We start from the raw sequence: 115343 nt of genomic DNA on the forward strand, positions 1-115343 counted from the left end.
CTGCCGATGTCAAAATAGCACCGCAGGACAAAATCATCCCGCGTGCCGATGCATTGGCCCGACTGAAAGCGCTGCTGGACTCGGCGTCCAAGCAAGCCAACACCTTCGCGAAACCTTACAAATCAAAACCTGATCCGTTTCTCGTGGAGTTTCATACAGCCACCGAGACGGGGCTGCTTCGCTCCATTTCTGGCTTCGACGTGGAGTACGATTTTGAGGAGTGGCGCAGCGATCAGTTTGCGGAGCACCTGGTGCAATGGCTTCCCGAATTTTGCTTACGTGCTAGCGAGATTGCCAATTTCCAGATACACCAGCTCTCCAGTGCGCTCGCGAAATCCATCAGCATGCTGGATCAAACGCCTGGCTCTCGCGACCGCTTGATCGCCGAGCTGATTCTCCACGCCATCCTGCGTCACCGAGAAAATAGCGAGCCGATCGCATGCAAAGCGTTTTACACCGTCAACGGCAAACTTTCCGAGTTCGGCAACGCCCACGTAGTCCAATCCGAGGGTGAGGCAGACCAGCTTTGGCTGGGAATATCGCGAATGATCTATACCGGCACGATGGATCAGACGCTGAAAGATATTTGCAATGTGTTGGACGCGACGATTTCCAGAGCCGCGTTGACCGAAGAGCGCGAGATCATCGTGACCCTGCGCGAGCCTCAACATCATCGGCCCAACGCCGAGGCGTTCAACAAGGCGCTACACAAGAATGCACCGACCCAGGACATGCTGAAGGTGCTTTGCTTTCCAGTCCTGTTGGCATACGACAGTGAAGTGTTGGCCGGCGGCTTTCTCGCTGACTACGCGGCGAACCTGAAAACTGAAGTGACGCAGCATTACAAGACCTTGCTCAGCACCTTGCCTTCGAAGATCCAACAGGTTCGGGTGGTCGTGTTTCTGGTACCAATGGAAAGCATTCGGCAGCTTGTCCAGAAATTCAACTCCCTGTGCAGGGCTGCTAGCTAATGAAATACGAGATCATCAAACAGCAGCTGGAATCGCTCGGCGGCAAAGACAGCGACAAGACTGGACTTCTTGCAGGCGTGACCCAGATCGTGAACAGGGGGAAACCTGAGTGGGAGGGACGCGACCTGGTGATCCGTCTCCTAGATAAATTCGCGTTCTTGGACGAAATAGAACAGTCGCTTTTACTCAGCCTGGTACGCACTGTTGGTCTGTTCCCCTACATCACAGAGCACGTCGAGCAGGTGTCCGACGCAGACCGCCTAGCCTATGAAATCCACCGGGTCGAGGGCGTGGAGAAAGGCCTGGTCTTCCACCGGCTTCAGGCAAATGTGTTTCACCTACTTATGCAAGGGCGCAACGTCGTGCTCAGCGCGTCGACAAGTGTCGGCAAGAGCCTTGTCATTGATGCGGTGCTGGCGCAAGGCAAATTCCGCAAAGTGGTGGTGATCGTACCAACCATCGCGCTGATTGACGAAACGCGTCGCCGGCTGGTGAAGCGCTTCCGATCGGTTTGCAATGTCATCACTCACCCGAGCCAGGAGGCGAAGACTGGCCTCATCAACGTCTACCTCCTGACTCAGGAGCGGGTGCTGCAGCGCGATGATTTGGACGACGTCGATTTCTTCGTCATCGACGAGTTCTACAAGCTTGATCTTGCCAGTGACTCTGAAGAAAAGAACCGCTCCGTTGACCTCAGCCTCGCCTTTCACAAACTAGCGAACCTAGGTGCCCAGTTTTATCTGCTGGGCCCGCACATCCATAACATCCAAGGTCTGGATGGGTATGAATACAATTTTATCCCCTCGAACTTCTCGACGGTGGCAGTGGACGTGACCTACTTTAACCTGCGCACCCGTGGTGACGAGCGCAAGGAAAAGCTGCTGGAGCTGTGCGAGCAACTCACCTCCCCTACGCTGATCTACTGCCAGTCGCCTGCGAGCGCGAACCGGGTCGCACAGCTTTTGATTGATAGAGGTAATTTCCCTTTGCTTCCCGAGACCAAGGACGTGTCGGACTGGATTTCCAGCAACTACCATCCTGACTGGAATGTGGCCAAAGCCATTTCTCTGGGAATCGGCATTCACCACGGCGGCGTACCCCGAGCGATTCAACAGTACTTCGTGAAGCTGTTCAACGAGAGAACCATCCGCTACATCATCTGCACGTCCACGATGATCGAAGGCGTTAACACCTCGGCTGAGAACGTCATCATCTACGATCGGCGAATCAACAAGAACACCTTTGACTTCTTCACCTTTAAGAACATTTCCGGGCGTGCTGGTCGTATGAACCAGTATTTCATTGGCAAGGTGTTCATGCTGGAGGAGCCGCCCGAGGAGGAAAACCTCACCGTCGAGTACCCGATCGGTTTGCAGGACAGCACCTCCCCCATTGGACTGTTGATGAAGCTGGAACCAGAGTACTTGACCGACCAATCCAGGCAGCGTTTGGAAGTCGTCTATTCAACACCGCAACTGTCCTCCTCAACGCTGATCGAGAACCGGCATATCCCGGTAGACCGTCAAATTGAAGTGGCTGACAGGATTCGTCGCGAGCTCGCAATCAGCCACATATGGCTGACCTGGAAAGGAAATCCTGAGCAGAAGCAGCTCGAATACCTCTGCACCCTCATCTACGATCACCTCCCACACAAACTGCAGGAATTCAATATCCACTCCGGACTGCAACTGGCGTGGCACATCAATGCGCTCAGGGCACAGAAGGATTTCCAGGTCTACCTCCAACAAGCCATTGATGAAGACCCCACAGATCGCACTCCAAGCGAGTCGATTGGCCAGCGACTGAAGTTTATTCGGAACGTGATCTCGTACCGCCTTCCACGCGACATCATGGCATTGAGTAAAATTCAAGCTGACGTTTTCACCCGAATAGGTATTGAACCGGGTGATTTCGGCTTCTTGGCTGAGCAGCTTGAAAACCTGTTCAACGACCCTCTTCTCACTGCGCTGGACGAGTACGGGATTCCCACGCAGATTTCGACGAAGTTCAAAAGCGCCATACTGCCCGCCGAGGGCATGACCCAGCTAATGGTAAAGCTCAAGCAATGGGCACCACGACTGGAATACTCACACCTGAGTCGGTTTGAGAAAAGCATCGTCAAGTGGGCGATAGAGGATATGTGAGTCACCCATGGATTCGAACAGCATAAGGCCGGGGAGAAATAGAAATCGATGGCGTGCGGATTCCATCGTAAAGGACCGCTCCCGGCCGAAAGCTGCCCTTAAAATCAGGGCCTTGCAGCGCACTGCAGGGCCCTGTTGCGATACGAGGCGAGCTGGCAACCGGGGCTAGCTGTCTTCCTACAAACTCCTCACCTTGAAACTCCGCCCCTTGATCTTCCCCGCCTGCAACCGCAGCAGCGCCTGGTGCGCCACGCTGCGTTCCACGGCCACGTAGGCCTGGTTGTCGAACAGGGCGATCTTGCCGACCTGGTCGGCGGTGAGGCCGGCGTCGCCGGTGAGGGCGCCGAGGATGTCGCCGGGGCGGACTTTGTCCTTGCGGCCGCCGCCGATGTTGAGGGTGATCATCGGCGGGCGCAGGCGTTCGGTGGCGTTGTTCTTCAGGCTGTCGAGGTTCTTCCAGTTCAGCGGGCGCTGCTGCAGTTCCTCGATGGCGCTGGCGCGCGGGGCTTCGGACGGGGCGACCAGGGACACGGCCAGGCCTTTTTCGCCGGCGCGGCCGCTGCGGCCGATGCGGTGGATGTGCACTTCGGGGTCGCGGCTCAGTTCGACGTTGAGCACCAGGTCCAGCCCGGCGATGTCGATGCCGCGCGCCGCCACGTCGGTGGCCACCAGAATGCTCAGGCTGCGGTTGGCGAACATCGTCAGCACCTGGTCGCGGTCGCGCTGTTCCAGGTCGCCGTGCAGGGCGGCGGCGCTCAGGCCGCGTTCCTTGAGGAAGGCCACCAGCTCGTCGCACTGGATCTTGGTCTGGCAGAAGGCGAGGGTGGAGGTGGGCAGCAGGTGGTCGAGCACCTTGGCCACTGCCTGGTAGCGCTGGCTGGCTTCCACTTCGTAGAAGCGCTGCTCGATCTGCGCGTTGTCGTGCTGGCTTTCCACTTCCACGCGGGCGGGTTTCTTGAGGAAACGCGCGGCCAGTTGTTCGATGCCTTCCGGGTAGGTGGCGGAGAACAGCAGGGTCTGCCGGCGCGCCGGAGTCTGCTCGATGATGGCGGTGATGGCATCGATGAAGCCCATGTCCAGCATGCGGTCGGCTTCGTCCAGCACCAGCGTGTTGAGACCGTCGACCTTGAGGGTGCCCTTGGCCAGGTGTTCCTGGATGCGGCCGGGCGTGCCGACCACCACATGGGCGCCGTGCTCCAGCGAGCCGATCTGCGGGCCGAAGGGCATGCCGCCGCACAGGGTCAGCACCTTGATGTTGTCGGCGGCGCGGGCCAGGCGGCGGATTTCCTTGGCCACCTGGTCGGCCAGCTCGCGGGTCGGGCACAGCACCAGGGCCTGGCAGCCGAAGTAGCGCGGGTTGAGCGGGTGCAAGAGGCCGATGCCGAAGGCGGCGGTCTTGCCGCTGCCGGTCTTGGCCTGGGCGATCAGGTCCTGCCCTTGCAGGATCAGCGGCAGGCTCTGGGCCTGGATCGGCGTCATGGCGGCGTAGCCCAGCTCGTTGAGGTTGGCGAGCATGGCGGCGGAAAGCGGCAGGGAATTGAAAGCGGTGGTCACGACGGCGGCCCGAAAACAGCGGAAAGGCGCGCAGTGTAACAGGGCGCGGCGCTGCGCCGTCGGGTGCGCACGCGCGCCGGCTCGGGTTACGCTGCACGGCACGACCCCGGAACCGGTCAGGCAGGTATGAACGACACGATTCTCGAACTGGACGCCCTCGGCCCCCTCGCCGAGGGCGTGCGCCTGGAGTGCAAGCTGGCCCAGGGGCGCCACGGGCAGGGCCAGCTGCCGCGGGATTTCTGGCCGACCTATTCGGCGTTCGCCAATACCCAGGGCGGCGTGGTGCTGCTGGGCGTGCGCGAGCATGACGGCCGTTTCAGCGTGGCGGGCATACCCGAGCCGGAGCGGCTGCTGCGCGAGCTGTTGGACGGCCTGGAGAATCCCGCCAGGGTGAGCGTCAACCTGCTCGGCGAGGATGACCTGCAACTGGTGCGCATCGACGGCAAGACCCTGCTGCGCGTGCGCATCCCCGAAGCGCCGGCGGCGCTCAAGCCGGTCTATCTGAATGGTGACGTGCTGAACAACACCTACCGGCGCGTCGATTCCAGCGACATGCGCCTGACCCCGGACGAAGTGCGCACCTGGCTGGCGGCGACCACGACACACTGATCCCGCTCCGCGCGTCTCTCGGGGCTGGCTTTGCCCGCGCGCCCTCGCCACACTGGCGCCTTTTTCGTTGAGGAGTTGTCGTGTCCAGGGGTGTGTTGCTGTCCGTCATGGCCTCGGTGCTGTTCGCCGCGCTCTATTATCTGTCGACCCTGCTGGTGCCGCTCAGCGGCCAGGAGGTGTTCGGCTGGCGTGTGTTGCTGACCTTGCCCTGCCTGCTGCTATTCATGGCGGTAGGTCGTGACTGGACTGCGGTGCGCGAGCTGGCCGCTCGGCTGCGGGCGCGGCCGTTGCTGCTGCCGCTGCTGATGCTCAGTGCCACGCTGTTCGGCGTGCAGCTCTGGCTGTTCCTCTGGGCGCCCATGCAGGGGCGCGGCCTGAATGTCTCGCTCGGCTACTTCCTGCTGCCGCTGACCATGATCCTCACCGGGCGTCTGCTGTTCGACGAGCGCCTCAGCCGCCTGCAGCAACTGGCCACGCTGTTTGCTGTGCTCGGGGTGGGCAACCAGTTGGTGAATGTCGGTGGGCTGGCCTGGGAAACCTGGCTGGTAGCGCTGGGCTATCCGGCGTACTTTGCCCTGCGTCGGCGCTTGGGCACCGACAACCTGGGCGGCATGTTGTTCGACATGCTGCTGATGCTGCCGGTGGCGCTGTGGTTCGCCTGGGCGGGCGGGCAGATGCTGGGGCATTTCGCCGAGGCGCCGCGTCTGTTCCTGCTGGTGCCGCTGATGGGCGCGCTGAGCGCCTGGGCGTTGATCAGTTACCTGCTGGCCAGCCGCTACCTGACGCTCGGCCTGTTCGGCCTGCTCGGTTATGTGGAGCCGGTGCTGCTGGTGGTGGTGTCGCTGCTGCTGGGTGAGCGCATCCAGCCGGGCGAATGGCTCACCTATATCCCGATCTGGGCAGCGGTGCTGGTATTGGTGCTGGAAGGGGCCCGCCATCTGTGGCGGCGGACCCGGCAGTAGAGCGGTTATCCACGCGGATCCACAGGGTTATCCACAGGGAGTTTGGCGGCTGCGGGGCCGTCGCCGGCCCGCGTGACCAGCACCTGGTCGATCCGGTAGCTGTCCACGTCGACCACCTCGAAGGTGTAGCCGCCCCAGGTCACGCTGTCGGTACGCTTGGGCACCCGGCGCAGCATGGTCATCAGGAAGCCGGCGAGGGTTTCGTATTCCTCTTCGTGGGGCGTGCTGTCGATGTCCAGGGCGCGCTTCACATCCTGCATGGCGGTGACGCCGTCGATCAGCCAGGAGTGGTCGTCGCGGCGCACGATCTGCTCCTCGTACCAGGGCGACACCAGGTCGCCCATGACGATGCTCATGACGTCCTTGAGGGTGATCAGGCCGACCACCAGGCTGTATTCGTTGACGATCAGCGCGAAGGTTTCGCCGGTCTGGCGGAACTGGCGGAGCATTTCCGCGAGGGTCAGGCGGTCCGGCACCACCAGCGGCTTGTGCACCAGTGACGGATCGTTGAAGGCGATGGGCTGGTTGTTCAGCACGCGCTGGAACAGCTCCTTCACCGTCACGTAGCCGACGATGTGGTCGATGTCGCCATCGCAGACCGGATAGTGGGAGTGGGGCTCGCTGGCGATGCGGGTGCGGATATGCTCCTCGGTGTCGTCCAGCAGGAAGAAGAGGATGCCGTCGCGGTGCGCCATGGCGCTGGGCAGGGTGCGGGTCTCCAGCTCGAAGACATTCTCGATCACCTGCTGCTCGCTGGCGGCCAGCGAACCGGACAGGGCACCGGCCTGGGTCAGGGCGAGGATGTCGTCGGGGGTGACGCTTTCGTCGCGCTGGCGTGGCAGGTTGAACAGCGCGATCAGCCCGCTGACCACCCACGCATAGAACACCACCAGGGGTTTGAACAGGGTGTTGAGCACCTGCATCGGGCCGATCACCAGGGTCGCCAGGCGCTCGGGAATCGCCATGGCCACCTGCTTGGGAATCAGGTCGGTGAAGACGATGAACAGCGAGGTGGTGAGCACGAAGGAAGCCGTGAAGCCGATGGCGACCGCCTGGTCGGTCGCCAGGTGGTTTTCCAGCAGCCGGGTGAAGACCGGGGTGAGGAAGCCCTGGCCGACGATACCGCCGAGTATCGCCAGGGCGTTCATGCCGATCTGCACCACGGTCAGGTAATGGCCGGGCGCCGTCTGCACATGGATGACGCGCTGCGCGTTGTGGTTGCCCTCGTCGACCAGCTGGCGCAGTTTCAGGGGGCGCGCGGCGGCCAGGGCGATTTCGGCGATGGAGAAGAAGGCGCTGGCCAGGATGATGCCCGCCAGCAGCAGGAGGCTTTGGGTAACGCTCATATACAACAGCTCTGAAAAGACGAGGCGCGAGGGTAGCACGCCGGACATGCCCGTTTGGTGGCGGGCATTTTCCCTTCAACCCCGGTAATAGCGCGGCGCAACGAAGGGCATCTTGCTGACGGCCATGGCCACCGGCTTGCCGCGCACCAGCGCCTGGACCGAGGCACCCAGGCCCGCCAGGTGGCTTTCCACATAACCCATCGCCACGGGCGCGCCGAGGCTGGGGCCGAAGCCGCCGCTGGTGATGCGACCGATCGACTGTTCCTGGTCATCCACCAGCCGGGTGCCTTCGCGCACGGGAATGCGTTCGGCCGGCAGCAGGCCGACGCGCCGCTGCGCCACGCCGTCGCGCAGTTGCTGGAAGATGCGCTCGGCGCCCGGGAAGCCGCCAGGGCGCGCGCCGTCCGGGCGCCGGGCCTTGGAGATCGCCCAGCTCAGGCTGGCCTCCACCGGGGTGGTCTGGGCGTCCATGTCATGGCCGTACAGGCACAGGCCGGCCTCCAGACGCAGCGAGTCGCGGGCGCCCAGGCCGATGGGTTGCACTTCCGGCTCCTCCAGCAGACGACGCGCCAGCGCCTCGGCATGCGCGGCCGGCACGGAGATCTCGAAACCGTCCTCGCCGGTATAGCCGGAGCGGCTGACGAAGCAGGCATGGCCGAGCAGCTCGACGCGGGCGATCTGCATGAAGGTCATTTGCGCAACGTCGGGCGCCAGACGGCCCAGCACCGTGGCGGCCTGCGGTCCCTGCAGGGCGAGCAGGGCGCGGCTGTCGAACAGCGCCTCGATCATGCAGCGCCCGGAAAGGTGGCGCTGCAGGTGTTCCAGGTCCTGCTGCTTGCAGGCGGCGTTGACCACCAGCAGCAGACGTTCGTCGCCCAGGTTGGCCACCATCAGGTCGTCGAGGATGCCGCCGTTCTCATCGGTGAACAGCGCGTAGCGCTGCTGGCCCACCGGCAGATCGAGGATGTCCACCGGTACCAGGGTTTCCAGCGCGGCGGCGGCCTGGGCGCCGTGCAGCACGATCTGCCCCATGTGCGAGACATCGAACAGCCCGGCTTGTGCGCGGGTGTGCAGGTGTTCCTTGAGGATGCCGGCGGGGTAGTGCAGCGGCATTTCGTAGCCGGCGAACGGCACCAGTCGGGCGCCGAGTTCCTGATGCAGCGCGTGCAGCGGGGTGTAAGCCAGGGTCATGCGATTCTCCTTGAATAGGGTGGCCGGCACGCGGCGCATTCGGCGGCCGGAAAAGCGCCGCCCGCCCTACGTAACGATGCACCAACGTAGGGTGGTCAACGCGCGCGTTGGCCCCAAACAACCCGCACCGAGCGCTATCAACACTCGATGATGTTCACCGCCAAACCGCCCCGGGCGGTTTCCTTGTACTTGCTCTTCATGTCGGCGCCGGTCTGGCGCATGGTGGCGATCACCTTGTCCAGTGATACGTAATGGCGCCCGTCGCCACGCAAGGCCAGCCGCGCAGCGTTGATCGCCTTGACCGCGCCCATGGCGTTGCGTTCGATGCAGGGAATCTGCACCAGCCCGCCCACGGGGTCGCAGGTCAGCCCCAGGTTGTGTTCCATGCCGATCTCGGCGGCGTTCTCCACCTGCTGCGGGCTGCCCCCGAGCACCTCGCACAGCGCGCCGGCGGCCATCGAGCAGGCCACGCCGACCTCGCCCTGGCAGCCCACCTCGGCGCCGGATATCGAGGCGTTCTCCTTGTAAAGCATGCCGATGGCGGCGGCGGTGAGCAGGAAGCGCACCACGCCGTCCTCGCTGGCGCCCTGGGCGAAGCGCATGTAGTAGTGCAGCACCGCCGGCACGATGCCGGCCGCGCCGTTGGTGGGCGCGGTCACCACCCGGCCGCCGGCGGCGTTTTCCTCGTTGACCGCCAGCGCCCAGAGGTCGACCCAGTCCAGCGCGTTGAGCGGGTCGCGCAGCTGCGGCTCGGCGGTCTCGTTGAGCTGGCGGTACAGGGCGGCGGCGCGGCGGCGCACCTTGAGGCTGCCGGGCAGGATGCCCTCGTGACGACAGCCGGCGGCCACGCAGGCCTGCATCACCTGCCAGATCTCCAGCAGCGCCGCGCGGGTCTCGGCGTCGGATCGCCAGACGGCCTCGTTGGCGGCCACCAGCGCGCTGATCGGCTGCGCGTGCCGGGCACAAAGTTCCATCAGCTCGCGGCCACTGTGGAAGGGGTAGGGCAGCTCGGTGCGGTCCTCGACGATGCGCCCGGCGCCGGCGGCGTTTTCATCCACCACGAAGCCGCCACCCACCGAGTAGAACGCGCGCTCGCGCAGTTGCAGGCCACTGGCGTCGAAGGCGCGGAAGATCAGCCCGTTGGGGTGGTAGGGCAGCGGCTTGCGGATGAATTTCAGCTGTTCGCGCTCGTCGAAGGGCAGCGGGTGAACGCCCAGCAGGCGCAGTTCGCCGTGGCTGCGGATGTGTTCCAGCCGGGCGGGAATGCTGGCGGTGTCGATGCGTTCCGGCTGCTCGCCTTCCAGGCCGAGCAGCACCGCCTTGTCGGTGCCGTGGCCGCGCCCGGTGGCGCCCAGCGAGCCGTAGAGTTCGACCTGCAGCGACGCCGTGGCGCCCAGCAGGCCGTCGTCACGCAGCCCCTCGGCGAAGCGCGCGGCGGCGCGCATCGGCCCCACGGTATGCGAGCTGGAGGGGCCGATACCGATCTTGAACAGATCGAGCACGCTGAGGGCCATGGACGTTACCCGGGCAAGGGACTGTTTTCAGTGTAGGGCGACGCTACTGGTAAGCCTCCACCGGCGGGCAGCTGCACACCAGGTTGCGGTCGCCGTATACGTTGTCGACGCGCGCCACCGGCGGCCAGTATTTGTGTTCCGCCAGTTGCGCCACCGGGTAGACGGCCTGGCGGCGCTCATACGGGTGCGGCCAGTCGCCGGCCAGTTCGGCGGCGGTGTGCGGCGCGTTCTTCAGGGGGTTGTCCTCGGCATCCAGGTCGCCGCGTTCGACCGCGGCGATTTCCTCGCGGATGCGGATCATCGCCTCGCAGAAACGGTCCAGCTCGGCCTTCGACTCGCTCTCGGTGGGCTCGATCATCAGCGTGCCGGGCACCGGGAAGGACATGGTCGGCGCGTGGAAACCGAAGTCGATCAGCCGCTTGGCCACGTCGTCGACGCTGATGCCGCTGCTGTCCTTGAGCGGCCGCAGGTCGAGGATGCACTCGTGGGCCACCAGCCCGTGGCTGCCGGTGTAGAGCACCGGGTAATGGGGCGCCAGGCGCCGGGCGATGTAGTTGGCGTTGAGGATGGCCACCTGGGAGGCGCGGGTCAGGCCCTCGCCGCCCATCATCTTCAGGTACATCCAGGAGATCGGCAGGATGCTGGCGCTGCCGTAGGGCGCGGCGCTGACGGCGCCGTCGCGGCGTTCCAGGCAACGGTGGCCGGGCAGGAAGGGCGCCAGGTGCGCCTTGACGCCGATCGGACCGACACCGGGACCGCCACCGCCGTGCGGAATGCAGAAGGTCTTGTGCAGGTTGAAGTGCGAGACGTCGCCGCCGAAGCGCCCCGGCGCGCACAGGCCGACCATGGCGTTGAGGTTGGCGCCGTCGATGTACACCTGGCCGCCGTGCTGGTGGACGATCTCGCAGATCTCGCGGATGCCTGTCTCGAACACGCCATGGGTGGAGGGGTAGGTGATCATCAGCGCGGCGAGGCGCTGGTGATGCGCCTCGGCCTTGGCGCGCAGGTCGTCGATGTCCACGTTGCCGCTGGCGTCGCAGGCCACTACCAGCACCTGCATGCCGGCCATGCTGGCGGTGGCCGGGTTGGTGCCGTGGGCCGAGGCGGGAATCAGGCACAGGTCGCGCTGCGGCTCGCCGCGACTCTCGTGATAGGCGCGGATCGCCAGCAGGCCGGCGTATTCGCCCTGGGAGCCGGCGTTGGGCTGCAGCGAGACGGCATCGTAGCCGCTGACCGTGCACAGCAGCGCCTCCAGCTCGGCGGTGAGCTGCCGGTAGCCCTCGCTCTGCTCGGCCGGGGCGAAGGGGTGCAGGCCGGTGAACTCGCGCCAGGTGATCGGCAGCATCTCGCTGGCGGCGTTGAGCTTCATGGTGCAGGAACCCAGCGGGATCATGGCGCGGTCCAGCGCCAGGTCCTTGTCGGCCAGGCGGCGCAGGTAGCGCATCAGCTCGGTTTCCGAGTGGTAGCGGTTGAACACCGGATGTTCCAGAAACGGCGTGTGGCGCAGCAGACCGGCGGGCAGGGCGTCCGGCGTGTCGGCCAGTGCGGCGAAGTCCGGCAGGCGCTGGCCATCGTGGGCGAACACCGCCCACAGGCGCTGCACCAGCGCCGGCGTGCTGGTTTCGTCCAGGGCGATGCCAAGATGCTGGTCGTCGATCTCGCGCAGGTTGATCTCTTCCTCGCGGGCGCGGTCGAGCAGCACGGCGGTGTCATTGCCGCTGGCCAGGCTGAGGCTGTCGAAGAAGTGCTGCTGCTCGACGGTGTGGCCCAGCTCGCGCAGGCCGGCAGCGAGGATGGCGGTCAGCCGGTGAACTCGTCGGGCGATGACCTTCAGGCCCTGCGGTCCGTGGTAGACCGCGTACATGCTGGCCATGTTGGCCAGCAGCACCTGGGCGGTGCAGATGTTGCTGGTGGCCTTCTCGCGGCGGATGTGCTGCTCGCGGGTCTGCATCGCCAGGCGCAGCGCCGGCTGGCCGTGGCGGTCCACCGACACGCCGACCAGGCGGCCGGGAATGTCGCGCTTGAAGGCTTCGCGGGTGGCGAAGAAGGCCGCATGGGGGCCGCCGAAGCCCAACGGCACGCCAAAGCGCTGGGCGCTGCCGATGGCCACGTCGGCGCCGAACTCGCCGGGCGGGGTGAGCAGAGTCAGGGCCAGCAGGTCGGTGGCCACCGCCACCAGGGCGTTGGCGGCGTGCAGGCGCTCGATCCACTCGCGGTAGTCATGGATATCTCCGTGGCTGGCGGGGTATTGCAGCAGGGCGCCAAAGAAGGTCGACGGGTCGTTCAGGGCCAGTTCGTCATCCACCACCACCTCGATGCCCAGCGGCGCGGCGCGCGTGCGCAACAGGTCGAGGGTCTGCGGATGGCAGCGGCGGGAGGCGAAGAAGCGGTTGCTGGCGCGGTTCTTCGACAGGCGCCGGCAGAAGGTCATGGCCTCGGCGGCAGCGGTGGCTTCGTCGAGCAGCGAGGCGTTGGCCACCGGCAGGCCGGTGAGGTCGCTGACCAGGGTCTGGAAATTCAGCAGCGCCTCCAGGCGACCCTGGGAGATTTCCGGCTGATAGGGCGTGTAGGCGGTGTACCAGGCGGGGTTTTCCAGCAGGTTGCGCAGGATTGGCGCCGGCGTGTGGGTGCCGTAGTAGCCCTGGCCGATGCAACTGGTGAGCACCCGGTTGCGAGTGGCGATCGCATGCAGCTCGGCCAGCGCCTCGGCCTCGCCCAATCCCTCGTCCAGCGGCAAGGGTTTCTCCAGGCGGATGCCGGGCGGCACCACGGCGTCGGTCAGTGCCTCCAGCGAGGCGTACCCCAGCGTCTCAAGCATGGCGCCGAGTTCGGCTTCACGCGGGCCGACATGGCGGGCGATGAATTCGTTGCGGGTTTCCAGCGGGTGCGACGGGGTCATCGGCGGTTCCTTCTGCGGCACGGCGGCAATTGCCAGAGAGTGTTGACCCCGGGCCGGGGTGCGTCCAGTGGCCGAAGGTCGCTGCCGGGCGCCGAGTTAATACCACCCCTACATATCGCCTGGTGGTTATCCGCAACCCCCGTGCGGGGGCGGGCGGCGCTTAGCTGCGCCGCAGGCTCAACAGCACAATGCCGGTCAGCACCAGGGCGCCGCCCAGCAACTGGATGCCGGCGAGCATCTGGTCGAGGATCAGCCAGCCGAGCAGCAGGCTGGCCACCGGCTCGATGTTCAGCACCGGCGTGTTGTGGGCCATGTCCAGGCGCGGAAACAGCACGAACAGCAGGCTGAACGCGCTGCCATACAGCACCGCCAGGGCGCCAAGCGCCAACCAGCCGGAGCTGCTGGCGGGTTGAGTCAGCCCGTCGGGCATCAGGCCACCGGCACCGATCAGCGCGGTGGCCAGGAACACCACCAGCATGGTCAGCAGACTGCGCAGCGCACCAGGCACCGCGCCGAGCTTGTGGTCGGTGATCCACAGCGCGCCGGCGAAGGCGCAGGCACCGCAGAAGGCGAGGGTCACGCCCAGCAGCCAGTCGCCGTCCACCGGTGCGCCGCTCAGCAGCACGGGCACGTTCAGTGCCAGCACCAGGCCGAACAGGATCACGCCCATCAACAAAAGTGTGCGCCGGCCCGGCGCCGGCCCGCCCAGCAGCCAGGTGAGCAGGGCCAGCAGGATCGGGAAGGCATTGGCCACCAGCAGCGCCAGGGCGACCGGAATACGCGCCACCGCCGAATAGAGGCACAGGCTCTGCGCCGCGATCAGCAGGCCCAGCAACAGTTGCCAGCCTGCGCTGCCGGCGGGCAGCCGCCAGCGTTGCCGCTGCACCAGCAGCAGGGTGGTGAGCACCAGCAGGGCCAGACCGGAGCGGAACAGGATCGCCAGCAGCACACCAGCACCGGCGTCGAACGCCAGGCGTGCTGCAATGTGGTTGGAGGCGAAGGTGCAGGCCAGGCAGGCAAGGATTAGCACGGCGGTCGGGCGGCTGAACGGAACGGCGGAAGTCGGCATGGAGAGGGGCGGCAGGCAGCGGCGGGAGGGGGAAGGGGCGAGCGAGCATACTCCAGTGGTGGTGGATGGGAAGAGTGGTCGGTTAATACCACCCCTGATGTGCGGCTTGGAGAGTGACCGCAACCTCCGTGCATCTCGGTTCAACAGGGGTTGGAGGAGGGCTCGCGATTCGGCTGCAACCCGCGCGATCCGCCGGCGGAGGTCACCTTTTCCGCTGCTGGCCCTGTGATACACTCCGCCGCTTTGCAGAGTCGCCGCCGCTGTCTGCCCGGGTCGTTTCAGGTCCGCCGGGCTGCTTTCGCGAGTGCGCAGTCCAGCTACCAAGGAAACCCATGACGTTGAAGGGGTCGAACGATCGGGTCCGGCGCAGGTGCCGTCACCCCCTGGCTCACACCTCCGGCCTCCGGGCAGGGTCCGCTATCGCGAACGGGGAACGTTCATGCGCCTGAAGTGCATCAAGCTGGCCGGCTTCAAGTCCTTCGTCGATCCCACCACGGTGCACTTCCCCAGCAACATGGCGGCAGTGGTCGGCCCCAATGGCTGCGGCAAGTCGAACATCATCGACGCCGTGCGCTGGGTGATGGGCGAAAGCTCGGCGAAGAACTTGCGCGGCGAGTCGATGACCGACGTCATCTTCAACGGCTCCAACACCCGCAAACCGGTGACCCAGGCCAGCATCGAGCTGATCTTCGACAACTCCGACGGCAGCCTGGTGGGCGAGTACGCCGCCTACGCGGAAATCTCCATCCGCCGCCGGGTGACGCGCGACAGCCAGAACACCTACTTCCTCAACGGCGTGAAGTGCCGCCGGCGCGACATCACCGACATTTTCCTCGGCACCGGCCTGGGGCCGCGCAGCTATTCGATCATCGAGCAGGGCATGATCTCCAAGCTGATCGAGGCCAAGCCCGAGGACCTGCGCAACTACATCGAGGAAGCCGCGGGCATCTCCAAGTACAAGGAGCGCCGCCGCGAGACCGAGAACCGCATTCGTCGCACCCAGGAGAACTTGGCGCGCCTGTCCGACCTGCGCGAGGAGCTGGAACGCCAGCTCGAGCGCCTGCATCGCCAGGCCCAGGCGGCCGAGAAGTACCAGACCTACAAGGCCGAGGAGCGCGAGCTCAAGGCCCAGCTCACCGCCATGCGCTGGCAGGCGCTGAACGAACAGGCCGGCCAGCGGGAAAAGATCATCGCCGACCAGGAAGTCGCCTTCGAGGCGCTGGTCGCCGAGCAGCGCAACGCCGACGCCAGCATCGAACGCTTGCGCGACGGCCACCACGAACTGTCCGAACGCTTCAATCAGGTACAGGCGCGCTTCTATTCAGTGGGCGGCGACATCGCCCGGGTCGAGCAGAGCATCACCCACGGCCAGCAACGCCTGCGCCAGTTGCAGGACGATCTGCGCGACGCCGAGCGGCAGCGCCAGGAAACTGAACAGCACCTGGGGCAGGACCGTGCGCGTCTGGAATCCCTGACCGAAGAGCTGGCCATGCTCGAGCCCGAGCAGGAAGCCACTCTGCTGTCCGCCGAGGAAGCGCAGGCCGTGCTGGAGGAGGCCGAGGAGGGCATGCGCGGCTGGCAGGAGCAGTGGGATGCCTTCAACCAGCTGAGCGCCGAGCCGCGCCGCGCCGCCGAGGTGCAGCAAGCGCGCATCGTGCAACTGGAACAGAGCCTGGAACGTCTGGCCGAACGCGAGCGCCGGTTGCGTGACGAACATGCCCAACTGGCCGCCGATCCGCAGGACGCCGCCATCCTCGAGCTGAACGAACAGTTGGCCGCCAGCGAGCTGCAGCTGGAAGAGCTGCACCTGGAAGAGGGCGCCCAGCAGGAGCGCCTGGAAGCGCTGCGCAATGAACTGCAGCAAGCCACCCAGGCCCAGCAGCAGGCGCAGGGCGACCTGCAGCGCCTCAACGGGCGCATCGCCTCGCTGGAAGCCTTGCAACAGGCCGCGCTGAACCCCGGCCAGGGCGTCGCCGACTGGCTGAAGAGCCAGTTGCTGGAACGTCAGCCGCGGCTGGCCGACGGCCTGCGGGTGCGTACAGGCTGGGAGCTGGCGGTGGAAACCGTGCTCGGCGCCGACTTGCAGGCCGTGCTGCTGGAAGATTTCGATGGCTGCAATCTGTCCGCCTTCGGCCAGGGCGAGCTGCGCCTGTTCAGCCCGGCCGAGAACGCCGCGCGCCTGCCGGGCAGCCTTTTGGAACTGGTGGAATCGCCGGTTGATCTGGCGCCCTGGCTCGGTCGCGTGCGCCCGGTGGAAAGCCTCGACGACGCGCTGCTGCAACGCGCCCGCCTGCAGGATGGCGAGAGCCTGATCAGTCGCGACGGCTACTGGGTCGGCCGGCATTTCCTGCGCGTGCGGCGTGCCGGCGAAGCGGAATCCGGCGTACTGGCCCGCGCCCAGGAGCTGGAGACGCTGCAGGCCGAGCGCGACGAGCGCGCCGCCGAGCTGGAAACCCTGGACGCCCGTCTGCAGCAGTTGCGCGACGAGCAGCGCGAGCTGGAGTCGCAGCGCGAGCAGGTGCGCCGCCGCAGCCAGGACGAGACGCGGCGCCTGGGCGAGTTCAAGGCCCGGCTGTCCGCCCAGCAGGCGAAGGTGGAGCAACTGGCCCTGCGCCGACGCCGGCTGGATGAGGAACTGGTCGAGGCGACCGAGCAGGCAGCCATCGAGCAGGAGCAGCTCGGCGAAGCCCGCCTGCATCTGCAGGATGCCCTGGAGGCCATGGAGCAGGACGGCAGTCGCCGCGAGGAGCTGCTCGCCAGGCGCGAGGCCCTGCGCGAGTCGCTGGAACGTGCCCGCCAGGATGCCACGCGCCACAAGGACCACGCCCACCAGCTAGCAGTGCGCATCGGCTCGCTGCGCGCCCAGCACGAATCCACCCGCCAGGCGCTGGAACGCCTGAGCCTGCAGTTCGAGCGTGCCCAGGAACGCCGCGAACAGCTGTCGCTGAATCTGGAAGAGGGCGCGGCACCGCTGGAAGAGCTGCGCATGAAGCTGGAAGAGCTGCTCGACCAGCGCATGGCCGTGGAAGAAGAACTGCAGCACGCCCGCCTGGCCCTGGAAGATGCCGACCGCGAGCTGCGCGACGCCGAGAAGCGCCGTAGCCAGGCCGAGCAGCAGGCGCAACTGCTGCGTGGGCAGATGGAACAGCAGCGCCTCGACTGGCAGACCCTGAGCGTGCGCAGCAAGGCGCTGCAGGATCAGCTGCAGGAAGACGGCTACGAGCTGCACGCGGTGCTGTCCATGCTGCCGAACGACGCCAGCGACAGCGCCTGGGAAGCGGCGCTGGAACAGCTGGCGGGGCGCATCCAGCGGCTGGGGCCGATCAACCTGGCGGCCATCGACGAATACCAGCAGCAGTCCGAGCGCAAGCGCTACCTGGACGCGCAGAACGACGATCTGGTGGAGGCGCTGGACACCCTGGAAAACGTCATCCGCAAGATCGACAAGGAAACCCGCACCCGCTTCAAGGACACCTTCGACCAGATCAACAGCGGCCTGCAGACGCTGTTCCCCAAGGTGTTCGGGGGTGGCCACGCCTATCTGGAACTAACCGGGGAGGATCTACTCGATACAGGGGTGGCGATCATGGCCCGGCCGCCGGGCAAGAAGAACAGCACCATCCATCTGTTGTCCGGCGGCGAGAAGGCGCTGACCGCCCTGGCTCTGGTGTTCGCCATCTTCCAGCTCAATCCGGCGCCGTTCTGCATGCTCGATGAGGTGGACGCCCCCCTGGACGATGCCAACGTGGGCCGCTACGCCCGGCTGGTGAAGGACATGTCGGAGAAGGTGCAGTTCATCTACATCACCCACAACAAGATCGCCATGGAGATGGCCGATCAACTGATGGGCGTGACCATGCACGAGCCTGGCTGCTCGCGACTGGTGGCGGTGGATGTCGAGGAAGCCGTGGCCCTGGCCGAGGCCTGAGTGGCACTCGGCGCTTTGGCGGGAAAGGGGAACCGATCGGTGCAAAACGGCGGAATGCCATGCTAGTTTATGGGCACTTTTTCACCCCGCCGGAAACTCCAGCGGGAACAGACAGTTAGCAAACGACCGTTTTTATTCACGGGCCGGAAACCGGGCGGCAGGGAGCTTGTCGAAGCGGTCTCGTCCGGATGCCCGTTCTTCATCTTCAGAGGTCATGGTTTTTATGGATTTTGGTCTGCGGGAATGGCTGATCATCATCGGCATCATCGTCATCGCCGGCATTCTCTTCGATGGCTGGCGGCGCATGCGCGGCGGCAAGGGCACCCTGAAGTTCAAGCTGGACCGTCGTCTGGCCGACTCCCTGGCTGACGGCGGCGACGATGGCGAAGTGCTCGGCCCGGCCCGGGTGGTTCGCCCGGCCGAACCCGCGCTGGGCGACCTGCCGCACCGCGCCACCCCCTCCGCAACTCGCAGCGCCAGGGCGAGTGCCCGTCAGCGTGATCTGGAGTTCGACGAGCCGGTGCCGACGCTGCTCAACCCGCTGGACGAAGGCGACGCCTATGCGCAACGCGGCGAGTCCGGGGGCGCACCGATGGAAGAACTGCTGGTGATCAACGTCGTCTGCCGTGACCCGCAGGGCTTCAAGGGTCCCGAGCTGCTGCAGAGCATCCTGGAAAGCGGCCTGCGCTTCGGCGACATGGACATCTTCCATCGCCACGAGAGCATGGCCGGCCACGGCGAAGTGCTGTTCTCCATGGCCAACGGCGTCAAGCCGGGCACCTTTGACCTGGATGACATCGACCTGTTCACCACCCGTGCGGTGAGCTTCTTCCTCGGCCTGCCGGGGCCGCGCCATCCCAAGCAGGCCTTTGACGTGATGATCGCCGCCGCCCGCAAGCTCGCCCACGAGCTGGACGGTGAACTCAAGGATGACCAGCGCAGCGTGATGACCGCGCAGACCATCGAACACTACCGCCAGCGCATCACCGACTTCGAGCGCCGGCACCTGACCAAACAACGCTGAAGACAGCTGCAAGCTGCAAGCCTCACGCGGTAAGCCTGGAGCTTGCGGCTTGTCGTGTGCAGCTTGAGGCTCTTCAATGACCGACGCCCAGACCGCCGCCGAACGTCTTGCCGCCCTGCGCAGCGAGATCGACGCCCACAACTACCGCTACTACGTGCTCGACGAGCCGACGGTTCCCGATGCGGAGTACGACCGGCTTTTCCGCGAACTCCAGGCCCTGGAGGCCGAACACCCCGAGCTGGTCACTCCCGAGTCGCCTACCCAGCGGGTCGGTGGCGAAGCGCTGGCGGCGTTCGGCCAGGTGCGCCATGAAATCCCCATGCTCAGCCTGGGTAACGCCTTCGAGGAGCAGGACCTGCTCGACTTCGACCGCCGGGTGCGCGAAGGGCTGGACCTGCCGGCCGGCGATCTGTTCGGTGGCGGCGCGGAGGTCGACTACAGCTGCGAACCCAAGCTCGACGGCCTGGCGGTAAGCCTGCTCTATGAGAACGGCGTGCTGGTGCGTGGCGCCACCCGGGGCGATGGCAGTGTCGGCGAGGACATCAGCGCCAACGTGCGCACCGTGCGCAACATTCCCCTGAAGCTGCACGGCGAAGGCTGGCCGGCAGTGCTGGAAGTGCGCGGCGAAATCTACATGCCCAAGGCCGGCTTCGAAGCGCTGAATGCTCGCCAGCTGGAAAGCGGCGGCAAACCCTTCGCCAACCCGCGCAATGCCGCCGCCGGCAGCCTGCGCCAGCTCGATCCGAAGATCACCGCCAGCCGGCCCCTGGAGTTCTGCACCTACGGTGTCGGGCGCTGCGACGGCGAGTTGCCGGGCACGCACATCGAGATCCTGCACGCCTTCAAGCGCTGGGGGCTACCGATCAGCCGCGAGCTGAAGCGTGCCAAGGGCGTGGCCGAATGCCGTGCTTATTACGACGATATCGGTGCCCGGCGTGACGGCCTGGCCTATGAGATCGACGGCGTGGTGTTCAAGGTCAACGCCATTGCCCAGCAGCGCGAGCTGGGCTTCCGGGCCCGCGAGCCGCGCTGGGCGATCGCCCACAAGTTCCCGGCCCGTGAGGAGCTCACCGAACTGCTGGACGTGGAATTCCAGGTCGGCCGTACCGGGGCGATCACCCCGGTGGCGCGCCTGAAGCCGGTGCAGGTGGCGGGGGTGACGGTGTCCAACGCCACCCTGCACAACATGGACGAGGTGGCGCGCCTCGGTGTGATGATCGGCGACACGGTGATCGTGCGCCGCGCCGGCGACGTGATTCCGCAGATCCTCGGCATCATCGCCGAGCGCCGCCCGGCGGACGCCCGGGCGGTGCATGTGCCCGAGCAGTGCCCGGTGTGCGGCTCGGCGGTGGAACGCACCCAGCTGATCAAGCGCGGCAAGGGCCGCGAGTCGGTCAGCGAAGGGGCCGTGTACCGTTGCATCGGCCGCTTGAGCTGCCGGGCGCAGCTCAAACAGGCGATCATCCACTTCGTGTCGCGGCGCGCCATGGACATCGACGGCCTGGGCGACAAGATTGTCGAACAGCTGGTGGATCGCGGCCTGGTGAATTCCCCGGCCGATCTCTACACCCTGGCCTACGAACAGATCATCGTGCTGGACGGCTTTGCCGACCTGTCGACGCGCAACCTGCTGGCCGCCATCGAGCACAGTCGCACGCCGACCCTGGCGCGCTTCATCTACGCGCTGGGCATTCCGGACGTGGGCGAGGAGACCGCCAAGCTGCTGGCTCGCGCCCTGGGTTCCCTGGCGCGCATCCAGGTGGCGCTGCCGGAAGTGCTGACCTGGCTGCCGGATGTGGGTCTGGAAGTCGCCCACGAGATCAGCCACTTCTTCCTGGACGAGCACAACCGTCAGGTGATCGCCCGACTGCTGGAGCATGTGCAGCTGCAGGGCGAGGGCGAGCTGCACGCCGAATTCGCCGCCTGCGCCACGCTGCCCGAGCTGCTCGGCAAGCTGAACATCCCGCACATCGCCGTGACCGGTGCGCAGAAACTGGCCGATCGCTTCGGCTCGCTGGAGGCGATCATCACCGCCGACTGGCTGGACCTGCGTCAGGTCGAGCGCCTGACCGAGAAGGCCGCGCGTTCGCTGCGCGAGTTCTTCGACCAGCCGGGCAATGTCGAGCGCGCCCGGGCTATCGAGGCGCAACTGCGCGCCTTCGGCATGCACTGGGAAAGCGAGCGGCAGCAGGCCGCCGGCCTGCCGCTGGCCGGCCAGACCTGGGTGCTGACCGGCACGCTGGAAAGCATGAGCCGCGAGCAGGGCAAGGAACGCCTGGAAGGGCTGGGCGCCAAGGTGGCGGGCTCCGTTTCGGCGAAGACCACGGCGGTGGTCGCCGGCCCGGGCGCCGGCTCCAAGCTGGCCAAGGCCACCGAGCTGGGGGTGAAGGTGCTGGACGAGGAGGCATTCCTGGCGGCCCTGGCGCAACTGAACGGCTGACCTGCCGGTGGGCGTCCGGCCGGCGGGCGAGGCACGGGCCTGCTAGCGTTTCAATAGGGTCGTCAGACTCCAATGACGAGAGCACAGGAACCGGCTCCCGCCGCGGATCAACCCCACCGGGAGGATGATGCCGTGAAACGCCGGAACCCCGTTTACCACCTGCAGCCCCTGGCGCTGGCGTTGTTGCTGGCTTCCGGCCTGGGGCTGGCAGCCCAGGCCCCATCGGCCGTGCCGCTGTATGACAACCTCGGTACGCACCACTACAGCATTACCACCAGCAATCCGCAGGCGCAGCGCTATTTCGACCAGGGCCTGCGCCTGTACTACGCCTTCAACCATCAGGAAGCCATTCGCGCCTTCAGCGAGGCGGCACGGCTGGATCCTGCCTGCGCCATGTGCCACTGGGGCGTTGCCTTGTCGCTCGGCCCGAACATCAACGCGCCGATGGACCCCGCCGCTGCCGAACCGGCGCTGGCGGCACTCGAGCGGGCACGGGAGGGTCAGGCCACCGCCGCCGAGCGAACACTGATCGAGGCCCTGGCGACGCGCTACGCCAGCCCGCCTCCGGAGGATCGCAGCGAACTGGACCGTGCCTATGCCGAGGCGATGGGCAAGGTGGTGCGCCTGTATCCGGACAATCTGGATGCCGCCGCGCTGTATGCCGAGTCGCTGATGGACCTCAGCCCCTGGCAGTACTGGAAGGCCGAAGGCGAACCGCGACCGGACACGCCGCAGATCCTTGCCCAGCTGGAGCGGGTCATCGCCGCCAATCCCCAGCATCCCGGCGCCTGTCACTTCTTCATTCACGCCGTCGAGGCCGTGCAGCCGGAGCGCGCGGTGCCCTGCGCCGAGCGCCTGGCCGACCTGATGCCGGGGGCCGGTCATCTGGTACACATGCCAGGTCACATCTACATCCGCGTCGGCCGCTACGAGGACGCCATTCGCGCCAACGAGCATGCGGTGCATGCCGACGAAACCTTCATTCGCGACCAGAACCCGGCGTTCGGCGTGTATGTCGCCGGCTACTACCCGCACAACTACGACTTCCTGGCCTTCGCCGCCAGCATGATCGGGCGCAGCGAACAGGCGCTATCCGCGTCGCGCAAGATCGCCGAGCTGGTTCCCGAGCCGATGCTGCGCGAGCCGGGTATGACCTTCCTGCAGCATCACATGACGCGCCATCTGCAGATGCTGGTGCGCTTCGCGCGCTGGGAGGAACTGCTTGCCGTGCCGGCACCGCCGACGGACCTGCCGCACGCGCGCGGCATGTGGCATTACGCACGGGGCAGGGCGCTGGTCGCCCAGGGGAATACGGACGCGGCCCGTGACGAGCTGGTCGCGCTGCGCACCATTGCCCAGGACCCGCGCATGGCCGAGCTACGGATGGAGTTCAACAGCTCCGGCGCGGTGCTGGCCATCGCCAGCCAGGTGCTGGAGGGGCAGATCGCGGCGGGGCAGGGCAAACCGCAGGAGGCGGTCGAACGCCTGCGCGAGGCGGCGCGTCTGGAGGATGCCCTGACCTACGGCGAGCCGCCGGAATGGACGGTGCCGGTGCGTCAGGATCTGGGGAGTGTCCTGCTCGAAAGCGGGCAGTACCAGGCAGCGGAACAGACATTCCGTGAAGACTTGCGGCGCTTTCCGGACAACGGCTGGTCGCTGCACGGTCTGGAGCGCAGCCTGCAGGCTCAGCAGCGCAACGAGGAGGCCGGCGAGGTGCGCCAGCGTCTGGAGCGGATCTGGTCGGGCGCCGACGTCAGTCTGGCCGCTTCGGGGCGTTGAGCGGCGGAGTGTCGTCGGCCTGCGCGCCACAGGAGCGGGCGTCGTCGGGGAAGCGCGTGGTATCCAGCTGGCACAGCTGGCAGTCGTCGCTGGCGGCGGATTGTTCCACGTAGCGGACCCGGCGGCTGGCCGAATGGCGGTCGGCGCTGACGCGGTAGACGGGGCGGTTGTCGTGCATGGCGGACTCCTGAAAGTGGGCCGTCCCTGGCCCCCATGATGGTTACTTCTTGTCGCCACCGCAGCCGCAGCTGCCGCCGTTACCGCAGCCGCCACCGCTCTTGCAGGAGCTGAGGCCGAACGGCAGGTAGGCCGGGCACCAGCCGATCAGGCCGGTGAACAGGGGCAGGACGCCGATCCAGGCCCAGATCGGCCCGCCGGCAACGGCCCAGACGATCAGCGCGACGCCGACCAGGATACGGATGCTCTTGTCGATGCCGCCGATGTTCTTCTTCATTGCGTACTTCTCCTTTCAGCAGGGAAACGTGCCCTCAGAGCACGTCGAGTGGAATCTTCAGGTAGCGGCTGCCGTTGTCTTCCGGCGGTGGCAACTGGCCGGCACGCATGTTCACCTGCACCGAGGGCAGGATCAGCGTCGGCATGTCCAGCTCGGCATCGCGGGCCTGGCGCATGGCCACGAAGCTGTCTTCGTCGATGCCCTCATGCACATGAACGTTGCCGCGGCGCTCCGCGCCGATCGTGGTTTCGTGCTGGTGCTGCTCGCGACCCGGTGCCAGGTAGTCGTGGCACAGGAAAACCCGCGTTGCGTCTGGCAGGGCGAACAGCTTCTGGATCGAGCGGTACAGGGTGCGCGCATCGCCACCGGGGAAATCGCAGCGCGCGGTGCCGTAATCGGGCATGAACAGGGTGTCGCCGACGAATACGGCATCGCCGATCAGGTAACTCATGCACGCCGGGGTATGCCCGGGGGTATGCAGGGCCTGGGCGGGGATGTCGCCGATCCGGAAGGCTTCGCCGTCGCGGAACAGGTGGTCGAACTGGCTACCATCGCGGGCAAAGCCCGGCTCAGCGTTGAACAGGGTGGCGAAGGTGTCCTGCACCGTGCGTACCTGTTCGCCGATGGCCAATTGGCCCCCGAGCTGCTCGCGCAGGTAGTGGCCGGCACTCAGGTGATCGGCATGCACGTGGGTTTCCAGGATCCACTGCACGCTCAGACCCTGTTCGCGGACATGGGCGACCATCCGGTCGGCGCTGGCGTGGGAGGTGCGACCCGAGGCCGGATCGTAATCGAGCACGGCGTCGATCAGCGCGCACTGGCGGCTGTCGGTATCGGCCACCACATAGCTGTAAGTGCTGGTGGCGGGGTCGAAGAAGGGCACGATTTGCAGCTTCGGGGATGCGTCGCAATTCATGCTGATACTCCAAGGGGTATTCAGGGCGGAAAGATACTGGACTTTTCAGCCTATGCCTATTCCCTTGGGGTGGCATGCCGAACGGCGGAAGGGAGGAAGCGCGCCGTGCCGGGCACGGCGCGAGAAGGGGGATCAGTTGATGGCGTCGCTCAGGGCCTTGGCGGCTACGAACTTGACGACCTTGCGGGCGGCGATCTGGATGCTGGCTCCGGTCTGCGGGTTGCGGCCGGTGCGGGCCGGGCGTTCGCTCACCTTGAGCTTGCCGATGCCGGGCAGGGTCAGCTCCTCGCCGTTCTCCAGTGCGTCGCTGGCGATTCCGGCAAGCTGGTCGAGCAGGTCGCGGACCTGAGTCTGGGTGAGGTCGGTGGACTCGGCGAGATCGGCGATCAGCTGCTGCTTGGTCAGGGCCATTGGGGTACTCCACAAGGTAGGAAAGGCGCGAGTCTAACCGGCGCGCGGGTCGACGAGAACGTATCTAGCTGCGGTGATCCGCCGCTGTAAAGGCAAGTCTCTGTCGCGACTGGCTTTTTCTCGCCGGCCTGGTTGTAAGTTGGCGGCAAGCCGGTACAATGGCGCCCACTCGCCGCCTAGGCGAGGCGCGTTATGGCGGGCCCCATCGGTCCCCCCGCAACGATCAGCCGTGAACCCGGCCAGGCCCGGAAGGGAGCAACCGTAGCGGTGACATTGTGTGCCGGGGTGTGGCTGGTGGGGTTCGCCTCCATCTTCCTCCCGCGTTTCTTCCTTCAGTTTTCCCGATTCCTGCGCAACGGCTCGAGCAGCGCGTTCAGTCCGTTGTGGTCGATCTCGTGCATCAGTGCCAGCAGCCGGCCGATTTCCCCCTTGGGAAAGCCCTTGCGGGCGAACCAGCCCAGGTAGTCGCCGGGCAGGTCGGCGATCAGGCGGCCTTCATATTTGCCGTAGGGCATGCTGCGGGTCACCAGCAGGACAAGGTCGTCGGGCTTCATGGTCGGTCTCGCGGAATGGGCGGCCATTCTGCCAGCCGGCTGCTATTCAGTCTTGCCGTTCGCGCTTCAGCAGTTCGCGCTTGCGCGCCACCCCCCAGCGGTAGCCGGACAGTTCGCCATCGCTGCGTACGATGCGGTGACAGGGGATTGCCACCGCCAGGCTGTTGGCCGCGCAGGCGCCGGCTACCGCACGTACCGCGGTGGGCTGGTCGAGTTGTGCCGCCAGTTGCGCATAGCTGAGGGTGGTGCCGGGCGGGATCGCCCGTAGCGCCTGCCAGACGCGCGCCTGGAAGACGGTGCCACGGATGTCCAGAGGCAGCGCCAGGCCCTGGCGTGGATTCTCGACCAGTTGAATCACCTGGCCGATCAGCGTTTCGAAACCCTCCTCGCCCGGCTGCAGTTCGGCCTTCGGGAAGCGTCCGCGCAGCTCGGCCAGCAAGGCCTCGCTATCGTCGCCGAGCAGGATGGCGCAAATGCCCCGGCTGCTGCGGCCGACCAGCACCTTGCCCAGGCTGGAGTCGCCCAGCGCGTAGTGAATGGTCTCCCGCGCGCCGCCCTTGCGATAACGCCCCGGTGTCATCCCCAGCAGATCATCGGCGGCCGCGTAGAAGCGACCGCTGGAGCCGAAGCCCGCAGCGTGCAGGGCCTCTGTCACCGGGCGGCCGCCCTCCAGCGTCGCCCGCAGGCGCCGGGCACGCTGCTCGGCAGCGTAGGTGCGCGGCGTCAGACCCGTGTGGGTCTTGAACAGACGGTGGAAATGCCAGGGACTCAGCCCGGCGTCGCGGGCCAGTTCGTGCAGGTCGGGAACCTGTGGCTCGAGTTCGAGCCGCCGGCAGGCGGCGGTGATCCGCTCCAGCTGCTGGCCCCGCTTGTCCTGGACGATGCAGCGCCGGCAGGGGCGGTATCCGGCGGTCTCGGCGTCATCGGGCGAGGCGAAGAAGCGGATGTTCTCCGGGCGGGGCAGGCGCGAAGGGCAGCCCGGTCGGCAATAGATACCAGTGGTCAACACCGCATAGATGAAAGTCGCGCCGCTGTCGCGGGCGAGCACGGATTGCCAGCGAGGGTCCTGCGGATTCATGGTGGGTCTCCCGATTCAGCCTGCCGACATCTTAATCCCGCGCCGGACAGCGGACACTCCGGTCCTTGCGCAGCAATTCTCCCCGCGCCACCCGCCTGTGGATCGGTGCACGGCCGGCAGGTCGGCGGATGCAATTTATGCCTTGCTCCGCTACGATGACCGCCTTTCCCCTTCCGCACGACGGCTTCCGATGAGTTATCAGGTTCTTGCACGCAAATGGCGCCCGCGCAGCTTCCGCGAGATGGTCGGCCAGACCCACGTGCTCAAGGCCCTGATCAACGCCCTGGACAGCCAGCGCTTGCACCATGCCTACCTGTTTACCGGCACCCGTGGGGTGGGCAAGACCACCATCGCGCGCATCCTGGCCAAGTGCCTGAATTGCGAGACCGGCGTCAGCTCCACGCCCTGCGGCCAGTGCTCGGTGTGCCGCGAGATTGATGAAGGCCGCTTCGTCGACCTGATCGAAGTCGACGCCGCCAGCCGCACCAAGGTGGAAGATACCCGCGAGCTGCTGGAGAACGTGCAGTACGCGCCGACCCGCGGGCGTTACAAGGTCTACTTGATCGACGAAGTGCACATGCTGTCCACGCACTCGTTCAACGCCCTGCTCAAGACCCTCGAAGAGCCGCCGCCGCACGTCAAGTTCCTGCTGGCCACCACCGATCCGCAGAAGCTGCCGGTCACCATCCTGTCGCGCTGCCTGCAGTTCTCCCTGAAGAACATGCCGCCGGAGCGCGTGGTCGAGCATCTGACCCATGTGCTGACCGCCGAGAACGTGCCCTTCGAACCGGACGCCCTGTGGCTGCTCGGCCGCGCCGCCGATGGCTCGATGCGCGATGCCATGAGCCTCACCGACCAGGCGATCGCCTTTGGCGAGGGCAAGGTGCTGGCCGCGGATGTGCGCAGCATGCTCGGCACTCTTGATCACGGCCAGGTCTATGGCGTGCTGCATGCGCTGATCGAGGGCGACGCCCGGGCGTTGATGGACGCCGTGCGCCACCTGGCTGAGCAGGGGCCGGACTGGAACGGCGTGCTGGCGGAAATGCTCAACGTGCTGCACCGCGTGGCCATCGCCCAGGTGTTGCCGGATGCCGTGGACAACGGCCAGGGCGACCGCGAGCGCGTGCTGGAGCTGGCCGGCGCGCTGCCGGCCGAGGATGTGCAGTTCTATTACCAGATGGGTCTGATCGGCCGCCGCGACCTGCCGCTGGCCCCGGATCCGCGCAGCGGTTTCGAGATGGTCCTGCTGCGCATGCTGGCCTTCCGTCCGGCTGACGCCGAAGGCGGGCCGCGCCCCCCTTTAAAGCCGACGGGGATCAGCCCGGCCACGGCTGATCCCGACACGGCAAGCGTGGCCGGCGCGGCTCCTGTGGCGGCTGCGCCTGCACCCGTTGCCGCGCCGCCGGCACGCCCCGAGCCTGTGGCGGCTCCGGCTCCGGCTCCGCAGGCCGCAGCGGCAAGTGTGGTGGTAGAACCCGCGCCGGTTGCGACCGAGCCGCCCGCTGCGCCGGTAGCGAAAGAGCCCATTGACCTCCCCTGGGAGGATGCGCCGGCTTCGGTGGTGAGCGAGCCGACGCCCGCACCAGTGGCTGAGCAGGGCGCGGCGGCGCCGGATATCAGTACCGAGGTCGATGACGGCCGGGACGATGACGAACCGCCGCCCCCTGCCGATGATTACTACGATTCCCTGGCCAGCTACGACTACGCGGATGCTGACGAGACAACGGCGCCTGCCGAGGATCAGTTGCCCGCCGCGCAGCCGGCTACCGGCCTGGCGGCCGAGTGGCTGGATATCTATCCGCGCCTGGGGTTGGCCGGCCTGACTGCCAGCATCGCCGCCAACTGCTCGTTGGTGGCGGCCGGAGATACCTGGCGCCTGCACCTGGAGCCGACCCAGAGTGCGCTGTTCAATGCCGCCCAGCTGCGCCGCATGAACGAGGCGCTCAATCACTACCTGGGCCGCAGCGTACAGCTCGAGGTGGAGATCGTCCGCCCCGAGCAGGAAACTCCCGCCCAGGCCGCTGCGCGCGGGCGTGCCGAGCGTCAGCGCCAGGCCGAGCAGTCGATCCATGACGACCCGCTGGTGCGCGAAATGATCCAACAGTTCGGCGCGATGATTCGCCCGGACTCCATCGAACCCTTGAACACCTGAGGAACCCATCATGATGAAAGGTGGCATGGCAGGCCTGATGAAGCAGGCCCAGCAGATGCAGGAAAAGATGCAGAAGATGCAGGAAGAGCTGGCCAACGCCGAGGTGACCGGCCAGGCCGGCGCCGGGCTGGTCAGCGTGGTGATGAACGGTCGCCATGACGTCAAGCGCGTCAGCCTCGACGACAGCCTGATGCAGGAAGACAAGGACATCCTCGAGGACCTGATCGCCGCCGCCGTCAACGACGCCGTGCGCAAGATCGAGAAGAACAGCCAGGACAAGATGGCCGGCATGACCGCCGGCATGCAGCTGCCGCCCGGCTTCAAGATGCCCTTCTGACGAGGCATGGCACGGCACCGGTTTCGCGGTGCCGATGCGAACCTCCGTGCCGCGCCGTGGTCTTGCCTTCACACCCTGAATGGCGGAGACGGACGATGAGCCGGCACATCCTGATGGTGGTCACCAGCGCTGACCGCCTGCTCAATGGCGAACCCACCGGCCTGTGGCTGGAGGAATTTGCCATTCCCTACCAGATATTCCTCGACGCCGGCTGCCGGGTACGCGTGGCCAGCCCGCAAGGCGGCGCCACGCCCCTGGATCCACGCAGCGTCGAAGACGAGCGCCCGGAATGGCAGCGCGCCCGTGACGTCCTGCGCGACACCGAGGTGCTGGACACCCGGCTGAGTGCGCGCGATTCCGACGCCATCTTCCTGCCTGGCGGCCATGGCACCGTGTTCGATCTGCCCGGGCATCCGGTGCTGGGGCGCCTGCTGGCCGAATTCGATGCCCAGAAGAAGATCTGGGCCGCGGTCTGTCACGGGCCATCGGCCTTCGTTGGGGCAGAGCGGCAGGATGGTTTGCCGCTGATCGAGGGTCGCCAACTGACGGCCTTCAGCGACGCAGAGGAAATGGCCATGGGCCTGGAGCAGGCCGTGCCGTTCCTGCTGGAAAGCACGCTGCGCGAACTGGGTGCCATGGTGGAGGTGGGCGAGAGCTTTGCGCCGTTCGTGATCCGCGACCACAACCTGATTACCGGACAGAACCCGGCGTCCAGCGAACTGGCCGCCCGCCGTGTGCTGGAAGCCCTGGAACAGGCGCAGCGGGCCTGATTGACGCCTGCTGGCGGGCGCGGGTATAACCCGCGTCTTTCCAGCAGTCCGGCAGTAGTTCCCATGAGTTTCACTCCGCTGATCCGCCAGCTCATCGACGCCCTGCGCATTCTGCCCGGCGTCGGCCAGAAGACCGCGCAACGCATGGCCCTGCAGCTGCTGGAGCGCGACCGCAGCGGCGGACTGCGCCTGGCCGAGGCGCTGCGCCAGGCCATGGAAGGGGTGGGCTACTGTCGCCAGTGCCGCACCCTCAGCGAAGACGAAATCTGCCCGCAATGCAGCGACCCGCGCCGTGACGACAGCCTGTTGTGCGTGGTGCAGAGCCCGCTGGACGTCTTCGCCGTCGACCAGACCGGTTTTCGCGGACGCTATTTCGTGCTCAAGGGGCATCTGTCGCCGCTGGACGGCCTGGGGCCGGAAGCCATCGGCGTGCCCGAGCTGCTCGAACGCATCGCCCAGGGCGGCTTCAACGAAGTGATCCTGGCCACCAACCCCACCGTGGAAGGCGAGGCCACCGCCCATTACATCGCCCAGCTGCTGCTGCCCAAGGGCCTGGTGGTGTCGCGCATCGCCCACGGTGTGCCGCTGGGCGGCGAACTGGAGCTGGTCGATGGCGGCACCCTGGCCCATGCGCTGGCAGGGCGTAAGCCGCTGACCCTCTGAGGCGCTATCGCTGGCGAGCCCAGACGACCCGCAGATAAATCGCTATTCCCGCTGTCCGATATGGATGAGAAGCGTTAGCATTCTCGACTTTCCATTCGGGACAGGGCGGGGCGATGACGACCAGCGTATGCGATCCGGAACAGCTGCAACGGCTGTACAGCGCTCACCACGGCTGGTTGCGCCTGTGGCTGCGTCGGCAGCTGGGCTGCTCGGAGCAGGCGGCCGATCTGGCCCAGGATACGTTCCTGCGCATCCTCGCCAGGGAGCGCGAGCTGAACCTGTTGCGTGAGCCCCGCGCCTATCTGGCGACCATCGCCCGCGGATTGCTGATCAACCACTGGCGTCGACAGGCCATCGAACGCGCCTATCTGGAGGCACTGGCCCGGCAACCCGAAGCCGTGGCCGGATCACCCCAGGAGCAGGCGGAGGTCGTCGAGACCCTGCTGCGCGTGGATGCCATGCTGGCGCGCCTGCCGCAGAAGGTGCGCACGGCCTTCCTGCTGTCCCAGCTCGATGGCCTGGGCTACGCCTGTATCGCCGAGCGCCTGGGCGTCAGCGAGCGCATGGTGAAGAAGTACATGGCGCAAGCCATGCTCCATTGCCTGACCTGCTGCGCGGAGTGACGCCATGGCGAGCCCGGAGCCGAACGGCAGCGCATTCAACACCCTGCAGCAGGCGGCGGAATGGTTCGCCATCCTCCAGAACGCCCCCAGCCCGGCGGAGCGCGAGGCCTGGCGTCTCTGGCTGCATTCGCGGCCGGAGCATGCTGCGGCATGGGCGCGTGTCGAGGCGATCAGCCGACCCTTTCACACGCTCCCCGACGAAGCCTGCCGTCAGGCTGCCGGTGTGGCCCTGCGCACTTCGCTCACCCGTCGCCAGCACCTGAAGATGCTGGCGTTGCTCTGTGGTAGTGGCGCCCTGAGCTACGCCGGACTGCGCCAGGCACCCTGGAACGTCTGGGGTGCGACGCTGCGCACGGGCGTCGGTGAGATGCGCGAGGAGCGTCTGGCGGATGCCTCGCGGGTATGGCTGAACACCGACACGGCCCTGGATGTGGATTTCGCCGGCGCCCAGCGCCGCCTCACGCTGCACCGTGGCGAACTGCTGGTGGAGCTGGCGGCCGATCCACGGCCACTGCTCCTGCAATCGCCCCAGGGCGCAGTGAATGCCACGACGGCGCGCTTCAGCCTGCGCCTCGATCCGGACATCGGCCGCCTGGCGGTCTATGCCGGCAGCGTCGAGCTGGTGACGCCACAGGGGGTTTCGCAGCGGCTCGAAGCGGGCCAGGGATGGCGGTTCGGCGGCTCGTTACCCGGCCGGCGGCTGAGTGTGAGCGGGGAGCGCGAGGTGGCCTGGAGCCACGGCATGCTGCTGGCCGACGACATGCGCCTGGGTGATTTCGTGGTCGAGCTGGCCCGCTACCGGCGCGGCTATCTGGGCTGCGCACCGCAGGTGGCCGACCTGCGCCTGGTGGGAGCCTTCCCCTTGGCGGACACCGGACGCGTGCTGCGGGCGCTGGCCGAGACGCTGCCGGTGCGCATCCACCGTCCGCTGCCCTGGTGGGTCAGCATCGAGCCGCGGACTGCCTGAATAATAAAAATATTTCTCATTTGAAGTTCCCCTTTTTTTCCGTGAAGTGGCCTTGGTAGTACCCCGGCGTTTCGACGCTCAATCGATTCGAGGTATGCCATGCACCGCACAGGTTCACTTGCTGTATTCGTCTATTCGCCGCTGTCCCGAGCCATTCAGGCTGCCGCGCTTGCGGCGCCCCTGCTGCTGTTGCCCGGCTGGACAGCGATGGCCCAAGCTGCCGAGCCGGGCAGCCAGCAACAGGCGCCACGCAGCTACAGCATTCCGGCGGGGCCCCTGTCCACGGCGCTCAGCCGTTTCGCCAGCGAAGCGGGCATTCTGCTGGCGGCGAATGCCGGACTGACTGCCGGCAAGCGCTCGCCGGGACTCAACGGCGCCTACACCGCGGAGCAGGGGCTGGCGGTGCTGCTGGAGGGGAGCGGTCTGCAGGCGCGTGGCGACGGGCAGGGCGGCTTCACCCTGCTGGCCCAGGCAGCGCAGGGCGCACTGGAGTTGCAGGCCACCCAGGTGTTCGCCCTCGGCAACGCGCTGGGCAGCATGGCGGGCTATCAGGCGACCCATAGCAGCGTGGCAACCAAGACCAGCATGCCGCTGCTGGAAACCTCGCAGAGCGTCTCGGTGGTGACCCGCGCGCAGATGGACGACCAGGGCGCCCGCAGCGTCGCCCAGGCGGTGCGCTACACCCCCGGGCTCATGAGCGCTCCGTACGGAGCAACCACGCGTTACGACTACGTGGCCCTGCGCGGCATCACCGACGGTGCGGTGGACAACCTCTACCTCGATGGCCTGAAGCTGATGGGCGACAGCGGCACCTACAGCAGCCTGCAGGTGGATCCGTTCTTCCTGGAGCGGATCGACATCCTCAAGGGGCCGTCTTCGGTGCTCTATGGCCGCAGCCTGCCCGGCGGGCTGGTGGCGATGACCACCAAGAAGCCCGAATACACGCGCAACAACCAGGTGCAGCTGTCCGCCGGCAGCAACGACTATCAGCAGCTGGCATTCGACGTCACCGGCCCGCTGGGCGAGCAGGAGCGGCTGGCCTATCGCCTGGCCGGCGTGGCGCGCGACGCCAACAACCAGGTGGACGACATCGAGGAGCAACGCTTCGCGCTGATGCCCTCGCTGAGCCTGGAGCTGGGCGAGGCGACCCGCCTGACCCTGCAGGCGCTGCTCCAGCGCGACCCGGAAAGTGGCTACCACGGTGGATTGCCGGCCGAGGGCACGGTGCGCCCCTATCGGGGTCAGCGCATCCCGCGCAGCTTCTTCGAAGGCGAGAAGGACCGCGAGCGCTTCGAGCGCGATCAGCAGTTGCTCGGCTACCAGCTCGAGCACCGTGTCAACGAGGTGGTTTCGGCGCGACAGAACTTCCAGTATCTGGACGCGCAAGTGGATTCCGACCAGGTCTACCAGTACGGCTACACCCTGGACGACTACGGCTACGGCGCTCCGGGGGATCTCTACCGCGCCTACACCGGGGCCGAGGAAGCGCTGCATGCCTGGACGATCGACAACCAGCTGCAGTTCGAATTCGACACCGGGCGGCTCAGTCACACCCTGGTCGCCGGCCTCGACTACCAGCGCCGCAAGGCCAAGGTCAGCTACGAAGGCGGTACGGTGAGCCCCGTGAATCCCTACGCCGCGTCCCGTCCGGTGGCCAGCTACAGCTTCTACCACCAGTACGATGAAAGCCGACGCCTGGAACAGACCGGCCTGTATGTGCAGGACCTGCTGGCCCTGAACAACTGGCGTTTCTCCCTGGGGGTGCGCCACGACTGGGTGGATGTCGGCTTCGAGCAGACCGAGTCGCTGTACGGGGATCAGGCCGACAACGCCACGCAGGAGCAGCTGACCGGACGGGTCGGTGTGCTCTATGCCTTCGACAACGGCCTGTCGCCCTACGTCAGCTACGCGGAGTCCTTCAATCCCAATACCACGGCGGCCTACAACTACAACGGCTCGACCTACGACATCAGCCTGCTGGAACCCACCAAGGGCAAGCAGGGCGAAGCCGGTCTGAAGTACCAGCCACAGGGCCGTGACGACCTCTACACCCTGTCGGTCTTCGAGCTGCGGCAGACCAACCTGGCCAGTAAGGATTCCAGCGAGAACTTCTTCCGCGCGGTGGGCGAAATCACCTCCCGGGGCGTGGAGCTGGAGGCGCGCTTCCAGCCGCTGGAGAACGCCAGCGTGCTGGCCAGCTACACCTACCTGGATGTCGAGTACTCCAAGGACTTCGTCGGTGCCGCCGGGGTGAACAACCGTGGCAATACGCCGAACGCGGTGGCGCGTCACATGGCCGCCCTGTGGGCCGATTACCGCTTCCGCGGGGGCCTGCAGCTGGGCGCGGGGGCGCGTTACTTCGGCCACAGCTGGGCGGATGCGGAGAACAGCCTGCGGCTGCCGTCCTACACCCTGTTCGATGCGTCGCTGAGCTATGACCTGACGCAGGTCGGCCTGGCCGGTGTGGCGCTGCGCCTGAACCTCAACAACCTCACCGATGAGACCTACGTGTCGGCCTGCAACAGCCTGCTGCAGTGCTACTACGGCGAGGAGCGCAACGTCATGGCCACCTTCAGCTACGACTTCTGACCCGCTCATCAGGCCGTCCACCGTCAGGCGGACGGCCTTCGTACCTACCCGCAGGAAAACCGATGCGCGCGATTCTAGTCCGACTGCACCGTTATCTCGGTCTGGCCACCGCCCTGTTCCTGGCGCTGGCCGGTCTTACCGGCAGTGTCCTGGCCTTCCATCATGAGCTCGATGAATGGCTGAACCCCGGCTTCTACCACACGTCCGGCGTGGGCGAGGTGTTGCCACCCGAACGCCTGGTGGCGCGGGTTGAGCAGGCCTACCCGCGCATGCAGGTGTGGTACATGGAGTTTCCCCAGGAACCGGGACATGCCGCCTTGCTGGCCCTGGTCCCGCGCAACGACCCGCAAAGCGGCCAGCCCTATGCGGAAAAACCGGTGGTCCGCTACCTGGACGCGGTGACGGGCGAGGAGGTGGGGTACCGCCACTGGGGCGAGTGCTGCTTCTCCCGGCAGAACCTGGTGCCCTTCCTGCTGGAGTTCCACTACAACCTGGCGCTGCCGGGCAACTGGGGTCTGTGGCTGATGGGCCTCGTGGCGATTCTCTGGGTGGTGGACAGCATCGTGGCGCTGGTACTGACCTTCCCGCGCGGGCGCCCGTTCTTCGCCAAATGGGCGGTGGCCTGGAAGGTCAAGCCGCAACGCCTCAACTACGATGTGCACCGCGCAGGGGGCTTATGGCTGTGGTTGCTGCTGCTGCCGGTGGCGATCAGCAGCGTGGCGATGAACCTGCCCGAGCAGGTCTTCAAGCCGGTGGTCTCGTTGGTCTCGCCGGTGCCGCCCAGTGTCTACCACGCACGCAGCCAGCTAGCCGGCGAGGAGCTGGGCACTACCGCCTACGGCTATGACGAGGCCTATCGGCATGCGCTCCGTCATGCTGGCCAACTGGGCCTCGACGAGCCCATGACCGAGCTCTACTACAGCTTCGAGTACAACTTCTATGGCGCCGGGTTTGGTGCCCATGACAGCGACCAGGGCAATGCCTGGGTGTTCTTCCATGGCAGTGACGGCCGCTTGCTGGGCAGCGAAATTCCCGGGCAGGGCACGCTGGGCGAACGCTTCTTCCGCCTGCAGCTGCCAATCCACGGCGGACGCATCCTCGGTTTCCCCGGACGAGTGCTGATTGCCGTGCTGGGCGTGGCGATCGCGGTGCTGTGCGTCACCGGCACGCTGGTCTGGTGGCGCAAGCGACGGGCCCGACGCGCAACGCGGGTTTCCAGACCACCGGCCGTGGAAGACATGGATGCCGGTTGAAAACCAAGCAAGCGCTTGGTAAGGTTCCGTCCACAAGAACAAATCCGGAGCCGATCCATGGCCGCATTCCAGGAATACTTCGACGAATCCCATCAACTGGTCCGCGACTCGGTGCGCCGCTTCGTCGAGCGCGAGATCCTGCCGCATATCGACGACTGGGAGGAAGCCGAGGAATTTCCCCGTGAGCTGTACAAGAAGGCCGGCGACGCCGGCATCCTCGGCATCGGCTTCCCCGAGCCGTTCGGCGGCAGCCACGAGGGCGACCTGTTCGCCAAGATCGCGGCCAGCGAAGAGCTGATTCGTTGCGGCTCTACCGGCCTGGTGTCCAGTCTCTGCTCGCTGGACATCGGCCTGCCTCCGGTCCTCAAGTGGGCCAGGCCGGCGATTCGCGACCGCGTGGTGCCGGAAGTGCTGGCCGGCGACAAGATCATCGCCCTGGCCATCACCGAGCCCGGCGGTGGCTCCGACGTGGCCAACCTGCAGACCCGTGCGGTACGTGAGGGCGATCACTACCGTGTCACCGGTAGCAAGACCTTCATCACCAGCGGTGTGCGCGCCGACTACTACACCGTGGCGGTACGTACCGGTGGCGAAGGCTTCGGCGGCGTCAGCCTGCTGCTGGTCGAGAAGGGCACTGGGGGTTTCAGTGTCGGCCGCAAGCTCAAGAAAATGGGCTGGTGGTGTTCGGACACCGCCGAGCTGTTCTTCGATGATTGCCGGGTGCCGGTGGAGAACCTTATCGGTGCCGAGAACATGGGCTTCGCCGGCATCATGGCCAACTTCCAGAGCGAGCGTCTGGCCCTGGCGCTGATGGCCAACATGACCGCGCAGATGGCCCTTGAGGACGCCCTGGCCTGGGCCCGCGACCGCAAGGCGTTCGGCAAGCCGATCAGCAAGTTCCAGGTGATCAAGCATCGTCTGGCGGAAATGGCCACCCAGCTGGAAGTGTCCCGCGAGTTCACCTATCGCCAGGCGGCGAAGATGGCGGTCGGCAAGAGCGTGGTCAAGGAGATCTCCATGGCCAAGAACTTCGCCACCGACGTGTCTGACCGCATCGTCTACGACGCCACCCAGATCCTCGGCGGCATGGGTTTCATGCGCGAGAGCCGTGTCGAACGCCTGTACCGCGACAACCGCATTCTGTCGATCGGCGGCGGCACGCGGGAAATCATGAACGAGATCATCAGCAAGCAGATGGGCCTGTGATCCGCTGGTTAAAAAAGGCCGCGCCGGAAGACGCGGCCAAAGGCTCAGCAGGGAGTCACTCCGCCAGCTCGGTCTTGCCGGAGTTCTTGGGCGCAAAGCGCGCCGCCAGCCGCATGCTCAGCACCACCATACGCTGATACAGCGCCGGCATGCCGCGCATCATCAGGTCCACGCCCCGGGCGTCGAGGCCGATCAGGATACGTCGCTGGTTGCGCTGCACGCCGCGCAGGATCACCGCCGCAGCCTTTTCCGGGCTGGTGCGCAGCAGCAGGTCGTTGAACTGCTGCCGTGACTGGTTGGCGTCCTGGCCGGTCACCGTTACCAGGCTGTCGTTCATGCGTGCGCTGAGTGCGATGTTGGTACGGATGCCACCCGGATGCACGCAACTGGCGGAGACGCCGCAATCGGCGATATCCAGCTCCTGGCGCAGCGATTCGGTAAAGCCGCGCACCGCATACTTGGTGGCGTTGTAGGCGCTCATGCCGGGTTGGGCGAACAGGCCGAACACGCTGGAGACATTGACGATGTGCCCGGCGCCGCTGGCCTTCAGGTAGGGTAGAAACGCCTTGGTGCCGTGGACGACCCCCCAGAAGTTGATATCCATGATCCAGTGATAGTCGTCCAGCGCATTGCCTTCCACGCTTCCGCCCTGTGCGACGCCGGCGTTGTTGATGATCAGGTTCACCCGACCGTGGTCGATCATCACCTGGTCGGCCCAGTGCCGCACGGCCTCGAAATCGGCCACGTCCACCCGCTGATGACTGACCTTCACCTCGAAGCGGCGCGCCTGTTCCACGGTTTCCGCCAACCCTTGCTCGTTGATGTCGCTCAGTGCCAGCTCGCAGCCCTGTCGCGCCAGGTTCAGCGCCAGGGCGCGGCCTATCCCGGAGCCGGCACCGGTGATGGCGGCCACCTTGTCGTGGAAGCTCTTCATGCGCGCGCCTCCTGTTGCTCCGGCTCCGTCTCCAATACTTCCTCGGCGGCGGGCTGGCGGCTGAAGTGATAGGCCGCCGGATCAAAATGCCGGGTGATCTGCCGGAAGCGCCAGGTGAAGCCGGGCCAGACGGTGCAGTTGCGACCGCTCTGCGGATGCAGGTACCAGCTGGCGCAGCCGCCCGACTGCCACACGGTGCGGGCGGAGGTCTGGTCGATCTTGCGGTTGAAGCGTTCCTGGGCCTCGCGCTTGACCTCGACGGTATCAAGGGCGCGTTCATCGAGCAGCTGCAGCGCACTCATTACGTACTGGATTTGTGACTCGATCATGTACACCATCGAGCTGTGCCCCAGGCCGGTGTTCGGTCCCATGAGGAAGAACAGGTTGGGGAAGCCGGCGGTGGTGGTGCCCTTGTAGGCCTCCGGGCCGCGCGGCCAGCTGTCCACCAGGTCGACACCGTTGCGGCCGCTGATCAGCCCGCGCGGGATGGGGTCGGCGGGGGTGAAGCCGGTGCCCAGGATGATGGCGTCCACCGTGCGCTCCTGGCCATCCTGAGTGACGATGCTGTGGGCGCGAACCTCGGCGACGCCGTCGGTGATCAGCGACACGTTCGGCTGGGTAAGTGCCAGATAGTAGTCGTTGGAGATCAGTACCCGCTTGCAGCCCATTACGTAATCGGGCGTCAGCTTGCGGCGCAGTTCGGGGTCGCGGATCTGCTTGCGCAGGTGATGGCGCGCCACCAGGCTGGCGAGGCGCAGGATCTGCGGACTGATGGCGAAGCCCAGTACACGGGCCTCCAGGAAGCTGTAAATGCCGCCACGCCAGAGTTTCTGCAGGGCAGGGTGACGGCGGAACAGGCGGCGCTCGCGCTCGCTGATGGTACGGTCGGGTTTGGGCATGATCCACGGCGGGGTGCGCTGATACAGGTCGAGCTGGTCGACCCTGGGCTGGATCTGCGGCACGAACTGGATGGCCGAGGCGCCCGTGCCGATCACCGCCACGCGCTTGCCGCTCAGGTCATAGTCGTGGTCCCACTGCTGGGAATGGAACAGCTTGCCCTTGAACGTCTTCAGGCCCTTGATGCTGGGGAAGGCCGGGGTAGACAGTCCACCCATGCCGGACACCACGAAGCGGGCGCTGAACTGCTTGCCGTCCCGGGTCTCGATCAGCCAGTGCTGGCTGCTTTCGTTCCAGCTCAGACGACAGAGTTCGGTGTTGAGCTGGGTATGCGGCGCCAGGCCGAAGCGCTCCCAGCAGTCCTCCAGGTAGCGCTTGATTTCCGGCTGCGGGGCGAACATGCGCGACCATTCGGGATTCGGCGCGAAGGAAAAGGAATACAGGTGCGATTGCACGTCGCAGGCGCAACCGGGGTAGTGATTGACGCGCCAGGTGCCGCCAACGCCTGCCTCCTTTTCAAGCAGCAGAAAATCGTTCTCGCCCGCCTGCTTGAGGCGAATGGCCATGCCCAGTCCGGAGAAGCCGGTACCGAGGATGGCGATCTTGCAATGGGGTATCGCGCTGGGCGACAGGGGCGTAGCGGCAGTCATGGGCCAGGATTCCTTCTTATGATTGTTCGACCGGCGTGAGCCATTGCCATGCGATGGGTAGGGGGGCATCGGCAACGGTTCATGGGAAACTCTATCGGGCGGTAGACATTTGTCTACCCGGTTCCCGCCCTAACCTCCGTTGGGTGGATTGGCTGACAAGGACACGACATGACGCTGATGGAAACCCCGCTGGCCCAGGGTAAGCGGCTGCTGCTGGATGCAGCGCTGCGTCTGATGGCCAGGACCCATAGCCTGAGCAGTCTCGGCCTGCGGGAGCTGGCGCGCGAGGCGGGTCTAAACCCCAACACGTTCTATCGCCATTTCGGCAGCATCGAGGAGCTGGGGCTGGTGCTGATCACGCAGATCGGCACACAGCTGCGCAGGCCGTTGCGCGAGCTGCGGCGCGAGGCGGCCCAGCGCACCTTGCAGCAGGCGCGTGGCGAGCAGCTGCTGGGGGCTGATCTCACCCGAGGACGGCAAGTGTGCCGGGAAACCGTGCAGCTGTTCTTCGATTTCGTAGAGCAGAACCCGGATGGCTTCATCGTCGGTATGCGCGAGCTGCACGGCGCTTCGCCAATGTTGCGCAAGGCCTTGCGCGAGCTGATGGCCGATTTTGCCCAGGACATGGCTGAGGACATTGCGGAGTTCGGGCTGGTGCCCGGTGTCGATGAGGAAACCCTGCTGCGCATGGCCTCGACCATCACCCGACACCTGTTCGTGTTGGCCCAGGATTACCTGGAACAGCCCGAGCGTCAGGCTGCCGTGCGCGGCGAGGCCGAGGAGCTGATCATCACCCTGCTGGCGGGTGCCCTGGCGTTGCGCCAGGGCATCCGCGCGGCTGGAGGGCCGGGAAGCCCCGGCCCCTGACGTTCAACCGGCGAAGGCCAGTGCTTGCTTCCAGCGCTTCTCCAGTTCGCGGGTCTGGTGCTGGCTGGGGTGGAACCCGGGACGAAAATAGTCCAGGTAGGGGCGCAGCAGGCCCGGCACGTAGCCGTGACGCAGGCTGAACAGGGTCTTCAGGCCGTATTTCCAGGTCTTCCAGTTGAACAGCTGGCCGTCCTTGCGCATCAGGTGCAGCTGGAACCAAGCGATCACGCCGAGGAAGAGTACTGTGGTGACCAGCATGGCGCTGGTGCGCAGCAGATAGCCGCCGCCGATGGCTTGGTAGACGTCGTAGGCCACCGACTTGTGCTCGTTCTCCTCGATGGCATGCCACAGCCACAGGCGGTACATACGCGGGTCGGTCATCTGCAGGCTGATGTCCTCGCGGCGCAGCAACTGCTCGGCCATGCTGGCGGTGAAGTGCTCCAGGGCGCAGGTCACGGCCACCTGCATCTTCTTCGAGGTCAGGCGGGTCACCCACTTCATCAGGACCTTGATGCGCAGCTCCAGCCGGTGCAGGTCGATGCCGTGCTCGGCGGCGTACTCGTTGTACGCCGCGTGTTCCTTGGAGTGCATCGCCTCCTGGCCGATAAAGGCGCTGATGTCCTTTTGTAGCTGGCGGTCGCGCACCTGGTCGCGCACCGCGCGCACGCTGTCGACGAAAAATTTCTCGCCATACGGAAACAGCGAGGACAGGTTGTTCATGAAATGGGTCATGAACGGATCGCCGCTCCACCAGTAGCGAGGCGTGCGACCAAAGCTGAAGTCCATGCGGCGAACCGGGAAGTGCGGGGTGATGCGAAGGGGCTGTAGGGCAGTCATGAGCGAATCCTCGGTACGGCAATGCAAATAGGCAGGCCGGGCGCCGATGCATTCAGGGCCGGGCCACCTATTTGAGGCCGGGATGCGGAGGATTCGCCGCCAACCAAGGGTTGGCGGCTGCGAACGGCGATCAGCGATCGTCGAGGGCGAAGGCGGTCAGCGTGAACACGGGGATGCCGATTTCCTGCAGGCGTCGCGAACCGCCCAGCTCGGGCAGGTCGACGATCGCGGCCGCCTCGTGCACGCGCGCACCCATGCGGCGGGTCAGGTTGGCGGCGGCCAGCAGGGTGCCACCGGTGGCGATCAGGTCATCGATCAGCACCACGGAGTCGCCCTCGCACAGGCTGTCGGCCTGTACTTCGATGACGGCATCGCCGTATTCGGTCTGGTAGGTTTCTTCCAGAAGGTCGCAGGGCAGCTTGCCCTTCTTGCGGAACAGGATCAGCGGCTTGTTCAGCTCGTAGGCGAGGATGGGGCCGAGCAGGAAACCGCGCGCATCCAGGGCGCCGATATGGGTGAATTCGTTCTCCACGTAACGCTGGATGAAACTGTCAACCATCATGCGTAGTGCGCGCGGCGACTGGAACAGCGGGGTGATGTCGCGAAAGACCACGCCGGGCTTGGGGAAATCGGGCACCGGGCGGATCAGGGATTTGAGGGCGAATTCGTCGAAAATCATCGGGTCGTGTCCAGGTGAACGGTGCGCGAAGTATATCGCGCACGGCCTAGCGATGAGGAGGGCGCCGGGATCAGAGTTCCAGGCTGCCACCGGCCAGGGCACAGAGTTCGATGGGCTTGAGGATGATCACTTCCTTGCCCTCGGCATCAATCATTTCGTTCTGCTGGAAACGGGTGAACACGCGCGACACCGTCTCCACGGCCAACCCCAGATGATTGCCGATCTCGTTGCGCGACATGGCGAGGCGGAACTGGTTGGCCGAATAGCCGCGGGCGCGAAAACGGGCGGACAGGTTGACCAGGAAGGTAGCGATACGTTCGTCGGCGGTCTTCTTGGAAAGCAGCAACATCATCTGCTGATCGTCGCGAATCTCCCGGCTCATGACCCGCATCAGCTGGCGACGCAGCTGCGGCAGCTGCACGGACAACTCATCGAGTCGCTCGAAGGGAATCTCGCACACCGAGGTGGTTTCCAGCGCCTGTGCCGACACCGGGTAGAGCTCGGTGTCCATTCCGGAAAGGCCGACCAGTTCGCTGGGCAGGTGGAAGCCGGTGATCTGCTCCTGGCCCAGGTCGGTCACGCTGAAGGTCTTCAGGCTGCCGGAACGCACCGCGAATACCGAGCCGAAGGCATCGCCCTGGCGGAACAGGAACTCACCCTTCTTCAACGGACGTCCGCGCTTGACGATCTCGTCCAGCGCATGGAGGTCTTCCATGTTGAGGGAAAGGGGCAGGCACAACGGAGCCAGACTGCAATCCTTGCAATGCGCCTGATGGGGCGCACGAAGCTTGTTGGTCTCGGACATGGCTCTTCCTGAGAGAAGGGGGGATTCACGATGGCCGCAAGGTTACCCCAGGAAAACCGGCAGGACCAGCCGGAAAACGCACCCGACCGAATTCGACCGCTGGCGGTGCAGCGCTCTGGTTCGGGGGTTGAGGAGCAGTTTGTGACTAATGGCCGCAGGCCAGTGTCGGCTCCAGATAGCGGTCGAACAGCATGCACACCGAGCGCACCAGCAGCCGTCCGGCCGGCAGGATCTGGATGCCCTGCGGTTCAAGCGCCAGCAGGCCGTCCTGGTGCATGGCCTGCAGTCGCGGCCAGATGTCCGCGAAGTACTCCGGCATGCGGATGTCGTGGGCTTGCTCGAGGCTGGCGAAGTCCAGTTCGAAATGGCAGATCAGCCGCTGGATGATGTCGCGGCGCAGCAGGTCGTCAGCGTTGCAGTGCAGTCCGCGCACGGTGGCCAACTGGTCGTTGGCCAGGCTGTGCTGATAGCCGGCCAGATCGCTGTCGTTCTGGCAGTACAGCGAACCTACCTGGCTGATGGCGGACACCCCCAGGCCGATCACATCGCAGTGGCCATGGGTCGTGTAGCCCTGGAAATTGCGTTGCAGGAAGCCGTCCTCCTGCGCCATGGCCAGCTCGTCGTCGGGCAGGGCGAAATGATCCAGGCCGACGTAACGATAGCCTGCGGCTGTCAGTTGCTCGATGGCGTTGTGCAGCATCTCCAGCTTCTCGTCCGGGCTGGGCAGGTCCTGTGTCTGGATACGCCGCTGTCCGGGGAAACGATCCGGACGGTGAGCGTAGTTGTACAGCGAGATGCGCTCGGGCTGCATGTCGAGGATGGCGTTCACCGTGCTGGAGAAGCGTGCGGTGTTCTGCCTGGGCAGGCCATAGATCAGGTCGATGTTGATCGAGCGGTACTGCAGGGTGCGGGCGGCGTCGACGATGGTCCGGGTCTGCTCCAGGGTCTGCAGGCGGTTGACGGCCCGCTGCACGTCCGGGTCCAGGGCCTGCACGCCGAGGCTGACCCGGTTGAAGCCCAGCTCGCGCAACAGGCCCATGGTCGACCAGTCCGCCTCGCGGGGGTCGATCTCGATGCTGTAGTCACCGGAGGAGTCGTCCTCCAGCAGATGAAAGTGCCCGCGCAGGGTCTTCATCAGCTGGCGTAGCTCGGTGTGGTTGAGGAAGGTGGGTGTGCCGCCGCCGATGTGCAGCTGCTCCACCTGCTGGTTCGCGCCGAGGTGGCAGCCAAGCAGCGCGATTTCCCGCTCCAGGTGCTTCAGATAGGGTTGCGAACAGCTGCGGTCCTTGGTGACCACCTTGGTGCGCGGGCAGTAGTAGCAGGCGTTGGCACAAAAGGGGATGTGCAGGTACAGCGAGAGCGGGCGGTTTTCCCGGCGGCTGGTGCGCAAGGCATGCAGCAGGTCGAACGAGCCAATGCCGGAATGAAACTGCGAGGCCGTGGGGTACGACGGATAGCGTGGGCCAGCCTGGTCGTAGCGGCGAATCAGTTCGGGATCCCAGCGAATGGCGTCGAGCATCGGACGTCCCAGCGAGTTCTTGAGTGGCGCTGAGTCTAGGTGGGGGGGCAGGGGGGCTCTTTGATCTGTATCAAAGCCCCTGGGATTCAGGGGTGGCGGCCTGATCAGCGCCGTTGTGCCTGGCGCGACAGGTCCGCCGGCAGGCCAGCCAGCAGTTGCTAAGCTGGCCACATGATCCCGCGCGCCGATATCCGCTACGACGAAGACACCGCCTCGTTGCGACTGGGCGGTGCCTGGACGCTCGCGCACTATGCGCGGCTGCAGGCGGGACTGGCGCGCTGGAAGGAGGCTTCGACCCGCGCGCGCCAGGTCGACATGAGTGAACTGCAAGGGCTGGATACCGCCGGCGCCGCGCTACTCGCCGAACTGTTCGGTGCTGATCGCCTGCTGGAGCTGGCGGACCGTGCCGAGGGCTTGTCCGAGGAGCGACGGGCGCTATTACGCACCGTGGCCCGCGCCCTGCAGGGCGCGGCGCCTGGCGAAGTGCCGCCGAGGCGCTCGACGCTGCTGGAGCTGCTCGAGCAGATAGGCCGGGCGGTGGAAGCGCTGTTGCGGCATGCGGTCGGCCTGCTCGGCTTCATCGGCCTGGTGCTGACCACCATGGCCAGCGTGCTGTTGCGGCCGCGCCGCTGGCGCATGACATCGCTGGTCGCGCACCTGGAACAGTCCGGCCTGGATGCGGTGCCCATCGTCGCCCTTCTGACCTTCATGGTTGGAGCCGTGGTCGCCTTCCTGGGCGCCACCGTGCTGGCCGACTTCGGTGCCACCCAGTACACCGTCGACCTGGTGGCCTATTCCTTTCTGCGCGAATTCGGCGTGCTGCTGACCGCCATCCTGCTGGCCGGACGCACAGCCAGTGCGTTCACCGCGCAGATCGGCTCCATGAAGGCCAACGAGGAGCTGGACGCCATCCGCACACTCGGGCTGGACCCGCTGGAATTGCTGGTGTTGCCCCGGGTGTTCGCCCTGCTGATCGCGCTGCCGTTACTGACCTTCATCGCCATGCTCAGCGGCATGCTGGGTGGCGCCGTCGTGTGCATGCTGTCGCTGGACATCCCGCCCAGCCTGTACCTGAGCATCATCCAGAACGGTGTAGACGTGCGGCATTTCCTGGTGGGTATGGCCAAGGCGCCGATCTTCGCCTTCCTCATCGCGGTGATCGGCTGCCTGGAGGGCTTCCGGGTGAGCGGCAGCGCCCAGTCGGTGGGCGAACACACCACCTCCAGCGTGGTGCAGTCGATCTTCATGGTCATCCTGGTGGATGCCCTGGCGGCGCTGTTTCTCATGGAGATGGGCTGGTGATGCGGGCTACGGTTATCGAGGTGCGCGGCTTGGTCAACCGCTTCGGCAGCCAGACGGTGCATGAGGACCTGGATCTGGACCTGTACCGTGGCGAGGTGCTGGGTGTGGTAGGCGGTTCGGGAACCGGCAAGTCGGTGTTGCTACGCAGCATCGTCGGCTTGCGCCGGCCCAATGCCGGCGACATCCGCGTACTGGGCGAACAGCTGGAACGGCAATCGCCGGAGGCGCGTTCCCGCCTGGAGCGGCGCCTGGGCGTGCTGTACCAGCGCGGCGCGCTGTTCACCTCGCTGACGGTGCTGGAAAACACCGCCCTGCCGTTGATCGAGCACAGCGGGCTGAAGCGTCCCGAGGCGGAGCGCCTGGCGCGGCTCAAGCTGACTCTGGCCGGGCTGCCGCTGAACGCCGCGGACAAGTATCCGGCCGAACTCTCCGGCGGCATGGTCAAGCGCGCCGCGCTGGCCCGGGCACTGGCCCTGGACCCGGAGATCCTTTTTCTGGACGAGCCCACTGCGGGTCTCGATCCGGTGGGCGCGGCCGCCTTCGATACGCTGATCGCCACGCTGCGCGATGCGCTGGGGCTGAGTGTGTTCCTGGTCACCCACGATCTGGACACGCTGTATGCGATCTGCGACCGGGTGGCCGTGCTGGCCAATCGCAAGGTGTTGGTGGCGGATCGCCTGGACGTTGTGGCCGCCACCGATGACCCCTGGATCCAGGATTACTTTCACGGGCCGCGCGGGCGCGCGGCCGCTCAGGCCGCCCGGCAGGCGGCAGGGAGTCGCTGATGGAAACCCGAGCGCATCATGTCCTGATCGGTCTGTTCACCGTCCTGCTGGTGATCGGCGGCCTGCTGTTCGCACTCTGGCTGGCCAAGAGCCAGTCGGATCGCTCGTTCGGCGAGTATGAGGTGGTGTTCGAGGAGACCGTGACCGGGCTGTCCAAGGGCAGCGCTGTGGAATACAACGGCATCCGCATTGGCGATGTGGTGGCTCTGTGGCTCGACCCGGATGATCCGCGCAAGGTGCGGGCGCGCATTCGCGTGGCGGCCGGCTCGCCGATCAAGCAGGACACCCGCGCGCGCCTGTCGATTACCGGCGTCACCGGCACGGCGATCATCCAGCTGCTGGGCGGCACGCCCGAAAGCCCGCCGTTGCGCACTCGCCCCGACCAGCCGGCGGTTATCGTCGCCGACCCCTCGCCGATCGCCAAGCTGATGTCCGGCGGCGAGGATCTGATCACCAGCATCACCCGGCTGCTGGACCAGGCCAACCGGATGTTCTCCGAGGCCAACATCACCCGCTTCGGCCAGATCGTCGTCAACATCGAGCAGGCGACCGGCAACCTGGCCGACCAGAGCGGGGGACTCGACCAGGCCATGACCCGCCTGAATGCCTCGTTGAACCACGCGAGCGGGGTGCTGCGCAGTCTCGACGGCCTGCTCGACCAGGAAGGCCGGCAGATTCTGCGCCAGGCCCTCGCGACCATGAACTCCCTGCAGCGCAGCAGCCGCGAGGTGGAGAACCTGCTGGTCGACAACCGCGATTCGCTGGAAAGCGGCATGCAGGGGCTGGCTGGACTCGGGCCCATGCTGCAGGACCTGGGCGAATCGCTGGATTCGCTGCGTACCTTCAGCCGCCGGCTGGAGCAGAACCCCGCCGGTTACCTGCTGCAACGCGACACCCTGGAGGAATTTCGCCCATGAAGATGCTCCTGCCCGTGTTCTTCGGCCTGCTGGCCAGCTGCTCCATCCTCCCCGAAAGCGAGGAGCTGCGGGTCTACCAGTTGCCGCACCTGACCCACACGGACGTCCCGGTCCCCGCGGCGCCCCTGAAGGACACGCTGCGCGTCAGCCGGCCACAGGCCTCGCCCCTGATCGACGGCACGCGCATCCTGGTGGCACCCGAACCGGAGCGGCTCAGTGCCTACCCAGGGGTGCGCTGGAGCAATCATGCGCCGATTCTGCTGCGTGACCGGTTGATGGAGCAGCTGCGCGCCAGCGAGGCGTTTGATGCGGTGGTGAGTGACCAGATGAGGGCGCTGGCGGGGTTCGAGCTGGCGGGCGAGCTGCAGGCATTCCAGATCGAATACCGCCAAGACCAGCCAGTGGCTGTGGTGCGCATGCAGGCGACGCTGCTGGGAGGCGGCAAGCGCCTGGTGCTGGCAAGCCAGAAGTTCCAGGGCGAAGTGGCGGCGGATGGCCGCTCCGTCGAGGCAGCGGTGGCGGCGCTGGGCCGGGCCAGCGATGAACTGGCTCGCCAGGTGACCGCCTGGGTTATTGCGAGGTTGCGCACATCCTGAGAGGCCTCGGCGCCTCGCCTGGAGTACAGGCCGAACGGCGCCGGGGCTCCATGGTCTACCAGGGGTTCCCGCCCTCAAGGAGTCAGCGAACATGATCGCCCAACGGTTCATGCGTCATCTGGCCGCCGTCCTGGCGGCCTTCCATCTGCTGGTGGTGGTTCAGATGCCGGCCGCCCAGGCCATGGTTGGCACCTCGGAAGTCATCGCCGAACAGCAGCTGCAGGTCGACCGCCAGCAACTGCTGGACATGCTCGAAGATCAGGGCGTGAAGGAGAAGCTGGCCGCGCTGGGTGTGGCGCCCGATCAGGTGGAGCAGCGCATCAACAGCCTGACGGCCGCCGAGCTGGCGCAGTTCAACCAGCAACTGGAACAGGCGCCCGCCGGCGGTAGTGTGGTCGGCATCATCGTGCTGTTCCTGGTGATCTTCATCATCACCGACATGCTCTGTGCCACCGACATCTTCAGCTTCATCCGGTGCATACGCTGATCCGTCTCGGCCTCGTACTGGTGCTGGCGACGCTAGGCGCCTGCGCGCGCTCCCCGGTGTTGCAGCCGCAAACCGCGCAGCTCCCGGCACGCGTCGAGCTGACCCAGGTTCCGTTCTTTGCGCAGGACGCTTACCAGTGCGGCCCGGCCGCACTGGCCACGGTGCTGGTGCATGGCGGCGTCCAGAGCAACCCGGACGCGCTCAGGGACCGGGTGTTTCTGCCCGGGCGGCAGGGCAGCCTGCAGGTGGAGCTGGTGGCCGCCGCACGCCAGGCCGGGCAACTGGTCTACCCGCTGGATGCCCGCCTGGACAGCATCCTGGCCGAGGTGGCGGCTGGCAATCCCGTGCTGGTGCTGCAGAATCTGGCATTCAACTGGCGGCCGACCTGGCATTTCGCCGTGGTGGTCGGCTACGACCGCACGCGGGAGATGCTGGTGCTGCGCTCGGGGGTGACCCACCGGCTGGAAGTCGATTTCGCCACCTTCATGCGCACCTGGCAGCGCGGTGAGCGCTGGGCGGTGGTGGTGACGGACCCTGGCCAGTTGCCGGCCACGGCAACACCGCTGACCTGGTTGCGGGCCGCCAGCGACCTGGAGGAGACCGGCCAGCCGGCTGCCAGTGAACGCGCCTATCAGGCGGCGACGCAGCGCTGGCCGGCGGAAGCGCTGCCCTGGTTCGCGCTGGGCAATCGCCTCCACGCCCGCGGGGATCAACCGGGGGCGGCCGATGCCCTGCGGCGCAGTGTGCAGCGCTCACCGGGATTTGCTGCCGGCTGGTTCAACCTCTCGGAAGTGCTGGCTGCCCAGGGCTGTAACGACCAGGCCCGTCTGGCGCGGCAGTGCGCTGCGGCATTGGCGCCCGAGGATCGGCGGTTTCGCGCGCCACTGGCGGTGGCGGCACAAGCGGGCCGCTGCGTGGCATTGCCGGCATCGTGCGGGTCCGCTGCTCCGTAGGCCCGGACTGGCCCTGCCGTGAATCCCGCCCCCGATGGCTGTGTGCCCATCGAAGACCGGCTCTGCGCCGGTCTTCACACCCCCAAACGATCCCGCAAGCTGTAGTACCAGGCGCCCAATGCGCTGAACTGCGCCTGGAACAGACGCCCACCCGGGAACGGGTAATGGGGGAGGCTGGCGAAGGCGTCGAAGCGCTCGGCCTGCCCGCGCAGCGCCTCCGCCAGGACCTTGCCGGCCACATGGGTGTAGGTGACGCCGTGGCCGCTGCAGCCCTGGGAGTAGTAGATGTTGTCGCCGATCCGGCCGACCTGCGGCAGGCGAGACAGGGTCAGCAGGAAGTTGCCGGTCCAGGCGTATTCGATTTTCACCTTCGCCAGTTGCGGGAAGGTCTTGAGCATCTTGGGCCGGATGATCGCTTCGATGTTCGCCGGGTCCCGGGCGCCGTAGACCACGCCACCGCCATAGATCAGGCGTCGGTCGGCGGAGAGGCGGTAATAATCCAGCAGGTAGTTGCAGTCCTCGACGCAGTAGTCCTGCGGCAGCAGGCTGCATGCGAGCTCCTCCGGCAGGGGTTCGGTGGCGATCACCTGGGTGCCGCAGGGCATCGACTTGGCCGCCAGTTCCGGGAGCAGCCCGCCCAGATAGGCGTTGCCGGCCACGACCAGGAAGTTCGCCCGGACCTGGCCCTGGGGGGTGTGCACCACCGGCCGGGCGCCTCGTTCGATCCGCACCGCCGGGCTGTGCTCATGGATGACACCGCCCAGGGACTCGAAGGCCGCCGCTTCGCCCAGCGCCAGGTTCAGCGGGTGCAGGTGACCGCCCTGGCGATCCAGCATGCCGCCGAGGTAGCGGGTGCTGGCCACCACCTCGCGGATGCCGCGATTGTCCAGCATCTCCAGGTGGTGGTAGCCGAAGCGTTCCCACAAGCGCTTCTGTTCTTCCAGATTGCGCAACTGCCGGGGAGTGAAGGCGGCGAATACGCCACCCGACTTGAGGTCGCAGGCGATGCCGTAGCGCTCGACCCGCTCGCGAATGATGCGTCCGCCCTCGAAGGCCATCTCGCCGATCAGGCGAGCCTGGTCTGCAGCGACATGCTGCTCCACCACATCGATGTCACGGCTGTAACTGTTGACGATCTGGCCCCCGTTGCGACCCGAGGCGCCGAACCCGACCTGCACGGCCTCCAGCACCATGACCCGGAAACCCTGCTCGGCGAGGAACAGCGCCGTGGACAGCCCGGTATAGCCAGCGCCGATCACGCAAACGTCGGTGTCGATGCATTCTACTAGCGGCGGACGCAGCGGGGCCGGGTTGGCCGACGCTGCGTAGTACGACTCGGGGTGGCTGTTCATCATTCTGGTCGGCCTTGTATCAAATATTTGACGACGAGCCGATCCTATCCCAGGCGCCCGCGGCCGCCAATCCCGGCTCGCGGGAGAAAGCGCGGCGAAATGGTGTATCGTGCGCCGCTGGGCAGTCATGCCCCAAAATGGGTCATTTTTCAGCAAGGTATTTATGGGCAAGCAGATTCGCATCGGCATCGCCGGCTACGGCAACCTGGGACGCGGCGTGGAAGCCGCCATCGCGAAGAATCCGGACATGACGCTGGTGGGTATTTTCACCCGGCGCGCACCCGAGTCGCTGACGCCGCTGTTCGCGAACACGCCAGTGCATCCCATCGCCGCACTGCCGGACTTCAAGGACGCCATCGACGTGCTGATCCTCTGCGGCGGCTCCAAGGACGACCTGCCGCAGCAGGGTCCGGAGATGGCGGCCCTGTTCAATCTCGTCGACAGTTTCGACACCCACGCGCGGATTCCCGAGTATTTCGAGTCGGTGGACGCCCCGGCGCGGGCCGCCGGCAAGACCGCGCTGATCTCCATCGGCTGGGACCCGGGCCTGTTCTCCATCAACCGCCTGTACGGCGAAGCCCTGCTGCCCGACGGCGCCACCTACACCTTCTGGGGCAAGGGGCTGAGCCAGGGGCATTCGGACGCCATTCGACGCGTGCCCGGCGTCAAGGCCGGCGTGCAGTACACGATTCCCTCGCCCGAGGCGATCGAACAGGTGCGCAGCGGTGCGCGCCCCGAGCTGAGCACCCGCCAGAAGCACACCCGCGAATGCCATGTGGTGCTGGCCGAGGGCGCCGATGCCGTGGCGGTGGAGCAGGCCATCGTCAGCATGCCCAACTACTTCGCCGACTATGACACCCGCGTGCATTTCATCAGCGAGGAGACCTTGCGCCGCGAGCATGACCGCATGCCCCATGGCGGTTTCGTGATCCGCAGCGGCAGTACCAGCGAGACGCACAACCAGGTGATCGAGTATTCCCTGCAACTGGACAGCAACCCCGAATTCACCGCCAGCGTGCTGGTGGCCTATGCCCGCGCCGGATATCGCCTGAGCCAGCAGGGCCAGATCGGCGCCAAGACGGCCTTCGATGTGGCGCCCGGCCTGCTGTCCATCAAGACCCCCGAGCAGCTGCGCGCGGAACTGCTGTAACGATGTGGGTTTCCCCCTGCGGATGGCGGGGGAAACCTGTCAGCTGCGGTGGATCAGGACTTCCGGCTCGACGGCCACTGCCGTGTCGCCTTCCACCTTCCAGCCACCAAAGGCGTGCCAGTCGTCGCCCCACACTTCGCTGGGGTGCTGGGTGCGGTCGGCGCCATTGCCGCAGGCCAGGGATTCGGCCGGGCAATAGCGGTCGCATCCCCAGCAGATGCGCTCGGGATGGGCGGGCTGTAGCGGAAATTTCTTGGCCATGGTCAACACCTCGCTGCGCCGGCTCATCCTCCGCCGCACGGCGCCGGTCAGCCTTGACCGTAATCAACTCCCGGGGCGGAGCGGTCGCAGTGTTCGGCGATCAGCGTCAGCATGCGCCGCACGCTGTCTTCCAGCGGGCCGGAATTGTCGAGGATGCGCAGGCCGGACTCGCCGGCGAGCTCCTGGCTCATCTGTCGACTGCGCTGCAGACGCGCCTCGATCTGCTGCGGGGTTTCCCGGCCGCGGTTGTGCAGCCGCTGGCGCAGGATCGTCTCTTCCACGTGCAGCAGGATCGGCAGCAAGGTCGGATAGGCGCGTCGCGCCTCGCCGAGATGCCCGCGTGAACCATTGACCACCACGGTACGCCCGGCATCCAGCCAGGCATCGATCTCGCGAGAAATCGCGTACTCCAGCTGATTGGCCTGCCAGTGCAGGGCGAACTCGCCCCGCTCACGGCGTGCGCGGAATTCCTGTGGGTCAAGGCCGATGGCCTGTTCCTCGCCGATGCTGCCGCTGGGCCGGGTGATCAGGCGGGTGGCGATGCACGCACCCATGGCCGCCAGCGGCTCGGCGGCAGCACGCAGCAGACTGTCCTTGCCGGAGCCGGAGGGACCGATCAGGTAGACCAGGCAACCGGCCATCGTCAGGCCTGCCTGGCGCCGCTGGGCGCAGTTGGCAAGGATTCCCGGAGAGAGCGGGCGGGGGCATTGGCGGCGCTGAACAAGCACATGATGAACAGCCAGGTCGGGTTGCGGCAGGGCGCCTATGATCCCTCAGCGGCTGGCCGGGCACCAGCGGCCCGGCGGCCCTTCGTCACAACGGGCCTGCCTGTGGCACCTTGAGTCGCATCCCCTGCACGTCCCACCAGACCGGCAACAGGCGGCGCACCGCGGGCAGGGCGAAACGATCATCCAGCAGATGGAGCGTGCCGCTGTCCTCCGGAGTGCGTATCACCCGGCCCGCCGCCTGCACCACTTTCTGCAGACCCGGATACAGGTAGGTGTAGTCGTAGCCGCGGCCGAACATCGCCTGCATGCGCTGCTTCATCTGCTCGTTGACCGGATTGATCTGCGGCAGGCCGAGGGTGGCGATGAAGGCGCCGATCAGCCGGTCGCCGGGCAGGTCGATGCCTTCGCCGAACACGCCGCCCAGCACCGCGAAACCGATGCCGCGTCCGCCGAGGCGGAACTGCTCGAGAAAGCGTTGCCGCTCGGCTTCGTCCATCTGCCGCGACTGCACCCACACCGGCACGTCGGGATGCCCAGCCTGGAACTGATCGAGCACCTGCTGCAGATAGGCGTAGCTGCTGAAGAACGCCAGGTAGTTGCCGGGCCGCTCGGCAAATTGGCGGGCCAGCAAATCGCTGATCGGCTGCAGCGATTCGGCGCGGTGTTGGTAGCGGGTGGACAGATCGCGGGTGACCCGCACCTGCAACTGCTCGGCGCGAAATGGCGAGGCCACGTTCAGCCAGGGCGTCTCCTCGGGCAGGCCCAGCAGGTCGGCGTAGAAGCTGGCCGGGCCGAGGGTGGCCGAAAACAGTGTGCAGCTGTGGGCGGCGCGAAAGCGTTCGGCCAGGAAATACGCCGGCACCACATTGCGCAGGCACAGTACCGAGGTGGACTGACGCGCGCTGTCTTCCTCGCGGGTGATGTCGAACAGCGAATGCTCGCCGAAGGCCTCGCCCAGTTGGCAGAACACCAGGGCATCCAGGTAGAAGCGCAGCAGCTCGGCGTCGTTGCCGGTGGGCTGGTCGGTCAGGTGATCGGTGATGGCGCCGACCGCCTTCTGCAGGGCGAGCAGAAACAGGTCCGGCGCGGCGGGATACACCTGATAGGGCACTTCCTGGTCGCGGTGCAGCTGGTTCCAGTGGCGGTTGACGCGCTCCAGTGCCGATTTCAGACCCGCCGGGGCGCTGCGCCGAAGGGCGCGGAAGGCGCGCTGGTCCAGCTCGGCGCTGTACATGGCACGCCCGCGCTCGATCAGGTTGTGGGCCTCGTCCACCAGCAGCGTCACGCGCCAGTCGTTGAGCACCGTCAGGCTGTAGAGCAGTGCGCTGAGATCGAAGAAGTAGTTGTAGTCGCCGACCACCACGTCGGCCCAGCGGGCCATTTCCTGGGCGAGGTAGTAGGGACAGATCTGGTGGTCCAGGGCGATCTCGCGCAGGCTGTCCTGATCAAGCCAGCCGCGCTCGGCGGCCGCCTGGAGTGCGGTCGGCAGCCGATCGTAGAACCCCCTGGCCAGGGGGCAGGACTCCCCGTGGCAGGCCTTGTCGCGATGTTCGCAGGCCTTGTCGCGGGCGGTCAGTTCCAGCACACGCAACGGCTGGGCAGCCGGCTGTTCGCGCAACGTGGTCAGGGCTTCCAGCGCCAGGTGCCGGCCGGTGGTCTTGGCGGTGAGGAAGAACAGCCGGTCCAGCTGCTGCCCGGGAAAGGCCTTCAGTTGCGGGAAGATCGTGCCCAGGGTCTTGCCGATGCCGGTGGTGGCCTGCGCCATCAGGCAGCGACCGTCACGGGCGGCGCGATACACCGCCTCGGCCAGTTCGCGCTGCCCAGTGCGAAAGGCTGGATGGGGGAAACGCAGCTGCTCCAGCCCGCTGTCGCGGGCGCGGCGGTGCGCGACCTCCTGCTCGGCCCAGGTGATGAAACGCTCGCACAGGGTTTCGAAGAAGCTGCGTAGTGCGTCGGCCGGGAAGGTCTCCCGGAACACCGTCTCCTTCTTGCTCAGCACGTTGTAATACACCACCGCCAGCTCGATGGTTTCCAGTTCGCGCTCCCGGCACAGCAGCCAGCCGTAGACTCTCGCCTGCGCCCAATGCAGCTGGCGATGGTTGTCGGGGATGCGCTCCACCGCGCCGCGATGGGTCTTGATCTCCTCCAGCAGGTTCTGCGCCGGGTCGTAGCCGTCAGCGCGGCCGCTCACGGTCAGCATGCGGTACTCGCCGCTCAGGCGGTACTCGGCCAGGTACTCGGCGCCGCGCCGCGCCACCACTGCCTGGTGTCCGGCGATGCCTTCCTGGGCGGTAGGCGAGGGGGTGAAACGCAGGTCCAGGTCGCCAACCTTGGCGGCGAACTCGCACAGCGCGCGCACCGCGACCCGGTAGCTCACGCGGTTGCCCATTGCACGTAGCAGACTTCCACCGGCATGCCGTGCTCGGCGCAGAAGGCCAGCCAGCGGCGCTGGTTGTCCTGCAGACGATCGCCCGGGCCTTTCACCTCGATCATTCGGTAGCGACCCTCGGCCGGCCAGAACTGGATCAGGTCCGGCATGCCGGCGCGGTTGGCGCGCAGGTCGTCAAGCAGGCGCAGGCACCAGGCCTTGATGTGCGCGGCAGGAATACAGCGCAGCGCCAGGTCCAGCAGGGTTTCGTCCAGCGCGCCCCAGTGCACGAATGGCGACTGGATACCCTGCTTGGCGGCGTACACCTGGCGCAGATGCGACCGGTACGCGCCGTCGTCCAGACGCTGCAGGCAGCGCGCGAACACCTCGGTGCGCCGGCTGCGGAAGTCCGCGCTGTACAGATCGGTTGGTCCGCTGTGGAAGGGGTGGAAGAACGCGCCCGGCACGGGCGCGAAGATCGCCTCCCAGCACAGCAGGCCGAACAGGCTGCAGACCAGGCTGTTCTCCACGTAATGCACCGGCGCATCCGCCGTTGAGAGGTGCCGGGCCACGGCCAGCTCGACGCACTCCCCGCGGGCGGGCAGGGTCAGATCCAGGCGGGCGACCGGTGTTTCGACGGGGCGCACCCGCTTGCCCAGACCGAGCTGGCGGTCCAGGCGCGCCAGGGCGCGTTCGATCAGTTGCAGCTCGGCCTGGTTCTCCGGATCGCGCTGCGCTTCCAGCGCCAGGGCATGCGCCTCCGTCGGGCGGTTCAGGCGTTCCAGTACGCGCACGCGGCGCTGACGGGCGTCGGGATAGCGGCATTCGCCATACAGCTCGAGGGCGTGCTCCAGCTCGGCGTCGCGTTCCAGCTGCTGGGCGATCCGGAACAACACCTTGTCGCGCCGGCGTGCCAGGTAGGGGTTCTGGCAGTCCAGGCCGCGCAGGGCCGCCAGCACCTCCTGGAGTGGCTGGCCGGCTTCCCAATCGTCCCGGCAGCACTGGATGGCCAGGTAGGTGTCCAGGTCCTCGCGATGGCGGAATCCGCGCGATTCGGGACCGATCTCCACGCATTCGTAGCGAAAGATGCCCAGATCCGCAAGCACGAACTCGGACCAGTCCTGGCGCAGGTTGCCGAAGAACATCAGGCGCAGCCGTTCGCACAGCGCACCGACGGTCAGGCTGTAGAGCGGGTCGTCCAGCGCCGGGCACCACTCGGTGAAGGGGCGGGGCGCGGGATGCTGCGCGGCCAGCAGATCGAGCAGTTCGTTCTTCTTCAGGCGCCCATGGGGGCGTGCGGCGGGCAGGTGGCGGGCCAGTTCGTCCTTGCGCAACTGTTCGAACAGCTCGGCCAGGCTCAGCCCGGCGCGGGTGTCCAGCCAGCCGCTGTCCAGCAACGGTGCGGCGGCCTCCCGGGGGCAGCCGATTTCCGGGTAGGTGAGCTTGCTGGCGCGAAAATGCGGCCCCTTGCGCATGATCATGCGCACCAGCAGAGCCTGCGAGGCTTGGGCAAGGCCGCTGAAGCGCTCGATGAAGGCGCGCTCGGCGTCGTCCAGCAGGTCGGCAGAGCGCTCGACCAGCCAGTCCAGGCCCTTGTGGAAGTTGCTCAGGTAATACAGCTCGGGAGGCATGGTGTGCGGGGAGACTGTTTTTTTATACAGTACGCGAGCCGCCATCCGTGCGGCAAGGTGCGCCGGACGGGAAGCACGGGCCTTTGCGGCATGATCGATGTCAATGGAACGGCGGATAGGCGCTTGGTCGCCTATCCGGCACCGGGTTTTCGCCCGTAGGATTTTTTGCGAAGGCCCACAACACGAGCCCACAAGGAGCGTACCGATGTTTCCCGAATACCGTGACCTGATCAGCCGCCTGAAGAATGACGATGCGCACTTCTCCCGGCTCTTCGACGAGCACAACGAACTGGACCAGCGCATCAAGAACATGGAAGCGCACATCGAACCGGGCACCCCGGCCGAGATCGAGAACCTCAAGAAGGAGAAGCTGCGCCTGAAGGACCAGATGCATGTGGTGCTGAAGAAGGCTGCAACGGCCTGAGCGTACCTGCCGCCTTGCGGATGACCGCAGGGCGGCTCGGGGAATCGAATGTCGCCCCGCGTCCTCGAACCCTGCACAGGTCCTTTGAGGGGAGGTGCAGGATGAGACGATCCGGAGTTCTGGCCCAGCGCGATCCCGGCGACAATCAGATCGACTTTCCCGGCACGCCCGAACAGCAAGTGCCGCGCCGCGAGCCCGGCATCGAGCAGGTGCCGGACAACGAACGTGAAGAGGACGATGTCGGCGTCGATCCCGACCTGGGCGATCTCGACAACGGCCAGGCACCGGCGCGTGAAGAGCGCTGAACGGTGTCCTGCCGGCCGATATGACGATAGGCTCTGATCCCCATCTACCGGAGGAGACTCGGATGCACTACCGTCCACTCGGCAAGACGTCGCTGCAGGTCAGCAGCCTGGCACTGGGCACCATGACCTGGGGCGAGCAGAACAGCGAAGCCGAGGCATTCGAACAGATCCGCCGCGCCCAGGCGGCGGGCATCAATCTCATCGACACCGCCGAGATGTACCCGGTGCCGCCCAGTGCCGCGACCTATGGCGCCACCGAGACCATCATTGGCCATTACCTGCGCCGGCACGGCGGGCGGGGCGACTGGATCATCGCCAGCAAGGCCGCCGCGCCCGGCAATGGCATGGCCCACATCCGCGGCGGCACCAACCACTTCGATCGCGCCAACCTGACCCGTGCCGTCGAGGAGAGCCTGCGGCGCCTGCAGACCGATTACATCGATCTCTACCAGTTGCACTGGCCGGATCGGCAGACCAACTTCTTCGGCCAGCTGGGCTACCGGCACGATCCGGATGCGCACATCACGCCCATCGAGGACAGCCTCGAAGTGCTCGATGAACTGGCGAGAAGCGGCAAGATTCGCCATATCGGCCTGTCCAACGAGACGCCATGGGGGGTGCACCGGTTTCTGCACCTGGCCGAAACCCGCGGTTGGCCGCGTATCGTGTCGATCCAGAACCCGTACAACCTGCTCAACCGCAGCTTCGAGATCGGCCTGGCGGAAATGGCCATCCGCGAACAGGTCGGCCTGTTGGCCTATTCGCCGCTGGCGTTCGGACTGCTGTCGGGCAAGTACGAGAACGGCGCGCAGCCGCCGAAGGCGCGGTTGACGCTCTACGCGCGCTTCCAGCGCTACAACAATCCGCAGGCGCGGCGGGCAGCCAGCGCCTATGTCGCCCTGGCGCGCGAACACGGCCTCGATCCGGCGCAGATGGCACTGGCCTACGTGAGCAGCCGCCCGTTCCTGACCAGCAACATCATCGGCGCTACCACCCTGGAGCAGCTGGACAGCAACCTGGCCAGCCTGGAACTCACCCTGAGCGATACCGTGCTGCTGGCCATCGAACAGCTGCATGCCGAGCAGCCCAACCCGGCGCCCTGAAGCGATCGGGCGCAGCTGGCCCGCGGCTGCGCTCCGGTTCCCTCCGCACTGCCGTCCGGGTGCGTCATCCGGTCCCAGGACTAAATCCACACAGGGGTAAGGGCTTTAATCTCGCCTTAATCCCCCTGCCACAGACTCGTGGCCAGGGACAGGATGCCCGCTGATCCGAATTCGCGAGAGTGAACCGATGTTGAGTGTGAATGCGGGCCCTCTGGCCCTGGGCATGTCTCAGTTCCTGCTGATCGTCAGCTTCATCCTTGCCCTGCTGGTGGGCTGGTGGAGCGGCCGGCGATCCGCCTGCAACCCCGAACCGCAGTTGTTTCGCCTGCTGCTGGTCGGCCTGCTGGTCGCTCGGGTGTCCTTCGTCGTGCGGTATTTCGACCTGTATCGCGAGTCCCCCTGGAGCATGCTGGACCTGCGCGACGGCGGCTTCCTGGCCGTTCCCGGCCTGCTGGCCGGCCTGGCCCTGGGTCTCTGGCAGGCCTGGCGGGGCGCCCGGCTGCGCCGGCCGCTGGGCCTGGGCCTGCTGGCAGGCGTGCTGTTCTGGAGCAGCGGCCACCTGATTCTCCAGGCCCTGGAGCGTTCCAGCCGCTTGCCGGTTCAGGCGCTGGTCGACCTGAACGGACGTCCGGTGCAGCTTGCCGACTACCGCGGCCGGCCATTGGTCATCAACCTGTGGGCGACCTGGTGTCCACCCTGCCGGCGCGAGATGCCGGTGCTTGCCGAGGCCCAGCAGCGAGAGCCCGGCGTGACCTTTCTGTTCGTCAACCAGGGCGAGGGCGCGCGCACGGTGCGCGACTACCTGACCAGCCAGGGCCTGTGGCTGGACAACGTGCTGCTGGACAGCGGTAGTCGACTGGGCGCCCAGGTCGGCTCGGGGATGCTGCCCACCACCCTGTTCTACGACGCCGAGGGGCAGCAGCGGGGCAGTCACCTGGGTGAGCTGTCACGCGCAAGTCTCGCGCACGCGCTGCAACGGATCGCCCCGGATCAGTCGACTGTGCCCAAACGCCCATGAACACGCGGGACCACGCCTGGCGTGGCCCGGAATGCTTTGAGTAGTGCCTGCGAGGAAACGCCATGAGCAAATCTGATGAAACGCCTTCGACCGGCCGGCGCGGCCTGCTCAAGGACCTGCTGGGCCTGAGTGCCGCCGCCACGCTGCTGCCCCTGGCCGGCGCCGCCCAGGCCGGGATCGGCGACCAGCCGCCCCGGCGTCCGGGCATCGAGGGCAAGCGTTACGGCATGCTGGTCGACCTGCGCAAATGCATCGGCTGCCAGGCCTGCACGGTGAGCTGCTCGGTGGAGAACCTGCCGCCGATCGGCCAGTTCCGCACCACGGTGCTGCAGTACGAGGTCACCGAGACCCCGGACGCGCCCTCGGCGCTGATCAACCTGCCGCGCCTGTGCAACCACTGCGACGAGCCGCCGTGCGTACCGGTCTGCCCGGTGCAGGCCACCTTCCAGCGCACCGACGGCATCGTGCTGGTCGACAACGAACGCTGCGTGGGCTGCGGCTACTGCGTGCAGGCCTGCCCGTACGACGCTCGCTTCATCAACCACGAGACGCAGACCGCCGACAAGTGCACCTTCTGCGAGCACCGCCTGGAGGCCGGGCTGCTGCCGGCCTGCGTGGAAAGCTGTGTGGGCGGCGCGCGAGTGATCGGCGATCTGAACGATCCGCAGAGCGAGATTTCCCGCCGTATGGATGCCCACAAGGACGAGATCCGCGTTCTCAAGCCGGGCATGAACACCGACCCGCACGTGTACTACATCGGCCTACCCGAGGCCTTCGTCAACGAAGTGGACGGCCAGGCGGGTATCCGTCTGATCGCCAAGCACTGAGGAAGTCGCCATGCAGATCGTCGAGCTTCTGACTCCTGACTACGAAGCCGCCTGGTTGCCCTGGGCGGTGCAGTACTTCTTCTTCATCGGCATCGCCGCCACCACGGCGCTCACTGCAGCGGCCCTGGCCTTCGGCAAGCCCGGCTCGCCGTCGGCGCGCCTGCTGCCGGCAGCCGTGGTGGTGCTGCTGGTCACCGCCATCGCCGCGCCGGTCTCGTTGCTGGCCGACCTGCACCAGCCGGGGCGCTTCTGGCACTTCTACGCGCATTTCACACCCTGGTCGTGGATGTCCATCGGAGCCTACCTGCTGCCGCTGTTCGTCATGCTGGCCCTGGGTTTCTGCCTGCTCTGGTGGCTGCGCCGCGAGCGCCTGCTGCGCCTGACCGGCCTGGCCATGGCGCTGCTGGCGGTGAGCATCCTGGTGTACACCGGCGCCGAGGTGATGGTGGTGCGCGCCCGGCCGCTGTGGAACACGCTGCTGCTGCCGTGGAACTTCGCCGTCACCGGCTGGTTGGCCGCGCTGGGCGCCATGCTGCTGGTCGGCCGCTGGCTGCCGGGCGGTCTGGGTGCCATGCCGATGGAGCTGCTGCGTCGCCTGGGCATCAGCGCGCTGGTGCTGGTGGTGCTCGGCGTGCTGGTCTGGGTGGCTACCGGCAGCCTGGGGCTGGATCCCTCGTTCCCGGCGGCGCTGCGCCTGTTCGAGGATTTCCCGGTGTGGCGCCTGAGCCTGCTCGGCGCGGTGCTGAGTGGTGTGCTGATGCTGGTCATGCTGGCCCGGCCCGCGGCTCGCCTGGGCGGCGCGGGTTACTCGCTGCTGGTGGCGCTGGTCATGCTCGGCTCGGCGTGGGTGTTCCGCTGGGTGGTGTTCATGAGCGTGCAGGGCGTACCCAAGTACGGTGCGGGCCTTTACCTGTACAGCATGCCGCTGGGCGGCGACGGGTTGCTGGGCATCCTCGGCATGTTCGGGCTGTGCCTGGCACTGCTGGTCGCCGTGGTGTTCGTGCTGGAACGTTTTCCGTCTTTCAACCCGGCCCGGGCCGGTCACTGATCAGGAGTCGATGACATGACCGACAAGACCAAGCAACAGGACACGCTCGAAGATGCCGGCCGGCGCAAGCTGATGGCCCAGGGCGCCGCCGTAGCGGGCGGCCTGGCGGTGTTTGCCGCCGGCTACAGCGAAACCGTCGGCCGGGCGGTGACCGGGTTGGTGCACGGCACCGCCGGCACGCCGACCGCCGACGCCGTGCGCGGCAATTCGCTGACCCCGGAATTTCGCATCGATCCGCTGAGCGGTGCGCTGTCCACTCAGCCCGGCCAGACGGTCAGCCCGTCGGTGTGCCTGGGTTGCTGGACCCAGTGCGGCATCCGCGTGCGGGTGGACAACGAGGCCAACCGCATCCTGCGCGTGGCCGGCAACCCCTACCACCCGTTGGCCACCACCCAGCCGGCGGACATGCGCACGCCGGTGCGCGATGTGTACAGCGCGCTGGGCGGCGATGCCGGCATTGAAGGCCGCGCTACCGCCTGCGGCCGCGGCGCGGCGATGTTCGAGCAACTCACCAGCCCCTATCGCGTCCTGCAGCCGCTCAAGCGCGTTGGCAAGCGCGGCGAGGGCAAGTGGCAGACGATTTCCTTCGAGCAACTGGTCGAGGAAATCTGCGAGGGTGGCGACCTGTTCGGCGAAGGCCATGTGGACGGGCTGCGCGCCATCTTTGACCGGGAGACCCTGATCGACCCGGCCAACCCGGAATACGGCCCGCTGACCAACCAGCTGCTGTTCACCGATGCCGGCAACGAAGGCCGCACGCCGTTCGTGCGCCGCTTTACCCAGCAATCCTTCGGCAGCGTGAACTTCTCCAACCACGGTTCCTACTGCGGTCAGACGCATCGCGTGGGCACCGCCGCCGCGCTCGGCGACCTGCCGGGCATGCCCCACGGCAAGCCGGACTGGGACAACGCCCGCTTCGGCCTGTTCATCGGCACCGCGCCGGCCCAGGCCGGCAACCCGTTCCAGCGTCAGGGCCGGCAGCTGGCCGAGGCGCGCACCCGCACCGACAAGCCGGTGTTCGAGTACGTGGTGGTCTCGCCGACCCTGCCGGCCACCTCCAACGTGCTCAGCGACGGCAGCGAGTGGCTGGCGGTCAAGCCGGCCGGCGACCTGGCGCTGGTGATGGGCATGATTCGCTGGATCCTCGACAACCGCCGCTACGACGCCGGCATGCTGGCCCAGCCCGGGCCGGCGGCTATGCAGGCGGCGGGCGAAGCGTCCTGGAGCAACGCCACCCACCTGTTGGTGGATGAGCCCGAACACCCGCGCTTCGGCACCTTCCTGCGGGGTGCCGACCTGGGCTGGAGCGATGCCGAAGCCTATGTGGTGCAGCGCGCCGACGGCGAGCTGGCTGCGCACACCCAGGCCGAACCGGCCGAGCTGTTCGTGGAGCGCATGGTGACCCTGGATGGCCAGCCGGTGCGGGTCAGCACCGCGCTGAGCCGCTTGCGCGCCGAAGCGCGGCGCATGGGGCTGGAGGAGTACGCCCGCGAATCCGGCGTGTCGGTGGAGAAGATCACCGCGCTGGCCGAGCGCTTCACGCGCTACGGCAAGCAGGCGGTGGCCAACTCCCACGGCGGCACCATGAGCGGCGCCGGTTTCTACACCGCCTATGCCGTCGGCATGCTCAACACCCTGATCGGCAACCTCAACGTCAAGGGCGGCCTGGTGGTCGACGCCGGCCAGTTCCCGCCGTTCGGCCCGGGGCCGCGTTACAACATCGGCGGCTTCGCCGGCAAGGTGGACCCCAAGGGCGTGGCGCTGTCGCGCCACCGCTTCCCCTACGAGAAGAGCAGCGAATACCGCCGCAAGAAGGAAGCGGGCCAGTCGCCGTATCCGGCCAGCGCGCCCTGGTATCCGGCGGTCGGCGGGCTGAGTTCGGAGATGATCGCCGCCGCCCTGGACGGCTACCCGTACCGCGCCAAGGTGTGGATCAACCACATGGGCAACCAGGTGTACGGCATCGCCGGCTGGCGGCACGTCATCGAGGAGCGCCTGCGCGACCCGAAGTTGATTCCGCTGAGCATCGCGGTCAACCCGTTCATCAACGAAACCAGCGCGCTGTCCGACTACATCGTGCCGGACACCCTCACCTACGAGAGCTGGGGCGTCTCGGCACCCTGGAACGGCGTGGTGGCCAAGGCCTCCAGTGTGCGCTGGCCGGTGGTCGAGCCGCGGGTGGCGAAGACGGCCGAGGGCGAGCCGATCAGCCTGGAGAGTTTCCTGATCGCCACCGCCAAGCGCCTCGGCATGCCGGGCTTCGGCACCGGGGCGATCCGCGACGCCGAAGGCAACCGCTACGACCTGAACAGCGCCGCCGACTTCTACCTGCGCGGCTTCGCCAACATCGCCTACGCGGGCGGCCAGGCGGTGCCGGAAGCCAGCGACGACGACCTGTCGCTGACCGGCGTGCAACGCTTCGCCGAGCATCTGCAGCGTAACCTCAAGCCCGAGGAATGGCGTCGCGTGGCGCTGCTGATGAGCCGGGGCGGTCGCTTCGCGCGCATCGAGGAGGCCTGGAACGACAAGGGCCAGTTGCGCCAGGGCTACGCCAAGCCGCAGCAGGTCTGGTATGAGGACCTGGCCAACATGCGCCACTCGCTGACCGGCGAGCGCTACAGCGGCTGCCCGACCTGGTACCCGGTACGCATGGCCGACGGCCGCCCGATGCGGGAGCTGTATGGCGAAGACCAGTGGCCGATGCTGATGATCTCCTTCAAGTCGCACCTGATGAGTGCCTACTCAATCGGTGCCGACCGGCTGCGCCAGGTGCACCCGCACAATCCTGTGTACCTGCACCGCGACGATGCGGCACGCCTGGGGATTGGCCATGGCGACACGGTGCGCCTGGTGACGCCGGGTGGCGCGCGGGAAGGGGTGGCGCTGGTGCGCGACGGGCTGATGCCCGGCACTATCGCCGTGGAGCATGGCTACGGCCACACCGAGCTGGGCGCACGTGCCCATCAGGTGGATGGCCTGCCGATGCCGCACAACCCGGCCCTGGGTGCGGGTGTGAACCTCAACGACCTGGGCTTCGCCGACCCGACGCGTGCGGACCGCAATGTGTGGATCGACTGGGTCTCCGGGGCGGCGGTGCGCCAGGGCCTGCCGGCGCGCATCGAGCGCGCGTGATCCAGGTCGCGCCGCCCGGCTCACGGGCGGCGCTCAGCGCATCAGCGCACCCTCGGCGTCGGCGTCCAGTTTCAGGCCCTCGACGCCGATCTCCTCCTCCAGGGCCAGCAGGTAATGCCGCAGAGCTCGGCGCGTGGCCTGTTCGCGCAGGTTGTGGCGCACCCGCTCGGCCACCTGTTCATAGGGCAGTGGGCGTTCTTCCTGGCGTTCGTCGACGGCGATCAGGTGCCAACCGTAGCGCGAGGCCAGCGGTCGCTCGTGCAGGCCGAGCGGCAAATGCCGCAGGGCGCGGTCCAGCTCGGGCACGGTTTGGCCGGGCGCCAGCCAGCCGAGTTCGCCGCCATCCGCCTTCGATGGACAGACCGAATGGCGCAAGGCCAGTTCGGTGAAGCGTTCTGGCGCTTCGTTCAACTGCCGCAGCAGTTTCTGGCCGAGGCGGTACTGCCGGTCCCGGGCCCGGGCATCGTCCGGCGCCGCCGCCAGCAGGATGTGGCGCACCCGCAGGCGCAGGGGTTCGGCGAAGCGAGAGCGGTTGTGCTCGAAGAAACGCCGGCAGGCGGCCTCGTCCGGCTCGGGCACCTGCAGCTCGCGTTCCAGCAGGGCTGCCAGGGTGTGATCGTCATCAGCAGCCTGCAACGGCAGGCCCAGCGCTGTGGCGCGCTGGCGCAGCAGTTCGCGCACCACCAGCGCGCGCGCTGCCTGCAGTTGCGCCTCGGCCAGCGTGGCGGCCGGATGGAACGGCGTTTCCCGGGCGATGTCCGCCTCGTCGAAGGTCACCGCGCCAACGCGGATCACCGGAGCAGGCACGTCCGCTAGCGTCTGAACGTCGATCAGTTCCATCGCCAGCCTCCGTCAGCCGCGCTTGCGCACGATCTGGTAGTTGCGCCCCAGATAGCCCAGCGGAATGCTCCAGATGTGCACCAGGCGGGTGAAGGGAAACAGGAAAATGATGGTCAGACCGACGAAGATGTGCACCTTGTAGATCCAGGAGACCTCTTCCAGGTAGTTCGCCGCATTGCCATTGAAGAACACGATGGCCTGCGCCCAGGACGCCAGGGTCAGCATCACGTCGCCCTCCAGGTGGCCGAGGGAGAAGATGATGGTGACCATGCCCAGGGCCGCCTGGAACACGATCAGCGCGAGAATCAGGTTATCCATGAAGCCCGAGGTGGCCTTGACCCTGGGGTTGAAGAAGCGCCGGTACAGCAGCATGGCGCCGCCAATCACCACCATGGCCCCGGCGATGCCGCCGATGATGATGGCCAGGAGTTGCTTGTGGCCGGCACTGAGGAAGGGCTCGTACATCCAGTGCGGCGTGAGCATGCCGAACAGGTGGCCGAAGAAGATGACCAGCATGCCGACGTGGAACAGATTGCTGGCCAGGCGCATGTTCTTTTTCGAGAGGATCTGGCTGGAATGCGCCTTCCAGGTGTACTGCCCGTGATCGAAGCGCAGCAGGCTGCCGACCAGGAACACGGTGCCGGCCAGGTAGGGGTAGTAGCCATAGATCAGGTGCTGCAGGTATTCGAAGAACATGGGGGCTCTCCTTCTATCTATCCGTCGCCGGCGACGACGGACTGGCGGGCATGAGAGTGACGGTCTGGGGCGTCGCCTGGTACTTGCGCTCGGCCAGACGGCGGCCCTCGGCGGATTGCAGAGCGCAGTCCTGGTCGGACTCGGCGGAGAAGCGCACGACTTCCTCCTCCCATACCGCATCCAGCGCCTGGGGCGTGTGGTCGGGCGTTTCCTCGGCCACCGTGGCGCGGTGCCGGGCGATCTCCTCGCTGGCCCCGATCAGTGCCAGCAGCGCCTGGGGTACCAACGCATGGCTGGCGCCGCGTTCCTCCAGGCGCGCCGCCAGCAGGCCGAGGATGTGGCGGATCTCGCCTAGCCAGCGGCCGATCTCCTCCTCATCGCGGGTCGACAGGTATTCGAGAAACAGCGGCAGGTGATCCGGCAGCTCCCGGGTGGCGATCCGGAAGCCCGCCGCTTCGTACTCGGCCAGCAGGTCGACCATGGCCTGCCCGCGGGCACGGGATTCGCCATGCACATGCTCGAACAGCAGCAGCGAGGTGGCACGCCCACGGTCGAACAGCGCCACGTAGCTCGCCTGCAGATCCAGCAGCGGGGTGTCGGCCAGCGCACGGCACCAGGCGCCCAGACGCTGGCGCAGCGGCACGGGCAAGCGCGCTTCGGCCCGCAGGACGGCCTCCAGCTCATCGGCGGCCGCCTGCAGCTCGGCGCTCGGGTAATCCAGCAGGCGCGCCAGCACACGCAGGCTGCGCAGGCCCTGGAACGTCTCGGGTTGGGTTGCGGCAAGACTAGTCACGGCGCATGTCCTCCAGCGGATCGAACTCTCCGACGGGCTTGACCAGGGTGGTGGTGGCCTTGCGGCCACCGAACAGGCTGGCTTCGTTGTTGCCGCCCTGGCAGCCGTTGCCGAAGGTGAAGCCGCAGCCGTTACGTTCCGGGAAGGCGTCGCGGGCCATTTCGCGGTGGGCGGTGGGAATCACGAAGCGGTCCTCATAGTTGGCGATGGCCAGGTAGCGGTACATGTCCTCGACCTGCGCCTGGGTCAGGCCCACCTGGTCCAGCACGCGGCTGTCGGGGTTGCCGTCCACGTGCTTGCCGCGCATGTACACGCGCATCGCCATCAGCCGCTTGAGGGCCAGCACCACCGGGGCCTCGTCGCCGGCGGTGAGCATGTTGGCCAGGTAGCGCACCGGAATGCGCAGCGATTCGATTTTTGGCAGGATGCCGTCGAACTCGATGTGCCCGGCCTCGGCGGCGGACTGGATGGGGGAGAGCGGCGGCACGTACCAGACCATCGGCAGGGTCCGGAACTCTGGGTGCAGCGGTAGCGCCAGGCCCCAGTCCATGGCCAGCTTGTACACCGGCGAGGCCTGGGCGGCGACGATCACGTTGTCCGCTATGCCGTCCTTGCGAGCCTGCTCGATGACTGCCGGATCGTGGGGGTCCAGGAAGATGTCGCATTGGCGCCGATAGAGGTCGCGCTCGTCCTCGGCGGCGGCCACCTCGCCGATACGGTCGGCGTCATACAGCAGCACGCCCAGGTAGCGGATGCGCCCGACGCAGGTTTCCGAGCACACGGTCGGCTGGCCGGATTCGATGCGCGGGAAGCAGAAGATGCACTTCTCCGATTTGCCGCTCTTCCAGTTGTAATAGATCTTCTTGTACGGGCAGCCGCTGATGCACATGCGCCAGCCACGGCACTTGTCCTGGTCGATCAGCACGATGCCGTCTTCCTCGCGCTTGTAGATCGCGCCGCTCGGACAGGAGGCCACGCAGCTGGGATTCAGGCAGTGCTCGCACAGGCGCGGCAGGTAGAGCATGAAGGTGTGTTCGAACTGGCCGTAGATGTCCGCCTGTATCTGGTCGAAGTTGACATCCTTGCGGCGTTTGGCGAACTCGGTGCCGAGGATTTCCTCCCAGTTCGGTCCCCATTCGATCTTGCGCATGCGCTGCCCGGAGATGCGCGAACGCGGCCGCGCGGTGGGCTGGTGCTCGCCGGCCTTGGCGGTGTGCAGGTGCTGGTAGTCGAAGGTGAAGGGTTCGTAGTAGTCGTCGATCTCGGGCAGGTCCGGGTTGGCGAAGATGTTCGCCAGAACCCGCCACTTGCCGCCGATGCGCGGGTTGATGCTGCCGTCGGCGTTGCGCACCCAGCCGCCGCGCCAGCGCTTCTGGTTGGCCCACTCCTTGGGATAGCCAATGCCGGGCTTGGTCTCGACGTTGTTGTACCAGGCGTATTCGATGCCTTCGCGGCTGGTCCAGACGTTCTTGCAGGTGATCGAGCAGGTGTGGCAGCCGATGCACTTGTCCAGGTTCATGACCATGCCGACTTGCGAGCGAATCTTCATTTCACGGCCTCCTGGGTGTAGTCGTTGCCTTCACCATCCAGCCACTTCACATGCTTCATCTTGCGCACGATGACGAACTCGTCGCGGTTGGAGCCGACCGTGCCGTAGTAGTTGAACCCGTAGGACAGCTGGGCGTAGCCGCCAATCATGTGGGTGGGCTTGGGGCACACGCGGGTCACCGAGTTGTGGATGCCGCCCCGGGTGCCGGAGATCTCGCTGCCGGGGGTGTTCAGCAGGCGCTCCTGGGCGTGGTACATCAGCACCATGCCGGGCTTGACCCGCTGGCTGACTACCGCCCGGGCGGCCACCGCGCCGTTGGCGTTGTACAGCTCGACCCATTCGTTGTCTTCCAGGCCGATGCGCGCGGCATCGGTTTCCGAGATCCACACGATCGGCCCGCCACGCGACAGTTCCTGCATCAGCAGGTTGTCGCTGTAGGTGGAGTGGATGCCCCACTTCTGGTGCGGAGTGATCCAGTTGAGGAGGATTTCCGGGTTGCCGTTGCTGATCGCCTTGTGCTCGGCTACCGCCGCTGGCGCACGGGTGTCGATGGGCGGGCGGTAGACCATCAGGCTTTCGCCGAAATCGCGCATCCAGGGATGGTCCTGGTACAGCTGCTGGCGGCCGCTGAGGGTGCGCCAGGGGATCAACTCGTGAACGTTGGTGTAGCCGGCGTTGTAGGAGACATGCTCGTCCTCCAGGCCGGACCAGGTGGGGCTGGAGATGATCTTGCGCGGCTGGGCGACCAGGTCGCGGAAGCGGATCTTCTCGTCATCCTTGGGCAGCGCCAGGTGGGTGTGATCGCGGCCGGTGATCCGTGACAGCGCCGCCCAGGCCTTGACCGCCACGTTGCCGTTGGTTTCCGGGGCGAGGGTGAGGATCATCTCGGCGGCGTCGGTGGCCGAGGCGAGGCGCGGGCGGCCTTTGGCCGGACCGTCCGGCTTGCGGTAGTTGAGCTTGCCGAGCAGTTCGACCTCGTCCTCGGTTTTCCAGGTGATACCCTTGCCGCCGTTGCCCAGGGTGTCCAGCAGCGGTCCCACCGAGCTGAAGCGCTCCCACGTCTGGGGATAGTTGCGCTGCACCTCGACCAGCGACGGCATCGTCTTGCCGGGAATCGGCTCGCATTCGCCGCGCTTCCAGTCCAGCACCTCGGGCTGCGCCAGTTCGCCGGGGCTGTCATGCAGCAGTGGAACGGTGACCAGGTCGGTTTCCTCGCCCAGGTGGCCGAGGCAGACGCGCGAGAAGGCCTTGGCGATGCCGTCGTAGATATCCCAGTCGCTGCGCGCCTCCCACGCCGGGTCGGTGGCGGCGGTCAGCGGGTGGATGAACGGATGCATGTCCGAGGTATTGAGGTCGTTCTTCTCGTACCAGGTGGCGGTGGGCAGCACGATGTCCGAGTACAGGCAGGTGGTGGACATGCGGAAGTCCAGGGTCACCAGCAGGTCGAGCTTGCCCTCGCCGGGGTCGTCGCGCCAGACGACTTCCTCGGGCTTCTCGCCGCCGCCCTTGCTCAGGTCGTTGCCCAGCAGGTCGTGGCGGGTGCCGAGCAGGTAGCGCAGCATGTATTCGTGGCCCTTGCCGGAAGAGCCCAGCAGGTTGGAACGCCAGACGAACAGGTTGCGCGGGAAGTTGGCCGGGTTGTCCGGGTCCTCGGCGGCGAAACGCAGCGCGCCGCTTTTCAGCTGATCGACCACGTGATCCGCGGTGCTTTTGCCGGCGGCGCGGGCCTCGGCGGCCAGGCGCAGTGGATTGCGATCCAGTTGGGGGGCCGAGGGCAGCCAGCCCATGCGTTCGGCGCGCACGTTGTAGTCGATCAGGCTGCCGCTGTACTTCTCCGGCGGCGCCAGCGGCGAGAGGATCTCGCGAACCTTGAGCTTCTCGAAGCGCCATTGGCTGGAATGGTTGTAGAAGAACGAGGTGCCGTTCATGTGGCGTGGCGGCCGGTGCCAGTCGAGGGAGAACGCCAGCGGCGTCCAGCCGGTCTGCGGGCGCAGCTTCTCCTGGCCGACGTAATGCGCCCAGCCACCACCGCTCTGCCCGACGCACCCGCATAGGATCAGCAGGTTGATCAGCCCACGGTAGGTCATGTCCATGTGATACCAGTGATTCACCCCGGCGCCTACGATGATCATCGAACGGCCATGGGTCCGGTCGGCATTCTGGGCGAACTCGCGCGCCAGCCGGGTTACCTGGGCCGCCGGCACACCGGTGATGGCTTCCTGCCAGGCCGGCGTATAGGGCTTGGGCTGATCGTAGTCGGTGGCGCCATCATCGGTGCCACTGCCGCCGACCGTGGCTTGCAGACCCCGGTCGATGCCGTGGTTGGCGGCCACCAGATCGAACACCGTCACCGCCAGCACCGTGCTGCCATCGGCGCGCTTGAGCCGCTTGGCAGGCAGGTGGTGGTAGAGCACGTCGCGCACCTTCACATGGGGGAAGTGCTGATGCTCGATGCCGCCGAAATAGGGGAAGGCAACCCGGGCCACGTCGTCATGCCGGCCCAGCAGGGACAGCGCCAGGGATACGGGCTCGCCCTTGGCGTCCAGGGGCTCCAGGTTCCAGCGGCCGTCTTCGCCCCAGCGAAAGCCGATGGAACCGCGCGGCACCACCAGGCGGTCGCCGGTCTCGTCCCAGGCGACCGTCTTCCATTGCGGGTTGTTGTTCTGCCCCAGGTTGGCGACGAAGTCGCTGGCGCGCAGTTGCCGGCCGGGCACATAGCTGCCGTCGTCACGCAGTTCCAGCTCAACCAGCATCGGCAGGTCGGTGTAGCGGCGGACATAGTCGGTGAAGTAGCCGCTGGGGTTCTCCAGGTGGAATTCCTTGAAGATCACGTGGCCCATGGCGATGGCCAGCGCCGCGTCGGTGCCCTGCTTGGGGCTCAGCCACTCGTCGCAGAGCTTGGAGACTTCCGCATAGTCCGGGGTGATGGCCACCGTCTTGGTGCCCTTGTAGCGCACCTCGGTGAAGAAGTGCGCGTCCGGGCTGCGCGTCTGCGGCACGTTGGAGCCCCAGGCGATGATGTAGCCGGAGTTGTACCAGTCGGCGGATTCCGGCACGTCGGTCTGCTCGCCCCAGGTCTGCGGGCTGGAGGGCGGCAGGTCGCAGTACCAGTCGTAGAAGGAGAGGCACACCCCGCCGATCAGCGACAGGTAACGGGTGCCGGCCGCGTAGCTGACCATGGACATGGCCGGAATCGGCGAGAAGCCGATCACCCGGTCCGGGCCGTACTGCTTGACGGTGTAGACGTTGGCCGCGGCGATCAGCGTCTGCATCTCGTCCCAGTCGGCGCGCACGAAACCGCCGTGCCCGCGATCGTGCTTGTACAGGCGGGTCTTGGCCGGGTCTTCGACGATGCTCGCCCAGGCGTCCACCGGGTCCTTGTGCTGCTCCAGCGCCGCCCGCCATAGCTGGATGAGAGGTTTGCGGATCAGCGGGTACTTGAGCCGGTTGGCGCTGTAGAGGTACCAGCTGTAGCTGGCGCCGCGCGGACAGCCACGCGGTTCGTGGTTGGGCAGGTCGGGGCGGGTGCGTGGGTAATCGGTCTGTTGGGTTTCCCAGGTGACCAGGCCGTTCTTCACGTAGACCTTCCAGCTGCACGAGCCGGTGCAGTTCACCCCGTGGGTGGAGCGGACGATCTTGTCGTACTGCCAGCGCTGGCGATAACCATCTTCCCATTCGCGGTTTTCGTCACGGGTTTCGCCATGGCCGTCGGCGAACTCCGGCGGGCGCTTGGTGAGGTACTTCAGGCGGTCAATGAAATGACTCATGTTTTTCCTCCTGAACGGGGCTCAGGCAGACCCCGCTGGGTGCTGAAGCGTCAGCAGGGCACCTCCGCAGAGCGGCGGGTGTAGTAGAACCAGGTCAGAGCGATGCACAGGCCGTAGAAAAGGATGAAGCCGTACAGTGCCGCCGCCGCGCTGCCGGTTAGAGCCAACGATGTGCCGTAGGCCTTGGGGATGAAGAACGCGCCGTAGGCGGCCACCGCCGAGATGAAGCCGACCGCGGCGGCGGACTCCTTCTCCGCCTGGCGTTGCTGCTCGGCGGGCGGTAGCTGGGGGTTCAGGCGGGGCGTCTGGTGTCGAAAGATCGCCGGGATCATCTGGGTGGTACTGGCGTTGCCCACGCCGGAGAAGAAGAACAGCAGCAGGAACATGGCGAAGAAACCGGCGAAGCTGCGCGCCTCGAGGAAGAACAGCACGCCCAGCACGCACGCGGCCATGGCCACGTATACCCAGAAACTTACCCGCGCGCCGCCGAAGCGATCGGCCAGTCCGCCGGACAGTGCGCGGCTCAGGGCTCCGACCAGCGGACCGAGGAAGGCGAACTTCAGCACATCAACCCCGGGGAACAGGTTGCCGGCCAGCAGTGGGAAGGCGGCGGAAAAGCCGATGAAGCTGCCGAAGGTGCCGGTGTACAGCACGCTCATCAGCCAGGTGTGCTTGCGCTTGAAGATCACCAGTTGGTCGGCGAACGAGGACTTGGCACTGGCGATGTCGTTCATGCCGAACCAGGCCGCCAGGGTGGCCAGGAGTATGAAGGGTACCCAGATGAATCCGGCGTTCTGCAGCCACAGCGGCTGGCCGTTTTCCGTCAACGCCGGCTCGCCGCCCAGGGCGCCGAACACACCCATGGTGATGACGACCGGCACCAGGAACTGCATGACGCTGACGCCCAGGTTGCCAAGGCCGGCATTCAGACCCATGGCCTTGCCCTTGGAGGCCTTGGGGTAGAAGAAGGAGATGTTGGCCATGCTGGAGGAGAAATTGCCGCCGCCCAGGCCGCAGAGCAGGGCGAGGATCAGCATCACCAGGTAGGGGGTGTCCGGGTTCTGCACGGCGACGCCGATCCACAGCGCCGGCAGCAACAGCGAAGCGGTCGACAGTGCGGTCCAGCGTCTGCCTCCGAAAATCGGCACCATGAAGCTGTAGAAGATGCGCAGTGTCGCGCCGGACAGGCCGGGCAGGGCGGCCAGCCAGAACAGCTGGTTAGGGGTGTAGTCGAAGCCCACCTGGGGCAGCCGGGCGACCACCACCGACCAGACCATCCAGATGGCGAAGCCCAGCAGCAGGTTAGGAATCGAGATCCACAGGTTGCGCCGGGCAATGCGCTCGCCGGTTTCGCTCCAGAAAGTGGGGTCCTCCGGGCGCCAGTCCCGCAGCACCAGGCTGCCGGGGGTGGACAGTTCCGGCAGGTCGCTGATTTCGCGCTGCGCCGGCCACTCGACCCGCTCGGCCATGCGGATCGCGTAATGCATCCAGGCCAAAGCGCCGGCGGCGATCAGGAACAGCAGCATGAAGGTGCTCTGCCAGATGCCGACCACATCGTTGAGCATGCCGAAGGTCAGCGGCAGGAAGAAGCCGCCCAGGCCGCCGACCATGCCCACCACGCCGCCGACGATGCCGACGTGACGGGGGTAGTAGGCGGGGATGTGTTTGAACACCGCAGCCTTGCCCAGCGACATGAAGAAGCCCAGCACCATGGTCAGCAGCGCGAAGCCGACGACATTGAGGGTCAGGGAAAAACTGATCTCGCCTTCGACACCGGTGACGGTGTAGTGGGTCGGCGGGTAGCTGAGCAGGAAGGTACAGAGCACCGAGGCGGTCAACGTCCAGTACATCACCCGGCGCGCGCCGTAGCGGTCCGACAGCCAGCCGCCCAGGATGCGAAATACCGAGGCCGGCACTGTATAGAGCGCAGCCACCATGCCGGCTGCGGCCAGGCTCAGCCCGTAGACCTCCATCAGGTAGTGGGGCAGCCAGAGTGCCAGGGCGATGAAAGCGCCGAACACGAAGAAGTAATAGAGGGAAAAGCGCCACACGCGCATTTCGGCGAGCGGCGCCAGTTGCTGTGCCAGGGGCATCGCCTCGGCGCGGCGCTGGCTGCTCTGCGGATCGGGGCGGGCCAGCAGGATAAAGCCCAGTCCCGTGGCTGCCAGCACGCTGGCATAGACCAGGGCGGTGCCTTGCCAGCCGAGTGCCAGCAGCAGGAAGGGCGCGACGAAGTTGGTCAAGCCAGCGCCCACGTTGCCGGCACCGAAGATGCCCAGCGCCGTGCCCTGGCGTTCAGGTTCGAACCAGGCCGAGGTATAGGCCACGCCGACGCTGAAACCACCGCCGGCCAGGCCGATGCCCAGCGCGCCGATCAACAGCATTGGGTAGCTGCTGGCGAAGGTCAGCAGATAGATGCACAGCGCGGAAACCAGCATCAGCAGGCCGAAGACCCAGCGACCACCGTAACGGTCGGTCAGCCAGCCCAGTAGGGGGCGGGTCAGCGAGCCCGAGAGCACCGGTGTGGCCATCAGCAGGCCAAGCTGGGTGTCGCTAAGGGTGAATTCGTTCTTGATCTGCAGGCCCAGAATGGAAAAGACCGTCCAGACTGCGAAACAGAGCGTGAAGGCGAAAGTGGACAGGGTCAGCGCGCGGTATTGAGCCCGGCGCGAGACCGGCATAGGCATCGGCATGGTGCTTGCTCCCGTCCCGTTGCATCGGGCGCTGCGCCCGAAGGTCTTGCCTGCGCAGGCGCCACACAGCCAAGGCTGCGCCAAAGTGCTTTTGAGCGTAGACAGCGAAGCCATGGCGGGCAAACCGGGTCTCGCCGCCCGTCCGCTGGCAGCTGCGTTTGCCGAACTGCTTGGCTGGAGAGCGGTTCCATACCTTTGAAGGAAAAGGGAAGTTGAACAATTGGGGTGGTGTATGAGCCTTGAAAAAAAACCTGCGCCGGATGATCAGGTCAGTCGCTATCTGCACGGCCTGGATTTTCCCGCTGATCGCGATCGGTTGATTCGCAAGGCCAGGGAGAACGGTGCCAGCGAGGCGGTGCTGCGCATGCTGGAGGCCCTGCCGGCGCAGGATTTCGGCAGCATGGCGGAGATCCTTAAGCGTTACGAGCGGCGTTGAGCGGTTGCGAGATGACCAGTTATGTCGTGCATTTCACCGGCCCGATCAATTCTTCCACTACCGGACAGTTGATCGATAAATGCACCAAGGCGGTGCAGCAGGAAGCCAGCGAGCTGGTGATCAAGATCGCGACGATGGGCGGGGAGTGCAGCTACGGCTTTTCGCTGTTCAATTTCCTGATGTCGCTGCCGGTTCCGGTGCATACCCACAACCTGGGTACTGTGGAGTCCATGGGCAACATCATCTTCCTTGCCGGGGAGCGGCGCACGGCGAGTCGGTTCAGCAAGTTCCTGTTTCACCCTTTCCACTGGACGCTGCATGGCGCGATCGACCATGCGCGCATGACGGAATACGCGATGAGCATGGATCACGACCGCTTCCTGTATGAGCAGATTGTCCTGGAGCGCACCCGGGGAGCGGCCGAGCCCCTGGACGTTGCCACCTACCTCACCGCGGCGCCGCGCATCATCAGTCCGGACGAGGCGCTGGCCTGCGGCTTGATCCAGGCCATCGACGAGCTGCACATGCCCCATGGCTCGATGAACACGAGCGTGCACGCCTGAGCTCCACGCCTCGGTATACAAGCCTGTCTTTCGCCGGCTAGAATCGCCGCCCTGCGATTTTTGACAGGTCGGGAAGCGCTGTCGTGCTGCGTTTGAGCGCTCCCGCCGCCCCTTTCTGCCGATCCGTTCCATGGGGTGACTTCCACCCGGGGTGCATCTAGAATGCATGCCCTTGATCAAGCCGGAACGGCCGGCACCACGTCTGTGCAACGAGGAATATCCATGCAAGTTTCTGTAGAAGCCACCTCCGCTCTTGAGCGCCGGATGACTGTCGGCGTGCCGGCCGCACGCATCGAGTCCGCAGTCGACAAGAGCCTGCAGCAGACCGCCCGTCGCGCCAAGGTCCCCGGCTTCCGCCCGGGCAAGGTGCCGATGAGCGTCATTCGTCAGCGTTACGAAGGTGCTGCCCGTCAGGAGGCCCTGGGTGATCTGATCCAGGAAACCTTCTACGAAGCCGTGGTCGAGCAGAAACTGAACCCGGCCGGCGCCCCGTCCATCGAGCCGAAGGTGTTCGAAAAGGGCAAGGATCTGGAATACGTTGCCACGTTCGAAGTGTTCCCGGAAATCAAACTGGCTGGCTTCGAAGGCATTGCCGTGGAGCGTCCGCAGGCTGAAGTCGGCGATGCCGATGTCGACACCATGCTGGACGTGCTGCGCAAGCAGAACACCCGTTTCGAAGCTGTCGAACGCGCTGCCGAGAACGGCGACCAGATCACCATCGACTTCGTGGGCAAGATCGACGGCGAGGCCTTTGCTGGCGGTTCCGCCAAGGGTGTGCCGCTGGTTCTCGGTTCGGGTCGCATGATCCCGGGCTTCGAAGACGCCCTGGTTGGCGTCAAGGCCGGTGAAGAGCGCGTTATCAACCCGGCCTTCCCCGAGGACTACCAGAACCTGGATCTGGCCGGCAAGACTGCCGAATTCACTGTCAACGTGACTGCCGTCGCGGCCCCGGCACTGCCGGAACTGAACGACGCCTTCTTCGCCCTGTTCGGTGTGAAGGAAGGCGGTCTGGAAGGCTTCCGCGCCGAAGTCCGCAAGAATATGGAGCGCGAGCTGCGCCAGGCCATCAAGACCAAGGTGAAGAACCAGGTCATGGAAGGTCTGCTGGAAACCAACCCGGTTGAAGTGCCCAAGGCACTGGTCGCCGACGAAGTGAACCGTCTGCGTGTGCAGGCCGTCCAGCAGTTCGGTGGCAACATCAAGCCGGAAAACCTGCCTGCCGAGCTTTTCGAGGAGCAGGCCAAGCGTCGCGTGGTGCTGGGTCTGATCATCGCCGAGGTGGTCAAGCAGAACGAGCTGAAGCCCGACGAAACCCGCGTCCGTGCGCTGATCGAGGAAATGGCTTCGGCCTACCAGGAGCCCGAGCAGGTGGTGGCCTGGTACCTGAAGAACGAGAAGCAGCTGAACGAAGTGCGTTCGGTTGTACTGGAAGAACAAGTTGTAGATACTGTCCTCGGTAAGGCCAAGGTAACCGACAAGTCGGTCTCCTACGAAGAAGCTGTCAAGCCGGCGGAAGCTCCGCAAGTCGCCTGATTCTTCCCCCCGCTCGAGCACCGCATAAGCCAGCCTAGCGCTGGCTTATGTGTCTTTAGGACCGTTCAATAGGGAGCGATCGCTGGAAATGTCCCGCAATTCCTTTATGCAAATGCCTGAAATCCAGGCCGCCGGTGGCCTGGTGCCGATGGTGATCGAGCAGTCCGCTCGTGGCGAGCGCGCCTACGACATCTATTCCCGCCTGCTCAAGGAGCGGGTGATCTTCTTGGTCGGCCAGGTCGAGGACTACATGGCCAACCTGGTGGTTGCCCAGCTGCTGTTCCTGGAAGCCGAGAACCCCGACAAGGATATCCACCTGTACATCAACTCGCCGGGCGGTTCGGTGACCGCCGGCATGTCGATCTACGACACCATGCAGTTCATCAAGCCGGACGTCACCACCTACTGCATCGGCCAGGCCTGCAGCATGGGTGCGCTGCTGCTGGCTGGCGGCGCCGCCGGCAAGCGTTACTGCCTGCCGCATTCGCGCATGATGATTCACCAGCCCCTGGGCGGTTTCCAGGGCCAGGCGTCTGACATCGAGATCCATGCCCGGGAAATCCTGACCATCCGCGAGCGTCTGAACAAGATCCTGGCTCACCACTGCAACCAGCCGATCGATGTGATCGCCCGCGATACCGACCGGGACAACTTCATGAGCGGCGAAGAAGCGGTCAAATACGGACTGATCGACCAGGTGCTCGAGCGTCGACTGGCGCTGTAATTCTGTGTGCGGCGGTCGGATATCCGGTCGCCGCAGGGTTGAAAATGCCCCTGATTGCCCTCATCTTGTGTTTCACGCCTACCGTATTGGATTGACCGAATGACTGATACCCGCAATGGCGAGGACAACGGCAAGCTGCTTTATTGCTCCTTCTGCGGCAAGAGCCAGCACGAAGTGCGCAAGCTGATCGCCGGACCCTCTGTCTTTATCTGCGACGAGTGCGTAGATCTGTGCAACGACATCATCCGCGAGGAGGTGCAGGAAGCACAGGCCGAGAGCAATGCGCACAAATTGCCGACGCCCAAGGAGATCAGTGCGATCCTCGATCAGTATGTGATCGGTCAGGAGCGTGCCAAGAAGATTCTGGCCGTCGCTGTCTACAACCACTACAAGCGCCTCAACCAGCGGGACAAGAAGGATGATGTCGAGCTCGGCAAGAGCAACATCCTGCTGATCGGCCCGACCGGTTCGGGCAAGACACTGCTGGCCGAAACCCTGGCGCGCCTGCTGAATGTGCCGTTCACCATCGCCGATGCCACCACCCTGACCGAAGCCGGTTACGTGGGCGAGGACGTGGAGAACATCATCCAGAAGCTGTTGCAGAAGTGCGACTACGACGTGGAAAAGGCCCAGATGGGCATCGTCTACATCGACGAGATCGACAAGATCTCACGTAAGTCGGACAACCCGTCGATCACCCGTGATGTCTCGGGTGAGGGCGTGCAGCAGGCGCTACTCAAGCTGATCGAGGGCACGGTTGCCTCCGTTCCGCCGCAAGGTGGTCGCAAGCATCCGCAGCAGGAATTCCTGCAGGTGGACACTCGCAACATCCTGTTCATCTGCGGTGGCGCCTTCGCCGGGCTGGAGAAGGTCATCCAGGGTCGCTCCACCAAGGGTGGCATCGGCTTCACGGCCGAAGTGCGCAGCAAGGATGCCGGCAAGTCGGTCGGTGATTCGCTGCGCGAGGTCACGCCGGACGATCTGGTCAAGTTCGGGCTGATTCCCGAGTTCGTCGGTCGCCTGCCGGTAATCGCCACCCTCGAAGAGCTGGACGAAGCGGCGCTGATCGAGATCCTCGCCGAGCCGAAGAATGCGCTGACCAAGCAGTACGCCAAGCTGTTCGAGATGGAAGGTGTCGACCTGGAGTTCCGTCCCGATGCGTTGCGCGCCGTGGCGCGCCGCGCGCTCGAGCGCAAGACTGGTGCGCGCGGCCTGCGCTCCATCCTCGAAGGCATCCTGCTGGATACCATGTACGAGATCCCCTCGCAGGGCGACGTCAGCAAGGTGGTGATCGATGAAAACGTCATCGAAGGCACCTCCAAGCCGCTGCTCATCTACGAGAACAGCGAGCCTACCGCCAAGGCAGCGCCGGACGCGTGAGAAAAAGGGGCCTGCGGGCCCCTTCTTCATTAAGGTCCCTTGCTTGTGTTTTTTCAGGTTCGCCCTCATCTTGGCGGCAAGGGCAACCCACCGATCACGGCCACCGGCCGTCGCAGAGTCCAGTTATGAAGAAAACCATCGAATTGCCACTCCTGCCGTTGCGTGATGTCGTGGTCTATCCACACATGGTGATCCCGCTGTTCGTCGGGCGCGAGAAGTCCATTGCGGCGCTGGAGGAGGCCATGAAGGGCGATAAGCAGATCCTGCTCATGGCCCAGAAGAATCCCGGCGACGACGATCCCGACCAGGAGGCGCTGTACCAGGTCGGCACCGCCGCTACCATCCTGCAGCTGCTCAAGCTTCCCGATGGCACCGTGAAGGTGCTGGTCGAAGGTGAGCGTCGCGGACGTGTCGAGCGTTTCATTGCCCACGACGACCACAGCCGTGTCGAGGTTTCGTTGCTCGAAGAGCAAGCCACCTCCGAACGCGAAGCCGAGGTTTTCTGCCGCACCCTTCTGAACCAGTTCGAGCAGTATGTGCAGTTGGGCAAGAAGGTGCCGGCGGAAGTACTGGCCTCGCTGAACAGCATCGATGATCCGAGCCGCCTGGTCGACACCATGGCAGCACATATGGCGCTGAACCTGCAGCAGAAGCAGGAAATCCTCGAAATCACAGAGCTACCGGCGCGTGTCGAATACGTACTGGGCCTGCTGGATTCGGAAATCGATCTGCTGCAGGTCGAGAAGCGTATCCGTGGCCGGGTCAAGAAACAGATGGAGCGCAGCCAGCGCGAGTACTACCTGAATGAGCAGATGAAGGCCATTCAGAAGGAACTGGGCGACATCGACGAGGGGCACAACGAAATCGATGAGCTGAAGAAGCGTATCGAGAGTGCCGGCCTGCCCAAGGACGCGCACAGCAAGGCGCTGGCCGAGCTGAACAAGCTCAAGCAGATGTCGCCGATGTCCGCCGAGGCCACCGTGGTGCGCTCCTATCTCGACTGGCTGCTGAACGTGCCGTGGAAGGCGGAAACCAAGGTCCGCCTTGATCTGTCGCGCGCCGAAGAAATCCTCGACGCGGATCATTACGGCCTGGAAGAAGTAAAGGAGCGCATCCTCGAGTACCTTGCCGTGCAGAAGCGCGTAAAGAAGCTCAAGGGTCCGGTGCTCTGCTTGGTCGGCCCGCCCGGTGTCGGCAAGACGTCGCTGGCCGAGTCCATTGCGCGTTCCACCAACCGCAAGTTCGTGCGCATGGCGCTGGGTGGCGTTCGCGACGAGGCCGAGATTCGTGGCCACCGCCGTACCTACATCGGTTCCATGCCGGGGCGCCTGATTCAGAAGATGACCAAGGGCGGCGTGCGCAACCCGCTGTTCCTGCTGGATGAGATCGACAAGCTCGGCAGTGACATGCGAGGCGATCCGGCCTCGGCTTTGCTGGAAGTGCTGGATCCCGAGCAGAACCACCATTTCAATGACCACTACCTGGAAGTCGACTACGACCTTTCGGATGTGATGTTCGTATGCACCTCGAACTCCATGAACATTCCGGCGCCGTTGCTGGATCGTATGGAAGTCATTCGCCTGCCGGGTTACACCGAGGACGAGAAGGTCAACATCACTACCAAATACCTGCTGCCCAAGCAGATTCGCGCCAATGGCCTCAAGCCGAGCGAGCTGACGGTCAGCGAGGAAACGATCCGCGACGTCATTCGCTACTACACCCGGGAAGCAGGTGTGCGCGGTCTGGAACGCCAGATCGCCAAGGTCTGTCGCAAGGTGGTGAAAGAGAACATCAAGGAAAAGCGCTTCCAGGTGGAGGTGACGCCGGAGTCGCTCGAGCATTATCTGGGTGTGCGCAAGTACCGGTATGGGCTGGCCGAGCAGGAAGACCAGGTGGGGCAGGTCACCGGACTCGCCTGGACACAGGTGGGCGGCGAGCTGCTGACCATCGAAACCGCAGTGGTGCCAGGGAAGGGCCAACTGATCAAGACCGGTTCGCTGGGCGATGTGATGGCCGAGTCCATGACCGCCGCCCTGACCGTGGTGCGCAGCCGTGCCAAGAGCCTGGGTATCCCTCTGGATTTTCATGAGAAGCGCGACGTGCACATCCACATGCCCGAGGGAGCAACCCCGAAGGATGGTCCCAGTGCTGGCATCGGTCTGTGCACGGCCCTGGTGTCGGCGCTGACCCAGATCCCGGTGCGCGCCGATGTGGCCATGACGGGCGAAATCACCTTGCGCGGCCAGGTCCTGGCAATTGGCGGGCTGAAGGAGAAACTCCTCGCGGCTCGCCGCGGCGGCATCAAGACGGTGATCATTCCCGAGGAAAACCTGCGGGATTTGAAGGAGATTCCTGAAAACATCAAACAGGATCTGCAAATCAAGCCCGTCAAATGGATTGACGAGGTCCTGCAAATTGCGCTGCAATACGCCCCGGAGCCCTTGCCTGATGCGGCTCCGGACATGGTAGCCAAGGATGAAACCCGCGAGACTGATTCCAAGGAGAGAATCAGCACGCATTAGCCGAAAGGCCTCCCTCGACACGATTTTCGGCGCTGGTTAATTGTCGCTGCGTGTACAGGTTGTTCTGCGAAATCAAGTTAACTGTAAAAAATAACTTCATTAAAGTTAGATAAGGGGACTTAGAGTGAACAAGTCGGAACTGATCGATGCCATCGCCGCATCTGCTGATATCCCGAAAGCCGTTGCTGGTCGTGCGCTGGACGCTGTGATCGAATCCGTCACTGGTGCTCTGAAGGCAGGTGATTCCGTGGTCCTGGTGGGCTTCGGTACCTTCGCTGTCAAGGAACGCGCGGCACGTACCGGTCGCAACCCGCAGACTGGCAAGCCGATCAAGATCGAAGCTGCCAAGATCCCGAGCTTCAAGCCGGGCAAGGCACTGAAAGACGCCGTAAACTAAGCGTCTTTCGAATTGCCAGGCCGCACCGGCCTGGCAGCGGGGTACTCTGGCGGCCTGGGCTTGTCAGATGGGGGATCCGAACTAGAGTCCTCCCACTCCGTGGTTATCGCGAAGGCGCATCCCTCCGGTGCGCCTTTGTACTTTCCGGGCTTCACTCGCGCAGCCTGGCCGTAGAACGGTCGTTACTGGGGGATGCATGCTGCAAAATATCAGGGACAATTCACAGGGGTGGATTGCCAAGACCATCATCGGTCTCATCATCGTATTGCTGGCACTGACCGGCTTCGAAGCCATTTTCAACAGTGCCGGAAACCAGCAGACTGCCGCCGAGGTGAACGGGGAAGAGATCAGTCTTTCCGAACTCAACCAGGCTGTCGAAATGCAGCGTCGCCAGCTGCTTCAGCAGTTTGGTCGAGATTTCGATACCTCACTGATCGATGAGCAGCTGCTGCGCAATGCGGCACTCAGCGATCTGATCGACCGTCGTTTGCTGGTGCAGGCTGCCCAGGAATCCGATTTCGCTCTTTCCCAGGCAGCGCTCGATCAGGTCATTCTGCAGACCCCGGAATTCCAGGAGAACGGCCGCTTCAGTCCAGCGCGCTTCGACCAGGTCATCCGCCAGATGGGCTACGGCCGTCTGCAGTTCCGGCAGATGCTTGAAGAAGAGATGCTTATTGGCCAGTTGCAGGCGGCGGTTGCTGGCAGTGGTTTCGTGACCGAGCAGGAAGTGCGCGACTTCGTGCGACTGGACAAGCAGACTCGTGATTTCGCGCTGTATCGCATTAAGGCCGATACCAATGAGGTTGACGTCACCGACGAGCAGGTGGCCGCCTATTACGAACAGAATGCTCAGCGATTCATGACCCCCGAGCAGGTGGTCATCGAGTACGTCGAGCTCAAGAAGGACAGCTTCTTCGACCAGGTGAGCACCAGCGAGGAAGAGCTGCGTTCCCGTTACCAGGCAGAGATCGCCAACCTGGCTGAACAGCGTCGCGCCGCGCACATCCTGATTGAAGCGGGTGACGCGCGTAGCAGCGACGAGGCACGCAAGCATATCGAAGCGCTGCGCCAGCGCCTCGATCAGGGTGAGGATTTCGCCGTCCTGGCCCGTGAGGCGTCGGAAGATACCGGCTCGGCGGCTGATGGCGGAGATCTCGGCTTCGCCGGCCCGGGTGTCTACGACCCGGAGTTCGAATCGGTGCTGTTCGCACTGAAAAAAGGCGAAGTATCTGCGCCGGTGCGGACCGAGTTTGGCTGGCACCTGATCAAGTTGCTCGATTCCCAGGCCGCCGACGTGCCCAGCTTCGCCGCCCTCAAGGACAAGCTTGAGCGTGACCTGAAGGCCGAGAAGGTCGAGCAGCGTTTCGTCGAGGCGGTACGTGAGCTGGAGAACCTGGCCTTCGAAGCGGCTGATTTGCAGCAGCCTGCGCAGGAGCTGGGTCTGCAGGTGCAGACCAGCGAGCCTTTCGGGCGCGAGGGCGGCGGCTCTGGCATCACAGCCAACCGGCAAGTGATCCAGCAGGCTTTCAGCCCGGATCTTCTGGAAAGCGGCGCCAACAGCCAGGCGCTGGAATTGGACGCCGAGACCATCATGGTGATGCGCGTAAAAGAGCATCGTCAGCCCCAGCGTATGAACCTGGAACAAGTCGCGGGCAGTGTGCGGGCAACCCTGCAGCGCGAATCCGCAGCTGAAGCTGCCAAGAGCCAGGGCGAAGCGCTGCTTGCCAATCTGCGCGAAGGCCAGACCCCGTCCACCCAAGAGAGCAGCTGGCAGGTTTTCGAGGCGGCCACCCGCTCTCTGGAAGGGGTTGAACCTCAAGTACTGCAGACTCTGTTCCGCATGCCCAAACCTGAGCAAGCCCAGAAGCCGCAGTTCGCCGGTATCGCGCTCGGCAATGGTGACTACGTTCTGCTGCGTCTGACCGGAGTCAGTGAGCCGACGGAAGTGCTGGACGACAACGAGGCACGGATGTATCAGCGCTTCCTGGCGTCGCGTGCCGGTCAGGACGATTTCGCAGCCTACCGTGCGCGCTTGCAGCGTGAGGCGGATATCGAGCGCTTCTGATTCGTGCGGAACCGAAAGGGCCCTGCTGCAACTGCAGCAGGGCCCTTTTTCATGCTGTGCCGTTAAAGCGCTGCGTTGTTACTCGGGAATCTGCCAGGGACCCAGCACGATCCCCTCGTCAGCCAGTTGCCTGCGAGCCTCGGCCAACACATTTCCCAAGTGCTCCGTGTCGGCATAGTCCAGGCGTGACATCCGGGAACGCCCCACAACGCTAGCGGTGGTCTTGTCTATGACTGTCAGGCTCAGCTCGCCTGTGTAGTCGGTCGCCCAGGCAATGCACTGCAACGGCTGAAAAGCTCGGCAGGCGATCAAGAGTGCTTCGTTGGTGCGGAGCGCTGTCATGCGATTACTCTCCAAAAACGGAATCCGGGGAAGTAACAGTTCAATCATGTGCCTTACGACTTTTGGATAATTCCAATCCGCAAAAGGTCACGCTTACGTCGCGCTGCCGAATCTTTTTGGCGCCTACATGACAGGCCCTAATAAATAGACAGGCGGACAAGCCGGCCCGCCATTCCTTGCTACCGTTATGTCGCTACGCCAGCAGCGACGAACCACTGCCAAGGAACGGACATGCAGGATGCAACAAACGGGGTCCGGCGCCTGCTCATGGTTGACCCCTGTGATGCCTGTAGGCGCCTGCTGCCAACACTTCAGGCTGCGGGATGGGAAGTGAGCAGTGCAAGCCTGGAAGACGCCTCCGCACGCGACTTTCACGTAGGAATGGTCCGCCTGGATGGACAGAGCCTAGGCCGTCTGGAGCGCATTCGGGCCTTGCTGTTGCAGAACGCGGGGGAGTGGATCGCCGTGCTGAGCGCCGAACTTCTGCCGTTGCAACGGGTGCGTGATTTCATCTACGAGTGGTTCTTCGACTTCCACACCCTACCGCTCGACGAGGCACGCATCCGCATTGCGCTGGGGCGTGCGTACGGCATGTCACGGCTTCGGCAGAGGACCGACGAGCAGCGTGGCCCCTGGGATGACCTGTTGGGGGAAAGCCGGGCGATGTCGGAGATTCGAAGGCTGATTACCCGCTTTGCCCCGACTGACTCGCCCGTGATGATCCGCGGCGAGAGCGGCACCGGAAAGGAAGTGGTGGCGCGTGCCCTGCATAATCTTTCGCGCCGTGCAGGCGAGGCATTTGTGGCCATCAATTGCGGCGCCATTCCCGAGAACCTCATCCAGTCCGAGTTGTTCGGCCATGAGAAGGGGGCCTTTACCGGCGCCCATCAACGCAAGGTCGGGCGGATAGAGGCAGCGGACGGTGGCACGTTGCTGCTCGATGAAATCGGCGACCTGCCGCTGGAACTCCAGGCCAACCTGCTGCGGTTCCTTCAGGAAAAACACATTGAGCGCGTGGGTGGTAGTCGACCGATAGCGGTCAATGTGCGTGTGCTGTCGGCCACCCATATCGACCTTGAGCAGGCTATCCGGGAGGGTAGGTTCCGCGAGGATCTGTATTACCGCCTGAACGTATTGCAGATTCGCATGCCCCCTCTGCGCGAGAGGTTGACCGACTTGCCCCAGCTGGCTGCGCATTTTGCACGTCTTTACAGCAGCGAAACCGGTCGAAGGCCCCGAAGTTTCAGCGAAACGGCCATTCAAGCCATGCTCGACCATCCCTGGGCAGGCAATATTCGTGAGCTGGCCAACCGGGTGCGGCGCGGGCTGGTCCTGGCGGAAGGGCGACAGATCGAGGCCGAAGACATGGGGTTGGCGGTATCGGTGGACCACCGAGGCTCGCTGCATACCTTGGAGTACTACCGGCTTCAGGCCGAACGACAAGCGCTGGGTGAGGCATTACGCCAACACACCAACAATCTGAGCGAAGCCGCACGGGCCCTCGGTATTTCCAGGCCAACCTTCTACCGTCTGCTCCACAAGCACGGCCTGCTCTGACGGCAGGCCCATGGCCAAGTCCAGAGTCAGAAGTAGTAGGGGAATTTCAAGCTGAACGTGAAATCCGGTGCATCTGGAGTCAGACCCATCGAGAGGTTGGGCACGATTGCGAGATTGTTGCTCGCCGCATAGGTCATGCCCAGGTTGAAATAGGCCGCGTTTGCGTCGCTGCCCACCACCGTGAACCAGTCCCCGCCATTCTGGCGAATGCGGCTGCTCCGACCGATCAGCTGCGAATAGGACATCGATAGACTCATCTTTTCGTTGAGTGCGAATGCCAGGCCCATCCCGAACTGCCACCAGTTGCCCAGCCGCACCTTGCCACCCAGGCGGGTGCCCTGCTGCGCACTGATATCGCTGAACTCTTCCTCGAAGTTGTACGTGTAGGACAGGTTGCCGAACAGCACGGCCGGGTCGACGGTTTTCACCAGCGAGATGCCAGGGGTCAACGACCAGACTCCGTTTCCGGTGGGCAAGTCAGTCGGGACAGTGATGTTGTCGTTGTCAGCCACCCTGGTCATCTTGATGCCATACGGATCCCGGCCGCTGGGCGCCTTGGCCCGCAGACTGAGGATGGTGTCGGGCCGGCTCTCGTTCTGGTCCAGGATCTTGTACGAAATACCCACACTGATATCCCCGACCTCGGGGCCTGTACTGACTGTGCGGTCTGAAACCTGGGCGGTCGAATTGCCTGCGCCTGCGGACTCGTAGGTCACGTCTCGGAAGAGAAACGGGACGTTCACATCAAACTGCAGGCGATTATGCAGGTTGTAGCGGCCGGTCAGATCCAGTGTGAAGTTATCAGCATTGATCTGATCGACATTGATGTTCCCAAGGAAGATCGAATCCAGGGCTAGAAAACCGTTGAGGATCAATTGGCGGGTATCGTAATGGCTGTAGGTAATGCCTGTTTCCAGGCTGTAGGTGCCTCCACCAAAGAAGCCGGAAGCCTCGTCATAGAGGGTTTCGACGCTGCGGATGGGCTCGGCGTCTTCCTTCAGGCTTGCCCCGTAGCCATCCGTCTGCAGGGACTGGACGGTCCGCGGCCCGGGTGCCTGTGCCAGCTGCGGCCCTGCGGTCTGCGCCGCCCTGGGGAGTTTCGGCGGTATGGGGATGCCATTGGCTGTCGTGGAGGGTTGCGCCGCGGGTGGCGTGGCCATGACCGGCGTCGGCATGCGCACGCCACTTGGAACCGGTGCAGCAGCTGCACTTCCCATGGTGGCCGCCGCTGGTGCTACCGGGCTTGCGGGTGCAACCGCAGGCAAGGGCTGCGCTGGAGTTCCTGCGTTGAGGCCACGCGCTGCGGGCGAAGGAGCCGTCATCGGCGTGGGAGCGGGATTGGCTCTGGGAAGCGGTGCGGGAACAGGTTTGCTCCTGGCTTCCTGGATGACTTTCTCGGCCTCGGCGGCTTGTGCTTCTTCCCGGGCGGCACTGGCAGACAGCTCCTCGAGGGCCCGTTTGTAGCGATCATACTGATCGCGCAGGTCCTGAATTTCCTGCTCCAGGGTTTCGATTTCGGCTTGGGTGGAGGCAACTGCCAGCGGTGCGGACAGCGCACCCAGTGCGGTGATTCCAAGCAGATGCGGACGAAACGAACGAAGCATGCTGACATCCCTGTCTGACTGAAAGGTGAAGAACGCAAGCGTAGATCAATATCCCGTGGGCCTCAGGGCACGCAGTTGCTCCAGGTTGCAGTTCATCAGGTCCATGGTGCGGCTTCCCTGCTGCATCACCACGTCGAGCCTGGCGGTGTTGATGACGGTATTTTGCGAACTGACAATTCGGGTGTCCTGCAGCAGGCCACCACCCAGCTGCTGCAGACTGCTCCCTTGCCCATGGGTCGCTATCCCCAGCTGTAGCTTGCCCTGGGAGGTGCTGACCGAAGCGGTGCCGAGCGCGTTGGAGTGGCTGAAGCTGCCCTCAAGGGCTGTTCCAGGCGCCAGATCGGGCGCCTCTCCATTGCGCTGGATGCTGATCTGGATGCCGTTCGAGGCGGTGTTCAGGTCGCCAGCGGTTCGCACGCTCTGGCTGATGCCATCCACATTGGCCAAGCCCTGGCCACCGATGATCATCCCGGATCCGGCGGAAGGCGTGGATCCGGTACCGGATGAGACCGGAGTGACTGTCAGGACCGGCTGGGCACCTTGCTGTGCCTGCAGGGAGACGGAGGCTCCAAGCTGCTGCCCGGACTGTTCCCAGGTGCTGGTCAGGGTGACACCGAAATGCACGATATGGCTGGGCAGGACATAACGCCCGCGCAGTTGGGCAAGCTCCGGGTCCGTCAGCTCCACAGGCTCGAACGGCGTGCCGGCTACGCCCAGAGAAGGCACCAGCAGACACGCAACGAGCAAACCACACACACATTTGTTCATCGGGATCCTCCAGACGTTCTGCTCACATCAGAAGAAATCGCTCTGGATGAAACCGAACTCCATGAGTTCGGCATCGCGCACGGGCTGGAAAGCATCAATGCGCTCCTTGGCGGTCAGAGGCTCGGGTGGGTCGAGCAGGGCATTGAGACGGTTGTAACCGGGCCCGATGACAGCAAACACAATTCCGTTCCAGCCCTGGACGAACTCTTCAAGGCTGTAGCGTTTGTGGCCGAGTACCGGGTCGCCTACGTAGACATGCTGTTCGTCACTACGCAGCAGCACGACAAAATGCTTGTAGCCACGGACTTCCTGGAGGACGACTGCCGGAACCCGCAGGTGCTGCAAGCCCGCAGGTGCTATGCGGTAGCCACGGGCCCTCAGGCCGATTGCCTCCACATAGCGTTTCATGTCGAGCATGGAGAAGCCCTGGGTCCGGACGATGTTCTGATCGGCGCCGGCCAGCATGCCTTCGATGACCATCTGTTCGTTGACATCGAAGTCGTAGGCTTCGCGCAGGACCGTCGCGAGTGATGCGGCCCCGCAACTGAAATCCGTCTGTTGTTGCACGATATGGCTGAAACGGCGCTCGCGGATGCTCTGGACCTCGAGAAAGGCCATGTTGCCTCCCGGGAGCACCGGGAAGGGCAGCCGGGCGGCCAGAACGTCGGTAGCCAGCAGCACGAGCGAGATGGCAAGAATACAAGCGAGCATTCGTTGGCGTTCCTGCACGTTCAAAGGAAAGGGCTCCGAGTGGAGCCCTTGTCAGGGTTACAGACCGGTAGGACTTCCATTCCCCGAGCAAGCGTTGCAGCCCGCAGCGATCGCCAGGGAGTTGCTCTGCTGGTTACCGGAACCGGCGGCGACGTTCAGGCCGACATTGCCGGAGGCGCCATTCAGCGAGCCGGTGACGGTGGCGGAGTTGTTGACGGCCTGCTGCAGGGATACCAGCGGCACGGTGCCGGTCAGCGTGCCAGCCAGGTCGATCTCGCCGCTTTCCTCGAACAGGAAGGCGCCGGTACCGTTGGGGCCGGCCTGAGCACCCTGGGTGTCGCTGTCCACGTCCACGTGTCCCAGCTGTACGGTGCCATTGGGATGTAACGCGCCATCCCACACTTCGAGGTATACGTCCCCGACCTGATCGGAAATGCCCGAATAGGTGCCGGTTACGTTGCCATCGAGCGTGAGTGCGACAGTCGCCGACTCGGTCAGCACAGCCCGGTTGTTGGTGATGTTGCCGGTCGAGCTCTGGGTTGCCGTGCTACTTGCGGTGGCCACGAAACCACCAGCAGTCGCGGTTGCGAAGTCGTTCTTCTGCTGGTTGAACACGCCGCTGGCCACGTTGATGCCGATGTTGCCGGAGGCGTTGTTGCCGGAATCCAGGACGCTGGCGGAGTTGGTCACCGAGTAGTTGTCCACCACATTGGTGCCGGTCTGGTTCAGATTGACCGAGGCCGTGGCGGTTCCGAAGACAAAGAACTCATCTGCGGTCGACAGGGCGGCGGAGTTGGCCTGCTGGTTGTGATCGCCACCGGCGATGTTGACGCCTACGTTACCGGCCGCATCGTCCAGGGAGCTCTCCAGGCTGGCAGTGTTGACAGTCCCCTGGTTCAACACATAGTTGCCGGTGCTGGTTTGAGTGTCGCTAACCGTAGCCTGGGCCGAAGAGCCCGGGGTAGTGGGAGGCGGAACCTCCTGAGCGGTGGCCGAAAAAGCGAGGCCGGCGGCAACGGCGAATGCCAGGGGTTTCAGTGTCCACATAACTTTCATGGGTTTCTCCTTGCGGGTACGTAGTCATTTCGCGGTTGCGAAGAGGGTCAGTCCACTACTGTCATGCTGAGGCTGTTCACCGACTGGTTGCCGACCCCAGCACTCTGGTTCAGCTGAACCACACCCCGACTTCCGGCGAAGGCCTTATCGTCCGTGACGACGATACGGTTGCCCTTGGGTTGGTCAGTCGCCCCGGAGGGTTGCGCAGGTGCCACGAGCTGCTGTGCGAGCACGCTGTCATCCAGATCCTGCCGCTGCCGTGCCAGGCTGAGGCGGAAGGAATTGATTTGCTGATTGCCGGAACCCGAAGCCTGGTTCACACCGATCAGCCCGTTATTGCGGCTGAAGGAATCGCCCAGCAGGTTCGCTTGCGCGTCCTGGCTCAGGTCGAGGCTCTGCAATTCCAGCTCCTGCTCCAGTTGCAGCCGGGCCGTAGCCAACTCCGCGCTGATCGCGATTGCCCGTGCGTTGATTTGCTGATTCAGATCTCCGGCGCCGACATTGACCGAAACGAGTCCCTGGCTGTCGATGCCGGTGTCGTCAATCACGCTGTGCGACGGGTTGGGCTCGACAGCCAGGGCCCGAAGGGCCAGCAGAAGAGCGATCAGCATGAGCCAGCGATTCATCTCAGCGGCCTCCGGTCAGGTTCTGGAGCGGTGCCAGGCCTCTCTGGACACTTCTGTTGACCTGGCTGGAAATGCTGTTGCCACCCGATGAGCCGGCTCGGCCGGCGGACATTCCGGGAAGTCGCGTATTCGTGGAGGGGATACCATCAAGGCCAGGCAGATCGCCGTCAGCCAGGCTGGCGTGGCCTAGGCGCTGGCCACTGGTGATGTGGGCGAAATCGCCATCGCTGAGCTCCAGTCCGCTCAGTTGGTTGTTCACCTGGGAGGAAACATTGGGGTTAACCGCGATGGGATGGGGATCGGGCACCATGGTTTGCCGAAAAGCCACACGGGGCTGGAGCTCGCGCTGGATGACGATGGTGCCATCTCCCGCCGCGAACGCTTCGCCAGCGATAATCGCCACTCCCAATCCAAGTACGAATTGCTTCAGCACCAGAAACTCCTTACGCCTTGGCGATACATGCCAGATCCCTTGTGCATCCATTTCTTCTGGCTCAGGCAGGAGTCGTGCCGCTTCCTGAAAGGTGTTTAAAAACAATAGGTTGCGGAAGTTAGGGAGGAGCGCTTGGCGCAAGATGTAACGAGGGTGAAACGAAACAGGCCAAACACCTGTCTCGAATGTGAGACAGCGACCGGACTAGAGCCCTCCGGTGTGTCAAAGGTTCGAAACAGATAGGCAGGGCTTCTCCGGGAATCGGGGAAGCCCTGCCAGCTGCAGCTGAGGGGGGGGGGTCAGACGCGGAATTGGCCGAGGAGGCGGTTGAGGTGTGCGGCCAGCTGGTTGAGATGCTGGCCTGCATCGCTGGTCTGGTCGGCGGATCGCACGATCTCGTGCGCGAGCCCGGCGGCCTCGGTGACGTTGCGGTTGATGTCGTCGATCACGTGCGATTGCTGCAGCGTGGCACTGGCAATCGAGGCGTTCACCCCGGCCAGATTGCGCAGCGCCCCGGTGATCTGCTCCAGCGTCTCCCGGGCAAGGCCAGCCTGTTCCACGGTGAGTCGGGTGGCCTGGTTGCTTTCGGCAATTACCTTGACCGCGTTTCCGGAGTTGCCCTGCAGTCGCTCGATCATCTGCTGGATTTCCGCAGTCGACTGCTGGGTACGCTGCGCCAGCAGGCGCACTTCGTCCGCCACCACGGCGAAGCCTCGACCCTGCTCGCCAGCCCGTGCCGCCTCGATGGCGGCGTTAAGCGCCAGCAAGTTGGTCTGTTCGGCGATGCCGCGAATGACCTCCACGACGGTACCAATCTGCGTGCTCTCGTCGGCCAGCCCCTGGATGACGTCCACGGCCTGGGCGATTCGCGCCGACAGCTGGTCGATCTGTTCGAGGCTGCGGTCGATGTTCTGACGACCCTGGCGGGCCTGGGCTTCGGCCTGGTTCACCTCGCTGGAAGCCTGCTCGGCGTTGCGCGCGACATCCTGGACGGCGTAGCTGACCTCGTTGACAGCCGTGGCAACCTGCTCCATCTGCAAGGACTGCTTCTGGCAGAACTGCTGGCTGTTACCGGCCACCTGGTTGAGACCGTCCGCCGATTGCTGCAGGGAAACGGCATCCTTGAGTAGACGTTCAACGAGCTGGTGAAGGTTCGCGGTGAAGCGGTTGAAATGCTCGGCCATGTGGCTGACCTCGTCCCGGCCACGCGCTTCCAGGCGTTGTGTCAGATCGGCTTCGCCACTGGCGATACTGGCCATCGCCTGCACCGCATCATTCAGCGGCCGGGTGATGCTGCGGGCAATCAACGTCAGCAGCAGGCCGCTGAGCAGAACGATAACCATGCCAATGGCTGAGGCCTTGAAGGTCTGGGTAATGAACTGCTCGCGGATATCGTCGATATATACGCCCGTTCCCAGAATCCAGCCCCAGGGCTCGAAGAGTTGTACATAGGAAATCTTCGGCACCGGAGTGTCGTGGCCTGGCTTGGGCCAGCGGTATTCGACGGTACCGGCACCCCGGGCCTTGACCACGCTTACCATGACATTGAACAACTCCGTCCCGTCCGGATCCTTGTAATCACGCAGGGACTCGCCGTTCAGTTTCGGGTTGGTCGGGTGCATGATCATGCGCGGATGCAGGTCATTGACCCAGAAGTAGTCGTTTTCGCCATAGCGCAACTGCGCCAGCAGCTTCTGGGCTTCCTCCTGGGCCTTGGCGCGGTCCATGACCCCCTGGGTTTCCAGGCGATGGTACTGCTGGAGAATGCCGAGGGCGCTTTCGACCAGGTGCTGTGTCTTTTCCGCTTTCCCCCGGTGCAGATCCCCATAAAGTTGCTGGAGCTGGAATACCCCCTGGACAACTAGCATCAAAAGGAATAGGGCAAGGATTAGCCAAAGTCGGTGGCGAATAGGCAAGGAGCGCAAGAACATGGTGTTAACCCTGATTCATTTTTATTTACGGTGACTCTGGCTGCTTTGCTTCAAGTCGATAGGTTGCCGCAAGTCGGCGTAAGTTGCATCAGGGTGCGACATAACGTCCATTACCCTTTAGGCGAAGTTCAACTCCTCTTGGAAGTCAAAATTCAATATTAGATAGGGAGGTAATAAATAAATCGCTGCAAGAACCGCGGGAAAAGAACGTTTTTCCATCGATATCCAAGCTCTGGTAGCATGGCGCGCCCCTAGCCGACCCTGATGCCGGCACCTTCTCGAACCGGGCGCAGCGCGCCGCCCCCTAAGGAGTGTTATGGATCTTTGGACCGCCTTTCAGGCCTTGCTGCTAGGCATTGTCGAGGGACTGACTGAGTTTCTACCGATTTCAAGTACCGGCCATCAGATCATCGTTGCCGACCTCATCGGGTTTGGCGGGGAAAGGGCGCGGGCGTTCAACATCATCATCCAGTTGGGAGCCATTCTTGCGGTGGTCTGGGAGTACCGCCGCAAGATCCTCGATGTGGTGGTCGGGCTGCCGCGTCAGCGCTCGGCGCAGAGCTTCACTTTCAACCTGCTGCTGGCCTTCCTGCCGGCGGCTGTGATCGGTGTGATCTTTTCCGACCTGATCCACGAGTTCCTCTTCAACCCCATCACCGTGGCTGCTGCCCTGGTTGTAGGTGGCGTCGTGATGCTCTGGGCGGAGCGGCGTCCTCATGCCGTTCAGGCCGAAACGGTCGATGACATGCGCTGGTCGCAGGCGCTGAAGGTGGGTTGCGCCCAGTGCCTGGCCTTGATACCCGGCACCTCGCGTTCGGCCTCGACCATTATCGGCGGCCTGCTGTTCGGCCTGTCGCGCAAGGCGGCCACCGAGTTCTCCTTCTTTTTGGCCATGCCCACGATGGTGGGTGCCGCGGTGTACTCCGGCTACAAGTACCGGGACCTGTTTCAGCCGGCCGATCTGCCGGTCTTCGCGCTGGGTTTCGTGGTGTCGTTCATCTTCGCCATGCTGGCGGTGCGCGCGCTGCTAAGGTTCATCGGCAATCACAGCTACGCGGCGTTTGCCTGGTATCGCATCGCGTTCGGTTTGCTGATTCTCGCTACCTGGCAGTTCGGATGGATCGACTGGAGCACAGCACAAGGTTGAAACCCGCCCACTTGCTCGTGTTTGCCGCCCTGATGGCGGTCCCGGTTGGCAGCGCCCTGGTGCTGGGCTTTCCCATTGCACTGGTGGCCTACCTGCTGGCCAGTTTGGTGACCTACGGCCTGTACCGGCATGACAAGCGCCAGGCGCAGCGCGGCCGTTGGCGCATTCCGGAAAAGCTGCTCCACGCGGCGGCCCTCTACGGGGGTTGGCCTGGAGCACTGGTTGCCCAGCAGCGCCTGCGCCACAAGACACGCAAGCTCCGCTTCCTGATGCCGTTCTGGAGCATCGTGATCGTGCATCAGCTGTTCTGGGTCTACTGGCTGCTGCCAGAAAGCTACCGGTTCCTTAGCTGACCAAACACACGTCAAAGGGCTGTTTTGGCTGGAGGGAAGGCGTACAATCCGCCCCTTTTTGCCCCTCCGGGGCAGCTCAAGCAGGAACCCGCCTTGATCTCCACCGCCAATATCACCATGCAGTTCGGCGCCAAGCCGCTGTTCGAGAATGTTTCCGTCAAGTTCGGCAATGGCAACCGCTACGGCCTGATCGGCGCCAACGGCTGCGGCAAGTCCACCTTCATGAAGATCCTTGGCGGTGAGCTGGAGCCATCCGCTGGCCAGGTGATGCTCGAACCCAACACCCGCCTGGGCAAACTGCGCCAGGACCAGTTTGCCTACGAAAACAACACCGTGATCGACACTGTGATCATGGGTCACGAGCAGCTGTGGAAGGTCAAGGCCGAGCGTGATCGTCTCTATTCGCTGCCGGAGATGAGCGAGCAAGAGGGCATGGCGGTGGCCGAGCTGGAAGTGGAATTCGCCGAGCTGGATGGCTACACCGCCGAGTCCCGCGCCGGCGAGCTGCTGCTGGGCGTCGGCATTCCGCTGGACCAGCACTTCGGTCCGATGAGCGAGGTGGCGCCGGGCTGGAAGCTGCGCGTGCTGCTGGCGCAGGCGCTGTTCTCCGATCCGGACGTGCTGCTGCTCGACGAGCCGACCAACCACCTGGATATCAACACCATCCGCTGGCTGGAAGGCGTGCTCACCGCGCGCAACAGTACCATGATCATCATTTCCCACGACCGCCATTTCCTGAACAGCGTGTGCACGCACATGGCCGACCTGGATTACGGCGAGATCCGCCTGTTCCCGGGCAACTATGACGAGTACATGATCGCCGCGACCCAGGCCCGCGAGCGCCTGCTGTCCGACAACGCCAAGAAGAAGGCGCAGATCGCCGAACTGCAGACCTTCGTCAGCCGCTTCTCGGCCAACGCCTCCAAGGCCAAGCAGGCCACCAGCCGTGCCCGGCAGATCGACAAGATCCAGCTGGAAGAGGTCAAGCCGTCCAGCCGTGTCAGTCCGTTCATCCGTTTTGAACAGACCAAGAAACTTCACCGCCAGGCGGTGACGCTGGAGAAGGTCAGCCAGGGTTTCGATGGCCAGGCGCTGTTCAAGAACCTGTCGCTGCAGATCGAGGCCGGCGAACGCGTCGCCATCATCGGCCCCAACGGCATCGGCAAGACCACGCTGCTGCGTACCCTGGTCGGCGAGATGCCGCCCATGACCGGCGAGGTGAAATGGACGGAAAGCGCCGAAATCGGCTACTTCGCCCAGGACCATGCCGAGGACTTCGAAGACGACGTCACCCTGTTCGACTGGATGGCCCAGTGGACCCAGGGCGGCGAGCAGTTGGTGCGCGGCACCCTCGGCCGCATGCTGTTCTCCAACGACGAGATCAAAAAGTCGGTGAAGGTCATCTCCGGTGGCGAGCAAGGCCGCATGCTGTTCGGCAAGCTGATCCTGAAGAAGCCCAACGTGCTGGTAATGGACGAGCCGACCAACCACCTGGACATGGAGTCCATCGAGGCGCTCAACCTGGCGCTGGAGAACTACCCGGGCACGCTGGTCTTCGTCAGCCATGACCGCGAGTTCGTCTCCTCGCTGGCCACCCGCATCATCGAGCTGTCGGAAAACGGCGTGACCGACTTCAGCGGTAGCTACGACGACTACCTGCGCAGCCAGGGCGTTCTCGTTTAACCCAGGGTAGGGCGCCGCGCTGTGGCGCCCTACCCGCGGTAGAACACCTGCACCAGGTGATAGCCGAACTGGGATTTCACCGGCCCGTGAATTTCGCCCACGGCCTTCTTGAAGATCACCTCGTCGATCACCCGCACCATCTGGCCCGGCCGCACCTCGCCCAGATCGCCGCCGCGCTTGCCGGACGGGCAGGTGGAGTATTTCTTCGCCAGCGTGTCGAACGGCTCACCAGTGGCAAGGCGTTTCTTCAATTGGGCCGCTTCGGCTTCGGTCTTCACCAGGATGTGGCGTGCCATGGCTTTGGCCATTCTTGGACTCCTTACTGCGGGGGGCGGCATTCTGCCGGCTTCACCCGCGCGGCTCAACGCAGGAGCTCAAGAATCCGCTGGCAGGTGACGTTCCCTTTAACCCGGTCTTTATCCATGAACAGCGCAAAGAACCCCCTGCACGGCGTCACCCTGGAGCATCTGCTGACCGAGCTGGTCGAGCATTACGGTTGGCCAGGATTGGCACAGCGTATCGACATCCGCTGTTTCAGCAGCGATCCGAGCATCAAGTCCAGCCTGACCTTCCTGCGCAAAACACCCTGGGCGCGGGACAAGGTCGAGGCGCTATATGTGCAGTTACGCCAGCGCAAAGGCTGAGACAGCACGGCTATAGTGCTCACGCCCCCATTGCTCGGAAAGATACGCATGCGCGCGTTATTGCTCATCTCCCTGCTGTCTTGCGCCGGCATGGCGCTCACCGAGCCACGCCTGCTGGCGCTGAGCGTCGGCGGCCATGCCTTGCATGCCGAATACGTCTTCACCGCCGAGGATCGCCAGCGTGGCCTGATGGGGCGCACCGAGCTCGCCGAGTCCGCCGGCATGCTGTTTCGCTTTCCGCAGCTGAAGACCCAGTGCCTGTGGATGAAGAACACGCCGTTGCCCCTGTCGGCGGCATTTCTGGACGAGGCGGGGCGCATCATCAACCTGGTTGACCTGCACCCGCACGACCTCACCGTGAAGTGCTCCAGCGCTCCGGCGCGCTATGCCCTGGAAGTCAATCAGGGCTGGTTCAACCAGCGTGGCATCGTGCCCGGCCTACCGTTCGCGGGCCTGCCCGCCGACTGAGCGCAGCGAGCAGGCCGTACTTCAAGTAGAACATCAAGAATCGTTTTTCTTGCCAGTTCAGCAGCTTGAAAAGGCTTTCCAGAAGCGACCTCAGGAAATGCGCTCGGCGATATCCACCAGTTGCTCGCGCATCCAGCGGTTGGCCGGATCCTGGTCGGTACTTTCGTGCCAGTACAGGTGACTGGCCAGCAGCGGCACATCGGCCAGCGGCAGCTCGGCCACATGCAGGGCCTGCTGGCGTGCGAAGCGCTCCGGCACGGTGAGCAACAGGTCGGTTTCCTGCAGCACCCGGGTGGCCATCAGGTAGTGGGGCGAGCGCAGGGCGATGCGCCGCTGCTTGCCCAGCTTGCCCAGTGTCAGGTCGACATAGCCCAGACCATTGCGGCGACTGGAGATATGGATATGGCCTGCCGCCAGATAGCCTTCCAGTGTCAGCGGTCCGTTTGCCAGTGGGTGTCCCGGGCGCATGGCACAGACGAAACGGTCTTCCAGCAGCTTGATGTGACGCACCTGCGGGTCGCTGTTGAGGGGCACGTCCACGGCGAAATCCAGCTTGCCTGCAGCCAGTTCACTGGTGGTTTCCCGGCGTCGCGCCAGGGTGCTTTCGATACGCACCTGCGGTGCCAGGCGACCCAGGCGCTGGAAAAGCGGCGGCAGCAGAATGGCTTCGCTCAGGTCGGTCATGCCGATACGAAACGTCTTTGACGCCTCGACGGGGTTGAAGGTCCGGCTTTCCTGCACCGACACCCTCAGCAACTGCAGGGCCTGGCGCACCGAGCCGATGATGTTCTGTGCCATGGGCGTGGGCACCATGCCCTGGGCGGTGCGCACGAACAGCGGATCGTTGAAGGTCTCGCGCAACCGCGCCAGCGCGTTGGATACCGCCGGCTGGGTGATGCCGACGATCTGCCCGGCGCGGGTCAGGTTGGCTTCGCTGTAGATGGCATCGAAGACGATGAACAGGTTGAGGTCGACCTTGCTGAGTCCCATAACGTGAGTTCCCTGCGAAAACGAGCGTGCCGGATATTATCCAGGTTATGAATGTTTATACACGCCAAAAATAGGCTGGGTATATCTGCAGGGCTGTCCTAGGATTTCGACCAGTCATTCGACCCTACAGGTGCCAGCATGGATTTCGCCTATTCGCCCAAGGTGCAACAGCTTCGTGAGCGGCTCACCGCGTTCATGGAGGAACATGTCTATCCCGCCGAGGCGGTGTTCGAACAGCAAGTGGCCGAGGGCAATCGCTGGCGGCCGACGGCGATCATGGAAACGCTGAAGGCCAGGGCCAAGGCGGAAGGGCTGTGGAACCTGTTTCTGCCCGAGTCCGACTATGGCGCTGGCCTCTCCAACCTGGAGTACGCGCCCCTGGCCGAGATCATGGGCCGTTCGCTGATCGGCCCGGAGCCCTTCAACTGTTCCGCGCCGGACACCGGCAACATGGAGGTGCTGGTCCGTTACGGCAGCACCGAGCAGAAGAAGCGCTGGCTCGAACCGCTACTGGCCGGCGAGATCCGTTCCGGCTTCGCCATGACCGAGCCCGGCGTGGCCTCCTCGGACGCCACCAACATGCAGGCCAGCGCCCGGCGTGACGGCGACGAGTGGGTGATCAACGGCCGCAAGTGGTGGACCTCCGGCGCCAGCGACCCGCGCTGCACCGTGCTGATCTTCATGGGCCTGACCAACCCGGACAACCCGCGCCACCAGCAGCACTCGATGATCCTGGTGCCCAAGGACACCCCCGGCGTGACCGTGGTCCGCCCGTTGCACGTGTTCGGTTACGACGACGCGCCCCACGGCCATGCCGAGGTGCTGTTCGAGAACGTGCGCGTGCCCTACGAGAACGTCATCCTCGGCGAGGGTCGCGGCTTCGAGATCGCCCAGGGGCGCCTCGGCCCCGGGCGCATCCACCACTGCATGCGCTCGATCGGCATGGCCGAACGCGCCCTGGAACTGATGTGCAAGCGCTCGGTCAGCCGTACCGCCTTCGGCAAGCCACTGGCCCGCCTGGGCGGCAACCTGGACCACATCGCCGACTCGCGCACCGAGATCAACATGGCGCGCCTGCTGACTCTCAACGCCGCCTACATGATGGACACCGTGGGCAACAAGGTGGCGGCCAGCGAGATCGCGCAGATCAAGGTGGTGGCGCCCAACGTGGCGCTGCGGGTGATCGACCGCGCCATCCAGATGCACGGCGGCGCCGGCGTCTCCCAGGATTTCCCGCTGGCCTACTGGTACGCCATGCAGCGCACCCTGCGTCTGGCCGACGGCCCGGACGAGGTGCACCGCGCCAGCATCGGCAAGCACGAACTGGCCAAGTACGTGCCGCGCGAGGCGCTGCGCGGTCGCTGAGGCGCAAGCACCCCTGTCTAAGCTGAGAATGGGCAGCGAGGGCAGGGGCATGGCGGAACAGGCGCGACTGCTGGTGGTGGATGACGACGCCGAGGTGCGCCGTCTGCTGGGCGACTACCTGGGTGGCCAGGGTTACCAGGTGGAAGGCTGCGCCGACAGCACGGCCCTGCGCCAGTCGCTGGCCGCGCAGCTGCCCGATCTGGTGCTGCTGGATGTGGGCCTGCCCGGCGAGGACGGCCTGAGTCTGGCGCGCTTCCTGCGCGAACGGCACGACCTGCCGGTGATTATGATCTCGGGCGCCGGCACGCCCCTGGACCGCATCGTCGGCCTGGAGGTCGGTGCCGACGACTACCTGGCCAAACCCTTCGAGCTGCGCGAACTGCTCGCCCGGGTGCGCAGTGTGCTGCGTCGCTATCGCGTCGTTCCGACCGCGCCGCAAGCTGCCGAGTCGCAGCCATCCGGCATCCCGCTCGGGCGCTTCCGCCTGGAACTGGACAGTCGCCGGCTGCTCGACGAGCAGGGCGCCGACATCGAGCTGACCGCCATGGAGTTCGACCTGCTGCAGGCCTTCGCCCAGCGCCCGAACCGGCCACTGAGCCGCGATCAATTGCTCAACCTGACCCAGAACCGCGACTGGAGCCCGTTCGACCGTTCCATCGACATCCGTATCGCCCGGCTGCGCCGCAAGCTCGAGGACGACCCGGAGAAGCCACGGATCATCCGCACCCTGCGCGGGGTCGGTTACATGCTGGTGACTGGGCGCGACTGAAGGTTTCAATTGTTTCAGCGCGGTTTCCGGGCAATCGGGGCGGCGGAGCGCTTCCTATACTGGCGCTGAACTGACACCGCACGCGGGGAGGGCGTCATGGGCAAGCGCACCTGGCCTGAAGCGGGCAATCCGCTGCGGCAGATCGTCGACAACAGCAGCGCGGTGATCTTCATCAAGGACATCGAAGGCCGCTACCGGCTGGTCAATCCGGCCTTCGAGCGTCTGTTCGGCGTACCTGCCGAGCGGGTGCTGGGCCGCGACGACCACCAGCTGTTCCCGGGCGAGATCGCCGATGCCCTGCTGTGCAACGACCGCCGCGTGCTCGAGCAGGGGCGCTCCATCGAGGTCGAGGAGCAGGTGCTCTGGCAGGGGAGCCAGTACACCTATCTGACCACCAAGTTTCCGATCTGCGACAGCCACGGCCAGGTGGTGGGCGTGGGTGGCATCGCCGCCGACATCAGCGAGCGCAAGCGTACCGAGGACGCCCTGCGGCATGTCGCGCTGGGCGTGTCGCGGGCCACCGGCAACGCGGTGTTTCCCGCCACCGTGCGCTATCTGGCGTCCTCCCTGCAGGTGGATTTCGCCTTCGTCAGCCACGCCAGCCGGCCGGACAGCACCCACCTGTCCACCCTGGCGGCCAATTACCGGGGCGAGGCCATCGACAACTTCGACTACGTGCTGCAGGGCACTCCGTGCGCCGAGGTGTTCGGCCAGCGCTTCCTGTACATCCCGCGGGGCCTGGGCGAACGCTACCCGCTGGATGCGCTGCTGAAGCACATCCGTATCGACAGCTATGCCGGCTACCCGTTGTTCGCCAGCGATGTCCGTCCGCTGGGGCTGATTGCCGTTGGCCATGCGAGCGAGTTGCCGGAACGCGAGCGCGTGGAGTCTGTGCTGCGCATCTTCTCGGTGCGGGTCGCCGCCGAGGTGGAGCGGGCGGCGCTGGAACAGCAGCTGCGCCAGGCGCAGCGCATGGAAGCCATCGGCCACCTGACCGGCGGCATTGCCCACGACTTCAACAACCTGCTGACCAGCATGCTCGGCTACACGCAGATGGCCGAGGAGCTGGCGGGCGAGCGCGGCGACGCGCCGCTCGGCCGCTACCTCGGGCGCATCCGCCAATCGGCCGAGAAGGCCCGCGACCTGATCCGCCAGATGCTGGTCTTCAGTCGCGGCAGTCGGGGTCAGCCCCGCGTGGTGTCGCTGGCCGCGCTGGTCGAGGAGTTTCGCCCGCTGCTGCAATCCGCCTTGCCGGCCGGCATCGAGCTGGATCTGCAGCTCGGCCAGGGTCTCGCGCCAGTACGGGTCGACCCGCTGCAGCTGGAGCAGGTGCTGATGAACCTGTGCATCAACGCCCGCGACGCCATGAACGGCAGCGGACGCCTGCGCATCGCGCTGCACGCGCGCAGCCTGGTGGACGGCCTGTGCGCGTCCTGTCAGCAACGCATCGCCGGCGACTTCCAGGCGCTGTGTGTGGAAGACAGCGGGCCCGGTATCGACGAGTCCGTTCAGCACACCATCTTCGAACCCTTCTACACCACCAAGGCGCCGGGGCAGGGCAGTGGCATGGGGCTGTCCATGGTGCACGGTCTGGTGCACGAGTACGGCGGTCACCTCCTGCTGCACAGCCAGCCGGGGAAGGGCGCCCGCTTCGAGGTGCTGCTGCCCGGCCTGCCGGGCTCACCGGCTGTGTCGGCCCGGCCGGCCGGCGACCATGAAACGCCGCGCGAGCAGCTCCGGGGGCGGGTCTGCGTGGTGGATGACGATCCGCTGGTAGGCGAGTACCTGCAGGACTGCCTGAGCCACTGGGGACTGCAGGTCACCGTCTGGAGCGACGCCGAACAGGCGCGCACGGCGTTGCTGGCAGAGCCCGGAGCCTGGGATGCGCTGATTCTCGACCAGAGCATGCCGCGCCTGTGCGGCCTAGCGCTGGCCAAGCAGGTGCTGGCGGTGCGTGCGGACCTGCCAATCGCCCTGCATAGCGGCTTCAGCGATCCGGACGATGAACGCACTGCGCGGCAGCTCGGACTCACACTGTTGCACAAGCCGGTGGCCGCGCCGGTACTGCACGACTGGCTGAGCAGCCGGTTGCCAGGCTGAAACCCTTCGGCAACACACCGGCAGCACTCCGACATCGGCGCGATACGCACGGGGCGAATACTGGCCTCGACTGCCACCCAGGGCAGCCGTCACCGGAGGTTCCCATGCACCGCTCATCCCTGACCCGCGCCATGCACTGGCTGCGCGCCTACCTCGATTCTGACCAGTTGTTCTTCATCTACCTGGCCGAAAGCCAGCGTCATGCAGGCTGATGCCCGGGAGGTTCCGATGAAACGCCTTGCCATCTTCGCTTACGGCATCCTCTGCTATGCCGTGTTCTTCGCCACCTTCCTCTACGCCATCGCCTTTGTCGGCGATCTGCCCGGCGTGCCGCGCACCATCGACGGCGCGCCACGGATGGCGTCCCTGCCGGCACTGCTCATCGACCTGGTACTGCTGGCCCTGTTCGCCGTGCAGCACAGCCTGATGGCGCGGCCGGCCTTCAAGGCGCTGTGGACGCGGATCATCCCGGCGGCCGCCGAACGCAGCACCTATGTGCTGTTCTCCAGCCTGGCGCTGATCCTGCTGTTTCGCTTCTGGCAGCCGCTGGGCGGGCAGGTCTGGTCAATCCACAGCACCGTCGGCCAAGTGCTGATGTACGCCGGCTTCGCCTTCGGCTGGGCGCTGGTGCTGTACAGCACCTTCCTGATCAATCACTTCGATCTGTTCGGCCTGCGCCAGGTCTGGCTGCACCTGCGCGGCCAGGCCTACCGGCCGCTGGCGTTCAAGACCCCGGCCGCCTACCGGCTGGTGCGGCATCCGCTGTATGTGGGTTGGTTCTTCGCCATCTGGTGCACGCCGCAGATGAGCATGACCCACATGCTGTTCGCCCTGGTGACCGCGGCCTACATCCTCACGGCGATCCGCTTCGAGGAGCACGACCTGCTCGCCGCGCACCCGGAATACGCCGATTACCGGCGCCGCGTGCCGATGCTGCTGCCCCGGTTGCGCACGCCCGCCGAGCCGCTCGACGAAGCGATCTGATTGGCATGAAACGACAAGGGCGCCGTGAGGCGCCCTTGTCGTTTCGCGGGAGTCGCTTACTGCTGTGCCGGCTTATCGCGGGTCTTGAACAACGAGAGGAGCACGCCACCGGCCAGCAGGCCGAGGGTCACGCTCAGCGACAGCACGGCGGGTACCTTGCCGATGAAACCGTGGGCGAAGATCTTGCCGCCGATGAAGATCAGCACCAGCGCCAGGGCGTACTTGAGGTACACGAAGCGGTGCATCAGCGCCGCCAGGGCGAAATACAGCGAACGCAGGCCGAGGATGGCGAAGATGTTCGAGGTGTAGACGATGAACGGGTCCTGGGTGATGGCGAATACCGCCGGTACGCTATCCACCGCGAACACCAGGTCGGCCAGCTCGATCAGCACCAGGCAGAGGAACAGCGGCGTGGCGTAGAGCAGGGCACGCTCGGCGCCCGCCGGCTTCAGGCGCACGAAGAAGCGGCCTTCGTGCAGGGTGTCGGTCATGCGGATGTGGCGGCGCACGAAGCGGATCATGCGGTTGTTTTCCAGGTCCGGGTGCTCCTCCTCTTCCTTCTGGAAGAGCATCTTCACCCCGGACAGCAGCAGGAAGGCGCCGAACAGGTAGAGCACCCACTCGAACTCCTTCACCAGCGCGGTACCCAGGCCGATCATGATGGCGCGCAGCACCACCACGCCGATGATGCCCCAGAACAGCACCCGGTGCTGATAGCGACGCGGGATGCTGAAGGCACCGAAGATCATCGCCATCACGAACACGTTGTCCATGGACAGCGACTGTTCCACCAGAAAGCCGGTGTAGAACTCCATGGCGCTCTGCGCGCCGAGCTCGAACCACACCCACACGCCGAACAGCACGCCCACGCTGAAATAGCCGCTGTAGAGCAGCAAGCTCTCGCGCATTTCGATTTCGCGCTCTTCGCGGTGCAGGACGCCGAGGTCGAGGACCAAGAGCAGGATGACAATGGCCAGGAAGCCCAGCCAGAACCAGGCGGGGGTGCCCAGGAAGGGGGTGGTGAGAAAGTCGAACGGATGCATCGGTCAGGCCCTCCAGCATCGGATTGTCGGAAACAGCTGACTCCGACATCGCGGTGGGAAACCCACCGCCAGAGGGGCCCGGCGTCAGTGCGGCGCATAGCCTAAGCCTGTCCGCTGCCGTCTGCAACGGTGGGATTCAGCGAACCCACACCTCCACCCGCCGGTTGCGGATGCGCCCGGATTCGGCCTGGTTGTCGGCCACCGGCAGGTCGTCGCCGATGCCCAGGACCTGGGTATGAGTCACGCCGAGGCGCGACAGCGCGCGGCGCACCGTCTCGGCCCGCAGGCGCGACAGCAGGCGGGCGCGGCCAGGGTCGCTCTTGGCATCGCCGAACCCCACCAGGACCAGTTGTGCATCGTCACCGGTGTGGGCGTCCAGATAGTCGCGCACGCGCAGCAGGTCACGCACCGCCTTGTTGTCCAGCTGGGCGCTGCCTTCCTGGAAGCGGAAATTGACCGACAGGCGTCGGCCGGCTTGCGCCAGCTGGCGGTAGTCGACGGGCAGGTCGGCGTGCGCCTCGACCGGGATGGCGCGCACGGCCTGACCGATGAAGCCCACCTGCTCGACGATGCGCTGGCCCTCGGCACTCTGGGCGAAATCGATCAGCGTCTGCGCCCAGGGGTTGTTGTCGTCCGGTGCTCGGTACAGGAACAGGCGACGGGCCAGCGGGTAATCCTCCGTGGCGATGCTGTCCGGGCTGGGCAGCAGTGCCTGGGCGCCGCCGGCGGAAATGGCCAGGGCGCGGGTTCTGCCCACGGAGGCCAGGCCGACGAAACCGATCCCCTGGGGATCCGCCAGCACGGCCTCGGCCAGCCGATCATTCGATTCGAAGCGCTGCGCGGCCGCGTCCAGTTTTCTGCCCTGGGGCGCCAGCACCAGTTCCTTGAAGGTGTCGTAGGTGCCGGACTGGTCATCGCGGGCATACAGGCGCACCGGCGCATCCGCGCCGCCCAGCTGCCGCCAGGAGCGCAGCTCCCCGGAGAACAGCGCTGCCAGTTGATCCACATCCAGGGTACGTAGCGGATTGGTAGGGTGCACGATGATGGCCAGGCCATCGATCGCGATGACCTGCTCGGCGGCCGCCGAGCGCAGGTCGCCGCGACGGGCGAGCGCATCCGCCTCGCTGTCCTTCACCGGTCGAGACGACGCTGCCAGCTGGGCACTGCCTTCGCGTAACGCCCGAAAGCCGGTGCTGGAGCCATGGGCGACGACCGCGATGCCGACCCAGCTTCCGTCGGGCTTGCGCGCCTGTATCGTCTGTTCGTTCTCCTGTCGCCCCGGCCGGCGGGTGATGACGCTGAAACCCTGCTGGCGGAACAGCCCCTCGATGAGGGCCGGCGCCAGGGCCGCGCCAACGGTATTGGAGCCCTGGATATTCAGCAGGGTGGCGGGCTGCGGACTGGCGACGCTCAGCGCGCAACCGGAAATCAGCGAAACGGCAAGCAAGGCACGCAACAGCGACATGCGGCGACTCCGGCAGGATGATGCCGCGCAAGGCTAGAGTCGCCAGATGACGGTTGCGTTACAGCGCAGTGACAAGCGGCGCGGGTGCGAACCGGTTCGTATCAGGCGATTTCCAGCCAGATCGGCGCATGGTCGGACGGTTTTTCCATGCCGCGCAGGTCGTAGTCGACGCCGGCGTCCCGGAAGCGACTTTCCAGGGCCTTCGAGGCCAGGACCAGGTCTATGCGCAGGCCGCGACGCGGATCGTCCTCGAAGCCGCGACTGCGATAGTCGAACCAACTGAAACGGTCATGCACCTCGGGGTGCAGCTGCCGGAAGCTGTCTACCAGGCCCCACGCCTTCAGGCGCTCCATCCACTCGCGCTCCTCGGGCAGGAAGCTGCACTTGCCGGTGCGCAGCCAGCGTTTGGCATTCTCCGCGCCGATGCCGATATCGCAGTCCTGCGGCGAGATGTTGAAGTCGCCCATGACCACCAGCGGCTGGTCGGGGCGGTACTGTTCTTCGAGCAGTCGCTGCAGGTCGGCATAGAAGCGCGTCTTGGCGGGAAACTTCACAGGATGGTCGCGGTTCTCGCCCTGGGGGAAATAGCCGTTGAGCACATGGACGATCTGCCCGTCGGCCATCGCGAAGCTGCCGCCGATCAGGCGCCGCTGCGACTCCTCGCCGTCCCAGGGGAAGCCCTTGAAGACGGTCAGCGGTGCCTGACGCGACAGCAGGGCCACGCCGTAATGGCTCTTCTGCCCGTGGAAATGCACGTGGTAGCCCAGCGCCTGGACCGCCTCCAGCGGGAACTGCTCGTCGGACACCTTGGTCTCCTGCAAGCCGATCACATCGGGCTGATGCTTCTCGATCAGCGCCTCCAACTGGTGCGGTCGGGCGCGCAGGCCATTGATGTTGAACGAAACGAACTTCATGACGGCAGGCCCCGAGTGAAAAACGCGATGCTAGCCCAAGGGGCCTTCTGGCGGCCACCCGAGCCCGCTGCTAGGGTCGCAGCAGAACCGACCAAGGAGTGAGACCGCATGTCTGCCAGCCAAGCCGCCGAATCTGCCGAGGTCTGCCTGCTGGACAGCAGCTATGGCCCGGAAGCCGCCTCGTTGCTGTTCAGGGCGTACCGCAACGATCCGACCTTTCGCTGGCTGATGGACGCCAGCCGCCCTGGCTACGACCACCGGCTGCGCACCACGTTGCGCGAGCTGTTGCGCAATCACATCGCCGAGCACCGCCCGGCGCTGGGGCTGGTGCAGAACGACCGGCTGATCGGCATCGCCCTGGTCGCCCCGCCGGAGCGGCGGCTGGAAGTGACGGAAAGCTGGGGTTGGCGGCTGCGCATGCTGCTGGGCGCGGGGCGCCGGGCCACACGCCGCTATCTGGAATTCCATGAGGCGGTGATGGCCTGCGTGCCGACCGGCCCCCATCATCTGCTGCCACTGCTCGGGGTGCTGCCCGACTACCAGGGCCGCGGCTATGGCGAGCGGCTGCTGGCCGCGCTACATGACTGGTGCGCCCAGGACAGTCAGTCGCATGGCATCGTGCTGGATACCGGCAACCAGCAGTATCTGGAGTTCTACCGGCGCAACGGCTACCGGGAAATCGGCGAGGTGGCCGTCGGCCCGGTGCGAGAACATGTATTCTTCCACCCCAATCCCCAACCCCTGGCTGGCGTCTCCGGATAGCGCGCGGCTGATACCTTTCGCGGAGAAATCGAGCCTGTGGTCTTATGGTCCCCGATGAGGCGGCATGGAGCAGGATGGAGCCTGCTGCTGTACCTGCTGGCAGGACCCGCGCTGGCCGACCAGCTGCGCGTGCGCATCACCCCGCAGAACCCGGACCTCAAGGCGAACGTCGAGGGTTACATCGGCGAGCTGGATGGCAAGGACCGTGACGAACTGATGCGTCTGAGCCGCATTGCCGGCGCGCAGGCGCGCCAGGCCGCCGAAGCGCTGGGGTACTACCGTGCGCAGATTCGCACCGAGGTGAGCACCTCCGCGACGCCGCGCCTGACGGTACGCATCGACGCCGGCGAGCCGGTGCGCCTGCGCGATGTCACGGTGCGCATCGAAGGTCCCGCCGCCAGTCAGGCGGGTTTCCAAAAGCCCGATCTGGAGCGCCTGCGCCCGGGGCAGGTGCTCAACCACGGTGATTACGAGGCGGTGAAGGGCCGCATCGAAAGCCAGGCGGCGCGCTTCGGTTACTTTGCCGGACGCTTTGTGCAGCAGCGCATCCTGGTGGACCCGGTCGCGGGCCATGCGGACATCGAACTGATCTACCAGAGCGGCGAGCGTCATCGTTTCGGCGAAATCACCTTCACGGGCGAATACCCCTTCGAGGATCAGCTGCTGCGACGCATGCTGCCCTTCGAGCCGGGTACGCCCTACGACAGCGAACTGATCGCCGAGCTGCACCAGAATCTGCAGGGCAGCGGCTACTTCGAAAGCATCCGCGTGGACGCCGCGCCCAGCCTGGCGCAGGCCGGCGAGATCCCGGTGGAGGTGCGCCTGGATACCCGCAAGCCACGCACCTTCGGTGTGGGCCTGGGCTATTCCACGGACGTCGGCCCGCGGGGGCGCTTCGAGTGGACCCGCCATTGGCGCAATCCCCAAGGCCACAGCTATGGCATCGACACCGAGTGGTCCGCCCCGCGGCAGAACGTCGGGCTCTGGTATGACATGCCGGGCGACAAGCCGCTCACCGACAAGCTGCGCCTGGCGGGCGGCTACCAGTACGAGGAACTGGCCGATACCGATAGCCTGAGCAAGCTGATCACCGTCGGCCCGGAGTGGCACAGCCGGCGCCCCAACGGTTGGCAGCGCGTGCTGTCGCTCAAATGGCAGCATGAGGAATATCGGCTGGGTGATGATTCGGGCATCAGTACGCTGTTGATGCCCGGCATTGCCTACTCCTATCTCAAGAGCGACAACCGGCTCGACCCCAACCGCGGCTACCGGGTGCAGTTCGAGCTGGCCGGTGCCCAGGAAGGCCTGGGTTCGGATGCCAGTGTGGTGAGGGGCGAAGTCGGCCTGCGTGGCTTGATCACCCTGGCCGAGCGGCACCGCTTTCTCGGCCGGGTGCAGGTCGGCGGCACTGAAACCGACGACTACGCCTCGGTGCCGCCGTCGCTGCGCTTCTTCGCTGGCGGTGACCAGAGCGTGCGCGGCTACGACTACCAGAGCCTGTCGCCCACCAACTCCCGGGGCGACCGCGTCGGTGGCCGCTACATGCTGGCGGTCAGTGGCGAGTACCAGTTCGCCCTGACACCGACCTGGCGCCTGGCGACTTTCGCCGACCATGGCAACGCCTTCAATTCGCTGGAGATTCCCTCGCTGAAGAGCGGGGTGGGTTTCGGGGTGCGGTGGGTGTCGCCGGTCGGCCCGCTGCGTCTGGACCTGGCGCATCCGCTGGACGGCACGGGTGGCGTGCGCCTGCACTTCTCCATGGGGCCTGAGTTGTGAATCGCGTAGTCAAGGGGAGCCTGCTGGCTCTGCTGATCTGTCTGCTGTTGCTTGCCCTGGCGGTTGCCATGGTGCTGGGTACGACTGCCGGCAGTCGCTGGGTGCTGGGCCAGGTGCCAGGTCTGCAGGTTGAGGGCTTCGAGGGCCGTCTGGGCGGCAGCTGGCGGGCCAATCATGTGGAATGGCGGCAGGACGACCAGCACGTCACCCTGGTCGCACCTCGCCTGGACTGGTCGCTTCGCTGCCTGTTCCAGCTGCGCCTGTGCATCAAGCACCTCGGTGCCGAGGACGTGCAGCTGGTCTTCCCGCCGTCTGCCGAGGAAGCCCCACGCGAACCGCAGGCCGTTCAGCTACCGGAGCTGAACCTGCCCTTGCGCATCGAGCTGCGCCAGGCGGCCATCGGCAACCTGTCGCTCAACGGCAACGAGCTGCTGCATGACCTGCAGCTGAGCGCCAACTGGAACGAACAGGGCCTGCGCATCGAAACGCTGCGGGTGGCGCAGGGGGACGCATTGCGGCTGGTCGCTACGGGGCATGTCAAGCCGAGCGGCCAGTGGCCCGTACAGCTCAACGGCAACCTGATCCTGCCCGCGCCTGATGATCGTCCCTGGGCCCTGGCCCTGCAGGCAGAAGGCGAACTGCAGGGCAGGTTGCGCCTGGTCGTCGACAGCGGCGGCTACCTGCAGGGGCGCCTGGAGGGCAACGTCCAGCCGCTGCAACCCGATCTGCCCGCCAGTCTGCTGCTGACTGCCAGCGGCTTCAAGGCCAGTAGCGCGCTACCCGACACCCTGATGCTCAATCAGGTTCGCCTGCAGGCCGAAGGCGCGCTGGACGCCGGCTACCGCATCACGGGCGGCGCGCAGCTGCCCGCTGATGAGGGGCCGGTCGCCCTGGTGCTCAACGCTCTGGTGAGCGCCACGGGTGCGCAGATCAATCAAGTGCGCCTGCAGGCCGGCGGCGAGCAGTCCGTGCAACTGGAGGGCTCGCTCGACTGGAGCGAGGCGCTGAGCGCCGAAGCCCACCTGCAATGGCGGGATTTTCCCTGGCTGCGCCTGTATCCCATGGAGCCGCCGCCGGTGACGCTGCGGCGCCTGGACGCCGATCTCAGTTATCTGGATGGCAGTTACCTGGGTAACTTCAGCAGCGATCTCGACGGCCCGGCAGGGCCGTTCAGCCTGTCCAGCCCGGTGAGCGGCAACCTTGGTGAAGTGCACCTGCCATCCCTGCGCCTGGACGCCGGGCAGGGCAGCGCCGCGGGCCAGCTGAGCCTCGGATTTGCCGACGCCATCCGCTGGAATACGCGCCTGGTGCTTTCCGCGCTGAACCCTGCCTACTGGGTGGCCGAGCTGCCGGGGAATCTCGACGGCAGCCTGGTCAGCCAGGGGCAACTGCAGGACGGCCACCTCGAGGCCGAAGCTGATCTACAGCTCGACGGCGAGCTGCGCCGCCTGCCGACCACCCTGGCACTGCAGGGCCGGGTGGAGGGTGAGCGCTGGGTGCTGCCGCGCCTGGAGGTGCAACTGGGCGACAACCGTATTCAGGGCCGTGGCCTGCTGAGCAGCGAGCTGGCGGCCGAGCTGCAGCTGGCCCTGCCGCGTCTTGACCAGTTGTGGCCGGAGCTCAGGGGCGCCGTACAGGGCCGCCTTGACCTGAGCGGCACGCGGCAACAGCCACGGGGAGTGCTCAGCCTCGCCGGACGCCGCTTGGGTTACGGTGAAACGTTCGTCGACAGCCTGAATGTCCGCGGCAACCTGATCGAGCGCAACCAGACCCGCCTCGACCTCGTCGCTGAAGGCTTGCGCAGCGGTGACACCGACTGGGGGCGCCTGACGCTGACTGGAAACGGCGATCTGGATACCCAGGCAGTGGCGCTGCAACTGACCGGCGATGTGCTGGAGGCCAAACTGGGTCTGTCCGGGCGCCTGGCCCAGAGCGACGCGGGCTGGCACTGGCAGGGGCGGCTCGAGGAGGCGCAGCTGTCGGCACAGGAGCAACGCTGGCGGTTGCAGGCGCCTGCAACCCTGGAGCGTTTTGCGGACGGTCGCCTGGTGCTCGGGGCGCAATGCTGGCGTTCGGGCGCTGCCAGCCTGTGCGGGGAGGGCGAGCAGCGGCTGATGCCGGAGCCGAGCCTGCGCTACCAGTTGCGCGACTTCGACCTGGCCAGCCTGGCGCGCTGGCTGCCCGATGATTTCCAGTGGCAGGGCGAGCTGAACGGCTACCTGGAACTGGAGCTGCCGGAAGGCGGGCCGCGTGGCCAGGTCCGGCTGGATGCCGGGCAAGGGGTTCTGCGGCTTCGCGAAGAGGAGGAATGGGTCGATTTCCCCTATGAGGCACTGCGCCTGGACAGCATGCTGAGACCGGAGCAGGTGGATCTGCAGGCCCGCTTCAATGGGGGACAACTGGGCGAGTTGCAGCTTGAGGCCCGCATTGATCCGCGCGGGGAGGAAAAGCCGCTGGCGGGCACCTTCACCCTGCGAGGCCTGAACCTGGCGGTCGCCCGTCCCTTCGTGCCTCAGGTGGGGCAATTGGAGGGCCAGATCAACGGTAACGGGCGCCTGAGCGGGACGTTGCAAGCGCCGCAAGTGACCGGACAGCTGCGGCTCACCGAAGGTCTGGTGGCCGGGGGGGAGCTGCCGACCAGCCTGGAGAACCTCCAGGTGCTGGCAACCATCAGCGGCCAGCGCATGGATCTGGACGGTAACTGGCGCAGCGGTGCTCGCGGCTCAGGGCGGATCGCCGGCTGGCTGACCTGGCAGGACCGCCCCGCGGCGGACATCCGCCTATCCGGCACCCGTCTGTCGGTGGTGATGCCGCCGTACGCCGAACTGGAAGTGGAGCCGGACCTGCGCATCGCCCTCACCGCCCAGGGCCTGTCGCTCAGCGGGCGCCTTGCGGTGCCGCGTGGCGACATCACCATCCGCGAGCTGCCGCCCTCCACTGTGAAGGTCTCGCCGGATGTGGTGCTGGTCGGCGAGGAGCCCGCCGAGAAGGGCGAGGGCCTGCCGATGCGCATGGACATCACCGTGGTAGTCGGTCAGGAGGAGCTGAACTTCTCAGGCTTCGGCCTCACCGCCCAGGTGGCCGGCGATGTGCATATCGGCGACCAGTTGGATACCCGGGGCGAACTGGCCCTGACGCGGGGCCGTTACCGGGCCTATGGGCAACGCCTGACCATCCGACGGGCTCGCTTGCTGTTCGTCGGGCCCATCGACCAGCCGTTCCTGGATGTGGAGGCTATCCGCCGGGTCGATGACGTGGTGGCCGGCCTGCGTATCACCGGCAGCGCCGCGGCGCCCCGCGTCGAGGTCTTTTCCGAGCCGGCCATGGCGCAGGAGCAGGCGCTGTCCTATCTGGTACTGGGGCGCCCGCTGGGCAGCGGCGATGACGGTGCGGGTGACGGCGCCTTGCTGGCCCAGGCCGCCATCGGACTGGGCCTTGCCGGCAGCGCCGGTATCACCGGCAACATCGCGCGCCAGTTGGGCATCAAGGATTTTCTGCTGGAAACCGAGGGCAGTGGCGCCCAGACAAGCGTGGTGGCCAGCGGGCGCCTGTCCGACCGCCTGACCCTCAGCTACGGTGTCGGCGTGTTCGATTCCGTGAACACCCTGTCCCTGCGCTATCGTCTCAGCCGCCGGGTTTTCCTGGAGGCGGCCAGTGGATTGGCCAGCTCCCTCGACATCTTCTACCGGCGGGATTTTTGATGGATTGATGGCTAAACGACACGAAAATTCTTGCCGATTGCCGACATTCGCACGATTCTTCCCCGGTCGAAAAAGAAGGATAACGCTATGGAAGCGATACAGAACCTGGTCAATCAATTGAACGGCCTTGTCTGGGGTCCGCCGATGCTGGTGCTGATTCTGGGCACAGGCTTCTTCCTGATGCTGTACCTGCGCTTCATGCCGCTGCGGCAGATCGGCCCCGGTTTCCGACTGATGTGGCAGGGGCGGGCGAAGGGCGAGGAGGGCACTGGCGAGATCAGCCCGTTCCAGGCGCTGATGACCACCCTGGCGGCGACCGTGGGTACCGGCAACATCGCCGGTGTGGCCACCGCGATCTTCCTGGGCGGCCCCGGTGCGTTGTTCTGGATGTGGATGACCGCGCTGGTGGGTATGGCCACCAAGTACTGCGAAGTGGTACTGGCTGTGCATTACCGCGAGAAGGACGCACGGGGCGAGCACGTTGGCGGCCCCATGTATGCGATCCGCAATGGCCTGGGCCGCAAGTGGGCCTGGCTGGGCGGGGCCTTCGCGCTGTTCGGCGGACTGGCCGGTTTCGGTATCGGCAACATGGTGCAGGTCAACAGCATGGCGCACGCGCTGGAAACCACGTTCAGCGTGCCCCTGTGGGTGACCGGCCTGGCTGCCATGCTGCTGACCGGCCTGGTGATCCTCGGCGGCATCCGTCGCATCGGTATGGTGGCGGCAGCCCTGGTACCGTTCATGTGCGTGGCCTATGTGCTGGCCGCGCTGGTGGTGCTGATCGTCAACCTGGACGCCATCCCGGCCGCCTTCGCCCTGATCATCGAGCATGCCTTCAGCCCCATCGCCGCTACCGGCGGCTTTGCCGGCGCAGCCGTCATGGCAGCTATCCGCTATGGCGTGGCACGCGGGATCTTCTCCAACGAGGCCGGCCTCGGTACCGCGGGCATCGCCCAGGCGGCAGGCACCACCGACAACGCGGTGCGCTCCGGCCTGATCGGCATGCTGGGCACGTTCATCGACACCATCATCGTCTGCTCGATGACCGGCCTGGCCATCATCTGCTCCGGCGTATGGACCAGCGGGGTGAGCGGGGCGGCGCTGTCCGCTGCGGCCTTCGAGTCGGCGATGCCGGGTTTCGGCGGCGCGCTGCTGACCCTGGCGCTGGTCACCTTCGCCTACACCACTATCCTGGGCTGGAGCTTCTACGGCGAG

The 115343-nt window shown here is 65.4% G+C and carries 96 protein-coding genes, 1 other RNA gene and 1 pseudogene (2 of these 98 only partly in view); 55 read left to right on the forward strand and 43 right to left on the reverse strand.

Annotation, left to right across the window (positions count from 1 at the left end; all coding sequences use genetic code 11):
* Both PT85_RS12550 and PT85_RS12555 read left to right on the forward strand, forming a co-directional pair.
* Nucleotides 1-971 carry the 3' portion of a HamA C-terminal domain-containing protein gene (locus PT85_RS12550; protein WP_039606828.1) on the forward strand. 649 nt of this gene lie to the left of the window's left edge, so the window shows 971 of its 1620 coding nt (coding positions 650-1620); its start codon lies beyond the left edge, outside the window; its stop codon occupies nucleotides 969-971.
* The gene (locus tag PT85_RS12555) at nucleotides 971-3115 is read left to right on the forward strand and encodes a DEAD/DEAH box helicase (RefSeq protein WP_039606829.1); all 2145 of its coding nucleotides are present in this window, start codon (nucleotides 971-973) and stop codon (nucleotides 3113-3115) included. Before PT85_RS12550 ends, PT85_RS12555 begins: the two co-directional genes overlap by 1 nt.
* A gap of 177 nt (nucleotides 3116-3292) precedes the next feature.
* Here the strand turns inward: PT85_RS12555 and dbpA are convergent, their stop codons facing one another.
* The gene (gene dbpA, locus PT85_RS12560) at nucleotides 3293-4630 is read right to left on the reverse strand and encodes an ATP-dependent RNA helicase DbpA (RefSeq protein ID WP_052237699.1); all 1338 of its coding nucleotides are present in this window, start codon (nucleotides 4628-4630) and stop codon (nucleotides 3293-3295) included.
* Nucleotides 4631-4795: 165 nt separating this feature from the next.
* Between dbpA and PT85_RS12565 the strand changes: the two genes are divergently transcribed.
* Nucleotides 4796-5278 (forward strand): AlbA family DNA-binding domain-containing protein, encoded by a 483-nt coding sequence (locus PT85_RS12565; RefSeq protein WP_039606831.1) that lies wholly within the window; start codon nucleotides 4796-4798, stop codon nucleotides 5276-5278.
* 80 nt (nucleotides 5279-5358) lie between these two features.
* Nucleotides 5359-6240, forward strand: a complete 882-nt coding sequence (gene rarD, locus PT85_RS12570) for an EamA family transporter RarD (RefSeq protein ID WP_039606832.1) — start codon at nucleotides 5359-5361, stop codon at nucleotides 6238-6240.
* Nucleotides 6241-6245: 5 nt separating this feature from the next.
* Here rarD and PT85_RS12575 read toward each other — a convergent pair whose 3' ends face one another.
* The 5 genes from PT85_RS12575 to PT85_RS12595 form a co-directional block, all read right to left on the reverse strand.
* Nucleotides 6246-7586, reverse strand: a complete 1341-nt coding sequence (locus PT85_RS12575) for a hemolysin family protein (protein WP_039606833.1) — start codon at nucleotides 7584-7586, stop codon at nucleotides 6246-6248.
* A gap of 75 nt (nucleotides 7587-7661) precedes the next feature.
* Nucleotides 7662-8777 carry a glycine cleavage system aminomethyltransferase GcvT gene (gcvT, locus tag PT85_RS12580; protein ID WP_039606834.1) on the reverse strand — a complete coding sequence of 372 codons (1116 nt, stop codon included), beginning with the start codon at nucleotides 8775-8777 and terminating at the stop codon, nucleotides 7662-7664.
* A 137-nt stretch (nucleotides 8778-8914) separates the two neighbouring features.
* Nucleotides 8915-10291, reverse strand: coding sequence for an L-serine ammonia-lyase (locus PT85_RS12585; protein ID WP_039606835.1), 1377 nt, complete (start codon nucleotides 10289-10291; stop codon nucleotides 8915-8917).
* A gap of 43 nt (nucleotides 10292-10334) precedes the next feature.
* Nucleotides 10335-13190: an aminomethyl-transferring glycine dehydrogenase gene (gcvP, locus tag PT85_RS12590; protein WP_039606836.1), complete on the reverse strand. Its 2856-nt coding sequence runs from the start codon at nucleotides 13188-13190 to the stop codon at nucleotides 10335-10337.
* Nucleotides 13191-13350: 160 nt separating this feature from the next.
* Nucleotides 13351-14259 carry an EamA family transporter gene (locus PT85_RS12595; RefSeq protein WP_039606837.1) on the reverse strand — a complete coding sequence of 303 codons (909 nt, stop codon included), beginning with the start codon at nucleotides 14257-14259 and terminating at the stop codon, nucleotides 13351-13353.
* Nucleotides 14260-14698: 439 nt separating this feature from the next.
* On the opposite strand from PT85_RS12595, the gene smc reads away from it, so the two are divergent.
* The 4 genes from smc (at nucleotide 14699) to PT85_RS12615 (ending at nucleotide 23430) form a co-directional block, all read left to right on the forward strand.
* A complete protein-coding gene (gene smc, locus PT85_RS12600) occupies nucleotides 14699-18187 on the forward strand; it encodes a chromosome segregation protein SMC (protein WP_039606838.1) in 3489 nt (1162 codons plus the stop codon).
* 223 nt (nucleotides 18188-18410) lie between these two features.
* The gene (gene zipA, locus PT85_RS12605) at nucleotides 18411-19211 is read left to right on the forward strand and encodes a cell division protein ZipA (protein WP_027590455.1); all 801 of its coding nucleotides are present in this window, start codon (nucleotides 18411-18413) and stop codon (nucleotides 19209-19211) included.
* Nucleotides 19212-19287: 76 nt separating this feature from the next.
* Nucleotides 19288-21651, forward strand: a complete 2364-nt coding sequence (ligA, locus tag PT85_RS12610; protein WP_039606839.1) for an NAD-dependent DNA ligase LigA — start codon at nucleotides 19288-19290, stop codon at nucleotides 21649-21651.
* Nucleotides 21652-21783: 132 nt separating this feature from the next.
* Nucleotides 21784-23430: a tetratricopeptide repeat protein gene (locus PT85_RS12615; RefSeq protein WP_234702702.1), complete on the forward strand. Its 1647-nt coding sequence runs from the start codon at nucleotides 21784-21786 to the stop codon at nucleotides 23428-23430.
* Here PT85_RS12615 and PT85_RS12620 read toward each other — a convergent pair.
* The 4 genes from PT85_RS12620 to PT85_RS12635 all read right to left on the reverse strand — a co-directional run bounded on the left by PT85_RS12620 (nucleotide 23405) and on the right by PT85_RS12635 (nucleotide 25211).
* On the reverse strand, nucleotides 23405-23608 hold the full coding sequence (locus PT85_RS12620; RefSeq protein WP_039606840.1) for a hypothetical protein: 204 nt from the start codon (nucleotides 23606-23608) through the stop codon (nucleotides 23405-23407). The two genes, PT85_RS12615 and PT85_RS12620, sit on opposite strands and share 26 nt — an antisense overlap.
* Before the next feature lie 42 nt (nucleotides 23609-23650).
* Complete coding sequence (locus tag PT85_RS12625) at nucleotides 23651-23884, reverse strand: YgaP family membrane protein (RefSeq protein WP_052237672.1); 234 nt, start codon at nucleotides 23882-23884, stop codon at nucleotides 23651-23653.
* A gap of 34 nt (nucleotides 23885-23918) precedes the next feature.
* Complete coding sequence (locus PT85_RS12630) at nucleotides 23919-24800, reverse strand: MBL fold metallo-hydrolase (protein ID WP_037008897.1); 882 nt, start codon at nucleotides 24798-24800, stop codon at nucleotides 23919-23921.
* Nucleotides 24801-24932: 132 nt separating this feature from the next.
* Nucleotides 24933-25211 (reverse strand): HU family DNA-binding protein, encoded by a 279-nt coding sequence (locus PT85_RS12635; protein ID WP_039606841.1) that lies wholly within the window; start codon nucleotides 25209-25211, stop codon nucleotides 24933-24935.
* Nucleotides 25212-25414: 203 nt separating this feature from the next.
* Between PT85_RS12635 and ffs the strand changes: the two genes are divergently transcribed.
* An RNA gene (ffs, locus tag PT85_RS17570) (signal recognition particle sRNA small type) lies at nucleotides 25415-25511 on the forward strand.
* 32 nt (nucleotides 25512-25543) lie between these two features.
* Here the strand turns inward: ffs and PT85_RS12640 are convergent.
* Together PT85_RS12640 and ada are read right to left on the reverse strand one after the other, a co-directional pair.
* On the reverse strand, nucleotides 25544-25765 hold the full coding sequence (locus tag PT85_RS12640) for a DUF3820 family protein (protein WP_051587434.1): 222 nt from the start codon (nucleotides 25763-25765) through the stop codon (nucleotides 25544-25546).
* 46 nt (nucleotides 25766-25811) lie between these two features.
* Nucleotides 25812-26843, reverse strand: coding sequence for a bifunctional DNA-binding transcriptional regulator/O6-methylguanine-DNA methyltransferase Ada (ada, locus tag PT85_RS12645; protein WP_039560322.1), 1032 nt, complete (start codon nucleotides 26841-26843; stop codon nucleotides 25812-25814).
* A 190-nt stretch (nucleotides 26844-27033) separates the two neighbouring features.
* Between ada and dnaX the strand changes: the two genes are divergently transcribed.
* The 9 genes from dnaX (at nucleotide 27034) to PT85_RS12690 (ending at nucleotide 37403) form a co-directional block, all read left to right on the forward strand.
* Nucleotides 27034-28995, forward strand: a complete 1962-nt coding sequence (dnaX, locus tag PT85_RS12650; protein ID WP_039606842.1) for a DNA polymerase III subunit gamma/tau — start codon at nucleotides 27034-27036, stop codon at nucleotides 28993-28995.
* A gap of 10 nt (nucleotides 28996-29005) precedes the next feature.
* Nucleotides 29006-29332 carry a YbaB/EbfC family nucleoid-associated protein gene (locus PT85_RS12655; RefSeq protein ID WP_027589455.1) on the forward strand — a complete coding sequence of 109 codons (327 nt, stop codon included), beginning with the start codon at nucleotides 29006-29008 and terminating at the stop codon, nucleotides 29330-29332.
* Nucleotides 29333-29427: 95 nt separating this feature from the next.
* Nucleotides 29428-30102 (forward strand): type 1 glutamine amidotransferase domain-containing protein, encoded by a 675-nt coding sequence (locus PT85_RS12660; protein ID WP_039606843.1) that lies wholly within the window; start codon nucleotides 29428-29430, stop codon nucleotides 30100-30102.
* Nucleotides 30103-30165: 63 nt separating this feature from the next.
* On the forward strand, nucleotides 30166-30765 hold the full coding sequence (gene recR, locus PT85_RS12665) for a recombination mediator RecR (protein ID WP_039606844.1): 600 nt from the start codon (nucleotides 30166-30168) through the stop codon (nucleotides 30763-30765).
* A gap of 113 nt (nucleotides 30766-30878) precedes the next feature.
* Entirely contained in the window at nucleotides 30879-31388 is a 510-nt protein-coding gene (locus PT85_RS12670) for a sigma-70 family RNA polymerase sigma factor (protein WP_027589927.1), read from the forward strand.
* Between the two features lie 4 nt (nucleotides 31389-31392).
* The gene (locus PT85_RS12675) at nucleotides 31393-32355 is read left to right on the forward strand and encodes a FecR domain-containing protein (protein WP_039606845.1); all 963 of its coding nucleotides are present in this window, start codon (nucleotides 31393-31395) and stop codon (nucleotides 32353-32355) included.
* 99 nt (nucleotides 32356-32454) lie between these two features.
* Complete coding sequence (locus PT85_RS12680; protein WP_027589929.1) at nucleotides 32455-34944, forward strand: TonB-dependent siderophore receptor; 2490 nt, start codon at nucleotides 32455-32457, stop codon at nucleotides 34942-34944.
* A gap of 62 nt (nucleotides 34945-35006) precedes the next feature.
* Nucleotides 35007-36197 (forward strand): PepSY-associated TM helix domain-containing protein, encoded by a 1191-nt coding sequence (locus PT85_RS12685; protein WP_027589930.1) that lies wholly within the window; start codon nucleotides 35007-35009, stop codon nucleotides 36195-36197.
* Between the two features lie 57 nt (nucleotides 36198-36254).
* Nucleotides 36255-37403, forward strand: coding sequence for an acyl-CoA dehydrogenase family protein (locus PT85_RS12690; protein WP_027589931.1), 1149 nt, complete (start codon nucleotides 36255-36257; stop codon nucleotides 37401-37403).
* A 55-nt stretch (nucleotides 37404-37458) separates the two neighbouring features.
* On the opposite strand, the gene PT85_RS12695 is transcribed toward PT85_RS12690, so the two are convergent.
* Nucleotides 37459-38337 carry an SDR family NAD(P)-dependent oxidoreductase gene (locus tag PT85_RS12695; protein WP_027589932.1) on the reverse strand — a complete coding sequence of 293 codons (879 nt, stop codon included), beginning with the start codon at nucleotides 38335-38337 and terminating at the stop codon, nucleotides 37459-37461.
* Nucleotides 38334-39884, reverse strand: coding sequence for a flavin-containing monooxygenase (locus tag PT85_RS12700; RefSeq protein ID WP_039606846.1), 1551 nt, complete (start codon nucleotides 39882-39884; stop codon nucleotides 38334-38336). Before PT85_RS12700 ends, PT85_RS12695 begins: the two co-directional genes overlap by 4 nt.
* 168 nt (nucleotides 39885-40052) lie before the next feature.
* Here PT85_RS12700 and PT85_RS12705 point away from each other — a divergent pair, with 168 nt between their 5' ends.
* Entirely contained in the window at nucleotides 40053-40751 is a 699-nt protein-coding gene (locus PT85_RS12705) for a TetR family transcriptional regulator (protein ID WP_027589934.1), read from the forward strand.
* Between the two features lie 3 nt (nucleotides 40752-40754).
* Here the strand turns inward: PT85_RS12705 and PT85_RS12710 are convergent, their stop codons facing one another.
* The 4 genes from PT85_RS12710 to hemN all read right to left on the reverse strand — a co-directional run bounded on the left by PT85_RS12710 (nucleotide 40755) and on the right by hemN (nucleotide 44591).
* Nucleotides 40755-41588, reverse strand: coding sequence for a metal-dependent hydrolase (locus PT85_RS12710; protein ID WP_039560316.1), 834 nt, complete (start codon nucleotides 41586-41588; stop codon nucleotides 40755-40757).
* A gap of 130 nt (nucleotides 41589-41718) precedes the next feature.
* On the reverse strand, nucleotides 41719-42267 hold the full coding sequence (locus PT85_RS12715; RefSeq protein ID WP_039606847.1) for an adenine phosphoribosyltransferase: 549 nt from the start codon (nucleotides 42265-42267) through the stop codon (nucleotides 41719-41721).
* 70 nt (nucleotides 42268-42337) lie between these two features.
* Nucleotides 42338-43072 carry a fumarate/nitrate reduction transcriptional regulator Fnr gene (gene fnr / locus PT85_RS12720; protein WP_027589937.1) on the reverse strand — a complete coding sequence of 245 codons (735 nt, stop codon included), beginning with the start codon at nucleotides 43070-43072 and terminating at the stop codon, nucleotides 42338-42340.
* Nucleotides 43073-43217: 145 nt separating this feature from the next.
* Nucleotides 43218-44591: an oxygen-independent coproporphyrinogen III oxidase gene (gene hemN / locus PT85_RS12725; protein ID WP_039560315.1), complete on the reverse strand. Its 1374-nt coding sequence runs from the start codon at nucleotides 44589-44591 to the stop codon at nucleotides 43218-43220.
* A gap of 171 nt (nucleotides 44592-44762) precedes the next feature.
* Between hemN and PT85_RS12730 the strand changes: the two genes are divergently transcribed.
* The 6 genes from PT85_RS12730 to PT85_RS12755 all read left to right on the forward strand — a co-directional run bounded on the left by PT85_RS12730 (nucleotide 44763) and on the right by PT85_RS12755 (nucleotide 49631).
* Nucleotides 44763-45893, forward strand: coding sequence for an MlaE family ABC transporter permease (locus PT85_RS12730; RefSeq protein WP_052237673.1), 1131 nt, complete (start codon nucleotides 44763-44765; stop codon nucleotides 45891-45893).
* Entirely contained in the window at nucleotides 45893-46678 is a 786-nt protein-coding gene (locus tag PT85_RS12735) for an ABC transporter ATP-binding protein (RefSeq protein ID WP_162172919.1), read from the forward strand. The genes PT85_RS12730 and PT85_RS12735 overlap by 1 nt, the downstream gene beginning before the upstream one ends.
* Nucleotides 46678-47595 (forward strand): MlaD family protein, encoded by a 918-nt coding sequence (locus PT85_RS12740; RefSeq protein WP_039560313.1) that lies wholly within the window; start codon nucleotides 46678-46680, stop codon nucleotides 47593-47595. Before PT85_RS12735 ends, PT85_RS12740 begins: the two co-directional genes overlap by 1 nt.
* Nucleotides 47592-48191, forward strand: a complete 600-nt coding sequence (locus PT85_RS12745) for an ABC-type transport auxiliary lipoprotein family protein (protein ID WP_027589942.1) — start codon at nucleotides 47592-47594, stop codon at nucleotides 48189-48191. Before PT85_RS12740 ends, PT85_RS12745 begins: the two co-directional genes overlap by 4 nt.
* Before the next feature lie 91 nt (nucleotides 48192-48282).
* Nucleotides 48283-48678, forward strand: a complete 396-nt coding sequence (locus tag PT85_RS12750) for a PA2779 family protein (protein WP_027589943.1) — start codon at nucleotides 48283-48285, stop codon at nucleotides 48676-48678.
* Complete coding sequence (locus PT85_RS12755) at nucleotides 48666-49631, forward strand: PA2778 family cysteine peptidase (RefSeq protein ID WP_052237674.1); 966 nt, start codon at nucleotides 48666-48668, stop codon at nucleotides 49629-49631. Before PT85_RS12750 ends, PT85_RS12755 begins: the two co-directional genes overlap by 13 nt.
* Nucleotides 49632-49705: 74 nt before the next feature.
* On the opposite strand, the gene PT85_RS12760 is transcribed toward PT85_RS12755, so the two are convergent.
* Nucleotides 49706-50986, reverse strand: coding sequence for an NAD(P)/FAD-dependent oxidoreductase (locus PT85_RS12760; protein WP_039606848.1), 1281 nt, complete (start codon nucleotides 50984-50986; stop codon nucleotides 49706-49708).
* 160 nt (nucleotides 50987-51146) lie between these two features.
* Here PT85_RS12760 and PT85_RS12765 point away from each other — a divergent pair, with 160 nt between their 5' ends.
* A complete protein-coding gene (locus tag PT85_RS12765) occupies nucleotides 51147-52133 on the forward strand; it encodes a diaminopimelate dehydrogenase (RefSeq protein ID WP_039606849.1) in 987 nt (328 codons plus the stop codon).
* A 39-nt stretch (nucleotides 52134-52172) separates the two neighbouring features.
* Here the strand turns inward: PT85_RS12765 and PT85_RS12770 are convergent, their stop codons facing one another.
* From PT85_RS12770 to PT85_RS12785, 4 genes are all read right to left on the reverse strand, one after another.
* Nucleotides 52173-52394, reverse strand: coding sequence for a DUF3079 domain-containing protein (locus PT85_RS12770; protein WP_039607023.1), 222 nt, complete (start codon nucleotides 52392-52394; stop codon nucleotides 52173-52175).
* Nucleotides 52395-52441: 47 nt separating this feature from the next.
* Nucleotides 52442-53035 (reverse strand): phosphonate metabolism protein/1,5-bisphosphokinase (PRPP-forming) PhnN, encoded by a 594-nt coding sequence (gene phnN, locus PT85_RS12775; RefSeq protein WP_039606850.1) that lies wholly within the window; start codon nucleotides 53033-53035, stop codon nucleotides 52442-52444.
* A 172-nt stretch (nucleotides 53036-53207) separates the two neighbouring features.
* The gene (locus PT85_RS12780; protein WP_039607024.1) at nucleotides 53208-55499 is read right to left on the reverse strand and encodes an ATP-dependent DNA helicase; all 2292 of its coding nucleotides are present in this window, start codon (nucleotides 55497-55499) and stop codon (nucleotides 53208-53210) included.
* Nucleotides 55496-57121, reverse strand: coding sequence for a VRR-NUC domain-containing protein (locus tag PT85_RS12785; RefSeq protein WP_039606851.1), 1626 nt, complete (start codon nucleotides 57119-57121; stop codon nucleotides 55496-55498). Before PT85_RS12785 ends, PT85_RS12780 begins: the two co-directional genes overlap by 4 nt.
* A gap of 205 nt (nucleotides 57122-57326) precedes the next feature.
* On the opposite strand from PT85_RS12785, the gene PT85_RS12790 reads away from it, so the two are divergent.
* The 7 genes from PT85_RS12790 to PT85_RS12820 all read left to right on the forward strand — a co-directional run bounded on the left by PT85_RS12790 (nucleotide 57327) and on the right by PT85_RS12820 (nucleotide 64978).
* Nucleotides 57327-57545, forward strand: coding sequence for a YdcH family protein (locus PT85_RS12790; RefSeq protein WP_027589951.1), 219 nt, complete (start codon nucleotides 57327-57329; stop codon nucleotides 57543-57545).
* A 101-nt stretch (nucleotides 57546-57646) separates the two neighbouring features.
* Nucleotides 57647-57850, forward strand: a complete 204-nt coding sequence (locus tag PT85_RS12795; protein ID WP_027589952.1) for a hypothetical protein — start codon at nucleotides 57647-57649, stop codon at nucleotides 57848-57850.
* A 62-nt stretch (nucleotides 57851-57912) separates the two neighbouring features.
* Nucleotides 57913-58953 carry an NADP(H)-dependent aldo-keto reductase gene (locus tag PT85_RS12800; protein ID WP_039606852.1) on the forward strand — a complete coding sequence of 347 codons (1041 nt, stop codon included), beginning with the start codon at nucleotides 57913-57915 and terminating at the stop codon, nucleotides 58951-58953.
* Nucleotides 58954-59140: 187 nt separating this feature from the next.
* Nucleotides 59141-59971, forward strand: coding sequence for a TlpA family protein disulfide reductase (locus PT85_RS12805; RefSeq protein WP_039606853.1), 831 nt, complete (start codon nucleotides 59141-59143; stop codon nucleotides 59969-59971).
* A gap of 62 nt (nucleotides 59972-60033) precedes the next feature.
* Entirely contained in the window at nucleotides 60034-60798 is a 765-nt protein-coding gene (gene dsrO, locus PT85_RS12810) for a sulfate reduction electron transfer complex DsrMKJOP subunit DsrO (RefSeq protein WP_039560305.1), read from the forward strand.
* Nucleotides 60799-60808: 10 nt separating this feature from the next.
* A complete protein-coding gene (nrfD, locus tag PT85_RS12815) occupies nucleotides 60809-61846 on the forward strand; it encodes an NrfD/PsrC family molybdoenzyme membrane anchor subunit (protein ID WP_011914709.1) in 1038 nt (345 codons plus the stop codon).
* Nucleotides 61847-61861: 15 nt separating this feature from the next.
* Nucleotides 61862-64978, forward strand: a complete 3117-nt coding sequence (locus PT85_RS12820) for a tetrathionate reductase subunit A (RefSeq protein ID WP_039606854.1) — start codon at nucleotides 61862-61864, stop codon at nucleotides 64976-64978.
* A 33-nt stretch (nucleotides 64979-65011) separates the two neighbouring features.
* Here PT85_RS12820 and PT85_RS12825 read toward each other — a convergent pair whose 3' ends face one another.
* Genes PT85_RS12825 through PT85_RS12850 form a run of 6 tightly spaced genes read right to left on the reverse strand, consistent with a single transcriptional unit; the run spans nucleotide 65012 to nucleotide 75430 of the window.
* Nucleotides 65012-65818 (reverse strand): peptidylprolyl isomerase, encoded by an 807-nt coding sequence (locus tag PT85_RS12825; RefSeq protein ID WP_039606855.1) that lies wholly within the window; start codon nucleotides 65816-65818, stop codon nucleotides 65012-65014.
* Between the two features lie 12 nt (nucleotides 65819-65830).
* Nucleotides 65831-66514 carry a respiratory nitrate reductase subunit gamma gene (gene narI / locus PT85_RS12830; RefSeq protein ID WP_027591210.1) on the reverse strand — a complete coding sequence of 228 codons (684 nt, stop codon included), beginning with the start codon at nucleotides 66512-66514 and terminating at the stop codon, nucleotides 65831-65833.
* A 13-nt stretch (nucleotides 66515-66527) separates the two neighbouring features.
* Nucleotides 66528-67307: a nitrate reductase molybdenum cofactor assembly chaperone gene (narJ, locus tag PT85_RS12835; protein ID WP_051587488.1), complete on the reverse strand. Its 780-nt coding sequence runs from the start codon at nucleotides 67305-67307 to the stop codon at nucleotides 66528-66530.
* The gene (narH, locus tag PT85_RS12840) at nucleotides 67300-68856 is read right to left on the reverse strand and encodes a nitrate reductase subunit beta (RefSeq protein ID WP_039560302.1); all 1557 of its coding nucleotides are present in this window, start codon (nucleotides 68854-68856) and stop codon (nucleotides 67300-67302) included. Before narH ends, narJ begins: the two co-directional genes overlap by 8 nt.
* Entirely contained in the window at nucleotides 68853-72623 is a 3771-nt protein-coding gene (locus PT85_RS12845) for a nitrate reductase subunit alpha (RefSeq protein WP_039560301.1), read from the reverse strand. The genes narH and PT85_RS12845 overlap by 4 nt, the downstream gene beginning before the upstream one ends.
* 50 nt (nucleotides 72624-72673) lie before the next feature.
* Nucleotides 72674-75430 (reverse strand): nitrate/nitrite transporter, encoded by a 2757-nt coding sequence (locus tag PT85_RS12850; RefSeq protein ID WP_324607134.1) that lies wholly within the window; start codon nucleotides 75428-75430, stop codon nucleotides 72674-72676.
* A 118-nt stretch (nucleotides 75431-75548) separates the two neighbouring features.
* On the opposite strand from PT85_RS12850, the gene PT85_RS12855 reads away from it, so the two are divergent.
* From PT85_RS12855 to PT85_RS12890, 8 genes are all read left to right on the forward strand, one after another.
* On the forward strand, nucleotides 75549-75752 hold the full coding sequence (locus PT85_RS12855; RefSeq protein WP_037009518.1) for a DUF2795 domain-containing protein: 204 nt from the start codon (nucleotides 75549-75551) through the stop codon (nucleotides 75750-75752).
* Between the two features lie 11 nt (nucleotides 75753-75763).
* Entirely contained in the window at nucleotides 75764-76315 is a 552-nt protein-coding gene (locus tag PT85_RS12860; protein WP_027591379.1) for an ATP-dependent Clp protease proteolytic subunit, read from the forward strand.
* A 222-nt stretch (nucleotides 76316-76537) separates the two neighbouring features.
* On the forward strand, nucleotides 76538-77848 hold the full coding sequence (gene tig / locus PT85_RS12865; protein WP_039606857.1) for a trigger factor: 1311 nt from the start codon (nucleotides 76538-76540) through the stop codon (nucleotides 77846-77848).
* 88 nt (nucleotides 77849-77936) lie between these two features.
* On the forward strand, nucleotides 77937-78572 hold the full coding sequence (gene clpP, locus PT85_RS12870; protein ID WP_027591381.1) for an ATP-dependent Clp endopeptidase proteolytic subunit ClpP: 636 nt from the start codon (nucleotides 77937-77939) through the stop codon (nucleotides 78570-78572).
* Between the two features lie 99 nt (nucleotides 78573-78671).
* Complete coding sequence (gene clpX, locus PT85_RS12875) at nucleotides 78672-79952, forward strand: ATP-dependent Clp protease ATP-binding subunit ClpX (protein WP_027591382.1); 1281 nt, start codon at nucleotides 78672-78674, stop codon at nucleotides 79950-79952.
* Nucleotides 79953-80077: 125 nt separating this feature from the next.
* Entirely contained in the window at nucleotides 80078-82474 is a 2397-nt protein-coding gene (gene lon / locus PT85_RS12880) for an endopeptidase La (RefSeq protein WP_039606858.1), read from the forward strand.
* A gap of 124 nt (nucleotides 82475-82598) precedes the next feature.
* Complete coding sequence (locus PT85_RS12885; protein WP_027591384.1) at nucleotides 82599-82871, forward strand: HU family DNA-binding protein; 273 nt, start codon at nucleotides 82599-82601, stop codon at nucleotides 82869-82871.
* Nucleotides 82872-83067: 196 nt separating this feature from the next.
* Nucleotides 83068-84936, forward strand: coding sequence for a SurA N-terminal domain-containing protein (locus PT85_RS12890; protein WP_039606859.1), 1869 nt, complete (start codon nucleotides 83068-83070; stop codon nucleotides 84934-84936).
* Nucleotides 84937-85014: 78 nt separating this feature from the next.
* Here PT85_RS12890 and PT85_RS12895 read toward each other — a convergent pair whose 3' ends face one another.
* Nucleotides 85015-85278 (reverse strand): hypothetical protein, encoded by a 264-nt coding sequence (locus PT85_RS12895; RefSeq protein ID WP_027591386.1) that lies wholly within the window; start codon nucleotides 85276-85278, stop codon nucleotides 85015-85017.
* Nucleotides 85279-85509: 231 nt separating this feature from the next.
* Here PT85_RS12895 and PT85_RS12900 point away from each other — a divergent pair, with 231 nt between their 5' ends.
* Nucleotides 85510-86835 carry a sigma-54 dependent transcriptional regulator gene (locus tag PT85_RS12900; RefSeq protein WP_039606860.1) on the forward strand — a complete coding sequence of 442 codons (1326 nt, stop codon included), beginning with the start codon at nucleotides 85510-85512 and terminating at the stop codon, nucleotides 86833-86835.
* 26 nt (nucleotides 86836-86861) lie between these two features.
* Here the strand turns inward: PT85_RS12900 and PT85_RS12905 are convergent, their stop codons facing one another.
* From PT85_RS12905 to PT85_RS18615, 8 genes and pseudogenes are all read right to left on the reverse strand, one after another.
* Entirely contained in the window at nucleotides 86862-87995 is a 1134-nt protein-coding gene (locus PT85_RS12905) for a transporter family protein (protein WP_407681100.1), read from the reverse strand.
* A gap of 489 nt (nucleotides 87996-88484) precedes the next feature.
* A complete protein-coding gene (locus tag PT85_RS12915) occupies nucleotides 88485-89207 on the reverse strand; it encodes a hypothetical protein (protein WP_037009525.1) in 723 nt (240 codons plus the stop codon).
* Between the two features lie 27 nt (nucleotides 89208-89234).
* On the reverse strand, nucleotides 89235-89918 hold the full coding sequence (locus tag PT85_RS12920) for a C39 family peptidase (protein ID WP_027591390.1): 684 nt from the start codon (nucleotides 89916-89918) through the stop codon (nucleotides 89235-89237).
* A gap of 57 nt (nucleotides 89919-89975) precedes the next feature.
* Nucleotides 89976-90974 carry an autotransporter outer membrane beta-barrel domain-containing protein gene (locus PT85_RS12925; protein WP_027591391.1) on the reverse strand — a complete coding sequence of 333 codons (999 nt, stop codon included), beginning with the start codon at nucleotides 90972-90974 and terminating at the stop codon, nucleotides 89976-89978.
* A gap of 47 nt (nucleotides 90975-91021) precedes the next feature.
* Nucleotides 91022-91600, reverse strand: coding sequence for a hypothetical protein (locus PT85_RS12930; protein ID WP_027591392.1), 579 nt, complete (start codon nucleotides 91598-91600; stop codon nucleotides 91022-91024).
* A 1-nt stretch (nucleotide 91601) separates the two neighbouring features.
* Entirely contained in the window at nucleotides 91602-92033 is a 432-nt protein-coding gene (locus tag PT85_RS12935; RefSeq protein WP_051587503.1) for a hypothetical protein, read from the reverse strand.
* 299 nt (nucleotides 92034-92332) lie between these two features.
* On the reverse strand, nucleotides 92333-93067 hold the full coding sequence (locus PT85_RS18610) for a methyl-accepting chemotaxis protein (protein WP_407681101.1): 735 nt from the start codon (nucleotides 93065-93067) through the stop codon (nucleotides 92333-92335).
* A gap of 120 nt (nucleotides 93068-93187) precedes the next feature.
* Nucleotides 93188-93964, reverse strand: a pseudogene (locus PT85_RS18615) (cache domain-containing protein); the annotation flags it as partial.
* Between the two features lie 316 nt (nucleotides 93965-94280).
* On the opposite strand from PT85_RS18615, the gene PT85_RS12945 reads away from it, so the two are divergent.
* The 3 genes from PT85_RS12945 to PT85_RS12955 all read left to right on the forward strand — a co-directional run bounded on the left by PT85_RS12945 (nucleotide 94281) and on the right by PT85_RS12955 (nucleotide 97147).
* On the forward strand, nucleotides 94281-95111 hold the full coding sequence (locus tag PT85_RS12945; RefSeq protein ID WP_027591395.1) for an undecaprenyl-diphosphate phosphatase: 831 nt from the start codon (nucleotides 94281-94283) through the stop codon (nucleotides 95109-95111).
* Nucleotides 95108-95464 (forward strand): DUF1294 domain-containing protein, encoded by a 357-nt coding sequence (locus PT85_RS12950; RefSeq protein ID WP_234702703.1) that lies wholly within the window; start codon nucleotides 95108-95110, stop codon nucleotides 95462-95464. The genes PT85_RS12945 and PT85_RS12950 overlap by 4 nt, the downstream gene beginning before the upstream one ends.
* Nucleotides 95465-95557: 93 nt before the next feature.
* The gene (locus PT85_RS12955) at nucleotides 95558-97147 is read left to right on the forward strand and encodes an ABC-F family ATPase (RefSeq protein ID WP_027591397.1); all 1590 of its coding nucleotides are present in this window, start codon (nucleotides 95558-95560) and stop codon (nucleotides 97145-97147) included.
* A gap of 29 nt (nucleotides 97148-97176) precedes the next feature.
* On the opposite strand, the gene PT85_RS12960 is transcribed toward PT85_RS12955, so the two are convergent.
* On the reverse strand, nucleotides 97177-97455 hold the full coding sequence (locus tag PT85_RS12960; protein ID WP_039606861.1) for a peptidylprolyl isomerase: 279 nt from the start codon (nucleotides 97453-97455) through the stop codon (nucleotides 97177-97179).
* Nucleotides 97456-97569: 114 nt separating this feature from the next.
* On the opposite strand from PT85_RS12960, the gene PT85_RS12965 reads away from it, so the two are divergent.
* Both PT85_RS12965 and PT85_RS12970 read left to right on the forward strand, forming a co-directional pair.
* A complete protein-coding gene (locus PT85_RS12965) occupies nucleotides 97570-97791 on the forward strand; it encodes a VF530 family protein (RefSeq protein ID WP_027591399.1) in 222 nt (73 codons plus the stop codon).
* A 48-nt stretch (nucleotides 97792-97839) separates the two neighbouring features.
* Nucleotides 97840-98259: a DUF192 domain-containing protein gene (locus tag PT85_RS12970; protein WP_027591400.1), complete on the forward strand. Its 420-nt coding sequence runs from the start codon at nucleotides 97840-97842 to the stop codon at nucleotides 98257-98259.
* 90 nt (nucleotides 98260-98349) lie between these two features.
* Here the strand turns inward: PT85_RS12970 and PT85_RS12975 are convergent, their stop codons facing one another.
* Nucleotides 98350-99249 (reverse strand): LysR family transcriptional regulator, encoded by a 900-nt coding sequence (locus PT85_RS12975; RefSeq protein WP_027591401.1) that lies wholly within the window; start codon nucleotides 99247-99249, stop codon nucleotides 98350-98352.
* Between the two features lie 138 nt (nucleotides 99250-99387).
* Here PT85_RS12975 and PT85_RS12980 point away from each other — a divergent pair, with 138 nt between their 5' ends.
* The 4 genes from PT85_RS12980 (at nucleotide 99388) to mddA (ending at nucleotide 104467) form a co-directional block, all read left to right on the forward strand.
* Nucleotides 99388-100614, forward strand: coding sequence for an acyl-CoA dehydrogenase (locus tag PT85_RS12980; RefSeq protein WP_027591402.1), 1227 nt, complete (start codon nucleotides 99388-99390; stop codon nucleotides 100612-100614).
* 49 nt (nucleotides 100615-100663) lie between these two features.
* Nucleotides 100664-101383: a response regulator gene (locus PT85_RS12985; RefSeq protein WP_039606862.1), complete on the forward strand. Its 720-nt coding sequence runs from the start codon at nucleotides 100664-100666 to the stop codon at nucleotides 101381-101383.
* 96 nt (nucleotides 101384-101479) lie between these two features.
* Nucleotides 101480-103483 carry a hybrid sensor histidine kinase/response regulator gene (locus PT85_RS17515; protein WP_052237675.1) on the forward strand — a complete coding sequence of 668 codons (2004 nt, stop codon included), beginning with the start codon at nucleotides 101480-101482 and terminating at the stop codon, nucleotides 103481-103483.
* Nucleotides 103484-103711: 228 nt separating this feature from the next.
* Nucleotides 103712-104467, forward strand: coding sequence for a methanethiol S-methyltransferase (mddA, locus tag PT85_RS12995; RefSeq protein ID WP_037009532.1), 756 nt, complete (start codon nucleotides 103712-103714; stop codon nucleotides 104465-104467).
* A gap of 56 nt (nucleotides 104468-104523) precedes the next feature.
* Here mddA and PT85_RS13000 read toward each other — a convergent pair whose 3' ends face one another.
* The 3 genes from PT85_RS13000 to xthA all read right to left on the reverse strand — a co-directional run bounded on the left by PT85_RS13000 (nucleotide 104524) and on the right by xthA (nucleotide 107889).
* Nucleotides 104524-105510 carry a TerC family protein gene (locus tag PT85_RS13000; protein WP_027591336.1) on the reverse strand — a complete coding sequence of 329 codons (987 nt, stop codon included), beginning with the start codon at nucleotides 105508-105510 and terminating at the stop codon, nucleotides 104524-104526.
* Between the two features lie 136 nt (nucleotides 105511-105646).
* Complete coding sequence (locus tag PT85_RS13005) at nucleotides 105647-106975, reverse strand: substrate-binding domain-containing protein (protein ID WP_052237676.1); 1329 nt, start codon at nucleotides 106973-106975, stop codon at nucleotides 105647-105649.
* A gap of 101 nt (nucleotides 106976-107076) precedes the next feature.
* On the reverse strand, nucleotides 107077-107889 hold the full coding sequence (xthA, locus tag PT85_RS13010; protein WP_027591337.1) for an exodeoxyribonuclease III: 813 nt from the start codon (nucleotides 107887-107889) through the stop codon (nucleotides 107077-107079).
* 108 nt (nucleotides 107890-107997) lie between these two features.
* Here xthA and PT85_RS13015 point away from each other — a divergent pair, with 108 nt between their 5' ends.
* From PT85_RS13015 to PT85_RS13030, 4 genes are all read left to right on the forward strand, one after another.
* Nucleotides 107998-108651, forward strand: coding sequence for a GNAT family N-acetyltransferase (locus tag PT85_RS13015; RefSeq protein ID WP_039606863.1), 654 nt, complete (start codon nucleotides 107998-108000; stop codon nucleotides 108649-108651).
* A 54-nt stretch (nucleotides 108652-108705) separates the two neighbouring features.
* Nucleotides 108706-110427, forward strand: a complete 1722-nt coding sequence (locus PT85_RS13020; protein ID WP_039606864.1) for an autotransporter assembly complex protein TamA — start codon at nucleotides 108706-108708, stop codon at nucleotides 110425-110427.
* Entirely contained in the window at nucleotides 110424-114128 is a 3705-nt protein-coding gene (locus PT85_RS13025) for a translocation/assembly module TamB domain-containing protein (protein ID WP_039606865.1), read from the forward strand. The genes PT85_RS13020 and PT85_RS13025 overlap by 4 nt, the downstream gene beginning before the upstream one ends.
* Before the next feature lie 87 nt (nucleotides 114129-114215).
* Nucleotides 114216-115343 carry the 5' portion of an alanine/glycine:cation symporter family protein gene (locus PT85_RS13030; protein ID WP_039606866.1) on the forward strand. 231 nt of this gene lie beyond the right edge of the window, so the window shows 1128 of its 1359 coding nt (coding positions 1-1128); it begins with the start codon at nucleotides 114216-114218; the stop codon falls past the right edge of the window.

Source organism: Pseudomonas flexibilis (assembly GCF_000806415.1).
GTDB lineage: Bacteria > Pseudomonadota > Gammaproteobacteria > Pseudomonadales > Pseudomonadaceae > Serpens > Serpens flexibilis.

Coding starts and splice junctions, on each gene's coding strand:
- PT85_RS12555 (WP_039606829.1), top strand. CDS start 971: ATGAAATACGAGATCATCAAACAGCAGCTGGAATCGCTCGGCGGCAAA.
- dbpA (WP_052237699.1), bottom strand. CDS start 4,630: ATGCTCGCCAACCTCAACGAGCTGGGCTACGCCGCCATGACGCCGATC.
- PT85_RS12565 (WP_039606831.1), top strand. CDS start 4,796: ATGAACGACACGATTCTCGAACTGGACGCCCTCGGCCCCCTCGCCGAG.
- PT85_RS12575 (WP_039606833.1), bottom strand. CDS start 7,586: ATGAGCGTTACCCAAAGCCTCCTGCTGCTGGCGGGCATCATCCTGGCC.
- gcvT (WP_039606834.1), bottom strand. CDS start 8,777: ATGACCCTGGCTTACACCCCGCTGCACGCGCTGCATCAGGAACTCGGC.
- PT85_RS12585 (WP_039606835.1), bottom strand. CDS start 10,291: ATGGCCCTCAGCGTGCTCGATCTGTTCAAGATCGGTATCGGCCCCTCC.
- gcvP (WP_039606836.1), bottom strand. CDS start 13,190: ATGACCCCGTCGCACCCGCTGGAAACCCGCAACGAATTCATCGCCCGC.
- PT85_RS12595 (WP_039606837.1), bottom strand. CDS start 14,259: ATGCCGACTTCCGCCGTTCCGTTCAGCCGCCCGACCGCCGTGCTAATC.
- smc (WP_039606838.1), top strand. CDS start 14,699: ATGCGCCTGAAGTGCATCAAGCTGGCCGGCTTCAAGTCCTTCGTCGAT.
- zipA (WP_027590455.1), top strand. CDS start 18,411: ATGGATTTTGGTCTGCGGGAATGGCTGATCATCATCGGCATCATCGTC.
- ligA (WP_039606839.1), top strand. CDS start 19,288: ATGACCGACGCCCAGACCGCCGCCGAACGTCTTGCCGCCCTGCGCAGC.
- PT85_RS12620 (WP_039606840.1), bottom strand. CDS start 23,608: ATGCACGACAACCGCCCCGTCTACCGCGTCAGCGCCGACCGCCATTCG.
- PT85_RS12625 (WP_052237672.1), bottom strand. CDS start 23,884: ATGAAGAAGAACATCGGCGGCATCGACAAGAGCATCCGTATCCTGGTC.
- PT85_RS12630 (WP_037008897.1), bottom strand. CDS start 24,800: ATGAATTGCGACGCATCCCCGAAGCTGCAAATCGTGCCCTTCTTCGAC.
- PT85_RS12635 (WP_039606841.1), bottom strand. CDS start 25,211: ATGGCCCTGACCAAGCAGCAGCTGATCGCCGATCTCGCCGAGTCCACC.
- PT85_RS12640 (WP_051587434.1), bottom strand. CDS start 25,765: ATGAAGCCCGACGACCTTGTCCTGCTGGTGACCCGCAGCATGCCCTAC.
- ada (WP_039560322.1), bottom strand. CDS start 26,843: ATGAATCCGCAGGACCCTCGCTGGCAATCCGTGCTCGCCCGCGACAGC.
- dnaX (WP_039606842.1), top strand. CDS start 27,034: ATGAGTTATCAGGTTCTTGCACGCAAATGGCGCCCGCGCAGCTTCCGC.
- PT85_RS12655 (WP_027589455.1), top strand. CDS start 29,006: ATGATGAAAGGTGGCATGGCAGGCCTGATGAAGCAGGCCCAGCAGATG.
- PT85_RS12660 (WP_039606843.1), top strand. CDS start 29,428: ATGAGCCGGCACATCCTGATGGTGGTCACCAGCGCTGACCGCCTGCTC.
- recR (WP_039606844.1), top strand. CDS start 30,166: ATGAGTTTCACTCCGCTGATCCGCCAGCTCATCGACGCCCTGCGCATT.
- PT85_RS12670 (WP_027589927.1), top strand. CDS start 30,879: ATGACGACCAGCGTATGCGATCCGGAACAGCTGCAACGGCTGTACAGC.
- PT85_RS12675 (WP_039606845.1), top strand. CDS start 31,393: ATGGCGAGCCCGGAGCCGAACGGCAGCGCATTCAACACCCTGCAGCAG.
- PT85_RS12680 (WP_027589929.1), top strand. CDS start 32,455: ATGCACCGCACAGGTTCACTTGCTGTATTCGTCTATTCGCCGCTGTCC.
- PT85_RS12685 (WP_027589930.1), top strand. CDS start 35,007: ATGCGCGCGATTCTAGTCCGACTGCACCGTTATCTCGGTCTGGCCACC.
- PT85_RS12690 (WP_027589931.1), top strand. CDS start 36,255: ATGGCCGCATTCCAGGAATACTTCGACGAATCCCATCAACTGGTCCGC.
- PT85_RS12695 (WP_027589932.1), bottom strand. CDS start 38,337: ATGAAGAGCTTCCACGACAAGGTGGCCGCCATCACCGGTGCCGGCTCC.
- PT85_RS12700 (WP_039606846.1), bottom strand. CDS start 39,884: ATGACTGCCGCTACGCCCCTGTCGCCCAGCGCGATACCCCATTGCAAG.
- PT85_RS12705 (WP_027589934.1), top strand. CDS start 40,053: ATGACGCTGATGGAAACCCCGCTGGCCCAGGGTAAGCGGCTGCTGCTG.
- PT85_RS12710 (WP_039560316.1), bottom strand. CDS start 41,588: ATGACTGCCCTACAGCCCCTTCGCATCACCCCGCACTTCCCGGTTCGC.
- PT85_RS12715 (WP_039606847.1), bottom strand. CDS start 42,267: ATGATTTTCGACGAATTCGCCCTCAAATCCCTGATCCGCCCGGTGCCC.
- fnr (WP_027589937.1), bottom strand. CDS start 43,072: ATGTCCGAGACCAACAAGCTTCGTGCGCCCCATCAGGCGCATTGCAAG.
- hemN (WP_039560315.1), bottom strand. CDS start 44,591: ATGCTCGACGCCATTCGCTGGGATCCCGAACTGATTCGCCGCTACGAC.
- PT85_RS12730 (WP_052237673.1), top strand. CDS start 44,763: ATGATCCCGCGCGCCGATATCCGCTACGACGAAGACACCGCCTCGTTG.
- PT85_RS12735 (WP_162172919.1), top strand. CDS start 45,893: ATGCGGGCTACGGTTATCGAGGTGCGCGGCTTGGTCAACCGCTTCGGC.
- PT85_RS12740 (WP_039560313.1), top strand. CDS start 46,678: ATGGAAACCCGAGCGCATCATGTCCTGATCGGTCTGTTCACCGTCCTG.
- PT85_RS12745 (WP_027589942.1), top strand. CDS start 47,592: ATGAAGATGCTCCTGCCCGTGTTCTTCGGCCTGCTGGCCAGCTGCTCC.
- PT85_RS12750 (WP_027589943.1), top strand. CDS start 48,283: ATGATCGCCCAACGGTTCATGCGTCATCTGGCCGCCGTCCTGGCGGCC.
- PT85_RS12760 (WP_039606848.1), bottom strand. CDS start 50,986: ATGATGAACAGCCACCCCGAGTCGTACTACGCAGCGTCGGCCAACCCG.
- PT85_RS12765 (WP_039606849.1), top strand. CDS start 51,147: ATGGGCAAGCAGATTCGCATCGGCATCGCCGGCTACGGCAACCTGGGA.
- PT85_RS12770 (WP_039607023.1), bottom strand. CDS start 52,394: ATGGCCAAGAAATTTCCGCTACAGCCCGCCCATCCCGAGCGCATCTGC.
- phnN (WP_039606850.1), bottom strand. CDS start 53,035: ATGGCCGGTTGCCTGGTCTACCTGATCGGTCCCTCCGGCTCCGGCAAG.
- PT85_RS12785 (WP_039606851.1), bottom strand. CDS start 57,121: ATGCCTCCCGAGCTGTATTACCTGAGCAACTTCCACAAGGGCCTGGAC.
- PT85_RS12790 (WP_027589951.1), top strand. CDS start 57,327: ATGTTTCCCGAATACCGTGACCTGATCAGCCGCCTGAAGAATGACGAT.
- PT85_RS12795 (WP_027589952.1), top strand. CDS start 57,647: ATGAGACGATCCGGAGTTCTGGCCCAGCGCGATCCCGGCGACAATCAG.
- PT85_RS12800 (WP_039606852.1), top strand. CDS start 57,913: ATGCACTACCGTCCACTCGGCAAGACGTCGCTGCAGGTCAGCAGCCTG.
- PT85_RS12805 (WP_039606853.1), top strand. CDS start 59,141: ATGTTGAGTGTGAATGCGGGCCCTCTGGCCCTGGGCATGTCTCAGTTC.
- dsrO (WP_039560305.1), top strand. CDS start 60,034: ATGAGCAAATCTGATGAAACGCCTTCGACCGGCCGGCGCGGCCTGCTC.
- nrfD (WP_011914709.1), top strand. CDS start 60,809: ATGCAGATCGTCGAGCTTCTGACTCCTGACTACGAAGCCGCCTGGTTG.
- PT85_RS12820 (WP_039606854.1), top strand. CDS start 61,862: ATGACCGACAAGACCAAGCAACAGGACACGCTCGAAGATGCCGGCCGG.
- PT85_RS12825 (WP_039606855.1), bottom strand. CDS start 65,818: ATGGAACTGATCGACGTTCAGACGCTAGCGGACGTGCCTGCTCCGGTG.
- narI (WP_027591210.1), bottom strand. CDS start 66,514: ATGTTCTTCGAATACCTGCAGCACCTGATCTATGGCTACTACCCCTAC.
- narH (WP_039560302.1), bottom strand. CDS start 68,856: ATGAAGATTCGCTCGCAAGTCGGCATGGTCATGAACCTGGACAAGTGC.
- PT85_RS12845 (WP_039560301.1), bottom strand. CDS start 72,623: ATGAGTCATTTCATTGACCGCCTGAAGTACCTCACCAAGCGCCCGCCG.
- PT85_RS12850 (WP_324607134.1), bottom strand. CDS start 75,430: ATGGCTTCGCTGTCTACGCTCAAAAGCACTTTGGCGCAGCCTTGGCTG.
- PT85_RS12855 (WP_037009518.1), top strand. CDS start 75,549: ATGAGCCTTGAAAAAAAACCTGCGCCGGATGATCAGGTCAGTCGCTAT.
- PT85_RS12860 (WP_027591379.1), top strand. CDS start 75,764: ATGACCAGTTATGTCGTGCATTTCACCGGCCCGATCAATTCTTCCACT.
- tig (WP_039606857.1), top strand. CDS start 76,538: ATGCAAGTTTCTGTAGAAGCCACCTCCGCTCTTGAGCGCCGGATGACT.
- clpP (WP_027591381.1), top strand. CDS start 77,937: ATGTCCCGCAATTCCTTTATGCAAATGCCTGAAATCCAGGCCGCCGGT.
- clpX (WP_027591382.1), top strand. CDS start 78,672: ATGACTGATACCCGCAATGGCGAGGACAACGGCAAGCTGCTTTATTGC.
- lon (WP_039606858.1), top strand. CDS start 80,078: ATGAAGAAAACCATCGAATTGCCACTCCTGCCGTTGCGTGATGTCGTG.
- PT85_RS12890 (WP_039606859.1), top strand. CDS start 83,068: ATGCTGCAAAATATCAGGGACAATTCACAGGGGTGGATTGCCAAGACC.
- PT85_RS12895 (WP_027591386.1), bottom strand. CDS start 85,278: ATGACAGCGCTCCGCACCAACGAAGCACTCTTGATCGCCTGCCGAGCT.
- PT85_RS12900 (WP_039606860.1), top strand. CDS start 85,510: ATGCAGGATGCAACAAACGGGGTCCGGCGCCTGCTCATGGTTGACCCC.
- PT85_RS12905 (WP_407681100.1), bottom strand. CDS start 87,995: ATGGCCACGCCACCCGCGGCGCAACCCTCCACGACAGCCAATGGCATC.
- PT85_RS12915 (WP_037009525.1), bottom strand. CDS start 89,207: ATGAACAAATGTGTGTGTGGTTTGCTCGTTGCGTGTCTGCTGGTGCCT.
- PT85_RS12920 (WP_027591390.1), bottom strand. CDS start 89,918: ATGCTCGCTTGTATTCTTGCCATCTCGCTCGTGCTGCTGGCTACCGAC.
- PT85_RS12925 (WP_027591391.1), bottom strand. CDS start 90,974: ATGAAAGTTATGTGGACACTGAAACCCCTGGCATTCGCCGTTGCCGCC.
- PT85_RS12930 (WP_027591392.1), bottom strand. CDS start 91,600: ATGAATCGCTGGCTCATGCTGATCGCTCTTCTGCTGGCCCTTCGGGCC.
- PT85_RS18610 (WP_407681101.1), bottom strand. CDS start 93,067: ATGGAGCAGGTTGCCACGGCTGTCAACGAGGTCAGCTACGCCGTCCAG.
- PT85_RS12945 (WP_027591395.1), top strand. CDS start 94,281: ATGGATCTTTGGACCGCCTTTCAGGCCTTGCTGCTAGGCATTGTCGAG.
- PT85_RS12960 (WP_039606861.1), bottom strand. CDS start 97,455: ATGGCCAAAGCCATGGCACGCCACATCCTGGTGAAGACCGAAGCCGAA.
- PT85_RS12965 (WP_027591399.1), top strand. CDS start 97,570: ATGAACAGCGCAAAGAACCCCCTGCACGGCGTCACCCTGGAGCATCTG.
- PT85_RS12970 (WP_027591400.1), top strand. CDS start 97,840: ATGCGCGCGTTATTGCTCATCTCCCTGCTGTCTTGCGCCGGCATGGCG.
- PT85_RS12975 (WP_027591401.1), bottom strand. CDS start 99,249: ATGGGACTCAGCAAGGTCGACCTCAACCTGTTCATCGTCTTCGATGCC.
- PT85_RS12980 (WP_027591402.1), top strand. CDS start 99,388: ATGGATTTCGCCTATTCGCCCAAGGTGCAACAGCTTCGTGAGCGGCTC.
- PT85_RS12985 (WP_039606862.1), top strand. CDS start 100,664: ATGGCGGAACAGGCGCGACTGCTGGTGGTGGATGACGACGCCGAGGTG.
- PT85_RS17515 (WP_052237675.1), top strand. CDS start 101,480: ATGGGCAAGCGCACCTGGCCTGAAGCGGGCAATCCGCTGCGGCAGATC.
- mddA (WP_037009532.1), top strand. CDS start 103,712: ATGAAACGCCTTGCCATCTTCGCTTACGGCATCCTCTGCTATGCCGTG.
- PT85_RS13000 (WP_027591336.1), bottom strand. CDS start 105,510: ATGCATCCGTTCGACTTTCTCACCACCCCCTTCCTGGGCACCCCCGCC.
- PT85_RS13005 (WP_052237676.1), bottom strand. CDS start 106,975: ATGTCGCTGTTGCGTGCCTTGCTTGCCGTTTCGCTGATTTCCGGTTGC.
- xthA (WP_027591337.1), bottom strand. CDS start 107,889: ATGAAGTTCGTTTCGTTCAACATCAATGGCCTGCGCGCCCGACCGCAC.
- PT85_RS13015 (WP_039606863.1), top strand. CDS start 107,998: ATGTCTGCCAGCCAAGCCGCCGAATCTGCCGAGGTCTGCCTGCTGGAC.
- PT85_RS13020 (WP_039606864.1), top strand. CDS start 108,706: ATGAGGCGGCATGGAGCAGGATGGAGCCTGCTGCTGTACCTGCTGGCA.